Genomic DNA, 113,281 nt, shown 5'->3' with positions numbered 1-113,281 from the left:
TCGCTAACATCGTTGATAGACTGAACAATAGTACCGACACTGATATCTATCTCTGTTAGAGATTTTTGAGTTCTCTCAGCAAGCTTTCTAACTTCATCTGCAACAACCGCAAATCCACGTCCATGCTCACCTGCACGAGCTGCTTCAATAGCTGCATTAAGTGCAAGAAGATTTGTTTGTTCTGCAATGTCTTTGATAACATTTAAAACTTCTTTAACTTGATCAGCATCGTTTTTAAGACCTACCAGCTCACCTGAGAGTTCATTTTCGATCTCAACAAAAGAGTTTACTTCACCGCTTAGTTCAGTAAGTGAAGTTTTTGCTGTTGTAAGTTCATCATGAGCAACTTTAACATTTTTCTGAGTCTCTTCCGAAGCTTGCATATTTTCTCTTAGTAGATCTTTTATGGACATACTTTTTTGAGTTGTTTTTGCAACTATTTCACGCTCTTGAGCTGTACTCTCACGAATTACATGACTAGACTGTTCAATCTCAGATGCAATAGATGTATTTTTAACACCGAGTGATTTTACTTCATTGACAGTGTCTTGAATCATCTCAATAAATTTGTTTACTTCTTTTGCTGCATCTCCAAACTCATTGTCATGTCTGTGTGACAATCTTTTAGTTAAGTCTTTATCTCCACCTACTAGCGAAGAGATGCGATCTTTTAGGTTTGAAAGAGGAGTGAATATCTCTTTTGTGAAAAATACACTTGCACCGATAGTAAAGATAATAGCACCGATGATTAGAAAGATAAGAAGAGTGGCTTCTGTTGCTTCATTGTCAGCGTCATTTTTGTCAAGAGATATGATTAGGTCCATAGCACCTAGTACATAACCCTCTTTTATATTGTAGTGACATGCCAGACATTTTGTCTCGGCAATCATAGGTTTGATAAGACGAATAGTATGATGACCGTTTTCACTAGTTTCTATAACTTTAGTAGTTTTGTTATTTATTACTTCTCTGACAAGTGCGTCATTAGTGAATGCTTGATCTGGAGAGTAAACTTCTATAACTGCTTTAGATCTGGCAATCTTAAGACTCTCTATCCCTTCTATCTTTCTCGCTGCTTTAAAAGCATCTTGAACGATAGCAGAATCACCCATCATCATACTTCCAGTCATTGTCTGAAAGATTGATTCACTTAGCATAGTCAGTGATTGTTTAGCTGTTTTTTCTGATAATTGTTGAAGAGTATTTGAGAGATAATACATTATACCGATAAGACCGATAACACTTAGGGAAATAATTGACGTGATTACTTTAGACTTGACCGTTTTGAGCATTATAAATTCCTACTAAATAGATTAATCTAAGATTATAGCAGAAGAATTACTTAACTTTCCTTTATGCTTGTTGAATCATGTTGTTATAATTGTCTTATTGTGAATATACGTTCATACTGTGTTATTATTGGTTTTAAATAATAGTTCAAAATCTTCTTTTAAACTTGATGATAAATTTTAAAACAACCCTAAAGTGCGTTCTATGCGGCATTATATGGTCGTAAAAAAATATGTATTTGATTTTTTAGTAAAATTTACAGCCTTTTCAAATTGAAACTGTTGAGTGTAATTTTTTTTTAAATTTTTTAAATTAAAAAGAAAACAATTATAAAAGTACTTAAATTAGCAATTGTCTTTTGTTTAGCTCTTTTCAAGACCATCTCTATTTAGGATATAAACATCAAAATCATTTGCTATAAAGAGTTTGCCTTTATAGTTTTGTTTTATTTCATCATAGATTAGGTCTATATCTTGATTAGCACTTTTGTTGAACCTTGGATTGATATGATTAGCTATTAGATGTTTAACATCTCTTTTTTGTGCCACAAGACCCAAGTCTTTTGCTGTGGTATGTAATATCTTAATTGCTAGATTGTCAAAAACTTCTTGAGTGTAAGTACACTCATGTACTAAAAGATCTATACCTTGAAGATAATCACCTAAGATATCAGGCTCTGAGTTGTCTCCTGCTATGATGATTTTTCTTCCAAGAGTCGCACCAAGCATAAACTCTTTTGGTTTTAGTGTTTTACCTTCAAACTGGGCACTGTTTCCTCTTTTTAGTTCGCCGTAAAGTTTTGATGGTTTTACTCCAAGTGCTCTTAGTTTTTCTTCATCTATCTTATTTGTTATGTCATCCTCTTTGATAGAAAAAGCAAAACTCTCTATGGAGTGAACAAGTGGCAGGACTTTGAGTGAAAACTTATCAAACTTAAACTCGTCTCCGCTTTTAAACTCTACTATGTCAAGTTTATAACCAAGACTTTCCTCAGAGATTTTTACTGCTGCTTCTAAAAACGCTCTTATGCCAACAGGACCGTAGATGCAAAGAGGTTTAAAACAGGTGTCAAGTTTTTTTGAAGATATAAGTCCCGGAAGCCCATAGTAGTGATCTCCGTGAAGATGAGTTATAAAGATAGTATTTAGCTTTGCGATAGAGAGATGACTGTATAGAAGTTGATGCTGTGTGGCTTCTCCACAGTCAAAAAGATACCACTTGTTGTCTTGGTCTACTTCAAGACCAAGGGCAGATACATTTCGCTCTTTTGTTGGTTTTCCGGCACTGGTACCCAAGAACGTAAGCTTCATTCTCTCTCCATTATTCACATATAGTTTTATATTGTATATTATATTCATAAGTAGTATACTATTCCTAAAGATACATTACAAATGTTGAGGGGGATATATGATAATTGGTACTCCAAAAGAGCAGAAAACTGATGAGTTTCGTGTTGGCTTAACACCGGAAAATGTAGCATCTTTAGTTAAAGATGGACACGGCGTTGTTATACAAAGTGGCGCCGGAGAAGGTAGTGGTTTTAGTGATAGCGACTATGAAGAAGCCGGTGCAAAAATAGTTTATACTTTAAAAGAAGTCTACGCTAGTGCAAGACTCATAGTAAAAGTAAAAGAGCCACAACCATCGGAATATGACTTATTAAATGACTCACACACACTTTTTTGTTACTTGCATCTGGCACCGATTCCTAAACTTGTCTCAGCTCTTGTAGAAAATGGAGTATGTGCCATCGCCTATGAGACTGTAGCAGTAGACAATCAGCTTCCCTTACTTAAGCCTATGAGTGAGATAGCGGGGAGAATGGCTCCAATAGTTGCAGCTGAGTATCTTAGTCGTTATAAAGGTGGCGAGGGTATTTTGATTAGCGGTGCAGATGGAGTACCTCCTGCAAACGTTTTAGTCATCGGTGCCGGCAATGTTGGATTTAACGCAGTTAAAATAGCACATGGAATGGGTGCAAATGTAGCTGTACTAAACCGTTCAATCCCTAAGCTGAAAAAACTACTAGAAGTTTTTGAGGATGTAAAAACTGCTATTTACTCTGAGCAAAAACTTCGAGAAGAACTTATAGATGCTGATATAGTCATCAGTACTGTACTTATTCACGGTGGAGCTACAACACCAAAACTCATAACACGTGAGATGCTAAAAACTATGAAAGATGGAAGCGTCTTGGTCGATGTTACTATAGATCAAGGTGGCATCTCGGAAGCCTCCAAACCTACAACTCACACAGATGCAACATTTGTGGAAGAAGGTGTTCTTCACTACTGTGTAGCAAATATGCCAGGAGCTTATCCAAAGACTGCTACACTGGCTCTCTGCAACGCTACATTCCCTTATGTTAGAAAACTGGCAAATGAAGGAAGTGTAGATGCGATTAAAAATAATCCATCCCTCGCCCTTGGTGTAAATGTATATAAAGGTGAAGTGACAAATGAAGCAGTTGCTGAGGTTTTAAGCTTAGCATTTAAAGAGCTTGAGCTATAAAAAGGAATATTTATGGTACTGATTAAAATGTTATTACTTACATTGGTAGTCGGATATATACTCTTTAGTGCCATGATCTATATCTTCCAAACTAAACTTGTCTATTTTCCAATGAAAGATGTAGATATAAATCCTCATAATATAGGACTTGAGTATGAGTCTATCTTTATAGAAGTAGATAACGATGTAAAACTCCATGCTTGGTATATTCCAAAAAAAGATGCAAAGACTACACTCTTTTTTCTTCATGGAAACGGAGGAAATATCTCTCATCGTCTCGATTCCATAAAACTCTTTAACTCATTGGGTATGAACGTCTTTATCTTTGACTACAGAGGGTATGGAAACTCCGAGGGAAGCGCAAATGAGCAAAATACATATGATGATGCAAGAAGTGCATGGGAGTATCTTTTAAAAAACAAGGCTTTAAAGCCTGAAAATATAGTTATATTTGGAAGATCTTTAGGCGGAACAATCGCTGCTAATCTTGGAAGCACTCTAAAACCAAAAGCCATCATACTTGAGTCGACTTTTACTACAGTAAATGAACTTGTGTCTGACATATATTCGTATATTCCAAAACCTCTGATTCGTTTTAAGTATGAGACGACGAAGTACTTAAAAGATATAAAGTGTCCCATGTTAGTTGTTCACAGTGTAGATGATAATATCATTCCATATAGATTTGGTGAAGCTGTCTTTAGAAATGCAAATGAGCCAAAAACTTTTGTAAAGATAAGTGGAGATCACAACCACGGTTTTTTACAATCTAAAGATATTTACATTCCGGCTCTAAAGAAGTTCTTACAAGAGCTTGATAAAGACAAACGTTAGAGTAAGTAGTGATATAGCTACTGTTGCATCTATCTTGCTTCTTATAGAGAGAGCTTTTCTTACATCCTCTTCTTCTATCTCTTTTCTTCCGATGCCAAAGTATGGTTTCTTTTTTAACTCTCCAAAATAATAAGTATCGCCGCCAAGTGAGATGCCCAGACCAAGAGCCATAGCAGTTATGGGATGACCTGCATTAGGTGAGTCATGCTTTTTACCGTCTTTGTAAAATGAAAAAACATCTTTTTGTTTGAAAAGAGTCATAATCAAAATAGCAGTTAATCTTGCAGGGATGTAGTTGGCTATGTCGTCTAGTATTGCAGCAGCTTTTCCGTAGTTTTCGTACCTTTGATTTCTATATCCGACCATCGAGTCCATAGTGTTTATGGCTTTGTAGATAATGATGCCGGGAAGTCCAAAAAGCGTGAGATAGAAGAGTGGGGCAATGACACCATCACTCAGGTTTTCAGCATATGTCTCTATAGATGCTTTGTATATATCGCTCTCGTTCATCCCCTCTGTGTCGCGTGATACTAACATAGAGATAACTTCTCGTTTGTTTGGGCTAACTAAAACTTCTTTTACTGAGTCATAAAGCATTTTATGAGCTAGAAACATAGAAGCTATAAGTGAAGATATTACAATGTTTACTGCATCAGGCATCTCACCCAGGTAGAGGTAGATACTAATAGATATAAAACTAACCAAACTCAAAACAAACAAAACAAGTAACAAACCTCCCAAGATGCTGTTCTTGTAAAATTTCTCTTCAAAGTAGGTGATTATCTCACCTATGATTATGATGGGGTGTTTTATAAACCTAAACTCCCCAAAGACTCTGTCTATGAAGTAGGCAAAAAGAGCTATTAAGATATTAGTCATTTAGCTCTTTTTGAATTTTGTCCATATCTATATGTCTGTCGATATGAGATGCAAACTCTTTTATGGCTTTTGCTTTGAACTCTTTAAAGTTGTACCCATGGTAGTCTGGGTTTATTTCGCAGAAGATAAGCTCTCTTATCTCGTCAGAATCAAAAAGACCGTGTATGAAAGTTCCGTATAGATTTTTCTTCTGCTTACATCTTTTCTTTGCGATACCGTTATGGATCTCATAACCATCGACTATACATTTAAAGAGTCTGTAAGTCCCTTTTTTTACAACCTTTTCTTTCTGAAAAGTCACATCACCTTTTAGTCGTCCAAAGCCTTTTGTAATCTTTGCATCTGACTCAACTTTATCTGGGTCTAAAATACGCTCAAACATCATCTCGTAACCGCCACAGATGGCTACTACTTTTTGCTCAACTGAGCTAAGTTTTTCTTCAAAGCCACGCTCACGTAGCCAAGCCAAATCATCCACAACCCTTTTACTTCCTGGAACTACTACTAAGTCACATGTCGCCATGTCACCAGCGTTTGAGATGAAAGAGAGTTCTACTTCTTTGTCCACTACAAGAGGCTCAAAATCTGTAAAGTTACTGATGTGAGGAAGTTTGATAACCCCGACTTTTATCTTTGCATCTGTTGTGTCTTGAACATAGTTCATGATAGACTCGCTATCTTCAAAACCAAGGTTAAAAGGTCTAAAAGGTACAACTCCAAGAACAGGGATGTTAAACTTTTTTTCTATTATCTTTACACCCTCATCAAAGAGTGACATGTCTCCTTGAAATTTATTCACAATAACACCGATGACATTTTTGCGAAGTTTTTTTGGAAGCAGATGGTAGACTCCGTAGATAGATGCAAAGACACCGCCTCTTTGTATGTCAGCAACCAAGATGATTTTTGTGTTGAACTCATCAGCAATGTAGATGTTAGAGAGATCTTTATCCATCAAGTTTAACTCAACAGGACTACCCGCACCTTCTGCTACGATGCAGCCATATTTCTTTTGAAGTCTTAAAAATGCTTTTTTTACGTGCGGTTTTAACTTGTCAATGTCTCGGTAGTAAGACCAAACGTCTTTATCTCCAACGCTCTTACCGTTCACAATCATATGAGCTTTTGACTTTCCGCCTGACTTTAGTAAAACTGGGTTCATATCCGGAGTGGTCTTTAGTCCGATAGCCTCTGCTGCAAAATACTGAGGAATAGCAATCTCACCGCCTGCATCTGTAACCTGTGAGTTGTTAGAGACATTCTGGGCTTTAAAAGGAGCAACAGAGACGCCACGATGGTGAAGAAGATAGGTTATGGCAAAAGATAGAGTAGATTTTCCTGCATCGCTGCTTGTTCCGAATATGCTTATAGAGTTCATTTTGGTTTTGTTGCCTTTTTTAATATGGGTAAAATTTATGATTTTTTTAACATATGTTTCTGATATGGGTAAAAAACTAGATATTTTACCCATAATATTTTAATATGAGTAAAAATATTATTTATATACCCTTTTTCAGTATCTCAAAAAGTTCTAAATTTATAAAGTATTTATTTCTGCCTATTTTAATACTGCTCATTAATCCGATATTTTCCAATTATCTAAAAGAGCTTGAATGGTTTCATAGTCTTGCGGAGGGGTGAAAATAACTTTACCAGTTTGTGCATTTTTAAGGTTTGTTCTGCTTTGCTTTCTAACACCAGCATTGTTTTGTTCTAACTCAGACTGAATCTCAGCAATGTACTTTTTAAGAAGAAGCCTATTTTCTTTTACTAAATCATAACCTTTTAGAAGTGCTTTGGAATAGTTCTGCACTTCTTTAGCATCATTTGTAATATCTGAAATATTTAGAGATGCACGGTAGAGCTCATCAAGATAGCTTGATTGGGAATGATTTTAGCCACACCATTTAGTTTTGCCAAAGCTCTATTTGCAGAGATGGTTTTTTTAGGACTTGTATTGTTTCTATGGTTTGAGGTAGTGGCAGGTTTTTTGGGATGAATTCTGTCATTTATTTTAACTTTATAGCAGTTGTTCGGATATTCCGAACAACTTGATTTTCTAATAGCTCTTCATCTTCACTTTGGTATATTAGTATGTTTGAGTTTGTCATATTAGTTTTAACTCCTCTGCAATGTCTTTTGTAAGTTTACTAAGTGGTCGCTTGTGTAAGTCTTCATTTAAATATATTCCAAATAGGTCTTGCTTTATCTCTTCTTGTGTCTTTTTAGTTAAATCTGAGAGTTCCTTTATCCTGCTATCTGGATAGTCTCTTCTTTTATTTATCATTTCTATAACTTTGTCTTTATGATATTTATATCTACTATCTAGTTCTAGTGTTTTTATATATTCATCGTATTTGTTTGAGAAATCCTCTTTTAATAGGAGTTCAAAGTCATTATTTTTTTCTATTTGTAGGTTCTTATTATTAAGAAATGTTCTAAATTTAACTTTGTCATTAAAGTCAAATTTTTCATCGCTTGGCGATATTTTTTTTATCTCTTCTTTACCTTTCACTTTTGTATTACAAGTATAGCAAGATGGGATAAGATTATATAAACTAAGTGCTAAAAATGGGTAAGTGGCTTTATCTATCATATGATCTAAAGTAAAACTGTTTTTTATTTCACCTTTAGAGGTTTCAAACTTATTTATATACTCTATATTACAAAAATAGCAACTATGTACTTCTATGTTTTGCTCTATGAATTCTGATATTTTTGGTTGAAACAGTGAAGTATTAGCTTTAAAACTTTTTGATTTCTTATCATAGTTAAATAACTGCTTTATGATGTTCGACTTTGATTTATATTTGCTTCCTATACTATTTTGTATCTCCAACAATTTTTGAAAATCTCCACAAAGAATTTCTCTTAAAGTATAGTTTGATAATTTACGTTTTACATATTTATTATAATAAGATTCAAAAGTAATATTTTTAAACTTTTGCATTTTCCTATTAGCAATCAAGTAGTAATAACTATTTTCACAAAGAGAACTATATTGTATTTTTAGCATCTTTTATTGCCTCTAATTTTTGAAGTTCTATTTTTGCTCTTTCAATCTCATTATCAAGATATCTATCCTTATCTAATGTCTTTTCTATTTCGACTAAATGGTTTTTTATAACTTGCTTGAGATAGTCTTCTCCCATTATAGATTGTGTTTGCCAAAACCTTTTTTGTTTGTTTTCATATTCTGATTTTAGTGTTTTTATATCAGCATCTTTAGTTTGAACTTCTTTGTGAAATTCTAGTATTTCATTTATTTTACTTTTTGCGAATTCTCCCATAAGTCCTTCTTGCATAAAAAAACCGTGAGATAAAAGGGTGTGAATATTTGTTCCGAATGGGTTTATATTTACCATTTTTGTCACATTTATACATTCACCAGTATCTTTATTTTTTTCTAAAAAAACTACATTTTCTTTTGATACATCTGATAATAAAAATGGAGAATGAGTTGTAGTTACAATATGAACTTTTTTATCTAATTTTTTGATAATATGAATCAATTCATTAAGAAATCTTTTTTGCCATTCTGGATGCAATGTATTATCTGGTTCGTCCAAGAATAATAAATATTCATTTTGATTAGAATGAACTATATTCAATAAAAAACTATATATAGTTTTTTCTCCATGACTTAAAGAATTAAAAGTTGCTCCATTTAAAGAATAATAATTAATATCTAGTTCATCATGCATATCATCGAAAAGCATTTTGTTATACCTATCTCCTAAAATACTTTCCAATTCTTCAATCTTTATTTTTTGAGTTTCATTATCTTTGAGTAACTTAAAATCATATTCAGATAAAAAAGGAATTTCACAATCTTTTAACTCTGATTGTATTTCATCATTATTTATATGCAAGTATCCATGTTTTGGATCTAGTTTTTCTGTTAAATCAATATTCTCAAATAATTCACTTAAACTTCCAAACTGACTTAATAAATATATTAAATATTCATCTTCGATACTTTCTATTGCTCTTATTGTATCAAGGATAATTCCTGAATCAAAACTAGAATCTCGACCTAATGATGATTTAATACTATACATCTGATTATCTGTTATTTCATCATTATCATTAACTAATTTCAAATCATTCAATTCATAATATATATAATATGGTTTAAAATCAAATAAATTAAAATTTAGCTCATTTAGCTTTGAATAATTTTCAGTAATTAACTGATTTGTATTTTCTAATACTATATGATTAATACTTCTATTTGTATCTCTTAAATATTTATGATCCATTGAATAGTATAAAATATTTTTATAAAATGTACTAGTTAAACGCTCTGGTTTTAAGGAAGAAACTACTCTGATATTTCTTGTATAAACTTTTAGCTCCTGATCAAAAATGACAATAAAAGCTTTTTTTCTAGCTGGAATACAACTTAATATACTACTTTTCCCGCTCCCATTTTCTCCAACGATTGCAGTGACATTAATATTTTTGCCAAAAAAATCTTCAATATGTTCTTTTTCATCTATTGTAAGTACTTTAGTCTTTTCATCATACTTACACTCAAACCTAGGAGAAAAATTAAAACCTTGTTGTTTGATATTTTTATAATCTTCAACCCACAAATAAACTAATTCCATATTCTTCCCAAACGATTTAAATATAATAAAACAAATATTGTTCAAGTATATCTTTTTTTAAATTAAGTGTTGATATCTTGTTAGTGGAAACTCTTCAAAGCCTCTGTTAGTTTGTTATGAGCGTTAGAGTCTTTGACTGCGAAGCGTAGATAGTCATTTGTTAAAAAGTCAAAACTTCCGCAAGTCCGTACTAAGATTTTATGATGAAGTAGATGCTCAAATATCTCTTTAGACTTTTTAGATTTCACCATGACGAAGTTGGAGTCACTTTTGTAGATTTTAGAAAACAGTTTAGACTCTTTCAAACTACGAAGAAGTTCTTTTTTATGCCTTTTGTGAAGCTTCCTGCTTTGCTTGTCAAACTTCTTGTCTTGAAGCCTCTCTTTTAAGAACTCTGCATCAAAAGAAGAGAGGTTCCACATGGGTGTTTTTAACTTCAAGATATTACTTTTATGAGAGAAAATAGCACCTATTCTTACCCCGCCACAGCTATAAAACTTAGTAAATGATTGGATTATATAGAGTTTATTGTATGAATTAATTTGATTTCTCAAAGATTTGAGATTTTCGAACTCTAAAAACGACTCATCAAGAACAACTGTGCACTTTTGCTTTTTCCAGATGCTAAAAAGCTTAATCAGGTCATAGTGCGAAGCATCTGGAGTAGATGGATTTACAAAGACTACTACAGAGCCTTTCTCCGGTTTTGTGTATAGATTTTTAAAGCGGTTTATTTTGACTATTTTACTCTTGTCTTGCACTGCTTTTTCATATTCTCCGTAGAGTGGAGCGTAAAGGTAGGTCTTCTTTTTTTTGAATGTTTTGAAGAGTTCAAAGATAGCAGAAGTCGCACCGTTATAAAGAGCAATCTGAGACTTTTTTATCTGGTGTTTTTTAGCGATAGATTTTTTCAAAGAGCTGTAATGAGTGTCCGGATACTTAGCTAACATGTTGTTTGTCGGTGTTATGTTAAGAGGAGGATGATAGCTGTTTATGTTTGATGAGAAGTCTATTATCTCATTTGCTTTGCATCCGATCTGCGAAGCATATTTGTAAATGTTTGCACCGTGTTTCATGTTAGCAGTTCTCTCGCTCTCTTTGTGTTTTTATACTCGTGAACTCTTTTTAGTGCGAAGAAGTTAGCTGCCGTTTTCATCTTCTCTATGACCTCTGACTTCTTTAGTTTTCTAGGTGCGTGTTGATTGTAGTTTTTCAAAAAGAGGTTTATGAAGTAGTTGTGATGCCCTCTTGCATCAAAACCGACAAGTGCAACTGCCGCGTCATAAGCAAAAGTTCCGCATGATGAGTCTATAAAATCAATCACCCCAATTTTTTTACCGTTGAAGATAGTATTGTCTTTAAAAATATCTCCATGAATAATAGCATCGTGTTTATGAGTAAAGTTTTTTAAAAACTCAAATCTTTTGTAGTAGCCGAAAAAATTTGCTTTTACATATTTTAGTGACTCTGTTACTTCATCTTCTAAAATTATGTTAGATCTACATTTTCCTTTTGAAGTCTCTTTGTGCATCTTAGCCATAAACCTTGCAAGAGCTTGGATGTGGTAGCTTTTTACATTTATTGGATGTTTGCCTATAAGTTTCTCATAGATGAACCAGCCATATTTACTATCAAGACAGACAGGAACATTTAGTCCTGCTGACTTTAGCTGATTTAAAAGCTGTATATCGAGTTCTATCTTATGCGGTATATCTCGCTCATATCTTTTTAAAATATAGCCGGTTGAGTCTGTGTGAACTATGTATGTAGTGTCGATGATGCCAGAAGATGTAGGCATTAACTTTGTAAAACCGTAAGATGGAAAAATCTCATTTAGCTCTTTTAGAGAGATAGGTGTTTTTACTCCCATGAGTTCATCACTACACATTCGTCAAGTTTTTTCTCTTTTTTCCACTTTAGTGTTTTTAGTTCCGGCTCATTGTAAAACTGATCTACATAACCAAGACAGAGGTAGGCGATGAGTTGAGTATTTTTCGGAGCGTTTAGAGTTTTCAGAACTTTATCTTCATCCAAAATGCTAACCCACCCAATCCCAATGTCCAGAGTTCTAGCCATCAGCCACATGTTTTCAATGGCACAAACAACACTGTACTCACCCATCTTTGACATACTTGTCATACCAAGAGTCGGGTTCTCTGAGCTTTCATATAAAACGGCTATATTTATAGGAGCTTCTTTGATTCCTTCGAGTTTTAGGTTTTTATATATCTCGCTCTCTTTGAAGATCTCTTTTGCTTTTGTGTTTTCGCATATAAAGTTTTGATGTATATCCTCTTTGATATTTTCATCAGTTATAAGAACAAATTTCCAAGGTTGAGAGTAACCCACAGATGGAGCGGAGATGCCGGCTTCTAAGATGAGTTCGAGTTTTTCAGCTTCAATAGCACTGTTTAAAAATCTGTTACCGCGGACATCCCTTCTGCTTTTCATGATGTTTAGCAGAGTTTGTGAGTCTTCTTTTGTAAAACTCATTTTTTGCTCCTAGAGATTATAAGGTATATAAAAAATGGTCCACCGATAAGTGCTGTGACTATCCCGATAGGAAGTTCACTCTGAGTCTGTAGACCTCTTGTAATAGTGTCACAAAGCACTAAGAAAAACCCGCCAAATAGCGCAGTCTTTACTATGCGGTTATTTACAGTAGCAGGGTGAAGTTTTGCAACTATGTGAGGAACTATAAGCCCCACAAACCCGATAGGTCCGCTTATACTAACAAGTGTTCCTATGGCAAAAGATGAGACTATGAGAAGTGTTAGAGTTATTTTTTTTGTGTTTACTCCACGAAGCGTTGCACTCTCATCAGAGATGCCAAGAAGTTGAAGTTCGTAGCGGTATAGGTAGATTGCCAAAAATAGTATAAATGCTATGACACCGACTGTTATGGGATGCATCCAGCCTATGATGGAGAGTGAACCCATTGTAAAGCGCAGAAGCATATCGTTTTGCATCGTATCACCAAGGTAAAAGATAATCATTAGTGCAGAGGTGTAAAAGAGTGATAGTGCGATACCTAAAAGCAGAAGCGACTCAAAGTGAGAGTGCTTTAAAAACTTCGCTAAATAGATGAGCAGTAAAACTGTAAGCATGGCTCCCATAAAACCAAAGATGCTAACAGCAGCGATGCCAAAAACAAGACTTCCAAGTCCTAGTTTTATGGCTATACCTGCTCCTAAAACTGCACCGCTAGAGATTCCCAGAGTGTATGGAGTCATAAGTGCATTTCTAAAGAGTGTCTGAAAAAGCAAACCACTAAGTGCCAAGATGCTACCGGCTGCAAATGCAAACAAAACACGTGGAACTCTTAGGTCGAAAAATATAGAGTGCTGAAGTGTGTCAGGAGTGAAAACTTTGCTAACATCTAAGTCAACTGCACCAATAAACGGAGATGCAAGAAGTACACAAAAGAGTAAAAACCATACGACAAACTTACTCATACTTAACCGCCAGATCTTCAAACTCCACACCGTAAAGCTCTTGCAAAGTAGATGAGTTAAAAAATTCTTCTCTCTCACTAAAATAAGTAGCATTCGAGTCTTTTATGAAAAGAGTCGGTGAGTCTATGAAAGAAGCCAGATGCAGGTCATGAGTGATGAGGATGACTTGATGATAATCCTTTAAGCCCTTTATATGTTGTGCAATTATCTTAGCATTGTGCGGGTCCAGATTGGCGGTAGGCTCATCAAGAATGATGATTTTACTTTGTGCCGCCAGTGCTGATGCGATAAGAGTCAGCTGAGCCTCTCCGGAACTAAGAGAGTTGATGGCGTGCTTGCCCAGATGCGAGATCTTTAAAAACTCCAAAGTATTTTGAGCTATCTTTTTATCTTTGTCTGAGTAGTCCAAAAAGTTCTTTTTGTGAGCAAATCTTCCAAGAAGCACAAACTCTTCTACACTTATGAAAGGATCATAGACTTCAAGTTTTGCAGGGATGTATGAGAGCAGTTTAGCCCTCTCTTTTAAAGAGAGTTCTTTGATATCTTTACCATCGATGCTAATACTTCCCTCATACTCTATGAGGTTACAAAGTGCTTTAGCCAAGGTACTTTTTCCAGAACCGTTTGCCCCAAGGACACTTAGATGACTCTCAAGGTTTAGAGATATATCTGTGAGTATAGTCTTGTCGTCATACTTAACACTTAGAGAGTCTAGGCTAATCATGTATATCCAGCTTATTAGTTTCACTATTATACACTACATACGAAGCGTAAGGCACTGAGATGCCAAAGGCTTCTTCGAGGCTTATGTCTTGTAGGATATGGATAAAAGTTTTGATAACACCACTGTGAGTTACAACTAGTACATTCTCTTTATCAAGTGGTAGTAAAAAGTCTAAAAAGAATCTTTTTAGTCTGAAGTGAAACTCTTCTAGAGCTTCCCCTCCAAGTGCAGCTATCCACTGCTCGAAACCTAAGTAGTTTAGTTTTGTAGTTGAGATAATCTCTTCAAATCCCATACCTTCATAATCACCCCAGCCCTTCTCTCTTAGCTCTTTTGTGTAGATGATTTTATCGCTATCTATAAACTGTTTTATAGTCTCTTTTGTACGTATTAGGTTTGAGCAGAAGATAGCATCAAAGTCAGATGCACTAAAGTGTTTTGCTAGTGCTTTAGCATCTGCATAACCTTTTCGTGAGAGTCCAATATCTATATGACCGTTATAACATCCGATGTATTTTTCTTCGACTTCTCCGTGGCGAACAAGAGTTATTGTCATGAAGCGATGCCAAGCAATATAGCATTTAGCAGGATAAGCTCAGTCACTTCTATAGTAAAGCCGTAGATGTCTCCACTGAAACCGCCGTAACGTCTTATGAAAAAAGTTTTTATAACAAAGAGTACAAAAAGGCTTATAGCAAATAGTCCAAGAGTGGAGATGCTAAGAAGTGCTACATAGATAAGAGCTATGATAACCTGACTTCTTTTTAACTCCTCTTTTGCCAATGCTCCCATACCGTTTTGAGATATGTATGGAAAAAGATAGATAGCTAAAACAGCGTTAAAGCGAGAAAGAAGCAGAACTACAGGTAGAAGATAAAAAGCGTCAAAAACAGCTAAAGATGAAGCTTTAAGTATCAGAAAAGTCACTGTGAATATCATACCCATTCCACCGGTATTTGGATCTTTCATGATCTCTATTGCCCGCTCTTTTGAGACAAATAAACCGTCAATAGTGTCACTCAGACCATCTAGATGCAAAGCTCCTGTGAGTATTACCCAGAGAGCAAATATGATGATTCCAAGATGTAAGTCTGTAATGTGTACTTGTAAAAGTGAGTGTGTTCCCCACAAAATGAGACCTAGTAAAAAACCGACAAGCGGGTAAAACAAAACAGCATAACCGTTTATACCCTTGTTAAAATCGTGAACTTTGAAAAAAGGAATGCTTGTGAGCATAGAGACTGCTAAAGCGAAACCTTTGAAGAAGTTTTTCATTTTATCCTCGTTGAGATGCCGGCGATGGTATGGTAGACTTCATCGCATCCACTTGCTATAAGTTGAGAGAGTTTTCCGCTTGCATCTATGAAGTCACGGGAAAGTTTATTATCAGGAATGATTCCGCTGCCTACATCATTTAGAACAAAGACTATTGTCTGGTTGAGTTCTAAAATATTTTCAAGCTCTTTTTGCATATCTTCGAGGCTAAACTCATGGTAGAACATATTGTTTATCCACATGCTAACACACTCTACTAACACAGGGTTTTTGTTAGCACTTATGGCTTCATATATTTTCAGGGGTTCTTCAAGAGTTACAAAGTTATCGCCTCTATTTATCACGTGAGCATCTATGCGCTCTTTCATCCCGGCATCTACAAACTCGGTTGTAGCAAGATATGTAGGTCTTACTACAGAGTTTTTGAGTATGTAGTCCTGAGCGTTTATGGATTTACCACTTTTGATACCGCCGATGAATAGAGTCTTCATAAAAACCGCTCCTCTTTACATATTGTATATCAGAAGCTCAATAGCATCTAAGAGTTCTTTGTTTGTAGCACCGTTTGTATTGGCATAGGCAAGTGCCGCTCCTGCTCCAACACCCTCTTTAGCTTCACCTTCATCATAAAGTTTGAGTACCGGTATCTCTGCCTCTGCAAATGAGAAACTAGTATGAACAGCGTGAGGAGTGTAGCTGAGAAGTGAGAGTATATGTTTTAAATCTGAGTTGTTGTCATTGGCTACCCACGAAGTAGTTGCAAGTGTGATGTTGTCGTTTTTTATTCTCATAAGAACATCTTCTTTTAACTTGTCTGCCACTAAAAGACATGCAGCCATCTGTGTACCGCCTGCTAAAACTACATGAAATCTTCTTGAAGCTTCCAGAAGAAAACCTGCACAAAAGATAAGCATATTGTCACTGACAAGAGAGAGCTTTTCAAAGTTAGTCATATCTTCATCTAAGAGAGAAAGTGCTTCGTTTATAGTCTTTTCTTTAATAGAATCTGGTGAGTTTAAAAAGCTCGAAGAGAAATCATTTCTACAGTCATACCCTAAGGCTAATGCTGTGGTGGTAGCGGTAGTAGTTCCGCCAGGAGTACTCTCTGCTAATATGAGATAGTTTCCTTTTAGTTCATAACTTTTTCCGGCAATCATTCCTTTCTCAAACACAGCTCTCGCATCTATATTCGCACCCGTTGCAACAGAACCTGACGGCTCTATCATAAAGCTTTGCAATGGAGTGTGTTGCGGGATGGCATCTAGACCAAGGTTTAAAACTTCGATGTTTGAGTATGGAGTTACATTGTGCGCAGCTCTTGTTATGAGTGCCGGAGTAGGAACACCTTTTGGAGTCTCTGCAAGTTCGGGCATGGAGAATACTTTTTCATTTGTTATAAACTCAGCGTCGAGAGTCGGAGTAAGAGGAATCTTACCGGGGATTCCAGCTTGTGTAATACCATCTATCTCACATGTGCGAGTTACAGAAGCAGCTAACAAAAAGTCTGCTTTTCCCCCAGGAAGTGAGTCTATCTGATTTGTGAATATATTTAGAGTTTTCATATTTTAACGTCCTGCGTTATAGTTTTTGTTCATCTCGTTTGAGAGTATTTTGATAGTTAGTGCTACACGGTGAGATGGAATGTGTAGGTAATCTTCATCGACAATGGATATGTTTTTGTTTCTTGAAGCATTTGTAGGTATAGAGTACCAAGCCTTAAGAGCTTTTTTTACATCTACATTTGGTTCTGTCGCATGTGAATGAAGAATGATTATCTGGTCAGGGTTTAAAGCTATGATGTTTTCATAGTTCAAAACGGGTTGGCTTGTCGAATCCGCACTATAAGCGTTAGTGTTTCCGCTAAGTTTGATGATATCTTCAAAAAAGATATCATGACCTGCGATGTATGTAGATGAGCGAAGATCTTCTCTTAGTCCGTAGACTATCATAACACTGTGAGGAGTTTCGTTTTTTGAAGCTCTATTTGTTGCATCTTCTATATCTTGTATAAGTTTATTAGCCATTTTTGAGTCTATCTCAGATGCCAGTATATTGATTGATCTTTTGATATTTTCTATAGTATTTAGGTTTAGCATCAATGTCTTGATTTTAAAATATTTTAGTTTGTCTAAAGTGCTTTGGCTGAAATCTTGACCAACTACCAAAGTAGGTGAAAGGGCCAATATCTTTTCCACGTTTGGATTTCTGTAACCTCCGACTACGGGAAGCTCAAGAGCTTTTTCAGGATGCAAAGAATATGAAGAAGTCCCTACAAGAGAGTCTCCTTTATCAAGTGCATAAACTATCTCCGTTAGAGATGGGCTAAGAGAGATAATTCTCTCATTAGCCCCAAGCGAGAGTGTAACAAGAAGGATGAATGAAAATATTCTGATACTCATGAAACCCTCTAGAATTTTAGTTTAAGCCCTGCAATAGCCGTAGTTGTAAAGTTTACTGGATAGATGCTGTCATCTTTTATCCATAAACCGTTTGACTGGTTGAATATATTGTTTATTTTAGCGAAAACTTCCCAAGTTTTTTTCGCATAAGTTACAGAGATATCCGTACTCATGTAAGGGTCTTGTTTTTGAGAGAAGTTGTTGTTAAAGTCATTTGCTGCGTAAGCCTCTGAACGATAAATCTGAGTTAGAGAAACAGTAGTGAATTCATTTGGAGTATATCCAAGAGTTGCTTTTACATTATGGTCTGAAACACCTGGAAGTTTGTTTCCTGCATAGTCTTCACCATTACGACCTTTTTCTTCATCTATAATAGCTTGTACATAGTTATAGTTTAGCACTATATTAAACTCATTATTAATTAAAAATTTATCATATATATCTAGACCATACTTATGTGATTTATCAATATTTGTGTTTACAGACAGAGAAGGAGCAGGCCAAACACTTACTGGATCCTTGTAGTAATAAATTTCATTTTTCAAATCAATATAATAAGTAGAAATTTTAAGTTTATTTGTCTTTGTTATATAGTTGAATCCAAGGTTAAAGTTGTTTGACTCCATAGGCTTTATAAAGTCATTAAATACACCACCACTAAAAAATCTATCAATATCTGGAGCTTGATAACCATGAGAATAGTTTGTAAAAATTGATGTCTTATCATTTACTACATAGTTATATCCAAGCTCTGCACCATGAAGAACATTATCATCTTTTGATGTTTTTGTTGCATCAGAATAAGTGTAAGAAACTTTTTCATATCTATAACCAGCTTTTATAGAATGTTTACCAAAGTTGTAATCACTCATGATAAATCCAGCTAAATTATTTTTATCTGTTTTGTTTCCTGCTCCATAGATGGTAGAACCTGAATCTCTGTTTCCGTTAAATCCATCAGTTCCTAAAATAAGAGAAAAAGATTTAGAGTCATATTTTAGATTGGCTTTAAAAGAGTTGTATGTATAGTTTGCTGTACTTTCATAAGCACTTCCTAAACTGTCATAGAATGATTTTTTTCTTTCAGCGTTTCCATCGATATTAATTGACAAGTTGTCATTTATATCATATTTTATTCCAGCAGTAAATACATTAGTATCATACTTTTGATTTTTTGCGCCTCCTGAACCTTGTTGTGAAGGGTCTTCTTTATATTCATCTTCAGTTAAGCTACCTCCATAGATAAGGTCAGTTTTGGAAAATGAAGCACTTGCTTTTAACTCTAACGAGTCTGTAGCAAAGTATGAAAGATTTAAACTTCCTGTTGAGAACTTATTTTCATCTTTGTTACCTGAAGTATCTATATCTCTCATCCCGGCATTTTTTTGTGCTTCACCACTTGCAGAGATAGATAGTTTTTCATCTTTATGACCTAGATAAAAGGAAGCATCTGCCGCACCGTGAGTTCCTAGATAAAAAGATACTTCTTTGTCGTTATTTTCTTTAGTTGTGATGTTTATAACACCAGCATTTGCTCCGTCACCGCCTACAACAATACCGCTAGACTTGATGATCTCTATCTTTTTAACAGATGATGGAGATATAGAAGATAACATTGCCGGAACCATATCTACATTGTTCATCTTGCGCCCGTTGATAGTCACTACTATATTTTGATAACCATCGTTTCCAAAACCTCTCATATCTATCTTTTGGTTAAATGGATTTCCATAACTAGGGGTAGCTATGATAGAAGTTCTAGAATTTAAAAACTCATACATGTTTTGAACGTGAGCTTTTTCTATATCTTCTTGTGTATATATCTCTACGGCATCTGTAGATTTTAACTCATCTGTTTTGATGGCAGTTGATGTGATGCTTAGTGGTTCAAGAACTACTGTTTTTGATTCTGTAGCGTGAAGTTGGCTTAATAAAGCACCTAGTACTAGTGATAGTTTTATAGTTTTTTGCATAGTTGACCTTAATCTTTGTATAGTTTTTTTGTTTTTTGTTTAGTTAAAGATTAAGCTGCGGGTGGTGAGGTGATTTTTATTGTAAGCGGTTTTCCACTCAGAGTTGATGTTGATGCACAAAGCGCCACAACTTTTTGTTGTGATACATGGGCTTGTATTGCTGCTAGTGAGAAGTAATTCTTACCAAAACCTTTAGGCATCATTGTTTCTTATTTGTCTCTTTATGTGAAATGTTTTCCTAATTGTAGTGAAATACCTTTAATTCCTCATGAAAAAGCTATAATGATAAACTTAGTTTTTATAATCTAAAGACACTAAAAATAACAGCAGGTATAAAGTATGAACAAAGAGCATCTCGATAGTTTAATAAAAAGTACTAAAAAGCTAAGTATTCTCTATGTCGAAGATGACAAGATTGCCAGAGACTCTACGCTGAAATTTTTAGAAACATTTTTCTTAAAGATAGATATTGCAGTTGATGGTGAGCAGGCCTATGCGAAAAAACATCTCAAAAAATATGACTTAATCATTACAGATATAAATATGCCAAAGCTCAGCGGTTTAGAGCTTATAGAAAAAATCCGTAGAAATGATGACTCTGTTCCTATTCTTATCCTCTCCGCCTATGATGATAAAGATTATTTTGTTCAAAGTATAAAGTTTGGTGTTGATGGGTATATTTTAAAGCCTATTGAGTTAGAACAGTTTTATACAATCATCTCTAAAATAGTAAAAAGAATAGATCTTGAAAAATCTCTTATAGAGTATCAAAACAATTTAGAAAAAAAAGTAGAAGAGAAGACAAGAGAGCTTAGATACAGATGTTACCATGAGTTCTATACTGACCTGCCAAACTCTCAAAGACTTCAAGTAGATCTACTTGAAGAAGATTTTAGCTACTTACTTCTTTTAGATATGTCTCACTTTTCTACCATCAACAAAGAGTACGGAAAAGTTTTTGCAAATCATGTTTTAGTAAGAACTGCACGTATACTTGAACACCACATACATAAAAAAGCTAAGCTTTATAAAATCGAATCAGATAGGTTTGTTATATTGCTAAAAGATGCTTCCACTGAAGATGTTCATGATTACTGTAAGCAGATAGTGGCATTTTTTGATAATAAAAATGTAAAAGTTGATGATGCTGAGCTCCACATAACATTTAACATCGGTGTTTCAAAAGTTCAAGAAGATGTTACAGAAACTCTTATCAACAGCGAATATGCCCTAGATAAATCTAAAGACCTTGGAAGCAGACACTACGAAATATTTGATGAAGATATAAACTGCTTTAGAGATGAAAAAGAGGCTGTTAGATGGCTAAGAACAACTAGAACATTGATTTTAGAAGATAAAATAGAACCATATTTTCAGCCTATACAAGACACTCAAACAGGTGAAATATTTAAGTATGAAGTACTAGCTCGCGGTGTTTTGGATGATAGAATAATAGCACCTATATTTTTCATACCTCCTGCTGAGAAACTTGGGCTCATCACGTCTATTACTAGGATCATGATCAACAAAAGCTTTGAGTTTTTTCAAGATAAAACACATCAGTTTTCTATAAACATAACAGAGAGAGATCTTCTTGAAAACTATATGGTGGATTTTTTAAATGAGAAGATGATGACCTACAATATAGTTCCATCTAGGGTTACGTTTGAGATACTTGAAAATATCACTCTGATAAAAAATAATGGAAAAATCACCCAGCAACTAAACATACTTAGAGATATGGGATTTAAAATTGCGATAGATGATTTTGGCATCGAAAATTCAAACTTTAGCAGACTCTTGGAGATAAACTTGGACTTTATCAAAATAGATGGAGTATTTATAAAAAATCTAAAAGAAAATGCCAGAAATAGAACGATAACCAGAGCAATTGTAAACCTCTCTAAAACTTTAGGAATTAAGACTATAGCCGAGTTTGTAGAAGATGAAGAAATTTATAATATCATTAAAGAGTGTGGCATTGATTATGCACAAGGATACTACGTAGGTAAGCCTGAAGCTACTTTAATCAGCTAGAGAGAACTTATTTGGATCTATGGTGATTTTAAACCTAGCTCCTTCCTCTGTATTAAAACATTCAAGAGAGCCTAGACAGTGGTTTTCTATAATTGTCTTACTCATATATAAACCAAGACCTGTTCCGCTTTTTTTATCTTTTGTAGAGAAGTAAGGGTCAAATATCTTTGCCATTATCTCCCCATCTATTCCTCTCCCATTATCTAAAACTTCAAAGACAGCATCTGTTCCGCGTCTGTATGTATTTATTTCTATCAGCCCATGACTGATGCCATTTTCTATAATAGCATCTTCGGCATTTTTAATCAGGTTTAAAACTACTTGTTTAAATTCATTTTCATAGATGCAAAATTCATCCTTGAAGTCATTGTGAATACTTAAAAGAGTGTCATGATCTTGAAGAGATGTTTTGACTATTTGAACGGTATCGTCTATTATATTCTCAAACGTAGTCTTTGTAACAACCTTTGAGTCTTTAAAAAAGTTTCTAAAATCATTTATTGTCAAACTAAGATGCTGAGAATATGCTTGAATGTCTTTTATACCAGCAGCAAACACAAGTTGGTCATAATCATCAATGATCATCTTTAACTCTAGTGAAGACGCAGTCGAAGAGATAGCCGCTAAAGGTTGTCTCCACTGATGAGCAATCATACTCAGCATCTCACCCATTTGAGCCATTTTGCTTTGGTTTAGCATATGTTGCTCTTTTTCCTGAGTCTGAGTAATAGCTATAGAAATTTTTTCTTTTAGAGACTTATTTAGACTTTCAAGCTCTTTTTTATTTGTAATATCGTGTCTAATAGAGTTGTATTCTATGATCTTACCCTCAGCATTAAAAACTGGAGATATGATAGCTTCTACCCAGTAAAAACCGCCATCTTTAGTAGAGTTTTTAATCTCTCCTCTCCATATTTTTCCACCCTCTATAGTGTTCCACATATCTCTATAGAGCTCTTTTGACACATCCTCGTGTCTTATGATATTGTGATTTTCTCCTACGAGTTCATCTTTTGAGTAACCGGAGAGTTTACAAAAAAGATCACTTGCATAGATAATATTTCCTTCATAGTCAGTAGTAGAAGCGATAACGTTTTTGTCAAAATCTTTGAGTATGTTTTTTAACTTCTCTTGGAGTTCATCATTTGCATCAAGTAGTTCTTTTTCCCTTTTCATAGAAACATAACTTATGTATAAGAATAAGAATAGACCGATTATGGAGATAAGGATTACTATATTGTTTCTGGCATCAAGATTTGAAGCTAGGATTTCTTCAAGTGGAGTTATAACTTCTAATACACCTCTTTTATCTCCTACTTTCCATTTGTCACTTAACCATGTTTTCTCCGGATGCGAGTTGTGACAATCTACACAAGTTTGGTTTGTCATAATATCTGTTATAGCAACTCTCAATACAGGTTTGTTATCTATAAAATCTTTTTTTATATAGATGCCGTCATCTCTACTTCGTGTATATTTAACTGCTTCTTTTTGGAAAGTGCTCAATTTTCTATCTTTTTTAAAGGCAAAAGGGTTGTCGCTGTAGAGTCTGTATGTAACCCCGCTATTGTCACTGAATATACGACTTAGATCATGAATGGTGGTTGAAGGAAGCGGAAGAACTCCATCTACGCCTTCATGTTTATATGAGAATTTCATATCAGGTGCATACTCTTGAATGTCTTTGACAACGGCATCTACGTAGTAAGCACGGGTTAGTTTAATTTGATTTACTGAGATAATAGAGTTCTTTGTAGCCATATCGATAGAGTTTTTTTCTGTAATATAAGGGATATAGAAGAAGAGAGTTAAAAAGACTGTTACAGCTGCAAAAATGATAGGTATAATAATTATGCTAGAACGTATAGTTTCTAGTATGGAATTTATTTTGTTTGTCATTGCCTAGCCTTGAGATGTATTATATAGATGCAGTACTTAAAATTGTTTTATATCTGCTAGAATATGACTATGAAACTCTCACACTTAAAACAAATAAAAAACTATCTAGAAAATTTTCAAAAAATATCAGCAATCTACAGAGTAAGTGACACAATAGTCAAAGTAGCTTTTGATAAAGATGATGAAGTCTTTTTTGAGATGCAACGGTCTAATTCTAAGATTTTCAAATGTGCATCATATGCTCGTTCAAAAGTTTATAATGCACCCTTTGATGTACTTCTCTCAAAGAGATTTAATCGTGCAAATATCTTAAGTGTCGAGCTTATAAATGAAGATAAGATACTCAGGTTTAAAACTTCTGTCAGTTCAGCCTACAAAGAAGAGATAACACTACTGCAGTTTGAGTTTACCGGAAAATATACAAATATAATCATTTTAGATGAAAATGAAATCGTACTCGAAGCTCTTCGTCATGTTGATCTCTTCTCTTCGTTTCGTGAGGTGAGGGTAGGACAAAAACTCCTGAATGTTCCAACTGCCCCTTTTACCGCAAAGGAGTATCCGCTTGAAGATGTAGAGAGATTCTTACACGATGAGTATGCAAAAGATATTGAAGCTAAGCTGGAATCTTTAAAAAAGCAGAAACAATCTCTACTTGGAAAAAAGCTAAAAAAACTGCAAAAGTTATACAACTCACTTGAAGATGAGGAAAAGCTTGAAGCTGAGGTAGAAATGTGTCAGCATCACGGGAATCTGGTTTTAGCAAATATTCATAATATCAGACCATATCAAAAAAGTATAGAGTTAAATGACTATGATGGAACTCCTGTAACTATAGAGTTTCATAAAGATTTCTCTACTCCTGCACAAATGGCGAACTCTCTTTTTACCAGAAGTAAAAAAGCTAAACAAAAAGTCTCACATCTGCATATAGAAAAAGAGTCTCTTAGTTCTAAAATAGAGCATATGAAACTGTTTATGTCTGCTGTACAAGAGGCAAAAGATATAGCAAAAATACAACTTCTATTTCCAAAAAAGCTTCAAGCAAAGAAGATAAAAACGAATGATTCTATAGAGACTTTCTGGATAGAAGGCTATAAAATCCAGCTTGGAAAAAATGAAAAAGGCAATGTAGAAGTTCTTAAAAATGCAAGAGCAAAAGATATTTGGGTGCATATGAAGGATAGACCATCAGCCCATGTAATCATCACAACTGACAAGCAAAATATTCCTATGAATATAATTGAAGGAGCCGGAAGATTGTGTGTTGATTTTACAATCGCTCAAAAAGATAAGTTTTTGGTCGATTATACTCCTAGACGAGAGGTGACTATACAAAATGGTGCAAGTGTGCTCTATAATAAGTACAAAACCATTGAAATAGACACAAGATAGACTGAAAAAACTGGAAGGAGGGTGACATGGCTATCGGAGCAATTGGAAATGCAGTTTTTGTAAATCAGATGACTGCTAATGCGTCCTCTGTGCAAAATGCACATAATAATCGTGTAGATTTTCAAAATATGGTAGCGCAGGCAGCTGCAAATGAAAAAGATGAAAAGGTTTTGGAAGTTCGTCCGACTGAAGAAAACCAAGAAGTAGACCCAGATCGTGAACATCAAAAAAATGAAGCCGATCAAGAGACTGCCAGAAGTGAACATGAAGAGCATGAAGACAAAGAAGAGAAAAAAGCGAGTGAGTTTCCTATACACAAACTAGATATTAAAGTCTGATTTGGTATAATCTTCCAAAAGGAAACTCATGGGATTTTTAAAAGCTCTTAACTCAAGTAAAGAAAGAACTGTTACGGGTCTTGCTCTAGTAGCAGTCGTTTTAATTATAGGTTTTATTGATAATTTTTTTCTAATGTGGGCAGTTCTTGGTGCTGTCTATCTTGTAGCATTTAAAGAAGCGGTAAAGCTTTTTGAGATAGAAAATGACTCTCTTACTATATACGCCTTAGGTATCTGGCTTCTTGCCGGTGTTTACCCTTATGGTGATGATCTTTTTGTTTTAGCCGGTGTTGCTTATGCAAGTGCTGTAGCTTTTAACAAAGAACTTACATGGAACAACTTTTTCCCTTTTATTTACCCAACAGCCGGAATGCTGTTTATATTTACAATGTACCAAGAGTATGGAGTGTTATCTCTCTTGTGGCTTTTAGTTGTTGTAGCAATGACTGATGTCGGTGCATATGCAGTAGGTAAGAGCATCGGTAAAACACCTTTTTGTGAAACTAGCCCAAACAAGACTATGGAAGGTGTTGTAGGCGGTATAGTTGTTGCGACTTTCTCGGGTATGTTTGTAGGTCTTAGTATAGTTGATTTAGGTGTTGCTTTTATCATCTCTTTTATGGTTGCAGTAAGTTCTATTTTTGGTGATCTGTTTGAGAGTTCTCTTAAAAGAGCTGCCGGTGTAAAAGACAGTGGAGATATACTTCCAGGTCACGGTGGTGCACTTGACAGAATAGATGGATACCTATTTGGTGCTATTGTTATGCTTGTACTCCTGAGAGGACTTGTCTAGAGTGGTACTCCTCGGCTCTACAGGTTCTATAGGTGTAAATACACTCGAAGTAGCTAAAAAGTTTAACATAGATGTTGAAGTTTTAGTCTGCGGAAAAAATATAGAACTTTTAAACAAACAGATTTCAGAACACTCTCCTAAAGTCGTTGTCATTGCAGATGCTGGAGACAAACATAAAGTAAATCACTCAAATGTATTTTCAGGCTCAGACGCAATTTTAAAAGTAATCCAAGATTCAGAATCTGAGTTAGTTGTTAATGCTCTTGTGGGTTTTTTAGGTCTTCGTCCAACTCTCACATCTTTGGCATCTGGCAAAAAAGTAGCTCTTGCAAACAAAGAGTCTCTTGTTGCATGTGGAGACTTTATTGATGTCAACAAAATTCAGCCTATAGACAGTGAACACTTCGGTCTTTGGTATTTAATGCAGGACAGACCGGTTGAGAAGATGATAATCACAGCTTCTGGTGGAGCTTTCCGTGATTGGGATATAGCTAGACTTCAAAATGCCACTTTAGCAGACACTCAAAAACATCCAAACTGGTCGATGGGACAAAAGATAACTATAGATAGTGCGACTATGGTAAATAAGATGTTTGAACTTTTAGAAGCTAGATGGCTTTTTGGTGATGGTGAGTATGATGCAATTATAGAGACCAAGTCGCTTATACATGCACTGATAGATTTTAAAGATGGTTCAACTACAGCACATTTTGCTCATGCATCTATGCAGCTTCCAATTGCTTATGCTCTTGATGAAAAGATGAATGAAAATATTTTAGGTCATGTTGATTTGTTAAAAGTAGGCTCTTTAGAATTTCGTGAAATAACAACTGATAGATATCCAGTATGGTCAATTAGAGAAGAATTACTGAAAAATCCAGCTAGAGGTGTTGTGGTAAATGCTGCAAATGAAGTCGCAATAGATAAGTTCATAAATAAAGAGATAGGTTTTATGGATATCAGCAAAACTATTATAGAAGCTTTTGATACCTTTACGCAAATGCCAACAAATATAGATGATGTTTTTGCTCTAGATGCAGAGATACGTGAGAAACTTGGGAGAAAAGCATAATGACTGATCAGATAGATAAAGCTACAAGTGGTGGCGATCTGCTAACTTGGGGCATAATGTTTGGTCTACTTGTAATAGCTGCTATTGGCTTAGCTATTTGGGATAAAAAGTTTCGTGAGGAACAAGAAAAATGATTCTTAGCATAGAAAGTTCATGTGATGATAGTGCTATAGCGATTACAGATATAAAAACAAAAAAACTTCTTTTTCATAAAAAAATATCTCAGGAGTTGGAGCATTCTGTCTATGGTGGAGTTGTTCCTGAGCTTGCAGCTAGACTTCACGCAGAAGCACTGCCAAAGATACTAGCAGAGTGTGAGCCATACTTTAAAGATTTAAAAGCCGTTGCAGTTACATCAACTCCCGGTTTGGCTGTAACGCTTGTAGAAGGTGTGACTATGGCAAAGGCAGTCTCCGTTGCACTTGGCATCCCTCTTATAGGCGTGAATCATCTTGTCGGACATATATACTCTCTTTTTATAGATAAACCTACTAAGTTCCCCATAACGGTTCTTTTAGTATCAGGCGGACATACTCAGGTAATGGAAGTGAAATCCTTAGAGCAGATAGAAACAGTAGCTAAAAGTATGGATGACAGTTTTGGTGAGAGCTTTGACAAAGTTGCCAAGATGATGGGACTCGGTTATCCTGGCGGACCGCTTATTCAAGAGTTGGCAAAAGATGGTGATAGAAAGAAATATAACTTTACTATTCCTCTATCACAGTCACCACTAATAGCTTTCTCATATTCAGGATTAAAAAATGCGGTAAGACTTGCGGTAGAACAAGGTAGCGAAGAGGACTATAAGGATATAGCTGCTTCATTTGAGCATATTGCAACTGCACACCTTACACAGAAACTAAAGAAGTATTTTAAAAATGTACGTCCTAAAACTTTTGCTATTGTTGGTGGAGCTAGTGCTAACCTTTATCTACGCTCACAAATTGAAGAACTCCTAAAACCTCATGGAGCAGATCTACTTCTTAGTGAACTCAAATACTGTTCAGACAATGCAGCGATGATAGGCAGAGTAGCAGTAGAGATGTACGAGAAAGAAATATTTAGTTCTTTAGATGGTTTAGATATCTCTCCCAAAAGTAGTATATAATACTAAACACTAAATAGCGCAGGCTTGTTTAGTTGAGCTAGTCTCTTTTATGCGAATAGTAGGTTAAGACATAGTGAAATCTTAAGTAAAACTTAGATAAAAACACAATTAATCTAAATAAGAGTATTTTTATCCGATTTAACTTATAATTCTCTCGTCCAATTAATAAATCACGAAAACGTGATTAACTTTTTACTCAGAAACCCTGAAGTAATAAAGTAAAAAATAAAACTTTAATAAAATAAAAGGAGCCAAAATGGCAACAGTAACATTCAAAAATGACATCGTGTGTAATTTAGCAGGTAACGAAATCAATGTAGGTGATACAGCACCAGTAACAACAGTAGTAAACTGTGATCCAATGCTTCAAGATGAGCAAATTGGTGGAGAAGGTAAAGTTCAATTAGTAGTAGCAGTACCATCTTTAGATACAGGTGTTTGTGACGCTGAAACAAGAAGATTTAACACTGAAGCAGCATCTTTAGAAGGTGTTGAAGTTATTACTGTTTCTATGGATTTACCATTTGCATCAGCTAGATGGTGTGGAGCAGCTGGAATTGAAAACTTAAAAGTTTGTTCAGACTTCAGAAACAAAGATTTCGCTAACGCTTATGGTGTACTTTTAGCTGACGGTCCTTTAGCTGGTATCACTGCAAGAGTTATTTTTGTAATTGGTAAAGATGGAAAAGTTTCTTATAAGCAAGTTGTTCCAGAAATTACAACTGAGCCTAACTACGAAGAAGCTATCGCTGCTGCAAAAGCTGCACTATAATTAACACTCCTGAGACAATTTAGATAATTTTCAAAAGCTACTTTTCTTCCCCTGTAGTAGCTTTTGGCGCCTATGGTGCCAAAGTGAAGTGAGCCGATAACTCATTTTATTCTTCCTCCTTTTTTAGGGCTTCGGCCCTAATATTTACCCCTTTAAGTTTACCACTAACAGACTCTGATATAATTGTATTAAACAACATTGGAGATTTTAATGAAAAAAATTTTTACAGCCTTGACTTGTGCAGGTCTTATGGCAACAGTAGCTAGTGCAGATATAGCAAGAGTTGAGATGGGAGTTGGTGCTTGGGCACAAAAATCTAGTGGAAAAATTAGCTACACCGATAATGGAGCAAATGGTGCATATACATCGAGTGAAAAAGATGTTTCTCAACTTTATGTATGGGCACTAATAAAACATCCTGTTCCGGTTGTTCCTAATCTTAGATTAGAATATGTAGCTTTAGAAGATAAAGGTACTGCTACTGGTCAGTTTAAAGATTTTAATATAGGCGGCGTTAGTACTACAATGGCTTATGACATGAAGCAGTACGATATTATTCCATACTACAATATCCTAGATAATACAGCATGGATTACTCTTGATCTTGGTTTAGATATTAAAGTGGTTGAAGCAACATATAATGCAGCTCCACAAACTCCGTTTACAGGTTATAATGGCAGTGAAACAATAGCTCTACCTCTTCTTTATATTAGAGGTCGTGTTGAGATTCCCGCAACAAATATTGGTATTGAAGCAGATGTGAAATATGTGACATACAGTTCTAGTACAGTTTACGATGCTCGTGCAAAAATTGATTATACTTTGGATTTTATACCTGTGATTCAGCCGGCAATTGAAGTTGGTTACAGAGTTCAAAAAATTGATCTTGCAGATGATAGTTCTTTAAAAGTAGATCTTGAATTTTCAGGCGTTTACGCTGGCTTAATGCTTCGTTTCTAGAAAGAATTGCTAGATTAAGGGGCTATAAAAAGCCTCTTAATTATAGTGTTCTCAATTTTTCGTAGAGTTGATATGGAGTTATTTCAAGTTCAGTGGCTGCCTCTTTCATTCTTGTATCAGCTGAAGCTTTAACCCCCTTTTTCTCTAAAAACTTTATAGACTTCTCAAGACTTATTTTATTCATCCCAGCCAGTTCATCAAGAGTTCTTCGTCCTAAAAAATCAACCTTGTCATCACTTTTTGAACTCAGCTTAGGTTTTATAATATCATAGATAACTTTTGAAGCAATACCATTTTGTTTTGAAATATCCAGTAGTGTCTGTTTTGATGACTCCACGTTGATATTATTTGCTTTTAAAAGTTCCAGCGCTTTTTGTGCGTCTACACCTATACGTTTAGAAAAAGATTGTAAAGATGACTCTTCTGCATGACCATAAGGTGGTGAGCCATACTCTCTCTCCCAGTAAGACTTGATGTTATCATTTAGATCTAACACGCTTTGAAATGGCTGGATGCCACCTAGTGTCCCTGCAACAAAAAGTATATTCAAACCAAGAGCGATTAAGAGTTCTTTTTTAAAGATAGTAATCTTCTTTGTGTTATCTTTTATATAGCTGATAAGCGGCTTCCAGTTATAGTAGATATGCCAAGTAGTCACTACTAAGAAAAGAATCATAGAAGTTATGTGAATATCACCATATTGAGTCTTAGTTAGCCCAAACATTTGCCAGTTCGCCCAGTAAGCAATCTTACCCTTTGGGACAATATATAGCATTAACCCTGTGACACTCATTACAAGAAATGAAAAAGCGAGTGTTAAAGAGATAATCTTTTTCATAACGATTTTGTCAGTGTCCATTTAACGGTTCCTCCCTTGTCCTCTACCCATACCTTGTCCACGTCCACCTCTGCGATTGGCCTGATGAGTTTTAAACTCTTGATTGTCAATATTCCCATCTCCATTTGCATCTATGTCTGTAAACTGAGGTGCGTTATCAGCATTACGCATCATCCTGCCAGTTTTGGCTTGTTCTTCCATACGTTTTTGCTGAGTATATTTAAACTCTTTTTGAGTTATTTTTCCATTACCATCTTTATCAAAGTCTGAATATGATGGCATCGCATTACCTTGCCCTAGAGCTAAGGTTCCCGTAATTATTAGTATTACAACTAGTAAAGTTTTCATCTTGAACTCCTTTTGTTGTCTATAGTTAAATTATACGATTACTGTATTAACGTAATCTTAACGTCTAGTGGTTCATATATCTTTTATCTAAAATCATCACTTCACATTCAAGGAAGATGCCAAACTTATCTAAAACATTTTTTTGAGCTTCTTTTATAAGAGTGATAGCATCTTCAAAAACTCCATTGCCACAGTTGACTAAAAAGTTTGCATGTTCACTGCTAAACTCCATGCCGCCTACACGTTTTGCTTTTAGTCCAACAGCCTCTATAAGTCTGCCGGCATAGTCACCTTGAGGGTTCTTAAAACAACTTCCGGCACTTGGTGTGCTTGGTTGGTTTGAACGCATCTTTTTGAAAAGTTCAACTTTCTCTTCATCAAAACCATACTCAAGAGTAAAGGTAGCATCTAAAATCGGATCTTTAATATCTGTAAATCTATACCCAAAGCTTATATTGTTCTTGTTCAATATGCCTTTTGTTGTAGAGATTCTAATGAGGTTATTAAATATTTCATACTCTTTAAGTCCGGCATTCATATAGACTAAGCCACCAAGAGTTCCCGGTAGATGCGAGACAAACTCAAAGTTTGCTATATTGTGCTTTTTACAAAAGGAGGCTATCTTTCCTGATGGAGTTGCAGCCCCGATTTTAAGACTGTTATCTTCTATCTTAATATAGTCATATTTTTTTGAGAGTTTCATTAGTTTTGGAGGTTGTGTCCCCATAAGAATATTGTTGCAAGAACCTATAAGATAGTAATCAGAAGTGAAGTCGTCTGGATCTTCTAAAAGAAAAACTTCAAGAGTATCTCCAATATTTATGGAAGAGAATTTTGAAAAGTCTATTTTTTTTGTTTTCATCACTCTATAAATTCTGGCATCATATTGAAGACGTTTGTTGCGAAATCTATCATAGAATTTAGCATCCAAGGCATAGTAAGAATTATAACTATAACAACACCGAGGATTTTAGGAATAAATGAAAGAGTCATCTCATTAATCTGTGTAGTTGCCTGAAAAATACTAACAGCTAAACCTAAAAACATACCTGTTAAAAGACCAGGCAGTGCCAATAAAAGAGCGATTTTAAATGTTTCAACTCCAAGGGCTATTAGTTTGGCTTCCATAATGTTATGAGTTCCTGATCTCTTCGTATTCAGTGGGAATCATATAGTCTTCTACCTTAACCGGCGAGTCATAGAAACCGTGTTTATAGCCAAGTTCAAATAGTTTATCAATTGCTTTGTATTGAATGTCACTGAGTGTTATCGATTCATCATTTGCATAAAGTTCCAAGTACTTATCAAGCGTTGGTGCATCTATACGTACAAGGTCTCTCTCAATTAACATTTTAGATAGTCTATCTTTATGATCTCTTGCGACTTGTACAGCTTTTGTTAGAGTTCTTTCGTAATCTATAGCTTTGTTTAGTGGGAGTGAACGACGAATCGCCATGCCTCCAAGAGGTAGAGGAAGTTCATCTCCTGCTAACTCTTGCCAAATATCCCACATCTCTCGTTCAACTTCAAGCTTACTGTCATAAGTTAAAATGCTCTCATGAATCAGAACACCTGCATCTACAACACCGTCAAGCACAGCCTGCTCAATCTCTAAAAAGTTCATATAAGTAACTCTTGCATCCGGATAAGCTATGCGAAACAGCATTGCATTTGTAGTATGTTTTCCACTAAGTGCAACTTTAAAATTTCTCTTTAGCTTCGCATCTTTTTTCTTAATGAGTTTAGGACCATAACCTTCACCAAAGCTAACAGCAGTTCTAAGTGGTGCGTACTCTTCTTTTATATGCGGATAGAGTGCAAAACTAATAGCAACAATGTCATAAACACCGTTTAGAGCGTCTTCATTTAATGTCTGTATATCTTTAGCAATATTATCAAATAGGGTGTTTTTCATATCTACCCAACCGAATTTGATGGCATAATACATGAAGATATCATCAGCATCTGGGGAGTGTGCAATTAAAGTTCTTTTCATAAAGAAGATTTTAGCCAAAAAGGGATAAAATCTCACTAATTTATATATAGAATATTTAATAGAAAATATATTTACTGCAAAAATATGTCAATTTGCCATATTATTTATAAAGCATCTAAAATTTACATATAATTACTCAAAAGAAAATTTAAAATAAGTGAGCCCAAGATGGACGCGAACAAACAAAAATCATTAGACTTAGCTATGAAGCAAATTGATAAAGCATTTGGTAAGGGTGCTTTAATGAGATTAGGTGATAAAGATATTGAGCCAATCCAATCAATAAGTACAGGTTCTCTTGGGCTTGACTTAGCTCTTGGTATAGGCGGTGTACCTCAAGGAAGAGTTGTAGAGATATATGGACCTGAGAGTTCTGGTAAAACAACTTTAGCACTTCAAATAACTGCAGAGTGTCAGAAAAAAGGTGGCGTTTGTGCCTTTATAGATGCTGAACATGCTCTTGATGTTGTTTATGCTAAAAACCTCGGAGTAGATGTTGAAAACCTACTTGTATCTCAACCTGATTACGGTGAGCAAGCTTTAGATATCGTTGAAACTATTGCAAGAAGTGGTGCGATTGATCTGATTGTTATTGATTCTGTTGCAGCTTTGACACCAAAATCTGAGATTGAAGGTGAGATGTCTGATCAAAATGTTGGAGTACAAGCTCGTCTTATGTCAAAGGCACTTCGTAAACTAACAGGTGTTATCAGTAAAATGAACTGTACTGTAATTTTTATAAATCAGATTCGTATGAAAATAGGCATGATGGGTTACGGGTCACCAGAGACGACAACAGGTGGTAATGCACTGAAATTTTATGCATCAGTTCGTATAGATGTAAGACGAATAGCTTCACTTAAACAGGGTGAAAGCCAGATTGGTAATCGTGTAAAAGCTAAAGTTATTAAAAATAAAGTTGCACCGCCATTTCGTCAAGCAGAGTTTGACATAATGTTTGGAGAGGGAATCTCAAAAGAGGGTGAGCTTGTTGACTATGGTGTTAAACTGGACATTATAGACAAAAGTGGAGCTTGGTTCTCTTACGAAGAGACTAAACTTGGTCAGGGACGTGAAAATGTTAAAGCTAAGTTCAAAGATGAACCTGAATTAGCAGCAGAAATAGAAGAAAAAATTAAAGTAGCTATGGGCGTAAGTAACGTTATGATTATGGATACTTCTGATATAGAAGACACAGACGTATAACTAACTTTTCTAATGCCTTTAATGTTTCCAAGTTATTCTTGGAAACGCCCCATCCTCTCTAAACATCCTTATAAGCAGTGCTTACATCATAGATAATTTTAATCTTAGTTAATTTTAGATAAAATTGCGGCAATAATATGTAATGTATAGGATTATAAATGTATATAGAAAACGTAAGTGCGATTGAAGTAATGGATTCTCGTGGCAACCCAACGGTTAAAGCGACGGTAGAGTTAAGTGATGGGACAATTGAGAGTGCAATCGTACCTTCTGGAGCTAGTACAGGTAAGCGTGAAGCACTAGAGCTTCGTGATGGTGGCGATCGTTACATGGGTAAGGGTGTACTGCAGGCTGTTGAAAATGTAAATTCTCAAATCTCAGATGCACTAATCGGTCAATCTCCTTTTAATCAAGCTGTAATCGATGCTACAATGAAAGAACTTGATGGAACTGAAAACTATGGTAACCTTGGAGCTAATGCAGTTCTTGGTGTTTCTATGGCTGTTGCTCGTGCTGCTGCTAAAAGTTTAGGTATGCCACTTTATCGTTACCTTGGTGGTGCTAACGCTATGACTATTCCTACTCCAATGTTAAACATTATCAATGGTGGTTCACACGCTGATAACTCAGTTGACTTCCAAGAGTACATGATTGTTCCCGTTGGTTTTACAGATTTTGCAGAAGGGCTTCGTGCTTCTGCAGAAGTTTACCACAATCTAAAAGCTATTTTAAAAGCTAAAAAGCATAACACTGCACTAGGTGATGAAGGTGGTTTTGCACCAGATTTAAGTTCAAATGAAGAGCCTATTCAAATAATCATGGAAGCAATCGAGAAAGCCGGATACAAAGCTGGTGAGCAAATTGCAATCGCTTTAGATGTTGCTGCTTCTGAAATTATTACAGATGGTGGATATAGATTAGAGTCTGAAAATCGCACTGTAACTTCTGCAGAGTTAGTAGATTACTATGTTGATCTATGTGCTAAATATCCTATAGTTTCTATCGAAGATGGTCTTAATGAAGATGATTGGGATGGTTTCAAACTAATGACTGAGAAACTTGGTGACAAAATTCAAATTGTTGGTGATGACCTTTTTGTTACAAATGCCAACATCCTAGCAAGAGGTATCAACGAAGGTATTGCAAACTCTATTCTTATTAAGCCAAACCAAATAGGTTCAGTTTCTGAGACTATGCTAACTGTTCGTCTTGCTCAGAGAAATGGCTATACTTGTGTTATGAGTCACCGTTCAGGTGAGAGTGAAGATGCTTTCATTGCAGACTTTGCTGTAGCACTTAACTGTGGTCAGATTAAAACTGGTTCAACTGCCCGCGGCGAGAGAACTGCTAAATACAACCGCCTTTTAGAGATAGAAAACGAAGTTGTATATGGTGAGTATTTAGGTTCTACGCTTTTTAACTAAGATATTCTTATGAATCAAGAAGAACTCTATGAAGATATAGATAACTCCCAAAGTATTACTCAAAGATACTTGGGACTCTCTTTAGCGAAGTTCTTAAGTCTGTTGTTAGTCGTTTTAGCACTTGGAATTTATCTAGGTGTCCTTTTATATGGAACAAACTCTTTAGAAGTCCTATTTGGGCTTCAAGATTATGAAAACTATTTACAGGATGAAGTTCATAGACTCAAAAATGAAAATGCAGAGCTTCAAAGAGAGTATTTTGAACTCAAAGAGATTTCTGCTCAATAACTTGTTATAATACTTATAAATTAATTCAGGGGTAGTTTTGATTAGAGTTATATTTACATCACTTTTTTTATTGATAACTTTAGACGCTCGAGAAAATCCATTTTTCCCTTCAAAAGGTGAAAAAGACATCCCTTACACTTCAAATCAGGTAAAGTCAGCCAAACCGCTTAAACGCTCATCTATAACTCTTCCATCATCTGCGAGAATAATCAAAAAAGTAACCATTGAATATGAAAACTTAGATGCTTCTATTGAAAAAAAGAGCATAGATCTTGATAACTCTATAGATTGGCATTTACCTGTTTTTATATCTCAAAGCTATTCTGAAACTGATACGAAGACAGAATCTAAAGAAGTAACTAAGTTTCCTGCAAAAAATAAAGGGATAAAATATAAAGAGATAGCGTCAGTAAAACATGCAAAGTTTTTATTTTTAGAAAAAACTTTGAAAATTGTAACTGATGACAAAATAATAAGAAATTTTTTGCTTGTAAATCCACACAGAATAGTAGTTGATTTTAAAAGAGATACAAGCTTAAAGAGTTATATCAAAGAGAATAAAGATGGAGTTTTCTGTAAGGTAAGAGTAGGCAATCATTCTGGTTATTACAGAGCTGTTATCGAGCTTGATGGTCAATACAAATACAATATGAAAAAAGTATCTGATGGATACATATTTAACTTAAGATAGGAAAATTATAATGATAAAATTTATAATAGTTAGTATATTTGCAATACTCCTTTTTAACGGATGTTCTGCAAAAGAATTTAACGAAGGTGTTGACAGCGTAACAAGTGATATATCAAAAGTTTTTGAAGATGGAAAAGACAAGGCTAAAGATTAAAAGTAATAAGACAGAGACGCTTGATAAGTCTCTTCACCTTCCTTCTTGTTTAATTTGTATCTTTCTTTATAGTCATATTTAAATTTTAGTTGAATATTTTGAGAGAGTCTAAAACTCTGTATCGCTTTTACTAAGTTATGTGCATCACCAGTGTCATAAACTCTTCGAGTTGCTTCAATATTTGTACTCATATATTTGTATTTATCGAAAACTACTCCTATACTTCCGCCAACAGCTGAAGTGAATTTATCTCCGTAGTAAAAAAGTGGGTCAATCATTATATATGTAAATGCCAGTTCATTTCCCCAGCTATAACCTGCTCCTAAAGTAGATATAAAGTTAGTTTTATCATCTATAAAGTTTTTGTCCCAGCCAAACTTTGTTCTCCAAGAAAAACTGTCAAAAAATTCACTTCTTTGAGCAATAGATACTATTGATATGATAGTTGCATTCTCAACTTCTGTTTTTTTATCACTATAAGAAAGCAGAACATCCATAAATTCTATCTCGGTGCCTCTCAAGAAGCCATAGTTGCTATCTTCTAAACTATGGTACGCAGGTCTAATACCAAGAAAGCCAATTGCTTCATTATCTCTAGATCCAAAACCAGCTGTTGCTCTTACACCTCTATGACTATTGATAGGATTAGCTGGAATAGCAATATTTATTTTATTACCTTTACCAAGTGCAGCTCTCGCTTTTGTTATATTATGAAACTGTTCAAGATAGAGTTGTTTATTCATATCATTTTTGCTAAATGAATATTCTAAAAATTCTATAGATGACTCTAAAATATACATTTTTTGTTGAGTTGATATAGAATTATCTTTTATAATCTCTTCTATACTTATTTCTGAGTTAACAAGTTTTCTTGGTAGAGAGAGATTTTTTGGCTTTAGAAGAGATTCATACTTTAGTAGAATAGTTCTTTTTGAAGCTCTATAGTGCTCTTCTTTGATTAAATTTTCGCTTAAGGAGGCATGTGCAGTCTCAAGAGGGATTACTTGATAGTTGAAATATTCTCTTAAATGTACTGACGGTCTTGCTATTTCGATAAACCATAACATGTTGTACGAACAGTTCTCAGTGAAGAAGTAGTAGTTAGAGTGAGTTCCATTTAGCTCCCACATATGCTCTACCATCTTTTGTACTTCTTCTTCATTTAGGTTCAGATCATACTCCCATATATCCCTTTGTTCTGTATCTCTATACTCTTTTAATTTTTCATAGTAAGGTAGAAGTGAGTACTTTCCATAGTAGCCTCCAAAGAGACCTTTTATAGCAAAAATAACGCCATTTTCTGTATCAGGGTTTGCATCCGCAGCATAGTTGATGGCATATGATAAAAGTTTAGATTTATAAGCAGAGTTGATGCGTAAAAAAGTGTGTCCAAACATAGAAGCTGGTGAGTTAATATGAGCTGATGGAAAGACTAAGGTAGCCGACTTGGGATTTAATCTTTTTAAAATTTTATCATACTCTGTACATGAGACTTGTGGAAAGTCCGTAATGTTTAATTGATCTTTTAACCATGATTTCCTAGCAGGAAATCTACAGGCAGTAGAGTTGTCGTCAAATCTTTTTTCATTTAAAAGAGCTTCCAGTGTAGCGTGTAACTCATCTTTGGCATTAGTTTTTCCTTTCTTTGATAAGAAGAACCTACTATCATCTATTTCACTTACTTCATTATCCATGTGAAGCAGTAGGTGCCAGTATCTTTGACTTGATAGGTTTAAGTCATCTGCTTTGTTTTGGTAAATCTCAACAGAAGCCTGAGTTAAACTGATGCAAAAAATGAGAGTAAAAAGTATTTTTTTAATGATAAGAAATTCCTGAGATGATAAGTAATAAATTAAACGAGAAAAACTCGTTTAATTTATTCTAATACTTATAGAGAAGTTGTAGAGATGTTGTCAAGTACATCAGCCATTTTAACACTTTTTGAAGTGTAGATGCTGTTATAGTTTGACTGAAGTGAAGCTGAAAATGAAGCTGTATCTTCAACTTGTAAAAGCTCGGCAAGTGTGTCAATAGATTCACCGTGACCAACAGCGATCTCTTTTGCAAGAATATCCATGTTTGATGCAACAAATTCTTGTGCTCTTTCATTCATAACAAACTTAGTTTTACTACAACCAGAAGTTCCAGAAGTAATACCAAAAGTTTGGTTACCTGAAGTACCATTTGTAGTAGCTTGTAAAGCTAACATAATTGCAGAAGAATCATCTTTAATGATCATTGAACCAAGTCCACAACCAGTTTGAGAGTTAACACCTGCCATTGCTGATGTAGTTAGAGCTAAAACAGCTACTGCACTTACTAATATTTTTTTCATGTGATACCTTTAAATTTAAGATAGAATGATTTTAAACAATTAATACTTCAGTAAAGGTTAAATTATATATTAATTTAAATCTCCATCTTTCCAGTATTTTGTACCTTGTATAGTCGCTTGAATTGCAAGACCATTTTCTGTTAGTTTATATAATCTAATACCAGGTGCAACAGTTATAGCCGCATTTAGTGCTCCTCCATGTTTTCCAGCTTTAGCAGCTGCATCTGCCTGGGCATTGGCCTCCCATCCATGGTTAACAAAGCTATCAAAAACTTTTTTGTTTTCAAACAAAAATATTGCTCTAAAGTCTTTAACTCCAAGCCCAAAACCAACACCACCAGAACCCATATTCATATATATATTTTTACCAGTTTTGTTGTTATGAGCCATTCCTTTACCACCCTCTGCAGATAGTATAATAAGGTTAACACCAACGTTCGCAAAAGTTGCATAACCATAAGAGTTTGCTACCATTTTCTTTGATTCTGGTGCATACTTATAGAGTTTCTTTAGTGTTTCACTATTTGTTTTTTGTCTCTCTTTTCTAGCTTCGTTATTCTCAGCTTTTATCTCTTTATCACTCTTACCAGACCAAAATCCAGAAAACATAAGAACTGCTAAAAGTAGTGATACTATTACTTTTAAGTTTTTCATACTCCATCCTTTTGTATTTGATATATAAATGATACTATAAAAATTGTTTTGAGACAAATTAGGAATGCACATCTAATAAATAATATATTAGATGTGACATGAAGAGTTCTTATTAGCTTTTAGCTTTTGGTGTTTGATCAAGGAATTTCATATCTTGATCAAGAAGATAATGGTCATGATATGGTCCAAAAGGAAGAGTATATATAAGTCTTCTGTTTGCAGTATGTGCATGTTTAACATAGTCTGAAGCTGCTGTGTTGATTGCTGCTACAACTACTTTTGCAATAAGACCAGCAATTCCTCCACCTGTATCACCACCACTAAGATCTACTACAACTGTACCTGTATATTTCCATAGTTCCTCAGAAGTTTTTGTTGACACTATTCTCGCATCAATTGAGACAGTTAAGCTTGAAGCAATAACGGCATATGAAACATCCCATTTACTTATGTTAGTAAACAGTACTGTATCTGCACCAAAGTAATCATAAAACTTTGTTAATGGCATATTATAAAGAAGTTCTGTATCATATACTCCTTCTTGTTTCATAATATCACTAACCATTTCTACCGGAAAAGTATAATAACCCATGCTTGCAAATGGTATCTCTACCGTAGTCATATAATAATCTTTTGCCTCTGCATCTGTACTCTCATTCATGGGAGGGAGAATTAAAATGGAACGAGGTTTTTGATCATACATTTTTGGGAACTCTTCAGCCTTTGTTGTGTACGTAGGACCATTACCTAAACATCCAGAAAATAGGAATGTCATTAATATTAGTATTGAAATCTTATAAAAGTTTTTAATTGTCATTTTTTGGCCCTTGTGCTATTTTAATCTTTTTAATCATTCTATCCATAAAGTGTGCAGACTCAGGATACATAGTTTTTTCCTTTGTAAAACTGGAAATAGCTTCTTCAGAATTGCCACCTTTTAGATATATATAACCAAGGTTTGCATACATTCCAGGAGGTACACGTCCAGAAAGAGTGCCATCAGTACTTTCAATACATTTTTCTATAGATTTTTGCAACTTGAGAGAAGACTCAGCACATATATTTTTCTTAGAAGCATAATAACTATCGCTATAGTCGCCATAGTTGTACAACGGTTTAGGTTGTTCTACACAACCAGTCATAAAAAAAGCGATAGCTATCGGAGCTATTATTTTTAATCTTTTCATTTAATTTACCTCTATTTCTTTAGATATACCATCACTAACAAACACTTCTCTCTTTACGATTAATTTATTAGCTCTATATACTTTTATAAAGTGTTTTCCTGGTTTGATTTTGTATTGATTATCTCTACCTTCTTCAATACTAAATTTTTCTCCATCATCAACACTAACCATAATGCTATGTGTATTACCAGTAAAATATAAATATGATTTTTTATCACCGGTAGATATGCCTTCTTTGTATCCGCATCCAGAAAATCCTAAGAAAATGAGTATATTAATAATCCAAATAAAATATTTCATTTTTTATCTCCAAGTTGAATATAAAGATTGTCAAAGTTATTTGAAGCAATATATTGTTTAACATCACCATCAAAAAGAGATGCTAGGGAAACCTCAGTGTCAGTTGTATCTCCCATTGTCGCTGTAATCTTGATACTACCTATTTTTTTACTAGGTAATGTTATCATCATATTAGTTTGCGGATTTTTTACTTGTTTTCCTTTTTTAAATATATCAAAAATATCTCCAATTTTAATGTTTTGACTTTTACCACCAGATGTTATGAAACTATCATCTTCATAACCAAGTATATAGCCCTTCCAAGGTTTGTCAAGCATATTTTCTATAATATTTGATGTTAAGTCAGAAATAGCAGCATCTATCGCTTTATCGTTTAATTGTCCATTGTAGCTAGCTTTTTCACCAACGCCAAAGACTGTTCCAGCCTCACTGTATGCTGCCCCTTTTCCTTCTTCAGAATATATAATTTCCCCATTACTTACATCTACTATTCGTATATGTACTTTTGCAAAAGTTTCTTGTTTTTTTACACGACTAAAAATTCCAACATCGCTAGTTTCTTTACGCCCTAATTCTGTAATTGATCCTAGTATTAAATAGTCTGCAGCATTATCAACTTTTTTTGAGTTCCCAATTGCTAATTCTTTTTCAATTTTAGAGATATCGGCTCTCTCCAACATAATGAATCTTCCAGATTGAAAGAGTTTGGCTGAAAGTATATCCATCGCCTGTTTCCCAATTTTGTCATTATTCTTATCAAGGAAAAAGCTTTGACCGTAGCGAGTTTCATTTGAAAACCGTCCTATAGCAACTTTTCTTTTAAGACCAGTAAGTGTATTATCCTCAACTTTTAGTGTTGGACTCTCTTGGAGAGCTTCTTTTTGAGAAGGAGGTGTTTCATGTACACGTTCCTTTTGCATAGTGGCACAAGCTGTAAATAAGATCGAGATAGTAACAGCACTAACTAAAAATTTTATCGGCATTTCAATCCTTTAACATTTAATAACATTATAATATCCATTCTGATATAAATGTCGTCGCTTAGTATATCTTAAAATATTATTATAAATTTATTATCACTATAAAAAATTTATAATATTTTAGTTTGATACAAAAAGAAACATAAAATATTTTTTAGTATGAATATTATTTTTATTGATTTTAATCTAAATAGTTTTGTTAATAATTTATTTTGAAATATGTAGTGCCAATATAGGGTATAATTCCAATAATATGAACAAGTTAAAAGAGTACTTAAATTCTCACGAACTTAGTGAGATTCACCCATCGGATATTGCAAAGATATTAAAACAGCTAGATGATAGCGAGTTTGCTGATGCTATAAAACTGGTTCCAAAAAACCTAGTTGGTGATGTTGCCCTTGCACTTCCGGATAGATACTTCGATGATGTTGTAGAGTCTCTAAGTGTTGACGAACTTTCTCATGCTGTAAGAGAGCTTGAGTCTGATGATCAATTGGAGTTCATGCAAGAACTTGGGGAAGTAGATGAAAGCGTCGCTTCTCAGGTTTTTGATACTCTTGATGAAGAAGATAAGCAAGAGATAACAAAGCTTCAAAATTATGATGAAGATGAAGCCGGTGCATATATGCAGCTGGAAGTCTTTACAGCCTTGAAAGATGAGATAGTACAGGATGTAATAAAGCGATTTGCTGCTCTTAGAAAGGCCAATGAGCTTGAAAATGTTCAAAATCTATTTATTATAAGTAAAGAGAATAAGCTTAGATATACAGTTGGTTTAGACGATTTATTAGTATTTGACTTTTCTAAAACAATAAAAGAAAATATTGAAAATAGTGATGATAGTTTTGAGCCAAAAATGGCTTATGATAGAGATGATATAAAAGATGTAGTTCATACCTTTGAAGAGTATGACCTCTCTGTTATGCCTATCGTAAATGCTTATGGCATATTAGTTGGTCGTATTACATCAGATGATATCTACGATATTATCAATGAACATGCAACAGAACAGATGTATAACCTTGCGGGTGTTGATGATGATGCAGAAGAAGATGATGAGATAATTAAAGCTGGACGTAAGCGTGCGACTTGGCTTTCTTTAAATCTTTTTACAGCGATTGCCGCATCTTTTGTCATCGGCATGTTTTCAGATACTTTAGAGAGTATGGTAGCTCTTGCAGTATTAATGCCCATTGTTGCATCTATGGGTGGAAATGCAGGAACTCAAAGTCTGACTGTTGTTGTAAGACAGTTGGCTCTCGGTGATATTTCTCAAGGAGATGCAATGAGGATTATCAAAAAAGAGGTAACGCTTTCGCTCGGGAATGGCATCTTCTTTGCTATAATTATGGGTTTTGTTGCCGCCGTATGGTTTGACATGGGTATGCTTGGAGTTGTAATTGCACTTAGTATGGTCATAAACCTCCTAGCAGCAGGCTTTTTTGGTGCAACAGTACCATTATTTTTAAAGAGAATGGATATTGATCCAGCTATAGGAAGTACAGTTATTTTAACAACTGTTACTGATATCGTAGGCTTTTTGAGTTTTTTAGGCCTAGCAACATATATACTATTATAAGGAATTTTCAAACTTAATGGATTTATTAATACTATTTTTTGTATTGTCGGTGAGTGTTTCATTTTTATGTTCAATTTTAGAGTCGGTACTTTTGTCGGTGAATATGTCATATGTCTCCGTACTAGAAAAAGAGAGACCAAGGGTTGGGGCATATTTAAGATCTCATAAACAAAATATAAACAAGTCTATAGCTTCAATTTTAATCTTAAACACTATTGCAAATACTTTAGGTGCAGCAGCCGTTGGTGCTCAAGCATCTATACTTTTTGGAAATGATGCTGTTGTTTACGTTTCTATTGTTCTAACATTTGCAATTTTATTTTTATCTGAGATTATTCCAAAAACTATAGGTGCTATTTACTGGAAACAGTTAGCTCCATTTTCGGCTAGAATTATCAGAATCTTTATTTTTATTACATACCCAATTATATTAAGCACTCTTTTTGTTACAAATAGAATATCGAAGGGTAAGCAGGATTCAAACAGGTTAACTAAAGAGGAGTTACTACACAGTATGCTTCTTAGTGAAGATGATGGCGTTATTGATGAAAAAGAGTCTGACTTTATAGAGAATATTTTAAACCTGAATAAGATAAAGGTAGGAGAGGTTTTAACTCCGAGAAGTGTTGTATTCGCACTTGATGAAAATATGACAATAAAAGATGTCATAGAAACACAGCCTGCAATTTTTAAATTTTCCCGTATTCCAGTTTACAAAGGTTCTATAGAAGAAGTTGTTGGAATCGTTTTAACTAAAAAGATTTTCAAACAAGCTTTAGAAGATGATAGTGTAACTGTAGGTTCAATAAAAAAAGAGATATTTTCTATAAATGAAAATATTCCTGTTTCTAAGGCTCTGGATCTGTTTATATCTAAAAAAGATCATATGTTTTTGGTTATGGATAACTATGACCAAACAGAAGGAATCATTACTTTAGAGGATTGTGTTGAGACTATCTTAGGTGTTGAAATAGTTGATGAGAGTGATACAACAGAAGATATGCGTGAACTTGCAAAAAGTAAAATGAAACAAAAAAGACGAGAAAAAATCAACAACGAAAACTAAAGAGTAATGCCGCACATTAAAGGGGTAAGTACTGCGGCATTGCTTTGAATTTAAGGGAAGTGACCGAAAGAAATTTATACTTCATGTGGACATAAAGTCCTATATTTCTCTTTCTTGAGTTGTATTATAAAAGTAAAAAGTGTAAATAAAATGTGAAACTAATTAAATACCAGGAATCCTAGGTATTTTGTTGAGTTTAGATAGTTTACAGTATTTACCCCATCCTTTTTTTAACCAGTGACCAATGAATGGAAGAGGAACCATAAGGGCTCTTTTATCATCCCTGTAAATAAATGAAGCACCGTTACCACTATCCATAACACATAGAATATTGAGGTGCTCTTGATAGCCTTTAAAGAGTGAGAGACCTTTGTCTTTTTGATCAATATTAAAAGCAACATTTCTAGCCATTACTTCTGCAACGTGACCTTGTTTTGCTCTCCAGTCAGCTCCTTGCAGAGCTGCAACATCTCCAATAGCGTAGATATTAGTCGGCATTTGTGGATCGTCAAAAACAACATTACAATGGTCATTTATCTTTATAAATCCAGCTTCGTTAGTCGGTAACCCTGACTCTTTGACAACATCGTGACCATTCCCTGCAGCTATAAACATAGTAAAGTCAGAAGCTAGTTTTGAGTCATCTTCAAATATAATAGAATCATTTTCGAAAGCTTTTATTTTTTTACCAAAATGCTGCTTTATATCTAGTTTTTCAAAAAAGACAGCCATCATTTTAAGAGCTTTAGTACCCATTCTTTTTCCAGGTTCAGGCATTGGTGCAAAAAATGTTAACTCAAAATTGTCTCTTATACCTTTTTTCTTCAAAAGATGGTGAGTGTTAAACAGTAGTTCAAATGCAGGTCCACCGCGAACAGCAGAAGTGTCTTTTGGATTTCCTCCAAAACCGAAGCAGATTTTACCGCTTCCTTTTTCTATAAGTGCATCTATTGAGTCACGGATTTGTAGAGATTGTTCAGGAGCACCACAAATAGATAGTGTGTTTTTTATTCCCTTGTGCTTCATTTTTGAAGCACCCATTGCAAGGACTACGTGGTCATAATCTTTTAAAACAGCTCCACTATTCAGAGTATATGAGTTTTCTTTAGCATCTATCTTTTGCAGAGCATCTACTACTAGCTTAAAGCCATGCACTTTTTGCAGTTTTTTAAGATCTATACATACATCACTGAACTCTTGTTCTCTTGTTGGAATCCAGATCGAAGTAGGGTATATGAAAAAGTAATCTCTTTCACTTACTAAAGTAACATCATAATTTGATTTTCTTAAAAAAATAGCAGCTTCAAGACCAGCAAAGCCACCACCTATAATTAGAACTGTTTTCATAAGTACCTTTATATAAAACTTGATAATGAAAAATATTACAACAAGTGATATTAAAACCCTATTAATTTTTTTTATTTATAAAATAAACTGCAATAAGACTAAGAGAACCGCCGATAAGGATGTGGGCATGTATAGCTTCGCCTAAGACAGCCCAAGCTATTAGAAGAGAGAATATGGGCACTAAAAACATAAACGAACTTGTTTTTTGGCTGCCTAGTTTTGCTGACGCTATAAAGAAGATAGTAGTGGCGACAGTTTGTCCTAAAACTGCTAAATAAATCATGGCAATCCAGAATTTAACTCCTTGCTCAAAGACACTCATCAAATCACTGTCAAATGCATAGATGAATGAGAAAATAGTTGCTATAACAGATATGTAAAAACTATAGTGAACCGGATGAATATGTTTATGAGAGTATTGCGAGAGAAGTGTTACCCCAGCCCAAATAATTGCACATATAGCAAAATATATGTTAGAGCTATTTAGAAATATGCTCAAATCATTTAGCTCTAATATGATAATTCCACCAATAAAACCTATTATAAGACCTATGTACTGAGATGCAAAAAGTTTACTCCTGAAGATGATTGCAACCAGTAAAAAAGTCATAAGTGGCGTCAGCGTTGTGATAATTACTCCACCATTTCCTGCAAAACCATACTTTACACCCAAAAAAGAAAAAATCATAAATGATACATTTAATACGGAACTTGAAGCTACGAATTTTGCACCTGTTGGGTTTAAAGTTAAAGGAACTTTCATGAGATACAAAATAGGGATAAAAGAGATGCTCATAAGAAAAAAACGCCAAAATATTATGATTTCTATTGAGAGGTCATATGTGAGAATTTTAAGTGCACTCCATCCTCCACCCCATAAAAACATTGCTAAAATAAGAAGATAGGTAAAGTGTGAGTTTTTCAATAATTAGTCTTTTGCAAAAAAATTGCTATTTTATTGTCATTATAGCTTAAATCATTTTACTTTTTTAGGTAATATACCCTATGAGTTATACTAAATGGTTTGACGCCCATGCTAAAAAGCATAAAGATATTGTAGATAAATTAGTGGAGTCAGGTTACTCAAAAGAACGTATAGTTGCGTATTTTGATTTTGATAATATGGTAAAAGAAGAGCCGAGTTTTTGCCCTCTTTATAAAGATAATAAAAAGTGCCATGATATGAATGAGTTAAACTGCTATATGTGTGCTTGTCCTAACTTTAGATTTAATGATAGTGGTTTGGGAACATACAACGAGTTTAAAATACTCAGTGATTGCGATATTAACAATGGTGAAGAGTTTGCAGGAAATGGTGTAATTCATCAAGACTGCTCATCATGTAGTGTCCCGCATCATAAGTCATATGTGTTAAAAAACTTCTCTCTAAATTGGCTAGAGATGATGAAAAAATGTAAAAGTAATTAAGAAGGATTCTAATGTTAAAGATTATTTTATCTATGCTATTGATGTCAGTAGCACTGTTTGGAGATACTAAAGAAGCTCTTGAAGCTTTTAAGAAAAAAGATTATGAAAAGGCTTTTAAGCTCTATGAAAAGAGTGCTAAATCCGGTGATACAACTGCTCAAAATGCGTTAAGTTATCTCTACTTTAATGGTATTGGTATTCAAAAAGATACAGAAAAAGGTATTAGTTGGTTAGAAAAAGCTGCAAAAGCTTCAGACGCCAGAGCTCAAAATGACTTGGGTATGATGTACTTAACAGGTCAAAATGTGAAGCAAGATAGCAAGAACGCATTTACATGGCTTACAAAGGCTTCAGAAGCTAAAAATCCAAATGCTGAGTATAATCTGGCTCTTATGTACTACAGAGGTGACGGAATAGATCAAAATGCTACAAAAGCAGCAGAGCTTTTAGAAAGATCTGCAATTCAAGGTAATCAACAGGCAGAGCAAAATATAGGTCTTGTTTATATGCAACTTCTTAAATTCGACAAAGCAGCTGAGTGGTTGGAGAAAAATGCAGCACAAGGTGATGAGAGAGCTTACTACCTTCTTGCAGAAATCTACTGTACTAATGAGAAGTTTAAACAAGCAAAAAAATGGGCTCAGCTGTCTAAAGACAGCGGAAATAAAGATGCTGAACTACTCTGGTTTAAGTATAATCTAGAAAAATATTAATTATAAGATTTCTTTTAGTATAATGGCTCTATATTTATTTTATGGAGTCTATTATGAAATTTATTCTCTCTTTCTTAGTTTTACTTGGCATGAGCCTCAATGCTGAAGTAAAGTACCCATCTTCTGAGTCTTGCAACGAGTGTCATGAGAACATCTATCGTGAACACACAGCATCTATGCATCATAAATCATCTCTTTTTAAAGACGAAGTACATGCAAAAGTAAAAGAAGCTGTAAATAAAGATACATATAAATGTGCTATCTGTCATATGCCAGCTACTAAAAATCTGCGTGCCGTGATGAGTGGAGAAAAGCAACCGGATCCTAATAGTTATAGGCAGACAGATGGAGTGTCTTGTTTCTTTTGTCATCAGATCAGTAAAATATACGATTCTAAAGCCCATAAAATCAACTTCTCAAACTATAAAGGTGAAAAAAAACCGACTGTCTTTGGAAACCTGAAAAAACCGTATGAGAGTAATGAGCATGAATCTCAGAGTAATGAAATATATAAAAATTCTGAAGTATGTATGGGTTGTCATTCTCATAAACAAAATGCTAAAGGTTTTGAGGTCTGTAATACAAAAAACCAATATGATAAAACAAGTGATTGTATAGGTTGTCACATGCCATCAACTCCAGGTACTATAGAGAAAAAGGACAAAGGTATAAGAAATAATTACGCCTCTCATGAGTTTTTAGGTGTACACTCTTTAGATATGGTAAAAAAAGCTGTGAAGCTCGAACTTGCATATAAAGATGAAGTACTAAATCTTACTATAACTAATAAAATGGGGCACTCTATTATTACGCATCCTATGAGATTGAAGTTTGCTAAGACAGTTATAACTAGAGATTCTAAGGTAGTATGGACAAACTTTAAAGATAGTCCTCTTGAAGATAAGCAGGCAACTTTTATTATAGTATTTAAAGATGAAGATGGAAAACCGGCTCTGCCAAATAAAGCCATAGACTATAAACTAAACAGAAATTTAAAAGCTAACACATCAAAAACTGTCACATATAAAGTACCAAAACTGCAAAAAGGTGATGAAATAAAAACTACGTGGATAAGCTATATTGTAAATCCAAAAATCGCTAAAAAACTAGATATTACTACAAAAGATATCGTGAAGCCATATGTTGGGGTTGAGGAGTCATTGTATATATACTAAAATCAGAATTAAAAAATTCTGATTTTAAACAATATGGTTGTGAATCAAGGAGATATTAGAAAGTCTCACTTGTTATTATAATAGAAGAGTTTGTCACACTTAGTCAATCTACTTTAGTACGATTTTGTATCCTAATCCATATTCATTCTGTATGAGATTCTCCGGAAGTTTTGCTCTGAGACGTTTTATAAATGATGTGATTGAGTACTCAGAGAACTCTTTTTCACCCTCTCCGTATAAGTGATAGAAGATGTTTTCAGCCGTAAATGCATGGTTCGTCTTTGAGCACAGAAGTTTAAAAAGCATTAATTCTTTCTCTTTTAAAGAAATCTGTTTTTCAGAGTTCCACAGAGTAGAAGATGTCTTATCCCAAAATATTTCTTGACTCAGGTAAATTCTTTTTTTAGAAGCTCTAAGTTTATCTACAAGATTTAGTAAAACATCTTTTAGCTTTTGTGAGTTTATAGGCTTGATTAGGTAAGTAACAAGACCAAGTTCTATTGCTTGGAGAAGTTTTTCTTGCTCAGAGTGAGCACTCATAATGATAATATCAGTTTCCGTGTCACGTTCTCTAATACGCTTAACCATACTCAGCCCGTCTAAGTTTGGCATATTTATATCACTTAAAATGATATCAGGCCTTTTTTCTAAGTATTGTATATACCCCTCATGACCACATTTGGCTACATATACTTTTTTAAAAAATATTTGTAAATATTCCCGTAGGTATTCTCTTAGTTCTGACTCATCTTCTGTTATGAGGATTGAAATATCTTCAATTAATTCACTATTCATTCTTCATCCTTATTGTAAATGTGGCTCCAAAGCTGTTATTCTCTGCTTGTAATTTTCCATCCATGTGATCTTCTATAATCATTTTTGCAATGTGTAGACCTAAGCCGGTTCCCATAGATTGATGCTTTGTTGTAAAGTATGGATTAAAAATCTTTGGTAGTATATCAGCATCTATTCCACCGGCATTATCACTAATAGAAAGAACCGCGTCTTCATTTTCTTTTTGAAGTAGTATATCTATCTTTATATCAGGTATAGATCTTAACTCTATGATGTCATATATATTAGAGAGGATAGATACTATAACTTGAACAAACTCATTCATTAAGCCATAGATATTTAATTCTTTGTCTCCTCTAATGTTTATCTTTATTTTTGTGCTATCTTTTGTATAGTTTGTAATCTCAAGTGCTTTATTGAGAGCAGTGTAAATACTAAAGACTGATTTGTCTTTATTTGGTTTATAGTAGTTCATAAAGTCTTCGATAGTATCTGACATATATACAACACGTTTTTCCATTGTGTCTAGTTTAGAAGAGACTTCATCTCTCTCAAGAACACCAACGCTGTTTTTTTCTTTTAATATTGCTACTATTGTGTTTACAATTGCTAATGGCTGACGCCATTGATGTGCTATATTTCCTATCATCTCACCCATCTCAGCTCTTTTTGATTGTTCAAATAGCTGTCTGTCTCTCTCTTGGATAGTTTTTTCTTTTTCTTTAAGTTCGTTAATCGTATCCAGAAGTTCACGATTATATTTTTCTTCTATATAGAGTCCACAATCTAGATTTTTCATATCAGTGATTAGGTTTTGTATATATTGCTTTTTGATTATAGAACCATGTTGCGGTGCAATAAGCTCAATATCTAGTTTCTCTATCTTGCTGAGGGCATAGTTAAATATATCTTTACTTGGCATGTATTCTTGATGAAATTGTTTTGCTTTTTCAAAGTAAGTTGTATCTGCATAAAATTCCCATGACTCTTCTATACCACCAAAAATATCTCCAGAAAAAAGAGTTTTTGTTTTTGGATCATAGCTAACAAAAGCACCGGGAGAGTGACAGTATGGTGTAGTTAAAAAGTCTAACTTGAAACCGCTTGAAGTAATGAGTTGATTATCATGTTTATCTATCTCATAATAGTCGGAACTTACAAGGTAGTGTTTTATTAAAAGAGACATTCTTGAGTGAGTTACAATAAGCAGATCATCTCTGTCTATGAGTTTTTCTATCTCAGGTACTGCTGCTGCTAAATCTGGGTCTTGATGATGAAGTACGATATACTTGATAGACTTGATATCTGCAATACTCTTTACTTTTCTCACAGTCTCATTAAACTCAAGCATAGAACCTGGGTCAATAAGAATAGACTCATCTCCATTTTTTATGAAGTATGGATGACATTGAAATGGGTCGTTTTCAAGATACATTCCAACCCAGTAGATGCTATCAGCAATCTCTATGGGTTGTTTGAAATCATGCTGCAGCTTAGGCATTTCCCTCGAACCACTTTAGCTGTTCTCTAAGCTCAACTACCTTTCCTACTACTATAAGTGCAGGTGTTGGTACATCTTTAGCTTTTTCAACTATATTTTCTAGAGTTCCTACAACAACACTTTGATCTTTTGTTGTTCCTTTTGAGATTACAGCTACCGGATAGTCTCTTGCTTTTCCAATCTCAATAAGTTTTTTACTAATTTTTGGAAGATTATGAAGACCCATTAAAAATATAATAGTGTCATCTGTTTTAAAGTTATCCCATGGAATCTGAGAAACTTTTTTATTTGGTGATTCATGACCTGTAACAACTCTGAAACTTACTGCTACACCACGATGAGTAACAGGAATACCTGCATATGCAGGTGCAGAGATTGCAGAAGTGATACCGGGAATTATTTCAAATTTGACATCTCTTTCAAGTAGGTAAAGAGCTTCTTCACCACCGCGACCAAATACAAAAGGATCTCCACCTTTAAGGCGAACTACATTTTCATGCTTTAGTGCATTTTGGTATATTACTTCATTAATATCATCTTGAGGCATGATATGACGTCCGTCTTCTTTACCTACATATACGAATTCACAGCCATTTTTTGCTTCTTCTAGTAATACAGGGTTTGCAAGACGATCATAAATAATTACATCGGCTTCTCTGATAACTCTAAGTGCTTTTACAGTTAGTAACTCAATGTCTCCAGGGCCAGCACCCGTTAAATATACTTTACCCATTATTTCTTTTCCTCATAAATAAATATACCAGACGGTTTTTTGATTTGAAATATTTCACGGCTTAAATACCAATCTTTAGTATGAATAACAGCTACTTTGTTAGTATCATTTACTGATACATAAAGGTTTGGTCTAACATTTGACCATCTTACATGAAGAACTTTTCCATCAAACTCAAATCTTTTAACGATTTTTAGAGTCTTAGTATCTATAATCTGAATTACAGGAAATTTCTTTCCACTGAATGTTACTGCTAAATATTTTTTATCAGGAGATAGAGCTGTAAATACCGGCAAACCTTCTGTCTCAATATTTTTAACATATTTAAAGTCAGGTGTATAGACTAGCACTTTATTATTTCCTACAGCAGGGATAAACACATATCCTCCACCGATACTCCAAAAACCAAAGTGTGGAACTTTGAGTACAGGTTTTCTGTCTTCTAGTAGTATTTTAATTTTTGAGTATTTCATAGTGTCCAGATCTACAACACCAAAGTGATCACTCTGAAAGAAACCAGTTATGAAGTTGTTATCTTTGATCATTGCATCAAAGGGCATTACCCCAACATCTTCAAACTCTTTGTAAATCTCGAAGTTTGGAAGACCTTTACCACCGTTTTTGTCTTTTAAAACAGTTATCTTGTCGTTATCCATTTGTGAGAAAATCAAGTAATCTTTATAAATCTTAATACCGACATTTTTAGATCCTGTCTCAAATGACTGAATAGGGTTTAAGTCTCTGTCTAAAATATCTACACTTTTTTTAGCATAGTTAGCAACTGCCAGAAAGTTTTTACTAATTGTAAAACCAATAGCACTGTCGCTAGTCTTTTGCTCTTTCACTATAACTTCTTTTTCAGGATCAAACTTTATAACATAACCATCACGAGAGATTACATAGCCGTCTTTGCCGTCAAACTTAACAACGCCATGATTCATATTGTGCATGCCTCCAATATGAGACTTAGTTAATCCTTTTTCAATAACAGCTAAAGAGTTGCTTTCTCTCTCTACAACAAAAACTTTCTCTTCTGTGTCTAGCATTGATAAGACTGGATTTACACCTTTTGCTTGAACGTTTGTCAGTATAGATGCTGTAACCATAGCACCAAGTAATATTTTTTGTATTATCATTATTGTTTTCTCTCCTCTTGAGTTAAATAACATGATGGATCTTCACTCCATAAATCACCTGTAATAGCATACGCTCTAGCACGTGAACCGCCGTTACAAATATCTATCTGTTCACAATCAGCACATATACCGCTAACTTCTCTTGGATGAACTCTAAGCTTATCTAGTAGGTCACCTTTTTGCCAGATATCACCAAAGTCTTCTTTAATGATATTTCCAACAGTCAGTGGAAAGAATGGATCTGGTCTAACATCACCTTCACTGTTTATATTAAGCAGTTTTCTACCAGCAGAGTTTCCACCCCAAGTAGTTAGTCGTTTTCTCATGCTCTCTTTTAATTCAGGGTATCTAGCTGCAAACTCATTTAAGAAAAGAATGGCATCTTGTTCCATATTTCCTGTTACAATCTCGATGTCTCTACCAGTATCGTAGTACTCAAATGCTTTTTTAAGTATGAACTCTACAGATTTTCTTCTCTGCTCTTTAGTAAGATCCATTTTAAGATTATCTAAACCACGTCCTGAATAAACTAGATGCGAGATATATATCTTTGGAATATTTTCTTTTTCAACCAGATCAAAAATATATTCTAAAGAGTTAATAGTCTCTTTAGTAATAGTAAAACGTATACCGACCTTAGCACCCGTTGAGTTTGCAAGTTGAACAGCTTTAAGTGTTTCTTTAAACGCACCTTTAAGACCACGGAAGTGATCATGTGTAGGCTCATCTCCATCTATACTAACACCAACATAGTTAAATGTATCTACTATACGTTGTACATTACCCTTTGTAAAGTATAGACCATTACTAGATAAATAAGTGATGATCCCATTATCTTTACAAAAGTCAGCTATCTCAAACAGATCTTTTCTAGTCAGTGGTTCTCCACCTGAGAAGATGATGAACTTAACACCGTTTGCTTTCATCTCTAAAATAGTTTTTTTGATTTGCTCAGTTGTTAGAGTATCAACTTCATCTAGAGTCGATTTTGAGTAGCAGTGTAAACAAGAGAGATTACAACGATTTGTAAAGTTCCATATAGCTATCGAGCCGTCTAAAATTCTTTCTTTTTTGCCTTCTACAACAGAAGATATAAGATTTGATAGTCTAAACATTATTTACCTTTATATGAGAGAATGTATTTTGCTATAGCTTTTCTCTCTTTGTCATTTAATTTTAATTCGGTCATTACTGTTCTTTTGTAACCAAAAGCTTTATACATTGCTTTTGGGTCTATAATATAAGCTTCGATTTCATCTTGTGTTCGTTTAGAAGCTATTTCTGAAAATGGAGGTCCAAATGCTACAGCAGTTTGGTGGTGACAGCCCCAACAATAGGTCTCAAAGACTTTTTTGCCGTCCGCATCCTGAGCGTATAAAAGAGAAGACAATGCAAGTGTTAAGAGTATATATTTTTTCATATTTATTCTTTCGTTTGATAAACTATTCTATCGAAAATAAACTTGAATAAAAGCCTATAAAATCTAGAATTTGTCATTTTTTTTTACAGTTAAAGAATATCTTTTTATAATAGATTTGTCGTTGATATTAGTCAATTTTGTCAATATTTGCAAAAGTTTGTAGAAACTTTAATTTAATAGCAGCTTGTTTTGACAATATTTATGGAAGTTTGAAGATATTTATATGGGGTGAAAAAAGAAGGTTTCTCCCCCGAAGGAGAGAAATTTGTCAGTAGTGCTTATGCACCTGGAATAGTTTGTCTATGCTCAATTGAGTAAGTAAAAGTAGGAGTTGTTAAACCTGTGATATATTTAACAAATTTACCTGTTTTAGCTTCATAGATACCGATTCTTCCACAGTTCCACTCAGAAATCATAGTCCAATAACCGTGATTTGCTGGCTCAGCGTGTAAGATTCTAGGAGTAATTGCTTTACCATCTTTATCTTTAACAGTTGGAACATCCCATTTGTAAAGAGTTTTGTGAGTTACAGGATCTGTAACTGTACCTTTTGAAGTACCAACAGTAATGATTCTATCTAGTTCTAAAGTTTGCTTGTTAATTAAGTGAACTTTATTCCAGTTAGTTTCACCACCAAGTACATTATCAGCCCATAAGAATGGAGTGTGCTCAGATGTACCGATGAATAATCCACCACCACCGATAGGGATTTGACGAATAACATCGAAGTTGTCATCCCAGATAGTCACCTGACCTAAGTTCATGTTAACTGTAGCACCAAGTTGTTGACCTAGTTGCTCATTGTACCAAGAAGAACCTTGACCTGGGTGTGGCTTAGCTGATGGACCTGTATAGATTTTAGTAACTAAAGATTTAGTTTTGAAATCCACAACACCAACAACATCAGAACCTTGAGAAGCGATAAATAAATATCTACCAATCTCTTTACCTTCATTTAAGAAACCATCGTGAAGAATATCACCAATATTTGGAATATCACCAACGATTGGGAAGTTTGGCTTAGAATAATCTACGATATAAACGTGACCACCATCTTTAAGTGCGAATGCAATATATGGACCGTATGGAGTATCAAAGATACCTGCAACACGAGATGAATCGATGTCACCGTTAGGTTTGATTACACTTGACGTAGGATAAACTTTTAATGGCTCAAGAGTCATTGCGTCCATAAGTACCGCACCACCCGGTACGTAGTTACCAGCCATTAAGTATTTACCATCTGGAGAAACCGCAAGACCACGAGATTCAGAACCAACTTGACACTGAGCAATTTTTTGTTGACCCGGAGTATTAAGGTCGAACATTGTTACTAAGCCTGAACGTGAGATAGAGTAAGCATAACGAGGCTGACGCTTATTTGTAACTGTTACGTGAACAGCGAAACCAGCAGGGTGCTTAGATAAAACTTTACCATTAGTACCATCAACAAATGCAACTCTTTCAGCATCTCTTTCTGTTACGAAACAGATATCAGTATTTTTCTTAACATCTACAGCGTGTGGATATTTTTTGAAAAATGCCATTCTGTCATTTAAAGGCTTCCATCCTTCTTTTACAGTAGCAAGAGTAAGTTGCTTAATCTTTCTACCTTTAAAACTTTGAAGGTAATCAACCATTTTATCAGCATCATCTTTATTGAATTTATTTTTAAATTCCGGCATTGCTGTACCAGCTTTACCGTTTAGGATAACATCTGCTAATTTATAAGCATTTTTCTTAGATATAACTGCAGGACGTAAATCAGAACCAACACCACCTTCGTGATTTGGACCGTGACAACCTTGACACTCTTTTTCAAATACTGATTCTACATCCATTCCAGATGTTCCAGCAAATAGACCTGAACTAACCACCGCTAATGCAGCAACTGACATAACTAATTTATTTAATCTCATTTTATTCTTCCTCCTAAAATTAGATAAAGCCGGCCCGAAGGCCCGCCGACAACTAGACTTTTCTTAACTTTCTTTCTCTAAACGAGTTTTTTCTTGCTTATAAATCCAAAACATTGGAAGTATAATCACTGTGTGAAGAAAGATAGTTAGAGTTAATGGACCCTGATTTAACCAAGCAAAAAAGCTTGGTACAATATCTGTCATTGGTTCAAACATAATAGTTCTCCTTATCTTTCGTGTACTGGGCTTTTGCCAGTAGACAGTAAATCTTTAACTAAGAATAAGAAACCTAGGAACGTTACAGCACCCATTAATAGTCTCCAATCCATAGCTTGTGCAAACCACATACCGCTTTGTCCGTCAAAGTAACCTGCCCAAGTAGCACCCATTTGTGCACGAGAAACAAGAACTTGAACGTAACCAGCGATTGTAAGTGCAATAGTCATACCCATTACACCACCGGTAATCATACTAACAGCCCAAAGAGAAGACTTAGTGTGTTTCATAACTTTAATACCATTTGTCCCTTGAACAGCGATATACATCATACCAATAAGGATAGTTGCATAAGCACCAAAGAACGCTAAGTGACCGTGCGCCGAAGTAAACTGCGTACCGTGAGTATAAAGGTTAACTTGTGGTAGTGTATGGAAGAATCCCCATATACCAGCACCTAAGAAGTTACCAAATGCGTTAAGAACAAACCAAGTAAACGCTGGTTTATTGTTAATAACTGAAACTTCTACACCAGTTGCGTCTTGACCACCTTGAGTTTTACCCCAATCATAAAGAACGTGGATGAACATAGCAACAAGTGGTAATGGCTCTAGTGCACTAAATAATGCTCCGATTTCCCACCAGTACTCAGGTGTACCAATCCAGAAATAGTGGTGACCGATACCTAAAATACCTGAACCAAATAGCATTGCTACTTCAATCCATAACCACATTTCAACAACTTTACGGTGTGCTCCAATCATAGTGATAAGACCATAAGCAGCAATCGCACCAACGAAAACTTCCCAAGTAGCCTCAACCCATAAGTGAATTACCCACCACCACCAGTACTGATCAACTGTAATATTATCTGTAAAGAACATACCAGCTAAATAAAGACCAGCAAAAGCGATCATATCTGCCATAAGTACTGTAACGATACCTGAACGGTTACCTGTTGTTCCTGTTAAGAAAAGGTTAGCTACGAATCCAAGTGCAACTACAACGATACCGAAGTCAGCCCAACGCGGAGCTTCAATATACTCACGACCTTCATGTATAAACCAGATAGATGTTTCATCTGCCGGTCCAACTTGAATAAATAAATATACTAGTACAACAACAACGATTGCTGCAACAAATACCCAATAAAGTAGTTTACCTACTTTAATACCTATAGTTTCAATTCCAGTTTCATCAGGTAGTAACCAGTAAACTGAACCAAACATTGCAAATACCATCCATACAACAAGTGCATTGATGTGTAACATTCTAGCAACCGAGAAATCTAATAATTCAAATAAGAAGCCTGGCATTACATACTGAATTGCTGCAACTAAACCAAATAATAATTGTGCACCAAAAATGATAGCAGCAAAAGTAAAATACCATGTTGCTAATTGTTTTGATTCACTTCCAATACCTGTTAAGTGATTACTTGCCATTTACTGCTCCTTGCATTCTTCCAAAGTTTCTTGGGAAACCATTTGTATCAATTGATGACATATGTTTCAAGAAAGCAACTAAACCTTTTGCCTCTTCAGCTGTAATACCAAGATCTGGCATCATACGAGCGTGAGTCGGATAAGTTGATGGATGTTGTAAGAATTCAGCCATTGCTTCTTCTTTCGTACTTTTACCAGTCATTGCTTGCATTGTACCATCATTTTGCCATGCTGGATCTAACCAAGCTTTAGTTAAATCTGGTGCATAATATGCTCCATTACCAAGCAGTGTATGACAATTCATACAGTTTTTAGTTTGAGATCCTAGTTTACCTAGGTGAAGTAAAGCTGCTGCTTCTTCTTCTGACCAGTCATCTCTTCCAAAAAACTTTTCTTTTTCCCCTATCACTGGAACTTCGTGACCACGTTTAGTGCTCATTTCGTAAGTGATCTTATAGTTAATAACTGTAGGTCCTGGAACTCTTTTAGTTACGCCGTTTTGTAAGTCTGCATCTGTACCCATTGCTATTTGACCAGCTGTATCAAATGTTAGCCAAATAAGTAGTACTGCTGCAAATCCTGTTATCCAACCTGCTGAACGTTGCCAGAAACGATTGTCACTCCATACGGATGTTTTAGCCACTGTGCCCTCCTATAAATTACTGTTGACATATATACAGAATATCAATGTTCATTCTCTTCGTGAACTTGATGCTGCATAAAATAGACTGCGTGTGGAAGTAATAATAATCCAATTGCAGCAACTACTAGAGCCTTAGCTGTAAATTCACCTACGTGCATTAAACTTCCCATTAAATACAAACAATAGGCAGTTAACATCCAAAATATATATGCAATAGGCATAGTCCATTTTTTCAGTAGATTAACTTTTACAGCGGTATATATACCAACATAGAATCCTCCAAATACTAAAACAAGTGAAGAGGATACAAAGATAGGCAAGAAATCATCTAGAGCAATATCTTGTCTCATTACTACTTCTTCTATCATAATATCTCCTTTTATAGTGTTAATAGTTTTTCAGAATCAGTTGTAGTTTATTCCTATTTGGATTAAAAAGAATTGATATAAATCAATTTATTAGATTAATTTTAAATTTAAGGAAAGTTTTATATTCAATGTAACTTTATGAAACAAGAGGCTAAATTATATTAGTAAATATTATCATTATATATAGTATAACAATGAAGATAAAGTCAGTGTAAATACAATAGTTGTGATGATCATAACTTTTCTTTTTAGACTTTCATCTATATTATACTTACGCTCGAGAAAGTCTCCTAATTTCAGGCCTGGATAGACACCAAAGAGTATCATTGGTACTGCCATCACTAGTATGATTACTATGTCTTGGATCATTGTTTGCCTTTTATTATATAGTGGTTTGAAATCTTGATATACATCAATTATTTTTTAAGTTTCTTATTATATCATTGATTAATTAAATTTCTTTGTAAAATTTATATTTTATTAAGAAAGTTAAAAAAAGGACCTGGAATGAATAAAATCTTATCGATAACTTTAATCTCTGCTATCTCTCTGGTATTATCAACTGGATGTGGCGGAACATCACCATCACCTGCATCTCATGATGCAAAAGTTTCTAAAGACGCGCTTTATGTGAAAACTCATGATAACAAAAAGATTGCTCACGCAATAGAAAAGGCCGGTGAAAAAACAGGCTGGAAAATTACTGAGTTTAAATCTAATGAAGTCATTGCTGAAAAAATTGATGGAGATAATACTATCTCTTCAAGTGTTAAGTTTTCTGAAGGGCACATAGAATTTTCAGACAATTCTGCTACTTCAGACCTTCGTGATGCGATAGAAGAAGAGCTAAACAAAACAACTTCTGCTCACTAAATTATCTACACTGCTCCAAATAACTATTTAGTTTATTTGGAGTAACTCCTCCCCTTATCGGTTCGCACACAAAGAGTTCTCTGTTGTCTAAAAAAAATAGTGATGGATATTGGAATGTATATAGCATCTCAATAGGGTAACTGCTTTTTTGGTCCTTAGTGATTAAGACTGAAATATATTCCTGATTTATCTTATCAATATATGGTTGATTGATAAAAGTTGTTTTTATGGTTTCAATACACTCTGGGCAATCTTTTTTTATAAGTAGAACCATAAGATTTTTTTTCTCTTTAAGTGCTTGTTTGTGGGCTTTGTCGAAGTCTCCATACCAACTAATATGGTTGGCATGAATAAGTGATAAAAGTAGAGACACAAGTATTAAAATACGCATTAAATTACCTCCAAATCAGAATTCTTTTTGAATCTCTTTGAGCAATACAACAGGTGGATTTGGCAGTTGTGGAAATGCTCTTTGCACCGCATTTGTCACCCATTGAGGATAGATCCTAAAGTTTAGTTTTACAACCGCTTTTAGAGGATATTTTAAACTTGAAGCGTCTGAGATATCATAAGATTCAACTCTTCTTTCACCTGCCGGAATTCTAGTATCACTTATGAGTTTTTTGTATCTCCAAAAGAGAAGACCGACAGGTTTTAAGTTCTCATCACCAAAGACTTTCATAAAAGGTCTTGCATCTATGTCTAGATTGCCGTCATCTTTGAGTTTACCACTGCTAAAAACAATATTTGAATCTCTGTCTGTAACTGTAATATCAAGCCATAATTCTCTAAAGTCAGAAACTCCGGTTGGCAGGTGGTGACCAGCTCCTACATTTTTAACACCGACTAAAACTTTTCCATCTTTTATATCTACATCAATATCTGCAGAAGTACGTAGAAGTTGTAAAGTCTGATCTTCATGTTTTTTGCTTTTTAGACCAGATAAAAAGTGGTTTGAACCTGAAAAATAGTGAACTTTTACATTATCTTTTACTTTTCCGCCTGTAGTAGATTGTCCTTTTAGCGGAGCAAGCTTGCCATTTTCAAGGTATGTCATATGACAGTCGATACAAGTCTTATGTTTGCTCGGGTCTTTAGGGTTGTTAAAAGGTGATTTTTCCCACTCTTTAAAAGTAGAGACTACCGATCTTTTTGAATCATCCGGCAGGAACTCATCATGACAAGAAGCACAATAGGCACTTTCTTTATATATCTCTTTTGAGTAGCTTTCTTTATGAACTAATGGGTTAGAGTTTATGAATTTTTCACTTAGCCAGTGCTCTACACCAGAAGTACTATCTTCAAAAACGTATTTTTTTCTATTTGTCAGATCAAGCGTATACGCGCTGTTTCCTTTAGAATCTGCTTTTGTAATTCTGTGACAAGTCACACAAGATACACCCTGCTCAAGTCTTGAGTTTCCATGACTCTTTAGCTCATCTACAAGACTTTTTGAACCACTCTCAAAAAGAGCATCAGGCATACTGTTTACAGCCATTCTGTGAGTAGATCTCTTTTGTTTAGTAGTAACTGCACTTGGATTGTGACACCCCATACACCACTGTCTAAACTCATCCCCCATATCTGCACCGGCGAGATTTTCCATGACCATATAGTAAGGGTTTGTACCTGTTAGATGTCTATGGTTTGAGTCTGCCCATTGGTTGAAGATATCTTCGTGACATGATTTACATTTTGCAGAATTTGTCCAATCTTCATTATGGTATCTCTCAACACCTTTTTCAAGCTCGATGTTTGTAAGTTTCTCACTGCTATATGAAATAGTCGGGTAAGAGATGCCAACTACTAAGGCGATAGCAACAAATGGTTTTGCGCTAAAATCGATTTTCTTTCTTGCATGAAGAAAAAGAAAATACAACAAGATAAATGAGCCATACAGATGTATGTAGTATGAAATAAGTCCGATAGTGTCTCCTCCGGGATTACCTACAAAAAATAGGTAAAATCCACTTGCAACTATGAAAAAAAGCAAGATGCCAAGAATCACACCGCTTGTGCTTTTTGCACGTTTGACAATCATGTACTCATAAGTGTGCATGTTTACATATGGCACTAGCAAAAAGACAGCTATGAAGGCTGAACTCATAATATGTACTGCTTGAACCATTCTAAAGTATTCCCAGCTTAAGTTGAAGATGCTAAGTTGAAAGATCCCACTTACAAACATTAATATAATAAGTATTTTCATATATACATTTTTCATGATGCATCCTTAGTTACAACTTTATAATCCACAACGTCACCTTCTAGTGATTTTAAAAACTCTACTATTTCATCTATTTGTTCATAGCTCAGATGCATACCGAGTTGGTGTTTACCCATGAGGAAAACAGCTTCTCGTATTTTGGTTACTGCACCGTTGTGAAAGTATGGAGAAGTCTTTGTCACATTACGAAGCATTGGAACTCTAAATAGTCTTTCGCCATCTTTACCCATAAATCCACCCTTGTTCTCAAACGGAAAAGGATGATACATCTTAGCATTAAAGTCGAAGTCACTTACTTCTCGCCCTTTTTCTTCTTCATTAAAAGAGTTTGTAACATCTACGATACTGTTATAGTCCCTAAGCGGAAACTTCTGTATGCTCTGTCCACCGACAGTTACACCGGTATGACAGCCTTTACAGCCAAAGTTTAAAAAGTGTGAAAGACCTTTTTTTGCTTTTGCATTTATGGCATCGTTATCACCATCTAAAAATCTATCATAACCACTGCGAGTTACTAGTGTTTTAAGATATGCCCCAATAGCTTTTTGAGTATTTTCAAAACTTACCTTGTCAAATGCAAGCTCAAACTTTTTAACATACTCAGCATTCGCTTTTAGTCTATCTTCTACTTCTTTTGCAGAGAGGTTCATCTGAGTCGGATCTTGTATAGAGAGTCCGACTTGCTCTTCTATAGTATTAACATGACCATCCCAAGTTTGGAATTTTGCCAGAGCAGCATTTAGAGTTGTAAGCGTGTTTAAGTGGAATTGATTTTCTGCCCCGCCATGTCCAACTGCAGTCTCAAATCTGTCGGTTCCGCTTTGGTCTGAGAGGTGGCATACAACACAGTCAGTTTTATCGTTTGTTTTGGAAGTAAGAGCTTTCAGATAGATGTCTTTTTCTTTTAAATCTTTACTCAAAACGTGACAAGTTGCACAACTTATATCTTTGTCTTTAGAGAGCATCTTTTCATGGTATAGGTCACGACCCAGATCGATCTTCTCTTTGCTCATCTTGTTTTGTGGAGTATCTACTAACTTTAAGAGATCTTCATAAGTAGCAGGAGTACTAGACATGTTTCTTGACAATGCAGCAGCTCTCAAGCCCTCATCGCTGAACTGCCGTTTTTCTTTTGTAGGCAAAAGAAAAGATACAGTAGTTAAAAGTAGTATTATAAATATAAATACGTAAACAAAAAATTTCATAATAATTTCCTATTATTTTATTCTTGTATAGTATATGATAAATGAAAAAAGATAGCAATGACTTTTTAGCAATAGAAGGATTTTGTTTTAGCACAAAAGGAATTATTACCTAAATAATAAACCTTTTGAACTAAGGAGATTTAGGAGTTAGATGCCAAAAGTTTCTTTTACTTTTGTCTCAAATGCTTCATCGCTTAACTCTTTTCTCAGAGGAACAAAAGTCTCAGCTTCACCACCGACAGGTACAAATATTTTAGAATTTTTATCTTCAATAATATTTTTTACAGCATCTGCAATCGGTTGAGGATTTGGACCTTCATTGATAGCTTTTGCAACTATTGGTACAAAGTGAGATACCAAATCTTTATATGGAGAGTCTTCAGCCGTTGTTTTAGCATTTGCCACAAGTCCGTTTTTAACAAAGTTTGTACCAAAAAGTCCAGACTGGATAGAGTGAACTCTTACATTGTATGGAAGTGTCTCAAATCTTAAAGAGTCAACTATACCTTCAACAGCGTATTTTGAAGCATTGTAGTGTGCTAAAAGTGGAAGACCAATTTTTCCCAAGAAAGAAGATATATTAATAATCACACCATCTTTTGCTTCTCTCATATACGGAAGAACTGCACGAGTGACTTTTAGAAGTCCAAATACATTTACATCAAACTGGTTAAACATCTCTTCATCAGTTCCATCTTCAACTGTTGCTAAAAGACCGTAACCTGCATTGTTAACAAGAACGTCGATCTTACCTTCGTTTTTAATGATAGTCTCTACAGCACTGTTTATGGTATCTGTTTTTGTTACATCTATATATATACTTTTAAGTGAAGAATCATAGTTGATTGCATTGGCATCTCTAGTTCCTGCATATACCGTATAACCGTTGTCAGATAAAAACTCTGCAGTTAGTTTTCCCATTCCAGAACTTGCACCCGTTATTAAAACTACTTTTGACATTTTGAACTCCTAAGGTTTAATTTCCTAGAGTATATAGAAATCAAAAGTTACCTTCAATGGTTTTTTAGCACTGGAAGAATTTTATTTTAGCACTGGAGGAATTATTTTTTTAGCAGGTCTTTTGGGTAGATGCCATAGTGTTCAAAAAAGAGTTTTGAGAAATGTCCTTGATGTTTATAGCCGACTTCTTTGGCAATCTCACCGATGTTTAGGGACTTCTCTTTTAAAAGTAAGTTGGCTTTTTCAAGACGAAGTTTTTGTATATAACCGTAGATGGTGGTTTTGTAGACTTTTTTGAAAATCTTTTTCAGACTTGTCTCATTGGTCGCACAAAGGTGGGCTAGTATCTGGATGCTAGGCGGAGTAGAAAAACTTCGCAGTAAGATGTTTTTAGAAGTTTTTGATATACAAATCTCGTCATCGCTAAGTTCATCATCAACCATATCTAAAAGCCCAAATCTATGAATCATAAACTCCAAGATATTATGCTCGCATCTGATGCTGTTCATATAAGCATCTGCTTTTGTATTTAGTACTTTGTCTATGATATGTAGACTCATAGCATCTATTGGGTGAGAGTCCATCAGCTCACATGAGACTTCATCTTGAAGGTTGTCATATAGGTAGTTTATGACTTCGTTTGCATCTGAGCTCAAATATCTTTTTAAAATAAAGTCAGCGACAAAAAGTACAAATATCTCAGCATCTGTCTCTTTTTTTATTCTAAGAGATAAGTCTTGTCTTGAAGATATAAAGATATCTATGCTGTTTTCTTTAACCTCAAAACACTTCTTTTGGATATGGTCGTCTATAGTAAAAGAACCCTTTTTTGTAACAGGGATGGCTATCATTCTGTCAAGATTTTTTACATGGTATTCTAAGTCTTGTGGGGAGTTTAAAAGTATGTCAAAAAAGACTATACCGTTTGAGATATCTACTCTTGTAACATGCTCTTTTTTCGTCTCAAGTAGTTTGGTTATTTTGTAGCTGGTGTTAGTTATGTTGAAGAAAAAACTGTCCATTATAGATTGTAATGCTCTCTTACACGTCTCTCAAAATCTTCATCGCTAAGCTCTTTTCTCATCGGGATAAACTTTTTAGCTTTGTCGCCTATGGTTGCACGAGCGGGAAACTTATCATTGTTTATAACTTCTAAAATCATCTCACCTATCTCTGCGGCAGAGTTACCGCTGTTTATCTGCTCTACTATAACAGGAGCAAGGTTAGAAACAAGAGATGAATATGCAGAGTCCTCAGCAAAAGTCTTTGCATTTGTCACAAGGTTTCCTCTTGCAAAATTAGTGTCAAAAAAGCCAGGCATGATAGAGTGAACTCTGATGTTAAACTCTTTTAGCTCATATCGAAGAGAGTCAGTGATGCCCTCAACAGCATACTTGCTGGAGTTGTACATAGTAAGAAGAGGAAGACCGATTTTGCCTAAAAATGAAGAGATGTTTATGATAACGCCATTTTCTTTTTCTCTCATAATAGGAATGACAGCCTTACAAACTCTGAGTACGCCAAATACGTTTATGTTGAACTGTGCGAGCATCTCTTCTTCAGTAACATCTTCGACTGTAGAGACAAGACCATATCCGGCGTTGTTTATAAGAACATCTATCTGTTTATGTTCTTTGTAGATAAGCTCAGTCGCTTTGTCGATACTCTCTTGGTCAGTAATATCTAAATGAATCGGAATGATATTTTTATGGTTTAAATCTTCTAGGTTTTTAACACTGCGAGTTCCTGCATATACTATGAAATCATGTTTCGATAAATACTCGGCAGTAGCTCTACCCATACCGGAACTAGCACCTGTAATAAGGACTGTCTTTTTAATGCGAACTCCTAATTCAAACTTAAGTATAAGAGTATATCATATCGCTTAAAAAAATAAATAGATATATATCAAGGATAAATATGGATTTTTTCAAGTACATACATGCTGTTGGAACAGGACCAAAAGGTAATAGAGATTTAACTTTAGAAGAGTCTAAAGATATGATGGATCAGATTTTAAATCAGTCAATTCCAAGTGAACAAGCAGCTGCATTTCTTCTAGGATGGAGACTAAAACCTGAGACGACTACAGAGTTTCGTGGAGCTATAGATGCTTGTGATGCTTACATAGAAAAAACTACTATTGCTAACTCACTAGAGCTTGGTTATCCATTTGATGGAAAAGCAAAAAATCCTTATATATTTCCACTTGTCGCAAAGGTACTTGAAGAGTCAGGACTCAATCTTGTTGTTATCGGAGACGAGCTTACTCCTGCAAAAGGCGGGATAACTGTCAAAGATATCTGTACAAACATAGAACTGCATAAAAATGCTCACTATTTTGACCGTAGAGACTTTTTTCCTAAGATGAGTGACCTAACTGAGCTTCGTATGAAACTGGGTCTTCGCAGCGGTTTTAACACTATAGAGAAACTTCCAGGTGTTGCAAACAGTGAGTACGCTATCACAGGTGTGTTTCACAAGCCCTATGTAAAAAAATATGTAGAGATTTTTTCTGATAAATATAAAAGATTTGCACTTATCCAAGGAAATGAAGGAACACCTGAGCTCTTTAGCAAAGGTCGTTTATGGATCTCAAACGGTGGTGAGGTAGATGAGATAATAGTTGACCCTGCAAACTACGGAATCAACTACACAAAATCATGGGATCATATTACTTTAGAAGATTCTCTAAACCAAATAAACAATCCATCTGATGAGTACATGAAGCTTGCAAAACTAAACGCTGCCGTTTATCTTTTTGTGACTGAAAATGCTGCTAGTATTGATGAAGCTTGGGAGAAGTTGAACTAAAAGAATATTTTAGAAACCTCTCGTTACCAAGCTCTTGCTTGGGAATGCATTTTCATTGAGAACGATGGGAATGAGAAAGATTTGTTAAGCATTTATAGGCTCAAAAAATGAATAGTATCTTTTTTGGTTAGTTTTAAGAGTATATGCAGGAACTACATATGAAAATATGTTCATATTATCAGCTAAATGCTGTAAAGTATCTTCTAAATCTTTTTCTTTACCAGCACAAAGATCTTCATATATATAGCCTCTTTCCGCACTTATAATAAGAACCAAAAATACATATTTATATTTAAGCCTATAAAGATAACCCTGTCCAATAGCATCTTTCAAACCAGCATAAGTAATAAATTTTAATTCTATAGCTATACCATTTTCATCTAGTGACATATCTGGTCGATGCTTTTTACCAAAACAATATATACTTTGAACAGTGGTCTCTTTGTCAATCTGAGTAATTATATTGCAGTTATAATTTTCGTCACTAGTCATTAAAGTGTTGGCAAATCCATGTTCAAACTCACGTTCATTTTTACCTGTAGTATTAAAACGATATTTCTTTAATAATTTATCAAGTGTTTTACAGTCTTCCCAATATCGCCCATAGCGACGAGATAATTCAAACCCCATAATTATTCCTTTTTTGTTTATTAATATTTAATTTTGCATAACTATTAAATCAATCATATTCTATATAAAATAACCTTAATTAATTAACTAAAACAAAAGATGTGTATTAAAAGATAAACATAAGACAAACAGTAATAATTTTCACTATAATTAGAAAATATTTACTCAAAGAAGCTACAAATGGACAAAACTTCCAACCATATTAGAAACATACTGCATGGCTTTTTTCTCACTATCGGTACTACGATAGCTGAGCCTTCTACTATTTTGCCTCTTATAGTTAACTACTTTGGCGGTAGCTCGATGTTGGTTGGTTTTTTTGCCGCACTTCTTCGTGGTGGGGCTATCGTAGTTCAGCTTTTTGCAGCGTTTCAGGCACAGAGTTACGCTCTTATGTTACCTTACCTTAGACGTGTTTTTATAGCTAGATTTTTTGCATGGTTTTTTATCGGTGTGGCTATCATACTCTTTGGAGAAAACTCTCCGAACTTGACACTTTTCTCCATCGGTATCGGTCTTTTTGTATTCTCGTTTAGTGCAGGGTTTGGGGCGATTTATTTTAAAGATATCATAGGCAAGATATTTTCTCATAAGTTCCGTGGAAAGACTATGGCTTATAGACAGTTTTTCAGTGGGGCAGGCGGACTTCTTAGTGGAGCATTGGCAGGTTGGATTATTCATACTTTTGAAGCACCGTACAGCTACGGTTATCTTTTCATCATCAGCTCATTTATCATGGGTTTTGGCTATCTATCTTTTGGAACTATCGATGAGCCTGTAAAAGAAGAAGTAGCTAAGAGAGAGAACTCTTTTAAAAAGTTTCTCCATAACTCTTGGATAACTCTTCAAGAAGACAAAGCCCTGCAGATACAGCTAAAAACTTTTTTTCTGGCGTATGCTTACCTCATAGCTCTTCCGTTTATCATCCTAGATGCACAGACAAAGATAGACTTAGATGGTGTGGCCATTGGTAGTCTTATTACTACTCAGATGGTAGGTGCGATGCTTAGTAACTTTTTGTGGGGAAGACTTAGCGGACGTGGGCTAAATAAGCTGACGGCTAATATCTCTATATCTTTGCAGATTATTGCTATTTTGGTAGCTTTTAATGCTTCTTCACTCTATGAGTATATGGCAGTCTTCTTTATGGTGGGAGCTGCACTTGATGGAAACCGCATAGCATCTGGAAACCTGATACTTTCTATAGCTCCTGCTGAGAAAAGACCTGTCTATGTAGCTCTTCATATTAATGTTGTTTCGTTTGGATTGTTTTTCTCTATAGTTGGGGGAGTTATTTTATACTTTTTTAATTATACGGTGTTGTATAGCACTGCATCTGCAATGCTACTTTTATCGCTGTATTACTCTTTTAGATTAAAAGATTAGCATCTATATCTTTAGATGCCAAAAAAGGTTTTAAGAAAAGCTCTCTCTTTTTCTGACTCAATAAATATTTTTACAACAGTTTGATTGTTATCACCTAGAATGATTACATCATTATCTTTTACTACTAGATGCTTTTTGCCCCACTCTTGATCCAACTCATCTAAACGGTGAAGAACTTCAGCAGCGCTTGGTTTTTCTTTGATACCCGTTTGCTTGTTTAAAATAGTAAGACCACCGATCCTTTTTTCAAGTTCGTAAGGACTATATACTTTAATAGCTTTGTAGATTCTCTCTTCTTTATGTTGAGGAGTTGCTCTTTGCATTGATAGTATTCCTAATACTAAAAATCCAAATAGCAGTCCAAAAATTAACCCTTTTTTAACGCTCATCTATTGCTCCATGATTTTATATAGTCTTCTGCTTTTTTATCAAGCATTTTCATTCTCTCTTTTCCCTTAGGAAGTGTGCGACGCAGATCTTTCATCTCTTTTAAAAACTCACTTATCCCCGTAGGGATGAGGTCTTGCAGATACATTCTCAGATGCTTCGCCATTGCTGGAGATGCACCTGATGTAGAGATAGCTATTGTCAGGTCATCTTTTTTTACATAAGACGGAAAAATAAAGTCGCAGTAGTCAACTGAGTCTACAGAGTTACACAAACAGTTATACTGTTTTGATTCGGCAAATATTTCTGCTTGAAGAGGAATATCATCAACCGCAACTATAACAACTGCAAAATCTTTTATGTCACCACTCTTATAAGCTCTTTGTTCGAAAGGGAGATTATTATCTTTGATGCCCTTTGCCATATCGTCGGAAAGGTCAAGTGCGATTACCGATATATCTTTTGTAAAATCTAAAAGATGGTCGAGCTTCTCGAAAGCTATATAACCACCACCAACTATAAGTATTTTTTTATTGTCAAGTTTTAAAAAAGCCGGAAAATAAGCCATGTTTCTCTTTCGTATTTTTGACAACATCATAGCATAATCTGCAAAACTACAAACTTGATGTACATCAACTGATATTAATTTAAATTAGATTACAATCTTTTAACAAAATAATCCATAAAAAAGAATGTAAATATGAAAGACGAAATACTATCTAGAATACAGAAGAAGTTTCCTTTAGTTGCAAGACCTTTTCAAGTTATTGCCGAAGAACTGGGTATGAGTGAAGAAGAGGTTTTAGATATTCTTCAAGAGCAGAAAAAAAGCAATATTATTCGCCAGACATCAGCCATATTTGACACAAAAAGATTGGGTTATAAATCTTCTTTAGTGGCTTTTAAAGTTGCTCCAGAAAAGATAAGTGCTGCAGTTAAGATTATTAACGCACACCCTGGAATCTCCCATAACTACGAAAGAAATCATGACTTTAACATCTGGTTTACTCTTGGTGTAGCACCTGACTCTAAACTGGGTCTTGATAGAACAGTTGAGATTCTTGCAGAGCTTACAGAGGCAGATGACTACATCATGCTTCCGACTCTAAAACTTTTCAAGATAAACGTGAAGTTAAACACAACTGGAAAAGATGAGAAGAAAGAAGAAGTTAAAAAAGTTGTTCATACTGATATAGATATGACTCCTCTTCATCATGCCATCGTCAGAACAGCTCAGTATGATATAGATATGGTAAGCGAACCGTTCAAAAAAATTATAGATGAGTTAGATATAGATTATGACAAATTTTTCTCAATTCTCAAAGAACTTCAAGAAGCTGGAATCATGAGAAGGTTTGCATCTATCCTTAACCATAGAAAAGCGGGCTTCAATGCAAACGCTATGGTTGTTTGGGATGTAGATGAGACAAACGGTGAAGAGATAGGAGCAACTGCCGCGGCGTTTAGTGCTGTGAGTCACTGCTACCTTCGTCCTAAGTATGCGAACTGGCCATATAATCTATTTACTATGGTTCACGGAAAGACTAAAGAAGAAACAAACAGCATCATCGCGGAAATGGCGAACGAAATAGATGCCAAATCTCATATGCCACTTTACAGCTCTAGAGAGTTTAAAAAAGTTCGTATTGAGTACTTTACTCCGGCTATTGAAGCTTGGGAATCAGAACACGATAGACAGGAAGCATAATGGAATTATTTTTTGAGTTAGAGATAGTATATTTAGTTATAGGGGTTTTTATTCTTGTGGTCACTGCTGTTGTAACAACAAGAGACTTCATGCCAAAAGTAGCTTTCAGCCGCGGAATGATAATGGTAACTATGTTCCTAACTACTATGATTTCAATTCACTACTATATGACAACTACTCGTATGGATGGGGTAAAAGATATCTTCAACAACGGTGAGACAGTAATTTGTGAAAACAAGATGCGTAGATCAGTTTCAAGATCAGTACTTCTTTCTAAAGAGTTAGGCTGGAGACTTGAAGGTGACAAATTTCGAAATGATGACTATGAAAGAGATTTTCACACTTCAAGATGTATAGAATTTGACGGAATTGTACCTAAGTAGATGCTGGCTATATTAAAACGCTACTCTATGGCACTTGTCTTTTTGTTTGTTGTTGTAGTACTTATGCTGCTTGGAACTATGGCTGTTATGAGTTTTGGCGATAAGATGCTTAAAGACACAGGTATAGAGACGCAAGTGATGAAACCAAGAGGAGAGGATCTAAATAAATGAGTTTGAGTGTTATATTAACTATTGGGATTATTTTAAGTATTGCTTTTCACTTTGTCGGTGTTTATGCAGGGGCAAAAAAGACTGTATGGGTCATGATAGTCATTATGTGGGCAGGATCTATAAATATCGCCATGAGTGAAGTAAAACCTGCCGGATATGAAGATATCAAAAAGATGCAGGGTCAGTTTGCTGACACAGACCAGTTGATAGCAGAAGCTGGTGATAAAGTCTCTGTATATGAGATGTTAAAGATCAAAAAAAGCTACCAAATAAACAACCCCAAGAAATGATAGAAAAAAAAAGTGTTGGTATAGTCGGTTGCGGCTGGGTTGGGAAACCTCTTGCCAAAGTACTATCTGACACTTTTAAAGTAGAGTGTTACTCTAGAGAGACTACGAGTGATGACTCTATCTTCTGGCAAAGTGATACAATCATCATCGCCATCAATACAAAAGACAACTACCTTCAAACACTTCAAAAAATAGCGACACTTACATCTCCAGCTTCTAACATCATACTTATGAGTTCTATATCTGTATATAGAGAGTTTGACTACAATGTAGATGAGAGCGCAGTTATAACAAAGATAGGACGTCAAAAAGAAGCAGAAGAGTTAGTTCGTTCTCTTAGAGACAAGTTGGTCATTTTACGTCTTGGCGGGCTTATGGGTGATGATAGAATCTCTGGAAAATGGAAAAAAGTTTCTACATTTTGCGATGGAGAAGTAAACTATATTCACCGTGATGATGTTATAAATATAACTAAAAAGATTTTAGAGAGTCAAGTTGTAAACGGCCTTTTTAATCTTGTAGCACCTCTGCATCCACTCCGTTCGGAAGTACATAAAAAAAACTGTAAAACTTTTGGTTTTGAACTTGGGACTTTTGAGGGAAGAACACACCGCATTGTATCCTCGCAGAAGATAATCAAAGAACTAAACTATACTTTCTTGCATCCAAATCCTCTCCAATTTTGGGAATAAAGAGTTTTATGGTATAACATAGCATATAAGGATAATAATGGAAACACCACTACTCATATCATTCATTGGTTATATGCTTGTCATGGTCGGAATTGGTCTTTACTTCTTCTTTAAGACTTCGAATCTTAGTGACTATATACTTGGCGGACGTGGCTTAGGACCTGGAGTGACTGCTCTGAGTGCTGGAGCTTCAGATATGAGCGGATGGTTGCTACTAGGATTACCGGGCATGATGTACAGCGATGGGATAGTAGGTAGTTGGATTGCTGTAGGGCTCTTACTAGGTGCTTATTTGAATTGGCATTATGTCGCTAAACCTCTGCGTGTATATACTCATCACTTAAATGACGCTATAACGATTCCAGATTATTTTTCTTCCCGTTTTAAAGATGATAAAAATTCTTTACGTATAGTTACAGCGGTTGTTATTTTACTCTTTTACACTCTCTATACCTCTTCGGGTTTAGTCGGCGGTGCAAAACTTTTTGAAGCTGCATTTCATCTTGATTATTCAGTGGCACTGCTAGTGGGGAGTTTTATTATTGTCTCTTACACATTTTTAGGAGGCTATAACGCTGTAAGCTGGACAGACTTTATTCAAGGCATCTTGATGATGTTGGCTCTTGTTATTACTCCTGTTGTCGTCATTTATGAAATTGGCGGTGTTAGTGAAGCCATAAGTTTAATACAGCAGAGCGATCCAAGCCATCTCAAGATGGTAAGCGGAGTTTCATTAATAAGCATCTTATCGCTATTGGCATGGGGACTTGGATATTTTGGTCAACCACATATTCTGGTGCGTTTTATGTCCATACGAGATGAAAATGAAATGGATAAAGCGAAGCTTATAGGTATGAGTTGGATGGGTGTCTCTATAATTGGATCTCTCTCAGTAGGTTTCTTTGGTTATGCCTATGTTTTAGCAAGTGGAATTGAGATTCAAGATAGTGAGAAGATATTTATCACTCTTTCTCAGCTGCTGTTCAATCCATGGATCGCAGGTTTTTTACTTGCAGCGATATTAGCAGCGATCATGAGTACGGTAGATTCACAGTTACTGGTTTCATCTTCTGTGCTTACCAGAGATATTTACCATGCAGTAATTAGAAAAAATGCAACTGATAAAGAGTTGGTATGGGTTGGACGTGGGACTGTTATTGCTATTGCAGTTCTAGCTTGGTATCTCTCTACAGATAAAAACTCTAGTGTCTTACAGTTAGTCTCATACGCTTGGGCAGGATTTGGTGCAGCCTTTGGTCCACTTATACTTTTTAGTCTTTACAGTAGTACTATTACAAGAACCGGGGCAATTGCCGGTATGCTAACTGGTACCATAAGTGTTATAGTGTGGAAACAGCTTGAAGGTGGTATCTTTGAGCTCTACGAACTGCTTCCGAGTTTTATCTTTGCATCTATAGCAATAGTAATATTTAGCAGAAAAAGCATCAGCTGTCCAGAATATGTAAAAGAAGCATTTAAAGAAGTACATAACCGACTGAAAAAATAATATAGAGTTTTGAAGCCAAAGAGTTTTAGATACTAAGACTTTATAATATAAAGTAAAGTAATAATCTGATAGATTTGGGTAACTGAATTTAAAGAGTAATTATGAGCATAAGTAATAAGCAATTTTCAAATGCACAAGAGATAGCTAAAGAGTGGCAGAAGCAGATATCAAAAAGCAGAGTGAAGTCTGAAAAAAAGTTTCACAAGGTTATGTCACGCCTGCTTCAAGATCCGCTAAATAAAGTTTTTCTCATAGAACTACTCGATCAGAGCTTTCGCTCAAACAATCCACACCGCATCGCTAATCAACTTGAGTACCTCTTTGAAAAATATTCTGATACATCATTTTTCGGAGATTTTGAAAAGGTACTGGTATGGCTCTTTAGACACATTGGGGTTTACATGCCCGCTGTTTCAGTGCCGATTTTTATACGCTACTTGAGAAATGACATCAGCGATGTAGTAATCAAGGGTGAGGATGAATATCTAAATAAGCACTTAAAAAAGAGAAAAAAAGAAGGGACAAGAGTAAACATCAATATCATAGGGGAGATGGTTCTTGGTGAAAAAGAGGCTGCAAAACGTATAGAAAAATACAAGAGAGCACTTAGTAATCCTGAGATTGATTATATATCTATTAAGATATCCACTATATTTTCGCAGATAAATCCTTTAGCTCATGAGTGGAGTGTAAATAAGCTTACATCTAGCCTTGAACTAATATATGATGAAGCTATAAAAAACAGACACAAATTTGTAAACTTAGATATGGAAGAGTATAAAGATCTACATCTGAGTATTGATGTTTTTAAAGAGGTTCTATCTAAAGAAAAATATCTTTCACTGTATGCAGGTATTGCAATTCAAACTTACATGCCGGATGCATTCGAAATAGTAAAGCAACTCTCCATTTGGGCAAAGAAAAGAGTAGAGAGTGGAGGATCTCCGATTAAGATAAGAATCGTAAAAGGTGCAAATCAGGAGATGGAGCAGACAGAGGCAAGTCTGAGAGGATGGAGATGCGTGACATATGATAAGAAGGCACAAAGTGATGCAAACTATAAGTTGATTATAGATTATCTTCTGCGTACTGATATTGCTCCATATGTTCATACGGGTTTGGCATCTCACAACCTTTTTGACCAAGCTCTTGGAATGTTGCTCTCTCGTGAGCGTTCACTTGAACAATACTATAGTACAGAGATGCTTGAAGGTATGAGTGAGACAGCCTATAGAATGTTAAAAAATGAAAGTCTGAATGTAGTTCTTTATGCACCCATAGCAACGGCTAAAACTTTTACAAATGCAATAGCCTATCTTGTTCGTCGTTTTGATGAAAATACAGCAGATAGAAATTATATGCGTCATAGTTTTGGCTTGGAAGTAGATACACCTGAGTGGGAGATACTTGTTGAAAGTTATAAAAACTCCATAGAGATAATAGATTCTATAGCCCTTACTCCATATCGTACTCAAAACAGAAATAGTGAAAAGTTTATAGGTGAGTCAGAGAATGAGGTTTATGAGTTTAAAAATGAGCCTGATACCGATTTTGCACTTGAGAAAAATATCATGTGGGCTGAGAAAATCGCAAAAAAATGGAAATATGTAGGAGAAGACGGCGGTTATCATGCTAGTTCTGTTATCGGTGGAAAAACTTTAGAATATGGAGATATTGTAGAGGTTATAGATAAATCACAATATCATGAAAGTGTAGTTGTCGGAAGATATAAAAAAGCAGATGCAAATGATATGAAAAGGGCTGTTGAGGTAGCAAAAGAAGATATAGACGGCTGGAGACAGACAAGCATAAACCATAGACAAAAGATTTTAATGAGTGTGGCAAATGAGTTTAAAAAAGACAGAGCTGACCTGATCGGTATTGCTGCTGCTGAGGTTGGAAAAGTTTTTACTGAGACTGATGTGGAAATTTCTGAGGCGATAGACTTTTTAAACTTTTATCCATACAGCGTGCAAAAAATCTCTAACCTTGAGGGTGTTGAACTATCGGCTAAAGGGGTAGGGTTAGTAGTAAGTCCATGGAACTTTCCTATTGCCATACCAGCAGGAGGAGTGGCTGCAGCACTTGCGAGTGGAAACACCGTGATACTAAAACCTGCATCTGCATCTGCCCTTTGTGCACACCGTTTATGTGAGTGTTTTTGGAGAGGTGGAGTCAGTAAAAACACCCTGCAATTAGTTATAACTGATGGAGGCTTGGCAGGTGAGTATCTTGTGTCAAATCCTGATATTGATTTTGTAATATTTACAGGAGGAGAGATAACTGCTCATGAGATGCTAAGGATAAACCCTAGTCTGCATCTGAGTGCTGAAACCGGAGGCAAAAATGCGACGATAGTCACATCCCTTGCAGACAGAGATCAGGCTGTAAAAAATGTAGTGCAGTCTGCATTTAACAACTCTGGACAAAAATGTTCAGCGACATCTCTGCTTATTCTTGAAAAAGAACTATATGTAGACAGAGAGTTTAGGGCTATACTGCTAGATGCAACCAAGTCACTAGAAGTAGGTTCTGTTTGGGATTTTAAAAACAGAGTAGGAACACTAAGTTCCAAAGTAGGAGGAAATCTTGCCAAATCCTTAGAGCATCTAAGTGAAGATGAAGAGTGGTTACTTGAACCTTCGTATGTAGGTGATAATCCATATCTATTAAAGCCTTCTATTAAGTTGGGTACAAAACCTGGAAGTTTTTCTCATCTCAATGAGCTATTTGGACCAGTCCTTAGTGTGATGTCTGCAGATAATCTTTACGATGCTATAGAGATTGTAAACTCGACAGGATATGGACTAACATCGGCAATAGAGACTCTTGATGAGAGAGAACAAAAAATCTGGAAAGAGAAAATAAAAGCAGGAAATCTGTACATAAACCGTGGCACAACAGGAGCGATTGTTACTCGTCAGCCATTTGGCGGGATGGGCAAGTCGGCTATAGGAAGTGGTAAAAAAGCCGGTGGATTTAACTATGTAGCTCAGTTTATGAATATAACTCATGATATTACGCCAATCACTCAAAAAGAGACTCATCCGATTTTGCAAAAACTAGAGCAAATAATAAATGAAGAAGAGGAATATAAAAACACCTTAGAAAGTGTATATAAGACAGCACAAGGCTTTGCTTACTGGATAGAAAATGAGTTTGCAAAAGAGCATGACTATACAAATGTTCGTGGTGAGAGTAATATCATAAGGTACTTAAGCGTTCAAAATGTGCTTCTTAGATTTGAGAACAATGACTCTCTATATGAGATGGTATCATCTATATGTGCAGTTAAGATGAGTGGTGCAAAGTTGCAACTGTCTATAGCTGATGATATGCGGACAGAAGTAACTGAGTGGATAAAAAAACATATTGATGTATTGATTGAAGATAACGATATTGTAAGTTTTGAGGATCAAGAAAGGTTAGTAGAACATATTAAAACAACCAAAAGAGTTAGATTTTTAAAACCGAGTTCAGTGCAAGAAAATATATATGAGAAGATTGTTGCTGAAGCCATTCATATTGCATCTGAGCCATTTATATCACATGGAAGAATAGAGCTTATGCACTACTATATTGAGCAGAGCATATCTCATAGTTACCACCGTTATGGTAACTTGGGCGCTAGAGGATTGTAGCTAGTTACTTCTCGCTAGAGCAGCAAAATCAATATCTTGTGCCTGTTTATCTTGGGCAGCTTTTTTATCATCTTCGTAACTGCCTGTAGTAAAGATATACTCACTGCTCTTTAGTGTACATCCTTTCATCCCAGGCACACAAGGCTTCTTTACAAGTTTACACATACCCTTATAATCATGCTGACAAGTCCAACCCATGCTACGCCTCTTTAATAATCATTATGTTGAAATTATAGCAAATTTATATTTCTAGTTGATATTTCCATTGTTATCAACTTTTAAAAGATATAGGTCTTTGCTATTACTATCTTTAGATGTTGTATATCCCGTAATCACAAAACCATCTTTTACTTTTGCTATTGCATTTCCTTCATCATCGCTGTTTTCACCATAATTTTTATGCCAGAGAACATTTCCTACTTTGTCAATTTTTAGCAGATATACATTACGGTTATAACTCTGAGTATCTTTTGTGTAACCCGTGATAACGTAACCGTCTTCTGTCTCTACAATAGCGTTACCCTCTTCATGCTCTTTTGAACCATAGTGATATTGCCAAGCTCTGTTTCCATCTTTTTTTATCTTTACAACATATACGTCTTTTTGGTTTGAGTGATCACTGTCTGTAGTACCGACCATAATATACCCACCATCTTTTGTCTCTATAATCTGTTTTGTGATTTCATCGTAACGCCATCCAAAAGCACTATGCCAGATTCTGTCACCGTCTTTGTTTATCTTTACAACATAAGAGTCTTTTCCACCATGTCCATAGGTGTCAGTCTCTCCCGCAATCACATAACCATCTTCTACCGAGATGATAGAGTTGGCTTTCTCTACTTTGTTTCCACCATAACGTTTGATACCGTTTCTCTGTCCATCAGTATTTATAGCATTTAGATAGAAGTTTATCTCAGAGTCAAAAAACTTTACATGATCTTCATGACCTGCTATTAGCAAGTTATTATCATTTATCATTACCATACTATTTCCAGTGTAGTAGTCATCTTTGTCTGAGTAGTAACCTTTTTGCCATCTTAAGTTACCACTCTCAGATATTTTAGCAAGGTAGAGGCTTTGGATTCTGTTTCCAAAACTTCGAGTTGTTCCAGCCAACATGAAACCGTCTTTTACCGCTACTACTGATTTTGCAATGTCAACACCGCCACCGCCATAAGCTCCACTCCAAATCTTGTTACCGAAGTGGTCTACCTTAACAACGTAGACATCATTCTGTCCCTTACCGAAACTCTCAGTAGTTCCAACAAGTAAGATGCCATCTTCAAGCGGTAAAATAGCATTTCCGACTTCGCTGTACCTACCGCCATAGTTCGCTTCAAATGTTGGCTTTTTATTTGCTCTTAAAGCTATAGAATCTAGTGATTTTTTATCTGAGAAACCATTTATACTCACTCCATTTTGAGTGTATTTTATTTGACACCATTGAGCGTCATCACGAGTGTTAAAACAGCGTGATGTATCTATCTTACCCTTGTCTACAGATACTGTAGCTACTATATTTGACTGAGGGTCTTTGTCAGCATAAATCTGAAGAAATGTTCCTTCATTTGTCTCAATAACTGCAGAAAACAGCGTAGATGCATATAGTAATACTAATAGGGTGTACTTCATGTTAAACTCCAAAGTTAGAATAATAATATGTTATATAATACTCTAAACTTCTATAAAAATATTTAATAATTAATGTTATTAGATATTTCTTTTGTGATATGTTTAAATTTGACAAATTTAACTGTTGAATTTTCTATGTTATGCTTTTGCTATGAAAAACTATGTGATGATTTTTTTGTTGGCTTTACATCTTATAGGTAGTAGTGTTTATGCAAAATTAGCAGTGCAACAAAACCATGACTATGCTGATAGTGCAAAATGCTCCGTTCATAAGCACATAGATACGCATGTTCATGAACATTTTCACAATGGCAGCACTCATAACCATAATCATAGTCACTCACAAACAGTCATAAACCATGCAGACTTTTATACTCTTTCTCAAAATAGAGACTTCTTCGCACAGCTCTCTTTAGAAGAATCATTTTATGAAGTAAATTCTTGGATTCCAAACCCCATTTTAGAGAAACTTTTTCGCCCTCCTATAACATAAGCTTCTAACCTCATTTTTATACATTATTACAATTATTAAGGAACTAAATGAAAGTATTTTTTCTAGTCACTTCATTAATATTAATGAGTACGGCTATGTATGGACACGGTATATCAGAAGCGGATATGCAGGCGATGATTGATGGTGGAAACCTTCGTTATATTTGGCTCGGTACCACACATATGTTGACGGGTTATGACCACTTGCTATTTCTGTTTGGAGTTGTGTTTTTCCTAACAACGACAAAAGACATTATAAAGTTTGTGACTATATTTACTATAGGACACAGTATTACTCTGATCTTTGCAACGTTTATGAGTATAAATGCAAACTACTATTTGATAGATGCAGTTATAGCCATTAGTGTTATTTACAAGGCATTTGACAATAACAAAGGTTTTCAAAGCTATCTTGGGGTAAAGTCTCCTAACTTATTGCTTATGGTTTTGATTTTTGGATTGATTCACGGTTTTGGATTATCTACAAGATTACAACAGTTGCCACTGGGTGAACAAAACTGGGATATGCTACTTAGGATTATATCGTTCAACGTAGGTGTTGAACTTGGGCAGATTGTTGCCTTGATCTTTATGTTGATTATTCTTACGCAGTGGAGAAAAAGAGAGTCTTTTTTAAGACTAAGCAGAGTTGCCAACCATGCACTGATGTTCGCAGGTTTCATGCTATTTCTTATGCAGATGCATGGTTATTTGCACACAACAAACGAAGAGGAATTTGGATTTAACAAGGATGCTCACCATCACATACACATGGATATGGAAGCTAAAGAAAAAGAGTATGTATACGACTCACTATAAAAGGATATAAATGAAAACATTAATTAAAACAACACTTATCGCAGCACTTGTTGCATCTACATCACTATATGCTGGTTCTGGACACTCACATGCTGGTCATGATCATTCTCACGGGCACTCACATGAGCAAAAAGCAGTTAGTGAAGACAATATAAAAGAGATAGCAAAACAAAAAGTTAATAGTCTGGTAAAACAAAAGAAGATAGCTAAGAGTTGGGCGAGTAGTCCTGTAGAAAGAATAGAAGTATCTAAACTTAACTACAAAAAAGATTTGGTAGTAAGTTTTAAAAATGCTAAGATAAAAGATAAAAGCAGACAGACACTATATGTATTTGTAAGCAAAAGCGGCATGATAAAAGGTGCCAATTACACAGGTAAATAACTAATAAGTCAGTCTGTAGTCCTTACAGGCTGATTTGGCTTCATAAGAAGCTACACTTCGCTATACTCACACAACTAAAACTTCCAAGGAATAATATGGCTGCAAATGCAACTATCCACAAAGCCTTACTAAATATCGCAAATATGGACTCTCACTACTACGCTGAACATAACTTTACACTTGCAAAACATCCTTCGGAAAATGACTACAGATTGATGGTTCGTCTCATAGCTTTTGTTCTGAATGCAAATGATGACTTAGTATTTTGTAAAGGAATCTCACAAGATGATGAGCCTGACTTATGGCAAAAAGAACTTGATGGGGATATAAAACTTTGGATAGACCTTGGTCAGCCTGATGAAAAACGTATCAAAAAAGCGTGTGGGCGCTCACAAAAAGTTATCATCTATACTTACCAGGATGGAAGTGCATCTGCATGGTGGAAACAGACAGAAAAAGTTCTTAAACGTTTTAAAAATCTATCTGTTATAAATCTAAACATAGATGGTAATATAGAAGAACTTGCTAAAAGAGCGATGACTTTGCAGTGTAATATAAGCGATGGCGAGCTAACACTTCTTGATGATGAGATGAGTGTGGCCATTACTGAGGATAGATGGAAGGAAATCTAGTCTCCACCGCCAGCATCTAAGCTATCTGAACTTTCATAAAAATCATCAGTCATAAAAGAACTTCCACTGCTGTCACCATATGAGTTATAGTTGTTTTTTTCTTTTCTTTTATGGCTCTTACTCAGAAAAAATATTAGCAATACAAAAACCATAAGCATAGCTGTAAATATATAAATATCCATAAACAACCTTTTCACTATATAATCAATAATTATAGCTTGTTAATTTTACTATAAGAAGTTATTGCTATATTTATATTATGAAAAGGAGATGCAATGCAGTATCCAAAGTTTGTAAATAACAGTAAATTTTATCATATGGATAGTTCGAAAAGTGATTTAGAACAACTTATAGCGATAGCTGAAAATCTAAAAGCTGTGCATCTCCTCACCGCAAAACATTACGATAGTTTTGAGAAACTCATAGCTGACTACCTAAAGAGCGGAATCGAGATATTTCAGATGCAAACAGGGATAGTGAGTCATATCTCTGAAGATAAAAAATATACGATCAAAGATGTTGTTACTGATCTTGAGGTTATACACCCAGGTGATGAGTATGAACTTGAAGGTACTTACTGTCGTGAAGTCTATCAAACAGGTGAAACCATTGGTTTTCCGCGTGTGGCAGATATAAAAGAGTTAAAAGATCACCCTGTTTATGTAAACTTAAAATTAGAAGCTTATCTCTCCGCGCCCATCTTTGTAAATGATGAACTATATGGAACTTTGAATTTTACATCTTTGATACCTAGAGAATATGGATTTTCTGAACATGAAAATGATCTTATCTCTATGATGGCGGTATCTATAGGAAACTTTATATTATTACAGGAAAATGAAGAGAAGCTAAAGAAAAAGAACTTACGTATCAATGAGCTTATAGGTTATGTGGCTCATGATTTACGTAATCCTCTAGGCAGTATAAACGGACTGTCAAAACTGGCACTTTCAAGAGAATTAAGTACAGAAAAATCAAGATCTTTTTTTCAAAGTATTGAAGAAGCAAGTAGTAAAAGTTTAGAGTTGGTTAATACGGTCTTAAATCAAGTAGCCTTAGGCTCAGGAAAAATAACTATCCAAAAGAGTAGCTTTAATCTATTAGATTTTGTAAACAATATATTAGATTCTTTCTCTCTTCTTATACAAGAGAAAAAATTAAACGTCATTGTAGATATAGACAAAGATCTAATAGTGTATTCGGATAAAGCAAGAATTTCACAGGTGTTTGACAACCTACTAATAAACGCTTTTAAGTATTCTGCGTCTGAGAGTGATATAGAAGTTAATTGCAATAAAAAAGAGAGTCGTATAAGTTGTTATATAGCCAATGTTAAAGGCAATAATGATGTTGATACAATGGATGTAAATATTTATAAGTCTATAGGTTTTGGACTAAATATTGTCGAAGATATACTGCAACTGCATGACACAGAACTAATAATAGAACAAGATGAGCAAAAGTATAGTGCCTATTTTGATCTAGAAGCTATAATTAAATAATGATATAGTTTATAAGAGACCGTTCAAAGTTTTGTATCAGTTACGTTAATTTTATTTGTTCCAAATATTACAGTTTGTGAGACTTCACGCAATTAGGTTTTAACCGAATTAGTAAGTGTTTATGTAAGTGCGGTTATTCCACATTCATAGTAAATCCTTTGTGTTGAACTTACTATTTATGGCATATATCAATAAGAATTGTAAAGAATAAACTAAATATTCAACACTGTAAATAATATATGCTATAATACTGTTAACAATACTATTTAAAGGATTATTTTATGACTATTATGGCAAATGACCTTAAAACAAGAGGTGTGACACTTCTAGACGAAGCACTTCAGCAAGATGATGAAGCGATTATTAGTGTACGTGGTAAATCTAAATATGTCGTAATGGATTTAGCACACTATAATTATCTTAGGGAATGTGAGCTTGAAGCTGCATTAATAGAGACACATAAAGAGATACAAGAGGGAAGAGCAAAAATATTGACAGCCGATGAGCACATCAAGGCACTACACGATGACTTATAAGTTAATCTTTACAGAGCAATATGAAAAGCGTATACGAAAATTTATAAAGAAGCGTCCTGAACTGCTTTCTCAGTATGAAAAGACAATTAGACTTCTCGAAGCGAATCCTCACCACCCATCCTTAAGGTTACACAAACTTTCTGGAAAACTTTCAGATTTTCATTCGGTCTCGATTAATATCAGCTACCGTATCACGCTTGAACTCATTATCACAGAAAAAGAGATAATTCCTATAGAAATAGGTTCACACGATGAAGTGTATTAAAGTAATTGTCATTTCTTAACTAAAAATTTACCTTTGCGCCAACAAAAAGCCCAACTCTAATTTTTAAGGTTTGAATAACAAATATGCTGAATAATTCATATATATTTGTAATTAAGTCCACTATCGTGCTATAATTACAAATATATATGAATTAAAGGCTTAAGATTTGAAAACAAAAGTATCAATATTCCTCTTTGATGAACATATAGCAGATATGTATCAAGATGCTGATAGAGTTTATCTTAAAACACTTAGTAATAATACACATAAAGCGAGCCCACTCAATATTAGCTCAGGGTTATATGAGAGAGAAACAACTCACCTTACATTTCTCGATCGTGTTGCAGGTTTTATTAGCGATTCTCTTCCAGGTAGCTTTGGTAATGAGATATTAGATAACTTCTTTAATGATACTAGAGGAAGATATCCAACAGTAAGTGATAAATTACTTTTCATAGGCAATAAAGGTCTTGGAGCTATCACTTTTCAACCTTCAATAGAAGAAGATTCCTCTCTTGATGATACGATTGAACTAAGAGACATGTTTGAAGAAGCCAAACGTCTGAAAAAAGGTGGGGAATATCATGCTATCCATAACTTTTTTTTAGTAAGTGCACACTCTTTTGTTGGTGGTGCAAGAAGTAAAGCGGTAGGAGCTATAAATTTAAAGAACAATATGGTGTTCTTGGGAGATAGAACAAAACCATTGGATAAGGATTATATCCATGCGATAATCAAATACGATGATACTGCAGAAGGTGACGAAAATAAGTCTACATATTCTAAAGTTGAATATATTTACTATCTCTTAGCTAAAGAGTGTGGAATCAACATGAGCTTTTGTACACTTGTCGAATCAAAAGGGAAACATCACTTCATCACTAAACGTTTTGATATAGAAAATAGTGGAAAAAAATATCATGTTCATTCATTAGCAGGATTACTAGAGGTAGATTACAATATTCCAAGAGAGCTTGGTTATGAGGACTTGTTAAGAACTGCTGTAAAACTTGAAGCACTTGATAGCCTTGATCAACTAATGTTACAGATGTTATTCAATTATATGTTTGTAAATCAAGATGACCACACAAGGAACTTCTCTTTCATGTGTGACAAAGATTTTAAATGGAAGGCAACTCCGGCTTACGACCTGACATTTGCAAAAGGGAAGAAGCAGACAGTTGAACATCAATTATCCCTTTATGCAAAACCTTTGTCTCTAATTGATGTTGAAGATGTAGTAAAACTAGCAGATGAGTTTAGTATAGAACTTGAGTTTATAGTTAATGCTATTGAGAAGATGAAAAAGCTACGAGAGTATAAGCTACCTCAACTCTTAAAAGAATATGATGTTGATAACAAAAAAGCAAAACAGATTATCGAGGAAACTTCTAAAAGAGACTTTGAAGGAGCTATATAATGAGTGATTTACTAGATAAGTTCAAAAAAGCACAAGGAAAAATTAAAAACAAAAAAAAAGAAAAACTAAACCCTAATAGCAGCTTTTCGACTCTAACAGATGATGAGATAGCTCTAGTTCTAGCACTAAGAGCAAAAAGAACAAGGCTTTATCTAGATAAAAAACAAAAGGATATCAGTTCAAAGGCTAACTTAAGTTCTTCTTCAACATACCCTAACTTTGAGCAAAAAGGAACAATATCCCTATTGAACTTCATCAAGGTAATAAGAGCTTTTGGAAAATTGCACGAGTTGGAGCAGTTATTAAAGCCTAGTGTCCAAGATAAAATTGACACTATTGGGGAAAAAGAGAAACAAAGAATAAGATAGTTTTTTTGTTGTAAACTTCATTATGATTGAGACCGTTCAGAGTTTTGTGTCAGTAACCGATAGTCATAAAATTATATCATAGTTCAACAATTTAGTTTGAAACTTAGAGAAAGTTCCAAAACCTACTGTTTTAGTAACTGTCTATTTTATAGGGGACATTCAATGTATTTAATAACGAAGTAAAAAATCATCTTAATTGTGTTAGACTAACTTATTATCATTTTAAGGTTATGTATATGAAAAAAGCTTTATTTTACCTAGTTATTAGTTGTTTCATTTCAATAAATTTACACGCAATTATATTGGGTGTAGTTCCACAACAAAGCCCATTAAAGCTTATGAAAGTTTGGGCTCCTATTGCCAAGTATCTTAAAAAAGAGACTGGTGAAGATGTTATATTAAAGGTTGAATCATCAATCCCTAAGTTTGAAAAAGTATTATATTCTGGTGGATATGATATAGCTTATATGAATCCATACCATTATGTAGTCGCGCATAAAAGAAAAGGTTATATAGCAGAAGTAAGAGCACGTAAAAATATTGTTGGTATATTGGTTACAAATAAGAATAGTAGTATCCATACTCCACAAGACTGTAAAAACAAGATTTTTCTATTTCCAGCTCCAAATGCTTTTGCAGCAACTTTATTGACAAAATATGAACTGTTAAATTTTTTTAATATAGATATTAATAAAAATGAAAAAAAACTTTATGTTAACTCACATGATTCTGTTTACAAAGGTGTTGCTAGAGGTATTGGAGATGTTGGTGGTGGGATTGAGAGAACATTTAAAAACTTAAATGATAAAGAAACTATAAATTCTTTGGTAATTTTATATAAAACACAAGCTTATCCTAGTCATCCATTTGCTTTTAATCCATCGCTAAAAAATGATACAAAAAAAAAGTTTATTAAAGCTATTGTTAATATGCCAAAAGATTTATTAAAACAGTTAAGTATAAAAGAGATGATTAAAACCGATGATTCTCAATACAATATCATAAGGGATATTGCTACGAAACTTAACATAGAGAATAATTAAAGATGTTTTTATCATTTAAATATAAGTTTATTTTATCTTTTGTTTTGCTTAATATAATTTTTATATCTATTGTCGTATTTTATAATTTTTCATCAACAGAAAAATTATCTAACTCTTTAGTTGATGAAAACATTGAGACAGCTAGCAAACTTTTTACTGAGTTAATTGTGACTCCTATTATTATTAATGATCTTGCTACAGTAGATAATGCTGTAGATACCTTTATGAAAATCAAGAATGTTATTGCGGTTAAAATAATTAATAATCAAAAGATTGTTTTATCTCATCGAAATGATGAAAATCTTATTCTTAAAGATATTTTTGATCAAAAAGATAAAACACTATACGTGAATAAAAGAACATTTAAATTAAAATCATTAGATATTAAAATTGATGATAGTATTATTGCAAAAGCAAAAGTGGTTTTTGAAATTACTGATAGTTTACTTATTCAAGAAAGTAACAAAAATATTACTTTTATGATGATGATATTAGAAATAATAGTTATTATTTTAGTTGCCTATTTTATTGGACATAGATTAATTAAGAGACTTAGTATTTTAACACATTCAGCCGAAGAGATCGCAAAAAACAATCAAGTCACTATACCAAATATAGATAATTATAAAGATGAAGTGTCAGTGTTATCAAACTCACTACAACTGATGCAGGATAAAATCAATAAACGAAATTATGAATTGAAAAAATATATTCATATTGTAAATGAAAACATTATTATCTCAAGAACTGATTTAAATGGAATTATTACTGATGTTAGTGAAGCATTATGTAAAATATCTGGATTTTCTAAAGAAGAGTTTATTGGGAAAACACATGTAATCATTAAACATTCAGACACACCAATGGAAGTACATAAAAATCTATGGCTAACTATTTGCGCAGGCAATATCTGGCATTCAGACGTGAAAAATAAAACAAAAAATGGTGGTTTTTTCTGGGCAGATTCTACAATTTATCCTGATTATGATTATTATGGAAACATTGTTGGATATTATGCTATTCGTCATGATATTACTAATAAAAAAGAGATAGAAAAATTGTCTATAACTGATGAATTGACTAAACTATATAATAGACGATATTTTGATAATATCTTTAATAGAGAGATTAATAGAGCAAAAAGAGAGAGAGAAATATTTTGTTTACTATCTTTAGATGTAGATTATTTTAAAAAATATAATGATACTTATGGACATCAAGAGGGTGATAATGTTCTAATCGCTATAGGTGAAGTTTTGAAATCACATATGAAAAGAGCGGGTGATATCGCATTTAGAATAGGTGGTGAAGAGTTTAGTGCAATTTTTGTAGAAAAAAATGAAAAAAATGTCCATGCTTTTACTGAAAATATACGAAAGGATATAGAAAACCAAAATATTCTACATATAGAAAATTCAGCTTCAGATTTTGTAAGTGCATCATTTGGTGTTGTTTATGTTGATTTTAGTAAAAAAAACAATAGTGAAACGGATAAAAATATACTTTATAAAGAAGCGGATAAATTGTTGTATAAGGCTAAAGAAACAGGACGAAATAATGTTGTAATTAAAGCATATAATTAGAAAAATAGTTCATATTTGTAAGCAATTCTAAACCAAACTAATCTAATATGTAAGGATAAACAAATTTATTTACTGTGCCAAAAAATAAAGAATTATAAAGAAATTGAAAGATTTTAACAGAGCTGCAAAGTCCTTATCTACAGTCTTTTGTAGTTTTTATTATGAGTTTTCTTGTTCCACAAAGTGTTCAAAAAGTAGATTTCGCTGATTCTAATAAACCCTTAGGATTTTTTGAACAACAAAATTCTACTTATTAAATTACAAATTTAAAGACTTATTGCTAACTGTGAAATTGTTAAAGACCAATTCCAAATGGGCATAGTCCATTTTTTAGATGAATTTTGAATACCCATATATAAAAGTTTGAGCAGACTGGTCTTATTTGGAAAAGCTCCCTTGATTTTTAGAAGCTACATATCTAATTGGATTTTGTATCTGAGGTTCAAAAGAGCCAACACTGGTTTTCATAGTCTTGGTAGATTTACCATTTTTGTGATTTCTTATTTCAGCTTCAAGAGATGCTTTATGTGCGGGGCAAGAACTCCATCGTTGCCATCAATTCTGGCACCTTGTTTAACGAGTTCAAGTGCCTCGTCTAGATTAAACTGTTGAGTCATAGGTCATTCCTTTAGAATTTAATATTCTATCGGTCTGACACAAAATTTCTAACACTCCCGTTTATAACTAATAGTTTATTAATATAAAAAGTTGGTGCTGTTTCGTCCACTGTTCTTTGAGATGTATAAAGCTTGATCGGTTCTTTGCAGGATAGAGTTTATATCATCACTCTCTTTGTTTAGTGTGAGACCGATACTTACTGTCTTTTTACCTACAGTTTTAAAGTTATGCTCTTCTACTTTTTTACGTATATGCTCAGCCAGAGTTATCAAGCCATCTTTGTCTACTTCTAAAGAGATGATTATAAACTCTTCTCCTCCCCATCTTATTACTGTGTCAGATGAACGAGTATATCGTTTTATGATTTTTGTAAATTCCAGTAGAACATCATCTCCTACTAAATGACCATAGCTATCATTGACATCTTTAAAAAAGTCAATATCAAGTATCATAAGTCCAAATGTTCGTTTGTATCTTTTAAACTTTTCTAACTCATCTTTAACTACTTTATCGAACATTACACGGTTATAAAGTCCAGTTAGCCTGTCAGTAATAGCAATCTTTTCAAGTTCTTCTTTTTTTAAGAAGATTGTTTTTTGTGATGATTCTAAAAGGTATCCACTTAAAATACCAAAAGAAAGAGCAGCAATCATCCAAAAACTATGTAATACAAAGGCTTCTGTATTCATAGGATAGATAAGATAAGCGCTAATAGTTGCACTTATATATATGAGTAATCCGCTAAGAAGTGCATGAATAAACTTTAAGCCAGAGACAGTAAAAACCCAAAATATGATGAGGTACAACTCAGTCTGATAAGTCGTATATCCTTCAAATTCAGAGACTATGAGCATATTGCCAGTAGCCGCTACAATAGGTGCTATTATGAGTAAAAAAGTCATTAACAAGTAACGTATTTTAAAATATGCCAGTAGAGCTATAACAATGAGTATAGATGGAACCAAGTAAACATGAACTAGTGTTGCCAATGGTAAAATATCAGCAGGAATAAAAGACTTGGTTACATATGCAAAGATTAAATACAAAGATGCGGTTAAGATGCTAATAGCAGATATTTGTTTTAATCTTGATGGCCTTCTCCACTCATTGAAACGTTCTTGCGTCTGTGAGTCCTTAAAGGCAAATGAATTTGTAGACATTTATTACTTCTCTTTACTTCTTTAATTATAAATATTTTAAATTATACAGCATTATGTATTCCATAGTTATATATCGTTTGTAACAAAGAATGTTATAAGAAATATTTATGATTACTTGTGATAAAATTATCACATTAGTTTACAAGGACCATATATGAAGTTTAATTTGAACTCTTTTTTACTTGCAACATCAACGGCATTAGATCATGCGGAAGAAGAGATTATGCACATAACAACACACCATAGCAAGCGTTGTGCATATATCTCTTTAAGGATTGGACTTGAGTTAAACTTGAGTAAAGAAGAGTGCTTCGACCTGTGTTCCCTTGCTCTGATGCATGATAATGGAATCACTCAAGCTTTCTATGATCAAAACTGTCTAGAAGCAGGAGAAAAAAAGAATCTTGAAATACTGGAAAAACTGGTCGATCACTGTAAAATAGGTGAACAAAATGTTAGAAAGTTCCCATTTTTAACATCTCCAAAAAATATAATATTGCATCATCATGAGTATCTAGACGGTAGTGGACTCTATGGTTTAGAAGGTGACAAAATCCCTATTATGTCTCAAATAATTTGTTTTGCAGATGATATTGATATGAAATTTAATCTACTTGATTCTAGTATTAGTGCATTAAATGGGATTAAGACATTCGCTAAAGATAACAAAGAAACTCTTTACTATGAAGAGATAGTAGATGCGTTTTTAAGACTTAGTAGTAAGATATCTTTTTGGCGTGATTTAAATGATGAAAATATTTTAAGTTCTGTTGAAAAATACCTTCCTGTTATTGACTCGACTATAGAACTAAAAGATTTGCTGAGCATCTCATCTGTTTTCTCAAATATAATAGACGCTAAATCTAAATTTACAGCACTGCATTCAAATGAACTAACATCAAAAGCTGCAAAAGTTACAGAGTATTTTGGATGGGATGAGCAAAAGAGTGTATTTTTTCAAGTAGCTGCAAATCTTCACGATATAGGCAAGCTTAGTACACCAAGAATCATACTGGAAAAAAATGGTCCCTTAACAAAAGGTGAGTTTGAAAGGGTAAAAGAGCATGCCTATTTAACACATATGATTTTAAAAGCTATTGAAGGTTTTGAGCAGATACATGATTGGGCTTCTGCTCATCATGAGCGAAATGACGGAAGTGGATATCCATTCGGTCTGAAAGCTAAAGAACTTAGTTTTGAGTCAAAAATACTTGCAGCTTTAGATATGTATCAGGCTCTTGTAGAGACAAGACCATATAGAAAAGCACTTCCTCATGATGAAGCTATAGAGATACTTTATGATCAAGTCCCAAAGAACTTGTTTGAAGAAGAGATTGTCGATCTGATAGCTGCTATATTTGAAGAAGAAGCTTTAGTTTAGGTTTATAATCTTTAAAACACCATCTTCATCTTCTTGAAGTTGGAAGATTTTTTTGCTCATAGTGTCATTTGTATTTAGTTCAATTTCTCTCTCAGGATTATTGAGTTTATACGCGATATGGTTGTAGCCTCTAAGTGGTTCGCTAAGAATGATTTTTGCATCAAAAATATTTGGACCACTCTTAACAAGTTTATCTTTTAGTTTATTGTATTGTTCTTTTTTATATTCAACATTTTCTTTTTGTTTTTTATAATGAACTTTTAAAACTTTACACTGTTTAAATTTTTGAATAATTGCAGGAGATATTTCTGTACCTTGATTTTTACTTTGTATAATCGCGGCTTTTATCTTTTCACACGGCTTAAGTGAGTTTTTGACTTTTATAGTAATCTCTTTAAATGCTTTGATGAGAGTCTTGAGTTCATCTTCTGTTTTTTTGAAATACGCTTTATCATCATTTCTGTTGGCATTAAAACCACTATCTACAGAAGGATCAAGTATAAACTTGTTCTCTTCGCCTCTAACTTTCTCTATTTGAATATATCCCGAAGCTTCCATGATGACATGTGAGCCTAGCATCTCGATCTCAATAGTTTTGGCTTTGATTTTACCCCGCATAGCATTTTTAACAACTGCTATATCTGCAATTATTTCACCGCCCTCGAGTGTCTCTACTTCAACTTTTCTGGCAACTACCTTACCCTTGTGAAGTCCTATCTTCGCATTAACACACTTTATGGAAGAGTCACCATGAGTTTGCCCATCTATTGCTATATCACGTGCTTCTATATTAGTATTTGGACCAACACTCCCTTTGATGGTAAGTTTTTGCACCTTTACGTGCATACCTTCTTCAATGGCATCTTCTAAAGGATCGTCTTTAACTACATTTATAGAGATCTCGGAATCTAAGTCAGAGTTGATAGTACCTGTAGTCTTAAAAGATATTTCATCAACATCGATGCTGTTTGATACATCGTATTGATTTCCTCTTTTAACAAGATATCCACTTTTTGTAGAGAGGTATTTTATGTTTTCAAAACTATCGTGAACTTCGATGCCGTCTTCTACTGTAAATGTCGGTTTTGCATCTATATTTATGATTTCAACTTCGAGAATTTTGCCTCTACAGTTTCTACCATGTTCTCCCTGTTGAGGTTTTATAAACTCAAAGAGCTGTTCACCGGCTACACAACTTAGCAAAAAACCTCTGTTTGCATAGTCAACTTTACCTTCACTGTCTTCAGCACCTATGTCATTGTTCTCTTCAATATTCATATAAACATCAGAATTAATAGACTCAATAGCGTCTATACCCTCTGCAACAAGTATTTTTTTATCTTCTTTAAATGTTATTGTTTTTATTTGCTCTATTACATCAACAAGACCTTTGATGCTAGCTTGATAATCAGTGTCAAACAGGTAGAGCATGATGTTTGATCTTAGTTTTTGTTCTATAATATAGTCTAGAAAATCTTCATAAAGATCTTCATAATAGTTTAGTTTTGAACCTTTTTTTATTACAAAATAAGCTAAAGTGTCATTCTCATCAAACTCTATTGCACTTATCATTTTTTCAAAAGGATAGCCCTTATAGTATGGTTTTACTGCAATGTCATACTGTTGCTCAAAATCGATGCTGTTATCTCTTAGGGAGTCTTCCTCTGCATATCTGTCTATTTCGTGAATAGGTATCTCTACGAGGTTTTTATTTGCATCTTTGTAGAATGTTTCAACACCGTTTATTTCTATGTAAAGTCTTGAAATAGGTATGGAATTTTGAGCTGCAATACGTAGCAATTCTCTTGCAACATTATTTGTGACTACATCTACGGTTTTTGTCATATATTAACTCTTTCATTTAAAAAAATTATTACTTAAAACATCAAATTACATTTTATTATACAGATAGTATCGACAAAAAGCAAGATTCATAAAATAAATCTGAATTATTAGTGTGACAAACGCAAGACACTTTCAAGTATAGTTTATAAATTTTAGATAGTATATAATTATAATAAATAATATTTTAAAAGGCATATGATGACTAGTGATGATAGGATAGATATCCACAAAGACTTATCTGGGAGCTTAAGATCTAATCTAGATGTGCATTTGAAAAAAATAATCGCACTCTTTAAGTTGATTGTCTGTAACCATAAAATCGATGATTTAGAGAAGAAACTTTACCTCCACTCATATGCAAACTGTGAAATCACACATATGCTGAATGCAATTTTAAACTCAAGAGTAAAAAATATAGATGATAAGAAAGAGAAGATTTTAGAGTTTGAAGAACTTCATGAGCGTTTGCATAAACTACAAGAAAAAGTTCTAATAGAGTATAAAAATAACGGAATCATAGATGAGAATACTTATGAAGACTTTGCCGTGGTTGAATTTCAATTTGTACAGAAGCTGACGGGTTTAGTCATAGAGAGTGAAAACTATGAGAAAAACTTTGATGGACTTACAAACATATTTAACAGAAAATATTTTTTTGAAAAAGTCGAATATGACTTTTCAAAATCAAGACGTACAAGAACAGACTTTACTGTGGTTATGGCAGATATTGATTACTTTAAACAGATAAATGACAAGTATGGTCATCAAGTCGGTGATGAAGTCTTAATTGAGATAAGTAAAATTTTCGTAGAGCATATTAGGGCTTACGATATAGTTGCAAGATATGGAGGAGAAGAGTTTGTTTTCTTCATATACTCAGATGCAAGAGAGACGGTCACAATATTTAAAAGAATCGAAAAACTGCTTCAAGAAGAAATGTTAGAAGTTGATCATCATAAAATAGATCTGAAATGCTCTTTTGGTATAGCACAAGATAGAGATAACCTCTCTATCTATGAGCTAGTTTCTTTAGCTGACAAAGCACTTTATGAAGCTAAAAAACAGGGTAGAAATCAGATAGTAGTTGTCTAAATCAGCTATTTTTACATATAATAAGCATTTATTTTAAATATTGGAATATTATATGTCTTATTTACAACCCAGTGAGTTTGTTACTAAAATGGTTGACTCTGGTGAGTCTAAAGTATACATGTCAACCAAAGATACTGTCATCCGTGCTTTTATGGCAGGCGCCATACTTGGACTTGCTGCTGCCTTTGCCATTACCGTTTCCATACAAACCGGTTCACCGCTGGCTGGTGCGATGTTATTTCCTGTCGGGTTTATCATGCTCTATCTTATGGGTTTTGACCTGCTTACAGGAGTATTTGTTCTCGTTCCCTTAGCACTGCTGGATAAGAGACCCGGAGTTACTCTGAATCAAGTTCTTAGAAACTGGGGTCTTGTCTTTATAGGTAACTTCGCCGGTGCACTTATTGTTGCATTTATGATCTCATTTATCCTTACTTACGGCTACTCCATAGAACCGGGTATTGTCGGAGATAAGATAGCATCTATAGGAGAAGCCAGAACTCTAGGTTATAAGGAGCATGGCATAGCAGGATGGATGACAATCTTTATTCGCGGTATGTTATGTAACTGGATGGTCTCTATGGGTGTTGTAGGCGCTATGGTATCTACTTCTGTAAGTGGTAAAGCTATCGCTATGTGGATGCCGATAATGTTATTCTTTTATATGGGCTTTGAGCACTCTATTGTAAATATGTTTTTATTTCCTTTTTCTATGATTCTCGGTGGTGATTTTACCATCATGGATTATTTGATTTGGAATGAGATTCCAACAGTGCTTGGGAACCTCGTCGGTGGACTTACTTTTACAGGTCTTACTCTATACTCGACACATATTAAAACAGGTCCAAAAAGAGATCTAAAATAGGTAATAAATAATGTTTGAAGTTTTTCTACTCTCCTTCGCTCTTAGTATGGATGCCTTTGCTGTGTCAATTGGTCTTGGTGTTAAAAATAAAGTTTTTGATAAAACCTTAGCGCTTAAAGTTGCTCTATTTTTTGGTCTGTTTCAAGGTCTGATGCCACTATTTGGTTATTTCGCAAGCCTTGGTCTTGGAAGCATTATAGAATCTATTGACCATTGGATAGCATTTGTTTTACTGAGTATCATAGGCGGGAAAATGCTTTATGAAAGTTTTGGTGAAAATGTAGAAGATGAAATCTCAATCATTACAAATAAAGTACTGTTAATTTTGGCAATAGCTACAAGTATAGATGCCATGGCAGCAGGTTTCACATTGAATTTACTTCTGCTTGATCCATATATATCCATGATAATTATTGGTATAGTTACTTTTATATTTAGCTACTTCGGAGTTTTTGTAGGCTCAAGAGGCGGCGGATATTTAGAAGATAAGGCTGAAAAATTAGGCGGAATAGTTTTGATTGGGATAGGTCTAAAAATCCTGATAGAACATACATTACTAAGCTAATCATCTTTATTATCTGCATCTAACACTTCCATTCTATTTTAATTATAAATTCTTATTTATCTTTAATTAAGTATTCTAGCATATAATTTCAAAACGTTAACCTCTACTTAACGTTTTGAAATTAAAGGATAAATATGCCTCGTTCAATACCTTGGTGGGTCGGTGGAATCTCTATGACCTTGCTTTTTTACTTCACATTTTCTGTCTGGGGTGCCGATCGTCCGATTGGTGCATCTACCGGTATGTCTTACCTATCTAACATGATCTTTGGTCTTGATCCGGAGAACTATGAATATGCAGCGATTGTTGAGCAATCAGGTGCATGGGAAGGTGTAATGTTAGTCGGTGTATTTTTTGGCGGACTGTTTATGTCCGTGTTTGTTACAAAAACATTTCATATAAGCTACATACCTACACTATGGAAAGAGAGAAAAAACAAATCTGTTAAGTCTCGTATGATGTGGAGTTTTATAGCTGGCTTTCTTCTAGTGTTTGGCGCTCGTTTAGCCGGTGGATGCAATGCCGGTCATATACTCTCAGGTGGAAGCCAGCTTGCCGTGAGCGGGATGATATTTGCCGTTGTAGCATTAGGCACAGGAATGATTACAGGCAGATTTTTTTACAAAAGAAAAGGAGAGTAGGAGATGCTAGATAGAATCGCAAATATGTTTGACACAGTAGCTAAGGGAAGTCACGGCTCTGTTTGGCTTGTTCTGTTTATAGGCTTTGTTTTTGGTGCTATTATCCTGTACTCTCGTCTTGATAAATTTGAAAAAATGGCTGGTTTTATGATCTTTGAAGATACGTTGGTGCCAAGAATGGCTATGACTACAGTTGCTCTCTCTAGTGTCGGTTTTTACTTTTTAGTGCAATCCGGCTATGCAACATTCGATGTAAAACCAACAATATTAGGTGGACTGATTGTCGGAGCTATCCTTTTTGGTATAGGTCTTGTTATACTTGGAAAGTGCCCATCAGCATTTTTCGTATCAGTATCTGAGGGACGAGTAGATGCATTCGTCGGAGTGATTGGAGGAATGTTCGGTGGGCTTTTCTTTACACTGGGATATCCTTGGATAAAAGAACTACTGGGAACAGATCTGGGAAAGATAAGAATCACAGATTATTTTGATGGTTATGGTTTGATAATCACACTTGTTTTAAGTGCAACACTTTTAACTACAGCATACCTGCTTCCTACGATAGACTACAAAGATCCTGCTGATGAGAAAGAAAGTAGATAAATATTATTAATTTTTTTTACGAATAAAATTAATAATTAGAGTGGTGGTGACGGAGATAATTAGTATTAGCCCTATAACACTAAATGTACCTGTCGCTCCGGAAGTAAATGGTAAACCACTGGTATTCATACCAAAAAAACCGACTAACAAGTTAAGAGGTAAAAATATAGCTGAGATAATCGTTAAAGTGTAAATCAAATGGTTCATTTTTTCATTTGTTCTTGCGCTATAAAAATTGTAAAGATAATCTAACTTTGAAAATTGTAATGTGGCTGATCGTAATGTTCTATCTAAGTGTTCATGTAAATCTGCATAATTATTTATAGGAAAATTATCTGCTTCTTTGTATGACTCTATTACGTCAGAGATTGTAGCTGTGGTATGAATTAAAATTCTTTCAATTCGTAATATATCACGTTTTAATCCTAACCACTCATTCATAAAAGAGTCTGTGCTTTTATTTTCATATAATGTCTCTTCTATATTTGAAATAGAATCACGGTAATTTTCAAAAGACTTCAATAATTTATCTACTAAAGTATTTAATATTTTATGAGGAGCTTCAAAACGACTGTCAAGTTTTTGAAACTCATGCTTGCTTTTATCATAAAAAAAACTGCTATCATCAGTTATTATGAAGCCAATAGAAGTGAATGTAAGCTCTTTATTTATAATAGGCAGTCTGACTATAAGCATCTGATACTCTTCATTTGTATCAAATATTGATGGATGTATTTCGTTGCCCAAATCTTCTAAATGAAGGCTATTAACTGATTTAAGTATATCACTCATAATAATCCTTATATCACTTTATATAAAATGAAATGTTCTCTTCTTGGAATCGGTTAACAATCTTTTGACTTAGTTGAGATTTAAACTCCATAATCTGGTGATATGGAGTCACGTACCAAATATATAATATATAGCATGGTTCAACTGCATCCGGAACTAAATGTATGCGTGGTCTAAAGTCTCTACTACGCATATCATATCGTTTTTTCAAACTAACAAATTGCTTAGCAGCAACTTCCATATAACGCTCTGTTGCTTCAATAGTAATCTCTTGTACAATCTCTTCAACTTTTTGTGCATCTACTGAAAAAGGTATTCTAAACTCTATCAGATCGTAAATAGTTTTCATCTTATCATGCGTATAGTTATATACATAATTGTTCACAAAATAGTTGTTTGGGATGAAGATGATTCGTCCTGCTCGCTTTAACTGTACTGATGTAGTGTTGTTAATACTTTCATAAAGGGTTACTTTAAATGGTGAAATGTCAATAACTTCACCAATTACTTGCTGATTATTTACATTGATAAGAATTCTATCACCTAGTTTTATAAAATTACCAAATGACAGATGTAACCAAGAAACTATACTTTGAAGATACTCTTTCATAGAGATTGTAATAGCTGCTGCAATGAAACCAATAAGTGTTGCAGCATAGATGATATTGTTAATGTTAAAGATAACTATTACAAGTAACAAGAGTAGAAAAAAAGTTATGTTTAAAATCTTTTTTATCTTAAAAAGCTGATCCTCATTTTCTATACGTTTCGTAATAAAGTACTTCAGTAGATGAAATAGGATAAATATAAAAAATATGATGCCTATATTTAACATAATTCGAGGTAATTGTGTACTTTCATAGCTTTTTAATTCATGTAAATAAAGTTCTTGTTTATGCCTAAGTACTTCTGCTTTATGATCTAGAAGACCTTTGGCACTTTTGAAAAAATCAAGTGCCATTTGTAGCTGGTACTCTTTTGACGTATCTTTTACTTCTTTTTTGCTAACAAGCTCAAGCTCTGCATTTAAGTGTTTTAGAGCTTCGAGGTACTCTTCTTTTACAAAAGTTAATTTTTTAGTTTGTATAGCATAGTTACTTTTTTGATTTTTTAATAAATACTCTATAAAACTGATTTCTTTGAACGTATCCCCTATAGTGATTTTTTCAAGCATAGCATCAAATGATTGTGGAAGTTCATCAAGGATTTTTTTCTTACTTGTTTGGAGTTTAAGAAGTTGGGTAAGTTCTATTTTGTTCTTACCGACAGCTTTTTGTACTGTCTTTTCTAGTGATTTTATCTCATCATCAAGAGTCTGTGCTCTAAGTAGATTACTATAAATCTGAAGCCAGCTGTTATTGTCTTTTTCAAGATAGCTAAATTCATCTGCAAAAGAGATAGATACTAGTAAAAATAAACTAGCTATATAGCCCAGTATTAATTTCATAACAGACCCCAATTTGTAATATTTTATAGATAATTATACACTAATAAAATGATATAATTTAAATTAGTAATAGGAGTTTTAAATGGCTGAAAAAAAAATCATTGGTAAAAAAGAAATTATCTCAATTATTGACTTGGAGCTTTATGAACTGGACGCAAAAGTGGATACCGGGGCGGATTCTAACGCTTTGCATTGCGATGATATATTTATAGATGATGATAATATTGTACACTTTAAACTGTTGGATGAAGTTCATGAAGCATATCATGGAAAGCATATGAAAATGCCCCTTTTTGAAATGAGAAAAATAAGAAGTTCAAACGGAAAACTTCAGCATAGACCATCTATCAAAGTAAAAGTTAATTTTTTTGGTCAAGAGTATGAAACGGTTGTCTCACTAACTAACCGTGCAGATATGAAATACCCTATGTTGATAGGAAGGAAATTTTTGGAAAATAAATTTTTAGTTGATGTTTCGCAAGAATATCTAAGTAAACAAGTATAAAAGGGAAAACCATGAGAGTCTATATATTATCTAGGAATAAAGCGTTGTACTCAACAAAAAGATTAGTAGAAGCGGCTGAGCAAAAAGGTTGGGAAGTAAGAGTAATCGATTATTTAAAATGTAGTATTGAGATTATGAAGGGTGAATTGCATGTTAACTATCTAGGTGAGCAGTTGCCGACTCCAGATGCAATTATTCCTAGAATTGGTGCAAGTAGAACTTTTTATGGAACTGCTATGGTGAGACACTTTGAGATGATGGATGTGTTTTCTACATCAGGTAACCTTGCAATAGCAAGAAGTAGAGATAAATTAAGAAGTTTGCAAATACTCTCAAAATATGGTGTAGATATGCCAAGAACGGTTTTTGCATCAAATAAATCAAGTGCAAAAGATGTAATTGCCTTGAGCGGTGGAGCACCACTTGTTCTTAAAATACTTGAAGGCACTCAGGGTGTTGGTGTAGTGCTTGTAGACACTGAAAAAGCAGCAAAATCAGTTTTAGATGCATTTTATGGAATGGACGTAAATCTACTTGTTCAAGAGTTTATTGAGGAAGCAGGTGGAGCTGATATCCGAGTATTTATAGTTGGTGGTGAGATTGTAGGCGCGATGAAACGTCAAGGTGCAGCTGGAGAGTTTAGATCAAATCTTCATCAAGGTGGAAGTGCAACAGCTCACAAGCTTACTAGAAAAGAAAAAGCAACTGCTTTAGCGGCTGCTAAGGCTATGGGTCTTGGTGTATGTGGAGTAGATATGATTCCTTCAGCCCGAGGTCCTCTTGTAATGGAAGTTAACTCTTCTCCTGGACTTGAAGGTATTGAAAAGTCTACATATATAGATATAGCTGGGAAAATTATGGATTATATAGAAAAAAATGTAACTCCAGCATCTGAAGAAACTACTAAAAAAAGAAAAATAAAAAGAGATAGTATAGGAGCTTAGATGCCTGATTCAAAGTTTATTTTAGGTGGACAAGAAATAGGACTTGGTGTAAATATGACAATCAATCTTGATCTACCAAAACTTTATAATACTCCTACTCAACTACCAGTAAGAGTTATTAGAGGTAAGAGAAAAGGTCCAATAGTTTTTATAAGCGCTGCTATCCATGGTGATGAGCTAAATGGTATAGAGATTATAAGACGATTTAGAAAGTTAAATATTTTAAAAAGGTTAAGTGGAACACTTATCTTGGTTCCGATTGTAAATGTTTACGGGATTATGACTTTATCACGTTACTTGCCTGACAGAAGAGATTTAAATAGAAGTTTTCCAGGTAGTACAAAAGGCTCATTAGCGAGTAGAGTAGCAAAAATATTTTTTGACGAGATTGTACAAAAGTGTGATTTGGGTATTGATTTACATACTGCTTCTATTCATAAATCTAATCTTCCTCAAGTCAGAACAAATATTGATAATGCATATACGTTTAATTTAGCGAAAGCTTTTCAAGCTCCCGTTGTATTACACTCTGAACTTAGAGATGGTTCTCTTCGTGCAGTTGCACAAGAAAATGGTGTCCCTATACTTTTGTATGAGGCTGGAGAAGCTTTGAGGTTTGATGAAACAAGCATTAGAATCGGAGTGCATGGAATCGTAAATGTTTTAAGAGAAAATGGTATGCTCCCAAAAGTAGTGAGAAAAACGCCTAGAAAAATCCCAATAATTACACGAAGCAGTAAGTGGATACGTTCAAGTGAAAGTGGAATGCTTAGAACCATAAAAGCACTAGGAGATACGGTAGAAAAAGATGAAATAATAGCATATATAGATGAGCCTCTTGATAATAAAAGCTTTGAGATTCTCTCACCTTTTGACGGTGTTATTATAGGAAAATCTGAAATCCCACTAGTTCAAGAAGGTGATGCAGTATTTCATATTGCCAAGTTTGGTAATCTTGAAATGGCAGATGATAAGATAGAGTATTTTAATGAAGATGCAATTGAGTCAAGTGAATTTTATGAGCTTAATAATGAAGATATAATCGAGTAAATATGGAACAATTTTATGATATTTTAAAGCAACTTATTCGTATCCCGAGTGTTGTTGGAGCTGAACACTCTTTTTTTATGTTTGTAAAAAGAGAACTAGAAGAGCTGGGAGTAAAAGTTGAGTATTATGACGGAGTGCTTGTGGCAAAAGGTGATGAACCTACAAGTGGATATATGTCAGCTCATGCAGATAGACATGGACTTATTTGTACAGGACACAACGAGTTCCAATATGCAGCATTTATCGCAAAAAATAGAGCTGATTTGACCGGTGATTCCAATTCTGAACAATTACTACATAACTTTACATCTAGATTTGTTGATGAAAAAGTTCAGGCCTATCAGCCTTGGTCAGGAAGTTACCTTGGTTTAGGGGTTATAAAAGATGCTTTTTTATGTGAGAGAAGAAACAATATAATCTTTAAAGTTGATGGGTTTGACTATTTATTTCCAGGCACTCCTATAGCATTTGTAGACAAACTTGAGATACAAGACGATCTAATATCTGCACAACTTGATAATGTTATATCTGTAGCAATTATGATTTATATGTATCATATCGGCTATAAAGGTACATCCTTTTTTACAGCATCTGAAGAGGCTGGTAAAAGTTGGAGATTTTTACTTGAATGGTTTAGAAGGTTTAATATAACTACCGACGAGTTGCTTGTATTAGATACAAGTCCATATGATACTTTAGAAGATATTAACGCTCTAGACATTGTTTTAAGAAACAGAGATGCAAATGCAGTGTTTAGGTCATCACTAAAGAACAAGATAAAAAATATAGCGATAGAAGAACATATAAAATATCATTTTAAAGATGCATATTTGAAAAATAAAATGTCTCAAACAAACACTAAAGGCTCTCTTGGTACTACAGAACTTGGAAGGTTGATTAAGGCAACAAAAGGTCAGATTCAGGGTACTACACTGCAGTTACCTACTATCGGATATCACACGGTTAATGAAACAACATCCATAAAGGCTGTTGAAAGTATGATTAAAGTTTTAACAAGATTATATATTGAAACAGAAAAAGAGGTTATGGCATTTTAAAAACTTTCAGACAATAATTATATTATAAGAATATTATATTATAATTATTAAGCTAAATTATTTGGAGGATATGTTCTATGAAAAATATTTTTATACTAGTACTTATAATTAACTCTTTTTTATTCGCTGCAGATGCCAAACAAGAGACAAAAATAGATAAAGAAATCCAAAAACAGATGGAGAGAGAAAAGAAGTATGCAAAAGAGCAGATTTTTTATCAAGCTAAAGATTACGATTTAAAAAGCTTCGAGGTAAATGTTGATGCTATAAAGTCTGGCCCTGTACTAGATATTGACTATTCAGACAGTGATGATGTTTTGGATATGGACTAAGTTTATAAAATACGTACTTTCATAATCATCTTATCCATTCCGTAAGGGTCAATAACGTTAAAGTAGATACTTCCGTTGTTTACCAAGGCTATGCCATTTCCTTTTTCTATAGTCTCTTCACCATTGTAGTAATCTTTATTTTGATACTCTATATGATAAGATTCTCCGGCTACAATGTTTAAATCTTTCAACTCTTCTTGTGTATGAGGTGTAAAAGCCATCTCTAAAGTCCTTATATAATTATGTTAGTATAGCATCTCTTTAAAATTGATACTTAAATATTGAGTATAATGTTTTAAAAATTATTGGAATAAAATATGAATGAAATAAAATTATCTGTAGACGATGAAAACTTAGAAACTCTGCTTACAATACTAAAAAACTTAAACCCTGAACTAGTTACTAATCTTGAGATAAACGGTAAAAAAGACAAAGTAAAAGCCACTCAATATAAACCTAAAACAAATAGAATAATCAAAGAACAAGATTCAGGAGTCAACGACTCTACTGGTAAGTATATTAACCCGCTTGCTTATAAACAAAGGCTAAAAAAGAAGTAATATAGATTAGAAGGATGATTATGCAGAACTCTCCACTTATAACTATTGAACAAACTCTAAATCAATATAAAGAACTGCATGCTAAAAATCCATCTTTTGGTATGGATACCTATGCTAAAGATTTTAAGCCCGATAACTTCGTAATCCTGACAAATAATGGAAAAGGGAATAAGGGTATTCCTATTAGATGCGCACATTATATTTGTATTCTTGCACTAAAAGGTGGTTCTATTCGCCATGTTAATCAATATGATTACAACATAACTGCACAATCTCTACAACTTTTGGTACCAGGTGTAATTCATTCATTTGAAGATACTCAACCAAATTCAGAGTTTATAGTTTTAGTATTCAATAGAGATTTTTTACCCCAAGAAGTTGAAGAGCTTCTTGCTTTTCATAATAAACATCTGCAGTCTATAGACCTGGATTGTTTAGAATTTAAAAATGTATTAAATATATATGAGCAGATAAACATAGAGTATAAAAATCTAAAAAGTGATTATCAGGAGATTACTAAACATCTCATAATACAGCTTTTATACATACTCAAACGAGAAAAACTAGCTAAACCAAAAATAGAAATTAAAAATAGAGCTCAGCAGATTAGTAATAAATTTTTATCTCTGATAGAAGAACATTTTGTAGAGTACAAAAGTGTAAAATCATACGCTGATATTTTAAATATAACTCCTAAGCATCTAAGTGAGACCATAAAAGTGAGCCTTGGTAAATCAGCACTACACTTTATACACAAACGTATCATAAAAGAGATTCAATATCTTCTATGTTATAGCGATATAAGCATCAAGCAGATCTCTTCTAATCTAAACTTTGAAAACAGTTCTGAACTTGGACGTTTTTTTAAACGTTACGAAGGACTTAGTCCCAACACTTATCGACTCAATTTTCATAACTAAAACTTCCTAATCCGTACTATTGCATATTATTACGATATTTTACTCTTTCAATTTATATTTCCAAATTGTTATACTTTACCATAACAAAAAGTAAATGCAAGGAGTCTAAAATGTCAAATATTATTCATAGAGCCTCTCAAAGAGGTGTTGCAGAACATGGCTGGTTACATAGTCGTTTCAGTTTTTCATTTGCCGAGTATTATAATCCTGAGCGTATTGGATATGGAGCACTTCGAGTTATAAATGATGACATCATAGAAGCTGGACAAGGGTTTCCTATGCATCCACATAAAGAGATGGAAATCATCTCTTTAGTCACTAAAGGTAGTTTAGAGCATAGTGATTCGCAAGGGAACCATGGAGTGATAAATGAAGGAGAGATTCAGTATATGAGTGCTGGCTCAGGAGTCCGCCATTCTGAGTACAATCCTTCTCAGAGCCAGAGTGTTGAGTTATTTCAGATATGGATATATCCTAATCAAAAAGGTGGAGAGCCTTTATATGACCAACGTGATTTTAACGCTATAGAGCAGTTAAATCACTGGGTAGTATTGGCTTCGCCAGATGCAAGAGATCATTCTATAAAAATGAGACAAGACGCTTTTATCTTTACTACTAAACTTGAGCGTGGAGCAAGCATAGAATTGCCAACTTTAAATGATGGAAATGGACACTTGCTCTTTGTTATAGAAGGCAGTATTGAGATTGCAGGAGATGTACTAAACAAAAGAGATGAAATACAAATCACTGATAAGGAGACTGATACTATTAAAGCATTGGCTGACACCCATCTAATGTTGTTTGAAGTGCCAATGCACAGATAACTAAAAATAAATTATTACTAAAAGGATATAAAATGAACAAATTGATTACTACGCTGGTTATTGCAGCCCTAAGCTCAACTGCACTTTTAGCAGGAGCATATAATGTTGATACAAGTCACTCGAACATTGGTTTTAAAGTTAAGCACATGATGATATCAAACGTCATAGGTAAGTTTGACAAATTTAGTGGTTCATTTGAATATGATGAAAAAACAAATACTCTAAAAGAGTTAAGTGGAACGATTAAAGTAGATTCTATCAATACAGCAAACCAAAAAAGAGATGCACATCTAAAATCTGCTGAATTGTTTAATGCCGATAAATTCCCCGAAATCAAGTTTGTTTTACAAAAGACAGATTCTGAATATGCATATGGAACACTGACAATGCATGGAGTTACAAAGGATGTAAAACTAAACTTAGAAAACAATGGAATGGTAAAAGACCCTTGGGGAAATACTAGAGTCGGTCTAGAATTGACAGGTAAACTTAGTAGAAAAGACTATGGTATTACTTGGAATACAGTTTTAGAAGCGGGTGGTGTTGCTGTTGGTGATACTATTAAATTAGACATTCAAATAGAGGGAATATTAGCGAAATAATCGCTAATATCCTTTTCCGATTTTCTTGCAATTAACTCGTCGAACATCTCTGTAAGCTAACATATAGTATAATACCCTCGTAAATAAATACTCTCTCCTAGGCAAGTAGGACCCATTCTAGATATGTGGTGTACTTATCATTTTTACTTAAAGTTATTTCTTTTAAAGAAATAAGTCCTTCTGTTGTATGCGTTTAGCAATATTTCACAGGTTACGCAAACACTCAAAACGAGCTCCACATGTTACTTTTCCCAATAGTGGGAAATTTCATATATATTTATGATGACTTATACCTGGATTATTTCCATATTAGGCGCATCTTTACCTACTAAAAAAAGTGATACCATGAAAATAGAAATTATAACAACAGAGAATGAGGCTTTAAAAGAGACTGGGTTTGGATCGATTAAAGCTTGTAACGGCGTGTTAGACTCGATAAATCTAATGGATCACAGTGCCATACTAAATGTATGTCAAACAATAGAACAATTAAATGATGTTGTACATAGAAAACCTGACTTAGTCATTTTGGCAGTTAAATATATTATTACTGAAGATGAGGGAACTATCTGGCTCTCAGAATTTTTTGAAAAAAACGGTATCAACTTTTCCGGATCCCAAAGAGATACTTTGATGTTTGATTCTGACAAAGTTCTTGCAAAAGAATATTTAAAAGACAGAAGTATCTCTACTGCAAGATATTTTACTGCAATCCCTGGGCAATATACACGAGACTATGACATACCTATTAATTATCCTCTGTTTTTAAAACCATCAGATGCAGCAAATGGGAATGGAGTCGATGAGTTTTCATTTGTGAACAGTTTCGCTGAGTTTGAGAAAAAAGTATCATCCCTGTATAAGATGTATGAGCTTCCTGTTTTAGTTGAAGAGTATTTGGATGGACAGGAATTCACCGTAGCTATGATAAAAACAAAAAGTGGAGATTTATTAGTTTCATCTGTTGAAGTCATACCACCTAGAGCAAATAATGGCATTAGGATTCTGGGAGAAAAAGTAGTTGAGAGCTATCCGGAAGGACTCAAAGTTATTGAAGATAATATTGTTATGGAGAGAGTAAAAAAACTTGCTATTGATGTTTATATGGACTTAGGAATAAGAGATTATGGAAGAATAGATATAAAGAGTAATACAAGTGGACAATGTTTTTTTATGGAAGCTAACCTGGTCCCGGGAATGACAAACGGTTCTAGTTATTTTCCTAAAGCATTTGAGATGGAACTTGGTCTTAGTTATGAAGAAGTAATTAAGCTCATTGTTGACGAAGGTATAAGTAGAGTCCAATAGAACTAGAACTTATTAAATATTAAAATAAAGAGGATTATTAATGGCTAAAACAAACTACAGTTATGAAAAACGTGCACGTGAGATTGAAAAACAGAAGAAAAAAGAAGAAAAGCGTAAGAAAAAGCAACCTCAAAATGATGAAGCAACTCAAGAAGATGCTTCATCACCTTCAGACAGTGACTAAACCAATAAATTTAGCTGGTGTAACGTTTCTTTAAATCCCTCTGTAGTGCCTTTTTCGGCTGCTTTCTGAGTGTCTTTAATCTCTTTTTGCAACTCAGAACCATTTGATAAAGCCTTTTGAGAATCGATATTTTTCATAGAATAACCTGGTTGGTCCATAATACTATAGATATTGCTTAAGCTAGTGCTAATAGTAGACATAACAACTTCACTCCTAAAATGTTTTATTTGTGAATTGTAATGTAAAATTTATAATAATTACCTAAGATTAAATCATAAATATATTATTTATTGAAACAAAGTTCCTTAGTGAACCAGACTTCTCATACGTGAGATGATATGGTCTGCATCATCACCTAGGTGTTGCTGAATCATTGTATAGAGCATCTGCTCCTCTTTCATGTTGTGTTGCTGCATTAGTATCATGAGTGTCTCAGATAGACTGAAAAATTTGTCATTGTCCTTTGACTCAGCCGCATCTTGCATCTTAGATAGAAGCTCTCTCATCTGTTCATGCTCCATCACCATAACTTGTGTCGGGCCTTCCCTCATACCAGTCTTTTGTTCAAACATCGGAAAAAGCACCATTTCTTCCATCTTAAAGTGGTTTGTCAAAGCATCTTGAAATGTTTCAAATCTTGTTAGAGCCTCATCGCTCTTAGAAGCAACTGCATTTTCCATTTCTATGAAAATCTCATCGCAGTCTCTATGGTCTTGAGTCATAAACTCTTTAATATCTGACATTGCATCTCCTAGTCTATTTTGATGACATAATAACTTCTTTGAAAAAAAAGCTTATTGATAGTTGTCAACTAACTTATCATATTTCGCTCTCAAGATTAGTAAAATTGTCTTTTTCATTGTAGTCCTTGAGTTGTTATGTTAGTATATCATTTATGATAGAACTTAACACTATGCCACTGGTACCTATTGATAGTATGAATGAAACTCATATGGAAGAAGTAGAGATAATCAACAAATTGTTGACTCAACTCGAAGCTAAAGCAGACTTTGGAGCTATTTCTAAAACTTTTGAAGAACTTCTTGAGCATATGCAAGAACATTTTGCCACCGAAGAGAAGATGATGCAAGATGCTCACTACCCTTCACTTAATATGCACAAAGCAGACCACGACAAAGTGCTCAATGAAACACGATATGCTGAGATGGAGTGGCGAAACAGAAAAGAAGTAGATGCTCTAAAAGCTTACTTCGAAGAAGAGATACTCACGTGGTTAGACCAACATATCAAAGCGATGGACACACCAATGGCAGAATTTATTGGAACAAAACATGCAAGGTATGGTTTATGAAACAAGTAGAAATATGTTCAAATTGTTATGCACATTTAATGGAAAACAGAATCTATCTCTATGTAGATAATGAGTTTACAGAGCTTCTATATATAGATGATGTTGAAAATTTAGATGATCCTATCCCACACATCGTTAGAGAAATAGAACTTTCATCTCGACCTAGTTTATATAGTTGTGTAGAGTTGATATAGGATATAATAATTCATGAAAAAGAAACTCTTACTCCTTGAAGATGACCTTGCTTTAAATGAGACAGTTGTTGATTATTTTGAAAGTCTTGGGTTTAGTGTTACCCCGGTATATGATGGTAATAGTGCTCTAGATGCTATCTATGAAAACAACTTTGACCTTTTCCTGCTAGATGTCAATGTCCCGGATATAAATGGTTTTGAGATACTAAAATCTGTAAGAGAGCAGGGTTCTACTACACCTGCAATTTTCATAACTTCACTGAACTCTATTAGTGACTTGGAAAATGGATATGATAGCGGATGCGATGACTATATAAGAAAACCATTTGTATTAAAAGAGTTAAAGTTAAGAGTAGAGAGCATTTTAAAAAGGGATTTTTTTCATAATGAGAGCAGTAAAATACAGATAGATGCAAACATTTACTATGATACAAATAGCAACTTGCTAACTGTCAACAATGATGAGGTGCAACTAAACAACAAAGACGCAAAACTGTTAAAACTTTTTTTGCAAAACAAAGACACTCTTGTAACTCATGAAGTTATATACGCGACTCTTTGGGAATATGGTGAAGAGATAAGTGAAAGTGCCTTGCGAACGTATATAAAAAATCTACGAAAATACTTAGGGAAAGAAAAAATTGTCAGTATTAAAAAACTTGGATATAGATTTACCACAAAGTGAAAAAAAGACACTATATAGGTTCTTATCTTTATATGTTTTTTTTACCATTGTCATTTTAGGTTTAACTATATCCCTATACTATACTCTGCAAAAAGAGTTGGCGAGCAGTCAAAGAACAATAGTCTTAGATGAGTATGCAAATGAGTTTTTAATAGCACTAGAAGAGCTTCATAATGATAAAACAGACACTCTGTTATACCCAACAGATGCCAAGTTCAAAACTTCTCTTTATGGGAAGGATTATAAACTTATATATTCAACCTTATCCAATCCTAAAAACCTACTCACAGAAGTAACATATACAAATAACAAAATCATAAGATACGTAACTCAACCAGAAAAGTACTATCTAAATACCCAATATATTATAGTGGAGATGATGGATGATAAAGAGTGGCTAAATGAGACTATTAAAACCATCGTCATATACAGTTCTATATTTTTTATCTTTATGTTAGTTGTAGGATATTTTTTATTAAACCTGTTTTTAAAGCCTATGAGAGATGCTCTGCATCTGCTAGATACATTTATAAAAGATACTACACATGAGTTAAATACTCCAGTAAGTACGGTTATGACAAATATTGAGCTTATTGATAAAGATAGCATCCAAGATAAGTATCTTTTAAAAAGTATCAATAGAATAGACATAGGGGTAAAGACCATATCTAACATATATGATGACCTGACTTACTTAGTGTTAAACAATAAAATCGTATCAAATAATCAAGATATAAATCTAAAAGAACTTATAGAACAGAGAATTGAATACTTTTCAATTTTAGCAAATATGAAAAAGATAAAAGTTATAACAAACCTAGATGCAGATGCAGTATTAAATATTGACAGTAAAAAGCTCTCTAAACTAATCGATAATATTTTATCAAATGCAATTAAGTACAACAAGATAAACGGTTCAATATATATAGATTTAAAAGCAAATAACCTTACCATCAAAGACACAGGCAAAGGTATAAAAGAAGAGCATATAGATTCGATGTTCGATAGATATGCTAGATTTGATAAGATAGTCGGTGGTTTTGGTATTGGTTTAAATATCGTAAAAATGATCTGTAATGAGTATGGATTAACTATAAATATAACATCAAAATTTGGCAACTGGACAGAAGTTTCTGTCTCTTGGTAAATTCCACAATCATTCCACAATCATTACATATACTACTCTTGTAATAAAAATTTACACTATTTAGGAGAGTAAAATGAAAACAATTAATAAAGTGCTATTAGGTTTAGCGGTAGTAGGTTCACTAACAGTAGCAGCGGCAGATGGTGCAAAACTATATAAAAGCTGCGGGGCATGTCATGGTGCAAGTGGTGAGAAAAAAGCCTTAGGTAAATCAGCAGTGATTAAAGGTTGGGACGCTACAAAAATAGTTGAAGCTTTAAACGGATATAAAGCGGGAACTTATGGCGGAGCAATGAAAGGCTTAATGAAAGGTCAAGTAAAAGCTTTAGATGATGCACAGATTGAAGCTTTAGCAAAATATATTGAATCAAAAAAATAGATAAGGGGAAATTATGAACAAGTTATTAAAATTAGTATTAGCTAGTGTAATGGTACTGGCTGTGAGTACAACAGCTGCATCTGCGGATGTTGCAAAGGGACAAAAACTTTATCTTAAAAAACTAAAAGGTTCTTGTGGCATGAATGGTGCCAAAATGTCTACTCAACACTCTCAGAGTGAGTGGGAAACTTTTAAAGAAGAAGGTAAGCTTGCAGATGAACTTAAAAAAATCTGTCCAAAAGCTCCAAGTAAAGCTTTACAAGAGAAATATCTTGAGCACTACTATGATTTCTTTTTTGAATATGCTAACGATAGCGGTAACGTTCCTTCTTGTTAAAAGAAAGAAAAATATAAAACTAAATTAAAGGAAAACAAAATGGATAGAAGAAAATTTTTAGGCGTAGGTCTTGCAGCATTTGCTGCAATAGTTGTGCCAGGAACAGATTTAAGAGCGATAGATTTCAGAACGACTATGCCAAAAGCGTGGGAAGTAGAAAAGACAGTT

The 113,281-nt window shown here is 34.3% G+C and carries 129 protein-coding genes and 1 pseudogene (1 of these 130 cut by a window edge); 65 read left to right on the top strand and 65 right to left on the bottom strand.

Annotation, left to right across the window (positions count from 1 at the left end; translation table 11 throughout):
• Together ABZC13_RS05665 and ABZC13_RS05660 are read right to left on the bottom strand one after the other, a co-directional pair.
• On the bottom strand, positions 1-1,292 hold the 5' portion of the coding sequence (locus ABZC13_RS05665) for a methyl-accepting chemotaxis protein (protein WP_373001212.1). 298 nt of this gene lie to the left of the window's left edge; the window shows 1,292 of its 1,590 coding nt (coding positions 1-1,292); its start codon is at positions 1,290-1,292; its stop codon lies off the left edge, out of view.
• 360 nt (positions 1,293-1,652) lie between these two features.
• Positions 1,653-2,600 (bottom strand): MBL fold metallo-hydrolase, encoded by a 948-nt coding sequence (locus tag ABZC13_RS05660; protein WP_373001210.1) that lies wholly within the window; start codon positions 2,598-2,600, stop codon positions 1,653-1,655.
• Between the two features lie 97 nt (positions 2,601-2,697).
• Between ABZC13_RS05660 and ald the strand changes: the two genes are divergently transcribed.
• Both ald and ABZC13_RS05650 read left to right on the top strand, forming a co-directional pair.
• Complete coding sequence (ald, locus tag ABZC13_RS05655; RefSeq protein ID WP_373001208.1) at positions 2,698-3,801, top strand: alanine dehydrogenase; 1,104 nt, start codon at positions 2,698-2,700, stop codon at positions 3,799-3,801.
• A 12-nt stretch (positions 3,802-3,813) separates the two neighbouring features.
• A complete protein-coding gene (locus ABZC13_RS05650; protein ID WP_373001206.1) occupies positions 3,814-4,635 on the top strand; it encodes an alpha/beta hydrolase in 822 nt (273 codons plus the stop codon).
• Here ABZC13_RS05650 and cbiB read toward each other — a convergent pair.
• The 16 genes from cbiB to ABZC13_RS05570 all read right to left on the bottom strand — a co-directional run bounded on the left by cbiB (position 4,606) and on the right by ABZC13_RS05570 (position 19,953).
• Positions 4,606-5,514: an adenosylcobinamide-phosphate synthase CbiB gene (gene cbiB / locus ABZC13_RS05645; RefSeq protein ID WP_373001204.1), complete on the bottom strand. Its 909-nt coding sequence runs from the start codon at positions 5,512-5,514 to the stop codon at positions 4,606-4,608. The genes ABZC13_RS05650 and cbiB overlap by 30 nt on opposite strands.
• Entirely contained in the window at positions 5,507-6,892 is a 1,386-nt protein-coding gene (locus ABZC13_RS05640) for a cobyric acid synthase (RefSeq protein WP_373001202.1), read from the bottom strand. The genes cbiB and ABZC13_RS05640 overlap by 8 nt, the downstream gene beginning before the upstream one ends.
• Before the next feature lie 198 nt (positions 6,893-7,090).
• Positions 7,091-7,327, bottom strand: a complete 237-nt coding sequence (locus ABZC13_RS05635) for a hypothetical protein (RefSeq protein ID WP_373001200.1) — start codon at positions 7,325-7,327, stop codon at positions 7,091-7,093.
• A gap of 294 nt (positions 7,328-7,621) precedes the next feature.
• The gene (locus ABZC13_RS05630; protein WP_373001198.1) at positions 7,622-8,530 is read right to left on the bottom strand and encodes a hypothetical protein; all 909 of its coding nucleotides are present in this window, start codon (positions 8,528-8,530) and stop codon (positions 7,622-7,624) included.
• Positions 8,511-10,127, bottom strand: a complete 1,617-nt coding sequence (locus tag ABZC13_RS05625; protein ID WP_373001195.1) for an AAA family ATPase — start codon at positions 10,125-10,127, stop codon at positions 8,511-8,513. Before ABZC13_RS05625 ends, ABZC13_RS05630 begins: the two co-directional genes overlap by 20 nt.
• Positions 10,128-10,207: 80 nt before the next feature.
• Positions 10,208-11,203, bottom strand: a complete 996-nt coding sequence (locus ABZC13_RS05620) for an aminotransferase class I/II-fold pyridoxal phosphate-dependent enzyme (protein WP_373001193.1) — start codon at positions 11,201-11,203, stop codon at positions 10,208-10,210.
• Entirely contained in the window at positions 11,200-12,015 is an 816-nt protein-coding gene (locus tag ABZC13_RS05615) for a phosphotransferase (RefSeq protein ID WP_373001191.1), read from the bottom strand. The genes ABZC13_RS05620 and ABZC13_RS05615 overlap by 4 nt, the downstream gene beginning before the upstream one ends.
• Positions 11,988-12,620, bottom strand: a complete 633-nt coding sequence (bluB, locus tag ABZC13_RS05610; protein ID WP_373001189.1) for a 5,6-dimethylbenzimidazole synthase — start codon at positions 12,618-12,620, stop codon at positions 11,988-11,990. The genes ABZC13_RS05615 and bluB overlap by 28 nt, the downstream gene beginning before the upstream one ends.
• Positions 12,617-13,582, bottom strand: coding sequence for a FecCD family ABC transporter permease (locus ABZC13_RS05605; RefSeq protein WP_373001187.1), 966 nt, complete (start codon positions 13,580-13,582; stop codon positions 12,617-12,619). The genes bluB and ABZC13_RS05605 overlap by 4 nt, the downstream gene beginning before the upstream one ends.
• A complete protein-coding gene (locus ABZC13_RS05600) occupies positions 13,575-14,306 on the bottom strand; it encodes an ABC transporter ATP-binding protein (RefSeq protein ID WP_373001185.1) in 732 nt (243 codons plus the stop codon). Before ABZC13_RS05600 ends, ABZC13_RS05605 begins: the two co-directional genes overlap by 8 nt.
• Complete coding sequence (locus ABZC13_RS05595; protein ID WP_373001183.1) at positions 14,299-14,862, bottom strand: histidine phosphatase family protein; 564 nt, start codon at positions 14,860-14,862, stop codon at positions 14,299-14,301. Before ABZC13_RS05595 ends, ABZC13_RS05600 begins: the two co-directional genes overlap by 8 nt.
• A complete protein-coding gene (locus ABZC13_RS05590; protein WP_373001181.1) occupies positions 14,859-15,581 on the bottom strand; it encodes an adenosylcobinamide-GDP ribazoletransferase in 723 nt (240 codons plus the stop codon). The genes ABZC13_RS05595 and ABZC13_RS05590 overlap by 4 nt, the downstream gene beginning before the upstream one ends.
• A complete protein-coding gene (locus ABZC13_RS05585) occupies positions 15,578-16,072 on the bottom strand; it encodes a bifunctional adenosylcobinamide kinase/adenosylcobinamide-phosphate guanylyltransferase (RefSeq protein WP_373001179.1) in 495 nt (164 codons plus the stop codon). Before ABZC13_RS05585 ends, ABZC13_RS05590 begins: the two co-directional genes overlap by 4 nt.
• A 15-nt stretch (positions 16,073-16,087) precedes the next feature.
• The gene (locus tag ABZC13_RS05580; protein ID WP_373001177.1) at positions 16,088-17,143 is read right to left on the bottom strand and encodes a nicotinate-nucleotide--dimethylbenzimidazole phosphoribosyltransferase; all 1,056 of its coding nucleotides are present in this window, start codon (positions 17,141-17,143) and stop codon (positions 16,088-16,090) included.
• A 3-nt stretch (positions 17,144-17,146) separates the two neighbouring features.
• Positions 17,147-17,980, bottom strand: coding sequence for a hemin ABC transporter substrate-binding protein (locus tag ABZC13_RS05575; protein ID WP_373001175.1), 834 nt, complete (start codon positions 17,978-17,980; stop codon positions 17,147-17,149).
• Between the two features lie 8 nt (positions 17,981-17,988).
• On the bottom strand, positions 17,989-19,953 hold the full coding sequence (locus ABZC13_RS05570) for a TonB-dependent receptor plug domain-containing protein (RefSeq protein ID WP_373001173.1): 1,965 nt from the start codon (positions 19,951-19,953) through the stop codon (positions 17,989-17,991).
• Between the two features lie 339 nt (positions 19,954-20,292).
• Here ABZC13_RS05570 and ABZC13_RS05565 point away from each other — a divergent pair, with 339 nt between their 5' ends.
• The gene (locus ABZC13_RS05565) at positions 20,293-21,990 is read left to right on the top strand and encodes an EAL domain-containing protein (RefSeq protein ID WP_373001171.1); all 1,698 of its coding nucleotides are present in this window, start codon (positions 20,293-20,295) and stop codon (positions 21,988-21,990) included.
• Here ABZC13_RS05565 and ABZC13_RS05560 read toward each other — a convergent pair.
• A complete protein-coding gene (locus tag ABZC13_RS05560; RefSeq protein WP_373001169.1) occupies positions 21,979-23,889 on the bottom strand; it encodes a PAS domain S-box protein in 1,911 nt (636 codons plus the stop codon). The two genes, ABZC13_RS05565 and ABZC13_RS05560, sit on opposite strands and share 12 nt — an antisense overlap.
• Positions 23,890-23,958: 69 nt before the next feature.
• On the opposite strand from ABZC13_RS05560, the gene ABZC13_RS05555 reads away from it, so the two are divergent.
• The 8 genes from ABZC13_RS05555 to ABZC13_RS05520 all read left to right on the top strand — a co-directional run bounded on the left by ABZC13_RS05555 (position 23,959) and on the right by ABZC13_RS05520 (position 30,327).
• Entirely contained in the window at positions 23,959-25,284 is a 1,326-nt protein-coding gene (locus ABZC13_RS05555; RefSeq protein ID WP_373001167.1) for an NFACT RNA binding domain-containing protein, read from the top strand.
• Positions 25,285-25,310: 26 nt separating this feature from the next.
• Positions 25,311-25,622 carry a hypothetical protein gene (locus tag ABZC13_RS05550; protein WP_373001165.1) on the top strand — a complete coding sequence of 104 codons (312 nt, stop codon included), beginning with the start codon at positions 25,311-25,313 and terminating at the stop codon, positions 25,620-25,622.
• 28 nt (positions 25,623-25,650) lie between these two features.
• The gene (locus ABZC13_RS05545; protein ID WP_373001163.1) at positions 25,651-26,415 is read left to right on the top strand and encodes a phosphatidate cytidylyltransferase; all 765 of its coding nucleotides are present in this window, start codon (positions 25,651-25,653) and stop codon (positions 26,413-26,415) included.
• Position 26,416: 1 nt separating this feature from the next.
• Positions 26,417-27,487 (top strand): 1-deoxy-D-xylulose-5-phosphate reductoisomerase, encoded by a 1,071-nt coding sequence (gene dxr, locus ABZC13_RS05540; protein WP_373001161.1) that lies wholly within the window; start codon positions 26,417-26,419, stop codon positions 27,485-27,487.
• Positions 27,487-27,621, top strand: a complete 135-nt coding sequence (locus ABZC13_RS05535; RefSeq protein ID WP_373001159.1) for a hypothetical protein — start codon at positions 27,487-27,489, stop codon at positions 27,619-27,621. The genes dxr and ABZC13_RS05535 overlap by 1 nt, the downstream gene beginning before the upstream one ends.
• Positions 27,618-28,595, top strand: a complete 978-nt coding sequence (tsaD, locus tag ABZC13_RS05530) for a tRNA (adenosine(37)-N6)-threonylcarbamoyltransferase complex transferase subunit TsaD (protein WP_373001157.1) — start codon at positions 27,618-27,620, stop codon at positions 28,593-28,595. The genes ABZC13_RS05535 and tsaD overlap by 4 nt, the downstream gene beginning before the upstream one ends.
• Positions 28,596-28,851: 256 nt before the next feature.
• Positions 28,852-29,367, top strand: coding sequence for a thiol peroxidase (gene tpx / locus ABZC13_RS05525; RefSeq protein WP_373001155.1), 516 nt, complete (start codon positions 28,852-28,854; stop codon positions 29,365-29,367).
• Positions 29,368-29,577: 210 nt separating this feature from the next.
• Positions 29,578-30,327, top strand: coding sequence for a TIGR04219 family outer membrane beta-barrel protein (locus ABZC13_RS05520; protein ID WP_373001153.1), 750 nt, complete (start codon positions 29,578-29,580; stop codon positions 30,325-30,327).
• 40 nt (positions 30,328-30,367) lie between these two features.
• On the opposite strand, the gene ABZC13_RS05515 is transcribed toward ABZC13_RS05520, so the two are convergent.
• The 5 genes from ABZC13_RS05515 to ABZC13_RS05495 all read right to left on the bottom strand — a co-directional run bounded on the left by ABZC13_RS05515 (position 30,368) and on the right by ABZC13_RS05495 (position 33,509).
• Positions 30,368-31,186, bottom strand: a complete 819-nt coding sequence (locus tag ABZC13_RS05515; protein WP_373001151.1) for a DUF4405 domain-containing protein — start codon at positions 31,184-31,186, stop codon at positions 30,368-30,370.
• On the bottom strand, positions 31,187-31,513 hold the full coding sequence (locus ABZC13_RS05510; RefSeq protein ID WP_373001150.1) for a hypothetical protein: 327 nt from the start codon (positions 31,511-31,513) through the stop codon (positions 31,187-31,189).
• A gap of 64 nt (positions 31,514-31,577) precedes the next feature.
• Positions 31,578-32,375, bottom strand: a complete 798-nt coding sequence (locus ABZC13_RS05505) for a UDP-N-acetylmuramate dehydrogenase (protein WP_373001148.1) — start codon at positions 32,373-32,375, stop codon at positions 31,578-31,580.
• Positions 32,375-32,641 (bottom strand): flagellar biosynthesis protein FliQ, encoded by a 267-nt coding sequence (fliQ, locus tag ABZC13_RS05500; RefSeq protein WP_373001146.1) that lies wholly within the window; start codon positions 32,639-32,641, stop codon positions 32,375-32,377. The genes ABZC13_RS05505 and fliQ overlap by 1 nt, the downstream gene beginning before the upstream one ends.
• Positions 32,642-32,645: 4 nt before the next feature.
• Complete coding sequence (locus tag ABZC13_RS05495; protein WP_373001144.1) at positions 32,646-33,509, bottom strand: menaquinone biosynthesis family protein; 864 nt, start codon at positions 33,507-33,509, stop codon at positions 32,646-32,648.
• A 168-nt stretch (positions 33,510-33,677) separates the two neighbouring features.
• On the opposite strand from ABZC13_RS05495, the gene recA reads away from it, so the two are divergent.
• The 5 genes from recA (at position 33,678) to ABZC13_RS05470 (ending at position 37,272) form a co-directional block, all read left to right on the top strand.
• Complete coding sequence (gene recA / locus ABZC13_RS05490) at positions 33,678-34,715, top strand: recombinase RecA (RefSeq protein WP_373001142.1); 1,038 nt, start codon at positions 33,678-33,680, stop codon at positions 34,713-34,715.
• A 158-nt stretch (positions 34,716-34,873) separates the two neighbouring features.
• Entirely contained in the window at positions 34,874-36,139 is a 1,266-nt protein-coding gene (gene eno, locus ABZC13_RS05485) for a phosphopyruvate hydratase (protein ID WP_373001140.1), read from the top strand.
• A 9-nt stretch (positions 36,140-36,148) separates the two neighbouring features.
• The gene (locus tag ABZC13_RS05480; protein WP_373001138.1) at positions 36,149-36,427 is read left to right on the top strand and encodes a hypothetical protein; all 279 of its coding nucleotides are present in this window, start codon (positions 36,149-36,151) and stop codon (positions 36,425-36,427) included.
• Between the two features lie 37 nt (positions 36,428-36,464).
• Positions 36,465-37,118 carry an AMIN domain-containing protein gene (locus tag ABZC13_RS05475; RefSeq protein ID WP_373001136.1) on the top strand — a complete coding sequence of 218 codons (654 nt, stop codon included), beginning with the start codon at positions 36,465-36,467 and terminating at the stop codon, positions 37,116-37,118.
• 10 nt (positions 37,119-37,128) lie between these two features.
• Positions 37,129-37,272, top strand: a complete 144-nt coding sequence (locus ABZC13_RS05470) for a hypothetical protein (protein WP_373001134.1) — start codon at positions 37,129-37,131, stop codon at positions 37,270-37,272.
• Here ABZC13_RS05470 and ABZC13_RS05465 read toward each other — a convergent pair.
• From ABZC13_RS05465 to ABZC13_RS05435, 7 genes are all read right to left on the bottom strand, one after another.
• Positions 37,269-38,966 (bottom strand): DUF4105 domain-containing protein, encoded by a 1,698-nt coding sequence (locus tag ABZC13_RS05465; RefSeq protein ID WP_373001132.1) that lies wholly within the window; start codon positions 38,964-38,966, stop codon positions 37,269-37,271. The genes ABZC13_RS05470 and ABZC13_RS05465 overlap by 4 nt on opposite strands.
• 194 nt (positions 38,967-39,160) lie before the next feature.
• Positions 39,161-39,607: a DUF3015 family protein gene (locus tag ABZC13_RS05460; protein WP_373001130.1), complete on the bottom strand. Its 447-nt coding sequence runs from the start codon at positions 39,605-39,607 to the stop codon at positions 39,161-39,163.
• Between the two features lie 69 nt (positions 39,608-39,676).
• A complete protein-coding gene (locus ABZC13_RS05455) occupies positions 39,677-40,261 on the bottom strand; it encodes a hypothetical protein (RefSeq protein WP_373001128.1) in 585 nt (194 codons plus the stop codon).
• 112 nt (positions 40,262-40,373) lie between these two features.
• Positions 40,374-41,078 (bottom strand): GNA1162 family protein, encoded by a 705-nt coding sequence (locus ABZC13_RS05450; RefSeq protein ID WP_373001126.1) that lies wholly within the window; start codon positions 41,076-41,078, stop codon positions 40,374-40,376.
• Entirely contained in the window at positions 41,068-41,448 is a 381-nt protein-coding gene (locus ABZC13_RS05445) for a DUF4810 domain-containing protein (RefSeq protein ID WP_373001124.1), read from the bottom strand. Before ABZC13_RS05445 ends, ABZC13_RS05450 begins: the two co-directional genes overlap by 11 nt.
• Entirely contained in the window at positions 41,449-41,748 is a 300-nt protein-coding gene (locus tag ABZC13_RS05440; protein WP_373001122.1) for a hypothetical protein, read from the bottom strand. It lies immediately after the preceding gene.
• Complete coding sequence (locus ABZC13_RS05435) at positions 41,745-42,731, bottom strand: CsgG/HfaB family protein (protein WP_373001120.1); 987 nt, start codon at positions 42,729-42,731, stop codon at positions 41,745-41,747. The genes ABZC13_RS05440 and ABZC13_RS05435 overlap by 4 nt, the downstream gene beginning before the upstream one ends.
• A 250-nt stretch (positions 42,732-42,981) precedes the next feature.
• Here ABZC13_RS05435 and mgtE point away from each other — a divergent pair, with 250 nt between their 5' ends.
• Both mgtE and ABZC13_RS05425 read left to right on the top strand, forming a co-directional pair.
• Positions 42,982-44,310, top strand: a complete 1,329-nt coding sequence (gene mgtE, locus ABZC13_RS05430) for a magnesium transporter (protein ID WP_373001118.1) — start codon at positions 42,982-42,984, stop codon at positions 44,308-44,310.
• 16 nt (positions 44,311-44,326) lie between these two features.
• Positions 44,327-45,376, top strand: a complete 1,050-nt coding sequence (locus ABZC13_RS05425; protein WP_373001116.1) for a CNNM domain-containing protein — start codon at positions 44,327-44,329, stop codon at positions 45,374-45,376.
• 162 nt (positions 45,377-45,538) lie between these two features.
• Here ABZC13_RS05425 and ABZC13_RS05420 read toward each other — a convergent pair whose 3' ends face one another.
• Both ABZC13_RS05420 and ABZC13_RS05415 read right to left on the bottom strand, forming a co-directional pair.
• Complete coding sequence (locus tag ABZC13_RS05420) at positions 45,539-46,723, bottom strand: NAD(P)/FAD-dependent oxidoreductase (protein ID WP_373001114.1); 1,185 nt, start codon at positions 46,721-46,723, stop codon at positions 45,539-45,541.
• A gap of 61 nt (positions 46,724-46,784) precedes the next feature.
• Complete coding sequence (locus ABZC13_RS05415; RefSeq protein WP_373001112.1) at positions 46,785-47,648, bottom strand: DMT family transporter; 864 nt, start codon at positions 47,646-47,648, stop codon at positions 46,785-46,787.
• An 80-nt stretch (positions 47,649-47,728) separates the two neighbouring features.
• On the opposite strand from ABZC13_RS05415, the gene ABZC13_RS05410 reads away from it, so the two are divergent.
• From ABZC13_RS05410 to ABZC13_RS05400, 3 genes are read left to right on the top strand one after another with little or no spacing between them, the layout of a single operon-like run.
• Positions 47,729-48,151, top strand: coding sequence for a hypothetical protein (locus tag ABZC13_RS05410; RefSeq protein WP_373001110.1), 423 nt, complete (start codon positions 47,729-47,731; stop codon positions 48,149-48,151).
• 11 nt (positions 48,152-48,162) lie between these two features.
• Complete coding sequence (locus ABZC13_RS05405) at positions 48,163-48,864, top strand: tetratricopeptide repeat protein (protein ID WP_373001108.1); 702 nt, start codon at positions 48,163-48,165, stop codon at positions 48,862-48,864.
• 53 nt (positions 48,865-48,917) lie between these two features.
• Entirely contained in the window at positions 48,918-50,039 is a 1,122-nt protein-coding gene (locus ABZC13_RS05400; protein ID WP_373001106.1) for a multiheme c-type cytochrome, read from the top strand.
• A gap of 108 nt (positions 50,040-50,147) precedes the next feature.
• Here the strand turns inward: ABZC13_RS05400 and ABZC13_RS05395 are convergent, their stop codons facing one another.
• The 12 genes from ABZC13_RS05395 to ABZC13_RS05340 all read right to left on the bottom strand — a co-directional run bounded on the left by ABZC13_RS05395 (position 50,148) and on the right by ABZC13_RS05340 (position 60,584).
• A complete protein-coding gene (locus ABZC13_RS05395; protein WP_373001104.1) occupies positions 50,148-50,834 on the bottom strand; it encodes a response regulator transcription factor in 687 nt (228 codons plus the stop codon).
• A complete protein-coding gene (locus tag ABZC13_RS05390; RefSeq protein WP_373001102.1) occupies positions 50,827-52,335 on the bottom strand; it encodes an ATP-binding protein in 1,509 nt (502 codons plus the stop codon). Before ABZC13_RS05390 ends, ABZC13_RS05395 begins: the two co-directional genes overlap by 8 nt.
• Positions 52,328-53,068, bottom strand: coding sequence for a uroporphyrinogen-III C-methyltransferase (cobA, locus tag ABZC13_RS05385; RefSeq protein ID WP_373001100.1), 741 nt, complete (start codon positions 53,066-53,068; stop codon positions 52,328-52,330). Before cobA ends, ABZC13_RS05390 begins: the two co-directional genes overlap by 8 nt.
• Complete coding sequence (locus tag ABZC13_RS05380) at positions 53,068-54,204, bottom strand: cytochrome D1 domain-containing protein (protein WP_373001098.1); 1,137 nt, start codon at positions 54,202-54,204, stop codon at positions 53,068-53,070. Before ABZC13_RS05380 ends, cobA begins: the two co-directional genes overlap by 1 nt.
• Positions 54,204-55,319 carry a radical SAM protein gene (locus ABZC13_RS05375; protein WP_373001096.1) on the bottom strand — a complete coding sequence of 372 codons (1,116 nt, stop codon included), beginning with the start codon at positions 55,317-55,319 and terminating at the stop codon, positions 54,204-54,206. Before ABZC13_RS05375 ends, ABZC13_RS05380 begins: the two co-directional genes overlap by 1 nt.
• On the bottom strand, positions 55,319-55,624 hold the full coding sequence (locus ABZC13_RS05370; protein WP_373001094.1) for a cytochrome c: 306 nt from the start codon (positions 55,622-55,624) through the stop codon (positions 55,319-55,321). The genes ABZC13_RS05375 and ABZC13_RS05370 overlap by 1 nt, the downstream gene beginning before the upstream one ends.
• 278 nt (positions 55,625-55,902) lie before the next feature.
• A complete protein-coding gene (locus ABZC13_RS05365) occupies positions 55,903-57,543 on the bottom strand; it encodes a cytochrome D1 domain-containing protein (RefSeq protein ID WP_373001092.1) in 1,641 nt (546 codons plus the stop codon).
• A gap of 63 nt (positions 57,544-57,606) precedes the next feature.
• Positions 57,607-57,759: a hypothetical protein gene (locus tag ABZC13_RS05360; RefSeq protein ID WP_373001090.1), complete on the bottom strand. Its 153-nt coding sequence runs from the start codon at positions 57,757-57,759 to the stop codon at positions 57,607-57,609.
• Positions 57,760-57,770: 11 nt separating this feature from the next.
• Positions 57,771-59,204 carry a cbb3-type cytochrome c oxidase subunit I gene (locus ABZC13_RS05355; protein WP_373001088.1) on the bottom strand — a complete coding sequence of 478 codons (1,434 nt, stop codon included), beginning with the start codon at positions 59,202-59,204 and terminating at the stop codon, positions 57,771-57,773.
• Positions 59,194-59,847: a cytochrome c gene (locus ABZC13_RS05350; protein ID WP_373001086.1), complete on the bottom strand. Its 654-nt coding sequence runs from the start codon at positions 59,845-59,847 to the stop codon at positions 59,194-59,196. The genes ABZC13_RS05355 and ABZC13_RS05350 overlap by 11 nt, the downstream gene beginning before the upstream one ends.
• Before the next feature lie 41 nt (positions 59,848-59,888).
• On the bottom strand, positions 59,889-60,215 hold the full coding sequence (locus ABZC13_RS05345; protein ID WP_373001084.1) for a hypothetical protein: 327 nt from the start codon (positions 60,213-60,215) through the stop codon (positions 59,889-59,891).
• A gap of 177 nt (positions 60,216-60,392) precedes the next feature.
• On the bottom strand, positions 60,393-60,584 hold the full coding sequence (locus ABZC13_RS05340; protein ID WP_373001082.1) for a hypothetical protein: 192 nt from the start codon (positions 60,582-60,584) through the stop codon (positions 60,393-60,395).
• Between the two features lie 138 nt (positions 60,585-60,722).
• On the opposite strand from ABZC13_RS05340, the gene ABZC13_RS05335 reads away from it, so the two are divergent.
• The gene (locus ABZC13_RS05335; RefSeq protein ID WP_373001080.1) at positions 60,723-61,088 is read left to right on the top strand and encodes a hypothetical protein; all 366 of its coding nucleotides are present in this window, start codon (positions 60,723-60,725) and stop codon (positions 61,086-61,088) included.
• 1 nt (position 61,089) lies between these two features.
• On the opposite strand, the gene ABZC13_RS05330 is transcribed toward ABZC13_RS05335, so the two are convergent.
• From ABZC13_RS05330 to ABZC13_RS05305, 6 genes are all read right to left on the bottom strand, one after another.
• Entirely contained in the window at positions 61,090-61,479 is a 390-nt protein-coding gene (locus tag ABZC13_RS05330) for a thioredoxin family protein (protein WP_373001078.1), read from the bottom strand.
• A 15-nt stretch (positions 61,480-61,494) separates the two neighbouring features.
• Positions 61,495-63,312 carry a multiheme c-type cytochrome gene (locus ABZC13_RS05325; RefSeq protein WP_373001076.1) on the bottom strand — a complete coding sequence of 606 codons (1,818 nt, stop codon included), beginning with the start codon at positions 63,310-63,312 and terminating at the stop codon, positions 61,495-61,497.
• Complete coding sequence (locus tag ABZC13_RS05320; protein WP_373001074.1) at positions 63,309-64,520, bottom strand: cytochrome-c peroxidase; 1,212 nt, start codon at positions 64,518-64,520, stop codon at positions 63,309-63,311. Before ABZC13_RS05320 ends, ABZC13_RS05325 begins: the two co-directional genes overlap by 4 nt.
• A 147-nt stretch (positions 64,521-64,667) precedes the next feature.
• Positions 64,668-65,480: an SDR family oxidoreductase gene (locus ABZC13_RS05315; RefSeq protein WP_373001072.1), complete on the bottom strand. Its 813-nt coding sequence runs from the start codon at positions 65,478-65,480 to the stop codon at positions 64,668-64,670.
• A 101-nt stretch (positions 65,481-65,581) separates the two neighbouring features.
• Positions 65,582-66,502, bottom strand: coding sequence for a helix-turn-helix transcriptional regulator (locus ABZC13_RS05310; protein ID WP_373001070.1), 921 nt, complete (start codon positions 66,500-66,502; stop codon positions 65,582-65,584).
• A complete protein-coding gene (locus ABZC13_RS05305; RefSeq protein WP_373001262.1) occupies positions 66,502-67,302 on the bottom strand; it encodes an SDR family oxidoreductase in 801 nt (266 codons plus the stop codon). Before ABZC13_RS05305 ends, ABZC13_RS05310 begins: the two co-directional genes overlap by 1 nt.
• A 98-nt stretch (positions 67,303-67,400) precedes the next feature.
• Between ABZC13_RS05305 and ABZC13_RS05300 the strand changes: the two genes are divergently transcribed.
• Positions 67,401-68,294: a glycosyl transferase gene (locus tag ABZC13_RS05300; RefSeq protein WP_373001068.1), complete on the top strand. Its 894-nt coding sequence runs from the start codon at positions 67,401-67,403 to the stop codon at positions 68,292-68,294.
• Between the two features lie 84 nt (positions 68,295-68,378).
• Here the strand turns inward: ABZC13_RS05300 and ABZC13_RS05295 are convergent, their stop codons facing one another.
• Positions 68,379-68,924, bottom strand: a complete 546-nt coding sequence (locus ABZC13_RS05295; RefSeq protein WP_373001066.1) for a hypothetical protein — start codon at positions 68,922-68,924, stop codon at positions 68,379-68,381.
• A 180-nt stretch (positions 68,925-69,104) separates the two neighbouring features.
• Between ABZC13_RS05295 and ABZC13_RS05290 the strand changes: the two genes are divergently transcribed.
• Complete coding sequence (locus tag ABZC13_RS05290) at positions 69,105-70,310, top strand: MFS transporter (protein ID WP_373001064.1); 1,206 nt, start codon at positions 69,105-69,107, stop codon at positions 70,308-70,310.
• Between the two features lie 11 nt (positions 70,311-70,321).
• Here ABZC13_RS05290 and ABZC13_RS05285 read toward each other — a convergent pair whose 3' ends face one another.
• Together ABZC13_RS05285 and ABZC13_RS05280 are read right to left on the bottom strand one after the other, a co-directional pair.
• The gene (locus tag ABZC13_RS05285) at positions 70,322-70,699 is read right to left on the bottom strand and encodes a hypothetical protein (RefSeq protein WP_373001062.1); all 378 of its coding nucleotides are present in this window, start codon (positions 70,697-70,699) and stop codon (positions 70,322-70,324) included.
• A complete protein-coding gene (locus ABZC13_RS05280; RefSeq protein ID WP_373001060.1) occupies positions 70,696-71,265 on the bottom strand; it encodes a bifunctional precorrin-2 dehydrogenase/sirohydrochlorin ferrochelatase in 570 nt (189 codons plus the stop codon). Before ABZC13_RS05280 ends, ABZC13_RS05285 begins: the two co-directional genes overlap by 4 nt.
• A 132-nt stretch (positions 71,266-71,397) precedes the next feature.
• Here ABZC13_RS05280 and ABZC13_RS05275 point away from each other — a divergent pair, with 132 nt between their 5' ends.
• The 7 genes from ABZC13_RS05275 to ABZC13_RS05245 all read left to right on the top strand — a co-directional run bounded on the left by ABZC13_RS05275 (position 71,398) and on the right by ABZC13_RS05245 (position 79,089).
• Positions 71,398-72,405 (top strand): Lrp/AsnC family transcriptional regulator, encoded by a 1,008-nt coding sequence (locus tag ABZC13_RS05275; protein WP_373001058.1) that lies wholly within the window; start codon positions 71,398-71,400, stop codon positions 72,403-72,405.
• Complete coding sequence (locus ABZC13_RS05270; protein WP_373001056.1) at positions 72,405-72,788, top strand: hypothetical protein; 384 nt, start codon at positions 72,405-72,407, stop codon at positions 72,786-72,788. Before ABZC13_RS05275 ends, ABZC13_RS05270 begins: the two co-directional genes overlap by 1 nt.
• Positions 72,789-72,959 (top strand): hypothetical protein, encoded by a 171-nt coding sequence (locus ABZC13_RS05265; protein ID WP_373001054.1) that lies wholly within the window; start codon positions 72,789-72,791, stop codon positions 72,957-72,959. It begins immediately after the preceding gene.
• Entirely contained in the window at positions 72,956-73,249 is a 294-nt protein-coding gene (locus ABZC13_RS05260; protein WP_373001052.1) for a hypothetical protein, read from the top strand. Before ABZC13_RS05265 ends, ABZC13_RS05260 begins: the two co-directional genes overlap by 4 nt.
• Positions 73,246-73,941 (top strand): hypothetical protein, encoded by a 696-nt coding sequence (locus ABZC13_RS05255; RefSeq protein ID WP_373001050.1) that lies wholly within the window; start codon positions 73,246-73,248, stop codon positions 73,939-73,941. The genes ABZC13_RS05260 and ABZC13_RS05255 overlap by 4 nt, the downstream gene beginning before the upstream one ends.
• 37 nt (positions 73,942-73,978) lie before the next feature.
• Positions 73,979-75,448: a sodium/proline symporter PutP gene (putP, locus tag ABZC13_RS05250; RefSeq protein WP_373001048.1), complete on the top strand. Its 1,470-nt coding sequence runs from the start codon at positions 73,979-73,981 to the stop codon at positions 75,446-75,448.
• Between the two features lie 101 nt (positions 75,449-75,549).
• Positions 75,550-79,089, top strand: coding sequence for a bifunctional proline dehydrogenase/L-glutamate gamma-semialdehyde dehydrogenase (locus ABZC13_RS05245; RefSeq protein WP_373001046.1), 3,540 nt, complete (start codon positions 75,550-75,552; stop codon positions 79,087-79,089).
• On the opposite strand, the gene ABZC13_RS05240 is transcribed toward ABZC13_RS05245, so the two are convergent.
• Together ABZC13_RS05240 and ABZC13_RS05235 are read right to left on the bottom strand one after the other, a co-directional pair.
• Positions 79,090-79,287 (bottom strand): hypothetical protein, encoded by a 198-nt coding sequence (locus tag ABZC13_RS05240; RefSeq protein ID WP_373001044.1) that lies wholly within the window; start codon positions 79,285-79,287, stop codon positions 79,090-79,092. It abuts the gene before it with no gap.
• 51 nt (positions 79,288-79,338) lie between these two features.
• Complete coding sequence (locus tag ABZC13_RS05235) at positions 79,339-80,721, bottom strand: hypothetical protein (RefSeq protein WP_373001042.1); 1,383 nt, start codon at positions 80,719-80,721, stop codon at positions 79,339-79,341.
• A 151-nt stretch (positions 80,722-80,872) separates the two neighbouring features.
• Between ABZC13_RS05235 and ABZC13_RS05230 the strand changes: the two genes are divergently transcribed.
• From ABZC13_RS05230 to ABZC13_RS05215, 4 genes are all read left to right on the top strand, one after another.
• The gene (locus ABZC13_RS05230; protein ID WP_373001040.1) at positions 80,873-81,214 is read left to right on the top strand and encodes a hypothetical protein; all 342 of its coding nucleotides are present in this window, start codon (positions 80,873-80,875) and stop codon (positions 81,212-81,214) included.
• A gap of 47 nt (positions 81,215-81,261) precedes the next feature.
• The gene (locus ABZC13_RS05225) at positions 81,262-82,032 is read left to right on the top strand and encodes a HupE/UreJ family protein (protein ID WP_373001038.1); all 771 of its coding nucleotides are present in this window, start codon (positions 81,262-81,264) and stop codon (positions 82,030-82,032) included.
• Between the two features lie 10 nt (positions 82,033-82,042).
• On the top strand, positions 82,043-82,414 hold the full coding sequence (locus tag ABZC13_RS05220) for a DUF6488 family protein (RefSeq protein ID WP_373001037.1): 372 nt from the start codon (positions 82,043-82,045) through the stop codon (positions 82,412-82,414).
• Positions 82,415-82,509: 95 nt separating this feature from the next.
• A complete protein-coding gene (locus ABZC13_RS05215) occupies positions 82,510-83,046 on the top strand; it encodes a YaeQ family protein (RefSeq protein WP_373001035.1) in 537 nt (178 codons plus the stop codon).
• Here ABZC13_RS05215 and ABZC13_RS05210 read toward each other — a convergent pair.
• The gene (locus ABZC13_RS05210; protein ID WP_373001033.1) at positions 83,043-83,228 is read right to left on the bottom strand and encodes a hypothetical protein; all 186 of its coding nucleotides are present in this window, start codon (positions 83,226-83,228) and stop codon (positions 83,043-83,045) included. The two genes, ABZC13_RS05215 and ABZC13_RS05210, sit on opposite strands and share 4 nt — an antisense overlap.
• Before the next feature lie 93 nt (positions 83,229-83,321).
• Between ABZC13_RS05210 and ABZC13_RS05205 the strand changes: the two genes are divergently transcribed.
• From ABZC13_RS05205 to ABZC13_RS05175, 7 genes are all read left to right on the top strand, one after another.
• Positions 83,322-84,548: a histidine kinase dimerization/phospho-acceptor domain-containing protein gene (locus ABZC13_RS05205; RefSeq protein ID WP_373001031.1), complete on the top strand. Its 1,227-nt coding sequence runs from the start codon at positions 83,322-83,324 to the stop codon at positions 84,546-84,548.
• A gap of 281 nt (positions 84,549-84,829) precedes the next feature.
• A complete protein-coding gene (locus tag ABZC13_RS05200; RefSeq protein ID WP_373001029.1) occupies positions 84,830-85,084 on the top strand; it encodes a prevent-host-death protein in 255 nt (84 codons plus the stop codon).
• Positions 85,074-85,349 (top strand): type II toxin-antitoxin system YafQ family toxin, encoded by a 276-nt coding sequence (locus ABZC13_RS05195; protein ID WP_373001027.1) that lies wholly within the window; start codon positions 85,074-85,076, stop codon positions 85,347-85,349. The genes ABZC13_RS05200 and ABZC13_RS05195 overlap by 11 nt, the downstream gene beginning before the upstream one ends.
• A gap of 166 nt (positions 85,350-85,515) precedes the next feature.
• Complete coding sequence (locus ABZC13_RS05190) at positions 85,516-86,769, top strand: type II toxin-antitoxin system HipA family toxin (RefSeq protein WP_373001025.1); 1,254 nt, start codon at positions 85,516-85,518, stop codon at positions 86,767-86,769.
• A complete protein-coding gene (locus ABZC13_RS05185; RefSeq protein ID WP_373001023.1) occupies positions 86,769-87,137 on the top strand; it encodes a hypothetical protein in 369 nt (122 codons plus the stop codon). Before ABZC13_RS05190 ends, ABZC13_RS05185 begins: the two co-directional genes overlap by 1 nt.
• A 236-nt stretch (positions 87,138-87,373) precedes the next feature.
• A complete protein-coding gene (locus ABZC13_RS05180; RefSeq protein WP_373001021.1) occupies positions 87,374-88,180 on the top strand; it encodes a phosphate/phosphite/phosphonate ABC transporter substrate-binding protein in 807 nt (268 codons plus the stop codon).
• A gap of 2 nt (positions 88,181-88,182) precedes the next feature.
• Positions 88,183-89,763, top strand: coding sequence for a diguanylate cyclase (locus tag ABZC13_RS05175; protein ID WP_373001019.1), 1,581 nt, complete (start codon positions 88,183-88,185; stop codon positions 89,761-89,763).
• Between the two features lie 266 nt (positions 89,764-90,029).
• On the opposite strand, the pseudogene ABZC13_RS05170 reads toward ABZC13_RS05175, so the two are convergent.
• Together ABZC13_RS05170 and ABZC13_RS05165 are read right to left on the bottom strand one after the other, a co-directional pair.
• Positions 90,030-90,173: pseudogene (locus tag ABZC13_RS05170) on the bottom strand (IS256 family transposase); the annotation flags it as partial.
• 285 nt (positions 90,174-90,458) lie between these two features.
• Positions 90,459-91,541, bottom strand: a complete 1,083-nt coding sequence (locus ABZC13_RS05165; RefSeq protein WP_373001017.1) for a GGDEF domain-containing protein — start codon at positions 91,539-91,541, stop codon at positions 90,459-90,461.
• Positions 91,542-91,695: 154 nt separating this feature from the next.
• Between ABZC13_RS05165 and ABZC13_RS05160 the strand changes: the two genes are divergently transcribed.
• The gene (locus ABZC13_RS05160) at positions 91,696-92,922 is read left to right on the top strand and encodes an HD-GYP domain-containing protein (protein ID WP_373001015.1); all 1,227 of its coding nucleotides are present in this window, start codon (positions 91,696-91,698) and stop codon (positions 92,920-92,922) included.
• Here ABZC13_RS05160 and ABZC13_RS05155 read toward each other — a convergent pair.
• Positions 92,914-94,767 carry a flagellar assembly protein A gene (locus tag ABZC13_RS05155; RefSeq protein WP_373001013.1) on the bottom strand — a complete coding sequence of 618 codons (1,854 nt, stop codon included), beginning with the start codon at positions 94,765-94,767 and terminating at the stop codon, positions 92,914-92,916. The genes ABZC13_RS05160 and ABZC13_RS05155 overlap by 9 nt on opposite strands.
• A 198-nt stretch (positions 94,768-94,965) precedes the next feature.
• Between ABZC13_RS05155 and ABZC13_RS05150 the strand changes: the two genes are divergently transcribed.
• The 5 genes from ABZC13_RS05150 (at position 94,966) to ABZC13_RS05130 (ending at position 98,533) form a co-directional block, all read left to right on the top strand.
• Positions 94,966-95,859 carry a GGDEF domain-containing protein gene (locus tag ABZC13_RS05150; RefSeq protein ID WP_373001011.1) on the top strand — a complete coding sequence of 298 codons (894 nt, stop codon included), beginning with the start codon at positions 94,966-94,968 and terminating at the stop codon, positions 95,857-95,859.
• 52 nt (positions 95,860-95,911) lie between these two features.
• Positions 95,912-96,724 (top strand): formate/nitrite transporter family protein, encoded by an 813-nt coding sequence (locus ABZC13_RS05145; RefSeq protein WP_373001009.1) that lies wholly within the window; start codon positions 95,912-95,914, stop codon positions 96,722-96,724.
• A 10-nt stretch (positions 96,725-96,734) separates the two neighbouring features.
• On the top strand, positions 96,735-97,289 hold the full coding sequence (locus ABZC13_RS05140) for a manganese efflux pump MntP family protein (RefSeq protein WP_373001007.1): 555 nt from the start codon (positions 96,735-96,737) through the stop codon (positions 97,287-97,289).
• A 134-nt stretch (positions 97,290-97,423) separates the two neighbouring features.
• The gene (locus ABZC13_RS05135; RefSeq protein ID WP_373001005.1) at positions 97,424-97,930 is read left to right on the top strand and encodes a YeeE/YedE thiosulfate transporter family protein; all 507 of its coding nucleotides are present in this window, start codon (positions 97,424-97,426) and stop codon (positions 97,928-97,930) included.
• 3 nt (positions 97,931-97,933) lie between these two features.
• On the top strand, positions 97,934-98,533 hold the full coding sequence (locus ABZC13_RS05130) for a YeeE/YedE thiosulfate transporter family protein (RefSeq protein ID WP_373001003.1): 600 nt from the start codon (positions 97,934-97,936) through the stop codon (positions 98,531-98,533).
• A gap of 6 nt (positions 98,534-98,539) precedes the next feature.
• On the opposite strand, the gene ABZC13_RS05125 is transcribed toward ABZC13_RS05130, so the two are convergent.
• A complete protein-coding gene (locus ABZC13_RS05125) occupies positions 98,540-99,325 on the bottom strand; it encodes a magnesium transporter CorA family protein (protein WP_373001001.1) in 786 nt (261 codons plus the stop codon).
• 13 nt (positions 99,326-99,338) lie between these two features.
• Positions 99,339-100,772 carry a mechanosensitive ion channel domain-containing protein gene (locus tag ABZC13_RS05120; protein ID WP_373000999.1) on the bottom strand — a complete coding sequence of 478 codons (1,434 nt, stop codon included), beginning with the start codon at positions 100,770-100,772 and terminating at the stop codon, positions 99,339-99,341.
• Positions 100,773-100,854: 82 nt separating this feature from the next.
• Here ABZC13_RS05120 and ABZC13_RS05115 point away from each other — a divergent pair, with 82 nt between their 5' ends.
• The 5 genes from ABZC13_RS05115 (at position 100,855) to ABZC13_RS05095 (ending at position 104,661) form a co-directional block, all read left to right on the top strand.
• Complete coding sequence (locus tag ABZC13_RS05115; protein WP_373000997.1) at positions 100,855-101,277, top strand: ATP-dependent zinc protease; 423 nt, start codon at positions 100,855-100,857, stop codon at positions 101,275-101,277.
• An 11-nt stretch (positions 101,278-101,288) separates the two neighbouring features.
• Positions 101,289-102,221: a 30S ribosomal protein S6--L-glutamate ligase gene (gene rimK, locus ABZC13_RS05110; protein WP_373000995.1), complete on the top strand. Its 933-nt coding sequence runs from the start codon at positions 101,289-101,291 to the stop codon at positions 102,219-102,221.
• Positions 102,222-103,271, top strand: coding sequence for a succinylglutamate desuccinylase/aspartoacylase family protein (locus ABZC13_RS05105; protein ID WP_373000993.1), 1,050 nt, complete (start codon positions 102,222-102,224; stop codon positions 103,269-103,271). It begins immediately after the preceding gene.
• A gap of 2 nt (positions 103,272-103,273) precedes the next feature.
• Complete coding sequence (locus ABZC13_RS05100) at positions 103,274-104,329, top strand: peptidase M42 (RefSeq protein ID WP_373000991.1); 1,056 nt, start codon at positions 103,274-103,276, stop codon at positions 104,327-104,329.
• Positions 104,330-104,406: 77 nt separating this feature from the next.
• Positions 104,407-104,661 (top strand): hypothetical protein, encoded by a 255-nt coding sequence (locus tag ABZC13_RS05095; RefSeq protein ID WP_373000989.1) that lies wholly within the window; start codon positions 104,407-104,409, stop codon positions 104,659-104,661.
• A gap of 2 nt (positions 104,662-104,663) precedes the next feature.
• Here ABZC13_RS05095 and ABZC13_RS05090 read toward each other — a convergent pair whose 3' ends face one another.
• A complete protein-coding gene (locus ABZC13_RS05090) occupies positions 104,664-104,882 on the bottom strand; it encodes a hypothetical protein (RefSeq protein ID WP_373000987.1) in 219 nt (72 codons plus the stop codon).
• 96 nt (positions 104,883-104,978) lie between these two features.
• Between ABZC13_RS05090 and ABZC13_RS05085 the strand changes: the two genes are divergently transcribed.
• From ABZC13_RS05085 to ABZC13_RS05060, 6 genes are all read left to right on the top strand, one after another.
• The gene (locus ABZC13_RS05085) at positions 104,979-105,221 is read left to right on the top strand and encodes a hypothetical protein (protein WP_373000985.1); all 243 of its coding nucleotides are present in this window, start codon (positions 104,979-104,981) and stop codon (positions 105,219-105,221) included.
• A 20-nt stretch (positions 105,222-105,241) separates the two neighbouring features.
• A complete protein-coding gene (locus ABZC13_RS05080; protein WP_373000983.1) occupies positions 105,242-106,141 on the top strand; it encodes a helix-turn-helix domain-containing protein in 900 nt (299 codons plus the stop codon).
• A gap of 110 nt (positions 106,142-106,251) precedes the next feature.
• Positions 106,252-106,965 (top strand): pirin family protein, encoded by a 714-nt coding sequence (locus ABZC13_RS05075; RefSeq protein WP_373000981.1) that lies wholly within the window; start codon positions 106,252-106,254, stop codon positions 106,963-106,965.
• Between the two features lie 32 nt (positions 106,966-106,997).
• Entirely contained in the window at positions 106,998-107,567 is a 570-nt protein-coding gene (locus ABZC13_RS05070) for a YceI family protein (RefSeq protein ID WP_373000979.1), read from the top strand.
• A gap of 345 nt (positions 107,568-107,912) precedes the next feature.
• Complete coding sequence (locus ABZC13_RS05065; RefSeq protein WP_373000977.1) at positions 107,913-108,875, top strand: D-alanine--D-alanine ligase; 963 nt, start codon at positions 107,913-107,915, stop codon at positions 108,873-108,875.
• 40 nt (positions 108,876-108,915) lie between these two features.
• A complete protein-coding gene (locus ABZC13_RS05060; protein ID WP_373000975.1) occupies positions 108,916-109,059 on the top strand; it encodes a hypothetical protein in 144 nt (47 codons plus the stop codon).
• Here the strand turns inward: ABZC13_RS05060 and ABZC13_RS05055 are convergent.
• Together ABZC13_RS05055 and ABZC13_RS05050 are read right to left on the bottom strand one after the other, a co-directional pair.
• Positions 109,056-109,196 (bottom strand): hypothetical protein, encoded by a 141-nt coding sequence (locus ABZC13_RS05055; protein WP_373000973.1) that lies wholly within the window; start codon positions 109,194-109,196, stop codon positions 109,056-109,058. The genes ABZC13_RS05060 and ABZC13_RS05055 overlap by 4 nt on opposite strands.
• 168 nt (positions 109,197-109,364) lie before the next feature.
• Entirely contained in the window at positions 109,365-109,802 is a 438-nt protein-coding gene (locus ABZC13_RS05050; RefSeq protein WP_373000971.1) for a hemerythrin domain-containing protein, read from the bottom strand.
• Between the two features lie 152 nt (positions 109,803-109,954).
• Between ABZC13_RS05050 and ABZC13_RS05045 the strand changes: the two genes are divergently transcribed.
• The 6 genes from ABZC13_RS05045 (at position 109,955) to ABZC13_RS05020 (ending at position 113,113) form a co-directional block, all read left to right on the top strand.
• On the top strand, positions 109,955-110,371 hold the full coding sequence (locus ABZC13_RS05045; RefSeq protein WP_373000969.1) for a bacteriohemerythrin: 417 nt from the start codon (positions 109,955-109,957) through the stop codon (positions 110,369-110,371).
• Entirely contained in the window at positions 110,368-110,565 is a 198-nt protein-coding gene (locus ABZC13_RS05040; protein WP_008341047.1) for a hypothetical protein, read from the top strand. Before ABZC13_RS05045 ends, ABZC13_RS05040 begins: the two co-directional genes overlap by 4 nt.
• Positions 110,566-110,578: 13 nt before the next feature.
• Positions 110,579-111,250 carry a response regulator transcription factor gene (locus ABZC13_RS05035; RefSeq protein ID WP_373000967.1) on the top strand — a complete coding sequence of 224 codons (672 nt, stop codon included), beginning with the start codon at positions 110,579-110,581 and terminating at the stop codon, positions 111,248-111,250.
• The gene (locus tag ABZC13_RS05030) at positions 111,207-112,397 is read left to right on the top strand and encodes a sensor histidine kinase (RefSeq protein WP_373000965.1); all 1,191 of its coding nucleotides are present in this window, start codon (positions 111,207-111,209) and stop codon (positions 112,395-112,397) included. Before ABZC13_RS05035 ends, ABZC13_RS05030 begins: the two co-directional genes overlap by 44 nt.
• A 73-nt stretch (positions 112,398-112,470) precedes the next feature.
• Complete coding sequence (locus ABZC13_RS05025; RefSeq protein WP_373000963.1) at positions 112,471-112,776, top strand: cytochrome c; 306 nt, start codon at positions 112,471-112,473, stop codon at positions 112,774-112,776.
• A gap of 13 nt (positions 112,777-112,789) precedes the next feature.
• Positions 112,790-113,113, top strand: coding sequence for a cytochrome C (locus tag ABZC13_RS05020; protein WP_373000961.1), 324 nt, complete (start codon positions 112,790-112,792; stop codon positions 113,111-113,113).
• The last annotated feature ends 168 nt before the right edge of the window (positions 113,114-113,281 follow it).

The organism is Sulfurimonas sp. (assembly GCF_041563035.1).
GTDB lineage: Bacteria > Campylobacterota > Campylobacteria > Campylobacterales > Sulfurimonadaceae > Sulfurimonas.
Note: the sequence above shows the minus strand (reverse complement) of the source record. Positions and strands in the feature narration are given on the sequence as shown.

Excerpts from the sequence above, each read along its gene's own strand:
- ABZC13_RS05660 (WP_373001210.1), bottom strand. The coding sequence starts at position 2,600 with ATGAAGCTTACGTTCTTGGGTACCAGTGCCGGAAAACCAACAAAAGAG.
- ald (WP_373001208.1), top strand. The coding sequence starts at position 2,698 with ATGATAATTGGTACTCCAAAAGAGCAGAAAACTGATGAGTTTCGTGTT.
- ABZC13_RS05650 (WP_373001206.1), top strand. The coding sequence starts at position 3,814 with ATGGTACTGATTAAAATGTTATTACTTACATTGGTAGTCGGATATATA.
- cbiB (WP_373001204.1), bottom strand. The coding sequence starts at position 5,514 with ATGACTAATATCTTAATAGCTCTTTTTGCCTACTTCATAGACAGAGTC.
- ABZC13_RS05640 (WP_373001202.1), bottom strand. The coding sequence starts at position 6,892 with ATGAACTCTATAAGCATATTCGGAACAAGCAGCGATGCAGGAAAATCT.
- ABZC13_RS05630 (WP_373001198.1), bottom strand. The coding sequence starts at position 8,530 with ATGCTAAAAATACAATATAGTTCTCTTTGTGAAAATAGTTATTACTAC.
- ABZC13_RS05625 (WP_373001195.1), bottom strand. The coding sequence starts at position 10,127 with ATGGAATTAGTTTATTTGTGGGTTGAAGATTATAAAAATATCAAACAA.
- ABZC13_RS05620 (WP_373001193.1), bottom strand. The coding sequence starts at position 11,203 with ATGAAACACGGTGCAAACATTTACAAATATGCTTCGCAGATCGGATGC.
- ABZC13_RS05615 (WP_373001191.1), bottom strand. The coding sequence starts at position 12,015 with ATGTGTAGTGATGAACTCATGGGAGTAAAAACACCTATCTCTCTAAAA.
- bluB (WP_373001189.1), bottom strand. The coding sequence starts at position 12,620 with ATGAGTTTTACAAAAGAAGACTCACAAACTCTGCTAAACATCATGAAA.
- ABZC13_RS05605 (WP_373001187.1), bottom strand. The coding sequence starts at position 13,582 with ATGAGTAAGTTTGTCGTATGGTTTTTACTCTTTTGTGTACTTCTTGCA.
- ABZC13_RS05600 (WP_373001185.1), bottom strand. The coding sequence starts at position 14,306 with ATGATTAGCCTAGACTCTCTAAGTGTTAAGTATGACGACAAGACTATA.
- ABZC13_RS05595 (WP_373001183.1), bottom strand. The coding sequence starts at position 14,862 with ATGACAATAACTCTTGTTCGCCACGGAGAAGTCGAAGAAAAATACATC.
- ABZC13_RS05590 (WP_373001181.1), bottom strand. The coding sequence starts at position 15,581 with ATGAAAAACTTCTTCAAAGGTTTCGCTTTAGCAGTCTCTATGCTCACA.
- ABZC13_RS05585 (WP_373001179.1), bottom strand. The coding sequence starts at position 16,072 with ATGAAGACTCTATTCATCGGCGGTATCAAAAGTGGTAAATCCATAAAC.
- ABZC13_RS05580 (WP_373001177.1), bottom strand. The coding sequence starts at position 17,143 with ATGAAAACTCTAAATATATTCACAAATCAGATAGACTCACTTCCTGGG.
- ABZC13_RS05575 (WP_373001175.1), bottom strand. The coding sequence starts at position 17,980 with ATGAGTATCAGAATATTTTCATTCATCCTTCTTGTTACACTCTCGCTT.
- ABZC13_RS05570 (WP_373001173.1), bottom strand. The coding sequence starts at position 19,953 with ATGCAAAAAACTATAAAACTATCACTAGTACTAGGTGCTTTATTAAGC.
- ABZC13_RS05565 (WP_373001171.1), top strand. The coding sequence starts at position 20,293 with ATGAACAAAGAGCATCTCGATAGTTTAATAAAAAGTACTAAAAAGCTA.
- ABZC13_RS05560 (WP_373001169.1), bottom strand. The coding sequence starts at position 23,889 with ATGACAAACAAAATAAATTCCATACTAGAAACTATACGTTCTAGCATA.
- ABZC13_RS05555 (WP_373001167.1), top strand. The coding sequence starts at position 23,959 with ATGAAACTCTCACACTTAAAACAAATAAAAAACTATCTAGAAAATTTT.
- ABZC13_RS05550 (WP_373001165.1), top strand. The coding sequence starts at position 25,311 with ATGGCTATCGGAGCAATTGGAAATGCAGTTTTTGTAAATCAGATGACT.
- ABZC13_RS05545 (WP_373001163.1), top strand. The coding sequence starts at position 25,651 with ATGGGATTTTTAAAAGCTCTTAACTCAAGTAAAGAAAGAACTGTTACG.
- ABZC13_RS05535 (WP_373001159.1), top strand. The coding sequence starts at position 27,487 with ATGACTGATCAGATAGATAAAGCTACAAGTGGTGGCGATCTGCTAACT.
- tsaD (WP_373001157.1), top strand. The coding sequence starts at position 27,618 with ATGATTCTTAGCATAGAAAGTTCATGTGATGATAGTGCTATAGCGATT.
- tpx (WP_373001155.1), top strand. The coding sequence starts at position 28,852 with ATGGCAACAGTAACATTCAAAAATGACATCGTGTGTAATTTAGCAGGT.
- ABZC13_RS05520 (WP_373001153.1), top strand. The coding sequence starts at position 29,578 with ATGAAAAAAATTTTTACAGCCTTGACTTGTGCAGGTCTTATGGCAACA.
- ABZC13_RS05515 (WP_373001151.1), bottom strand. The coding sequence starts at position 31,186 with ATGGACACTGACAAAATCGTTATGAAAAAGATTATCTCTTTAACACTC.
- ABZC13_RS05510 (WP_373001150.1), bottom strand. The coding sequence starts at position 31,513 with ATGAAAACTTTACTAGTTGTAATACTAATAATTACGGGAACCTTAGCT.
- ABZC13_RS05505 (WP_373001148.1), bottom strand. The coding sequence starts at position 32,375 with ATGAAAACAAAAAAAATAGACTTTTCAAAATTCTCTTCCATAAATATT.
- fliQ (WP_373001146.1), bottom strand. The coding sequence starts at position 32,641 with ATGGAAGCCAAACTAATAGCCCTTGGAGTTGAAACATTTAAAATCGCT.
- ABZC13_RS05495 (WP_373001144.1), bottom strand. The coding sequence starts at position 33,509 with ATGAAAAGAACTTTAATTGCACACTCCCCAGATGCTGATGATATCTTC.
- recA (WP_373001142.1), top strand. The coding sequence starts at position 33,678 with ATGGACGCGAACAAACAAAAATCATTAGACTTAGCTATGAAGCAAATT.
- eno (WP_373001140.1), top strand. The coding sequence starts at position 34,874 with ATGTATATAGAAAACGTAAGTGCGATTGAAGTAATGGATTCTCGTGGC.
- ABZC13_RS05480 (WP_373001138.1), top strand. The coding sequence starts at position 36,149 with ATGAATCAAGAAGAACTCTATGAAGATATAGATAACTCCCAAAGTATT.
- ABZC13_RS05470 (WP_373001134.1), top strand. The coding sequence starts at position 37,129 with ATGATAAAATTTATAATAGTTAGTATATTTGCAATACTCCTTTTTAAC.
- ABZC13_RS05465 (WP_373001132.1), bottom strand. The coding sequence starts at position 38,966 with ATGGATAATGAAGTAAGTGAAATAGATGATAGTAGGTTCTTCTTATCA.
- ABZC13_RS05460 (WP_373001130.1), bottom strand. The coding sequence starts at position 39,607 with ATGAAAAAAATATTAGTAAGTGCAGTAGCTGTTTTAGCTCTAACTACA.
- ABZC13_RS05455 (WP_373001128.1), bottom strand. The coding sequence starts at position 40,261 with ATGAAAAACTTAAAAGTAATAGTATCACTACTTTTAGCAGTTCTTATG.
- ABZC13_RS05450 (WP_373001126.1), bottom strand. The coding sequence starts at position 41,078 with ATGACAATTAAAAACTTTTATAAGATTTCAATACTAATATTAATGACA.
- ABZC13_RS05445 (WP_373001124.1), bottom strand. The coding sequence starts at position 41,448 with ATGAAAAGATTAAAAATAATAGCTCCGATAGCTATCGCTTTTTTTATG.
- ABZC13_RS05440 (WP_373001122.1), bottom strand. The coding sequence starts at position 41,748 with ATGAAATATTTTATTTGGATTATTAATATACTCATTTTCTTAGGATTT.
- ABZC13_RS05435 (WP_373001120.1), bottom strand. The coding sequence starts at position 42,731 with ATGCCGATAAAATTTTTAGTTAGTGCTGTTACTATCTCGATCTTATTT.
- mgtE (WP_373001118.1), top strand. The coding sequence starts at position 42,982 with ATGAACAAGTTAAAAGAGTACTTAAATTCTCACGAACTTAGTGAGATT.
- ABZC13_RS05425 (WP_373001116.1), top strand. The coding sequence starts at position 44,327 with ATGGATTTATTAATACTATTTTTTGTATTGTCGGTGAGTGTTTCATTT.
- ABZC13_RS05420 (WP_373001114.1), bottom strand. The coding sequence starts at position 46,723 with ATGAAAACAGTTCTAATTATAGGTGGTGGCTTTGCTGGTCTTGAAGCT.
- ABZC13_RS05410 (WP_373001110.1), top strand. The coding sequence starts at position 47,729 with ATGAGTTATACTAAATGGTTTGACGCCCATGCTAAAAAGCATAAAGAT.
- ABZC13_RS05405 (WP_373001108.1), top strand. The coding sequence starts at position 48,163 with ATGTTAAAGATTATTTTATCTATGCTATTGATGTCAGTAGCACTGTTT.
- ABZC13_RS05400 (WP_373001106.1), top strand. The coding sequence starts at position 48,918 with ATGAAATTTATTCTCTCTTTCTTAGTTTTACTTGGCATGAGCCTCAAT.
- ABZC13_RS05395 (WP_373001104.1), bottom strand. The coding sequence starts at position 50,834 with ATGAATAGTGAATTAATTGAAGATATTTCAATCCTCATAACAGAAGAT.
- ABZC13_RS05390 (WP_373001102.1), bottom strand. The coding sequence starts at position 52,335 with ATGCCTAAGCTGCAGCATGATTTCAAACAACCCATAGAGATTGCTGAT.
- cobA (WP_373001100.1), bottom strand. The coding sequence starts at position 53,068 with ATGGGTAAAGTATATTTAACGGGTGCTGGCCCTGGAGACATTGAGTTA.
- ABZC13_RS05380 (WP_373001098.1), bottom strand. The coding sequence starts at position 54,204 with ATGATAATACAAAAAATATTACTTGGTGCTATGGTTACAGCATCTATA.
- ABZC13_RS05375 (WP_373001096.1), bottom strand. The coding sequence starts at position 55,319 with ATGTTTAGACTATCAAATCTTATATCTTCTGTTGTAGAAGGCAAAAAA.
- ABZC13_RS05370 (WP_373001094.1), bottom strand. The coding sequence starts at position 55,624 with ATGAAAAAATATATACTCTTAACACTTGCATTGTCTTCTCTTTTATAC.
- ABZC13_RS05365 (WP_373001092.1), bottom strand. The coding sequence starts at position 57,543 with ATGAGATTAAATAAATTAGTTATGTCAGTTGCTGCATTAGCGGTGGTT.
- ABZC13_RS05360 (WP_373001090.1), bottom strand. The coding sequence starts at position 57,759 with ATGTTTGAACCAATGACAGATATTGTACCAAGCTTTTTTGCTTGGTTA.
- ABZC13_RS05355 (WP_373001088.1), bottom strand. The coding sequence starts at position 59,204 with ATGGCAAGTAATCACTTAACAGGTATTGGAAGTGAATCAAAACAATTA.
- ABZC13_RS05345 (WP_373001084.1), bottom strand. The coding sequence starts at position 60,215 with ATGATAGAAGAAGTAGTAATGAGACAAGATATTGCTCTAGATGATTTC.
- ABZC13_RS05340 (WP_373001082.1), bottom strand. The coding sequence starts at position 60,584 with ATGATCCAAGACATAGTAATCATACTAGTGATGGCAGTACCAATGATA.
- ABZC13_RS05335 (WP_373001080.1), top strand. The coding sequence starts at position 60,723 with ATGAATAAAATCTTATCGATAACTTTAATCTCTGCTATCTCTCTGGTA.
- ABZC13_RS05330 (WP_373001078.1), bottom strand. The coding sequence starts at position 61,479 with ATGCGTATTTTAATACTTGTGTCTCTACTTTTATCACTTATTCATGCC.
- ABZC13_RS05325 (WP_373001076.1), bottom strand. The coding sequence starts at position 63,312 with ATGAAAAATGTATATATGAAAATACTTATTATATTAATGTTTGTAAGT.
- ABZC13_RS05320 (WP_373001074.1), bottom strand. The coding sequence starts at position 64,520 with ATGAAATTTTTTGTTTACGTATTTATATTTATAATACTACTTTTAACT.
- ABZC13_RS05315 (WP_373001072.1), bottom strand. The coding sequence starts at position 65,480 with ATGTCAAAAGTAGTTTTAATAACGGGTGCAAGTTCTGGAATGGGAAAA.
- ABZC13_RS05310 (WP_373001070.1), bottom strand. The coding sequence starts at position 66,502 with ATGGACAGTTTTTTCTTCAACATAACTAACACCAGCTACAAAATAACC.
- ABZC13_RS05300 (WP_373001068.1), top strand. The coding sequence starts at position 67,401 with ATGGATTTTTTCAAGTACATACATGCTGTTGGAACAGGACCAAAAGGT.
- ABZC13_RS05295 (WP_373001066.1), bottom strand. The coding sequence starts at position 68,924 with ATGGGGTTTGAATTATCTCGTCGCTATGGGCGATATTGGGAAGACTGT.
- ABZC13_RS05290 (WP_373001064.1), top strand. The coding sequence starts at position 69,105 with ATGGACAAAACTTCCAACCATATTAGAAACATACTGCATGGCTTTTTT.
- ABZC13_RS05285 (WP_373001062.1), bottom strand. The coding sequence starts at position 70,699 with ATGAGCGTTAAAAAAGGGTTAATTTTTGGACTGCTATTTGGATTTTTA.
- ABZC13_RS05280 (WP_373001060.1), bottom strand. The coding sequence starts at position 71,265 with ATGGCTTATTTTCCGGCTTTTTTAAAACTTGACAATAAAAAAATACTT.
- ABZC13_RS05275 (WP_373001058.1), top strand. The coding sequence starts at position 71,398 with ATGAAAGACGAAATACTATCTAGAATACAGAAGAAGTTTCCTTTAGTT.
- ABZC13_RS05270 (WP_373001056.1), top strand. The coding sequence starts at position 72,405 with ATGGAATTATTTTTTGAGTTAGAGATAGTATATTTAGTTATAGGGGTT.
- ABZC13_RS05265 (WP_373001054.1), top strand. The coding sequence starts at position 72,789 with ATGCTGGCTATATTAAAACGCTACTCTATGGCACTTGTCTTTTTGTTT.
- ABZC13_RS05260 (WP_373001052.1), top strand. The coding sequence starts at position 72,956 with ATGAGTTTGAGTGTTATATTAACTATTGGGATTATTTTAAGTATTGCT.
- ABZC13_RS05255 (WP_373001050.1), top strand. The coding sequence starts at position 73,246 with ATGATAGAAAAAAAAAGTGTTGGTATAGTCGGTTGCGGCTGGGTTGGG.
- putP (WP_373001048.1), top strand. The coding sequence starts at position 73,979 with ATGGAAACACCACTACTCATATCATTCATTGGTTATATGCTTGTCATG.
- ABZC13_RS05245 (WP_373001046.1), top strand. The coding sequence starts at position 75,550 with ATGAGCATAAGTAATAAGCAATTTTCAAATGCACAAGAGATAGCTAAA.
- ABZC13_RS05240 (WP_373001044.1), bottom strand. The coding sequence starts at position 79,287 with ATGGGTTGGACTTGTCAGCATGATTATAAGGGTATGTGTAAACTTGTA.
- ABZC13_RS05235 (WP_373001042.1), bottom strand. The coding sequence starts at position 80,721 with ATGAAGTACACCCTATTAGTATTACTATATGCATCTACGCTGTTTTCT.
- ABZC13_RS05230 (WP_373001040.1), top strand. The coding sequence starts at position 80,873 with ATGAAAAACTATGTGATGATTTTTTTGTTGGCTTTACATCTTATAGGT.
- ABZC13_RS05225 (WP_373001038.1), top strand. The coding sequence starts at position 81,262 with ATGAAAGTATTTTTTCTAGTCACTTCATTAATATTAATGAGTACGGCT.
- ABZC13_RS05220 (WP_373001037.1), top strand. The coding sequence starts at position 82,043 with ATGAAAACATTAATTAAAACAACACTTATCGCAGCACTTGTTGCATCT.
- ABZC13_RS05215 (WP_373001035.1), top strand. The coding sequence starts at position 82,510 with ATGGCTGCAAATGCAACTATCCACAAAGCCTTACTAAATATCGCAAAT.
- ABZC13_RS05210 (WP_373001033.1), bottom strand. The coding sequence starts at position 83,228 with ATGGATATTTATATATTTACAGCTATGCTTATGGTTTTTGTATTGCTA.
- ABZC13_RS05205 (WP_373001031.1), top strand. The coding sequence starts at position 83,322 with ATGCAGTATCCAAAGTTTGTAAATAACAGTAAATTTTATCATATGGAT.
- ABZC13_RS05200 (WP_373001029.1), top strand. The coding sequence starts at position 84,830 with ATGACTATTATGGCAAATGACCTTAAAACAAGAGGTGTGACACTTCTA.
- ABZC13_RS05195 (WP_373001027.1), top strand. The coding sequence starts at position 85,074 with ATGACTTATAAGTTAATCTTTACAGAGCAATATGAAAAGCGTATACGA.
- ABZC13_RS05185 (WP_373001023.1), top strand. The coding sequence starts at position 86,769 with ATGAGTGATTTACTAGATAAGTTCAAAAAAGCACAAGGAAAAATTAAA.
- ABZC13_RS05180 (WP_373001021.1), top strand. The coding sequence starts at position 87,374 with ATGAAAAAAGCTTTATTTTACCTAGTTATTAGTTGTTTCATTTCAATA.
- ABZC13_RS05175 (WP_373001019.1), top strand. The coding sequence starts at position 88,183 with ATGTTTTTATCATTTAAATATAAGTTTATTTTATCTTTTGTTTTGCTT.
- ABZC13_RS05165 (WP_373001017.1), bottom strand. The coding sequence starts at position 91,541 with ATGTCTACAAATTCATTTGCCTTTAAGGACTCACAGACGCAAGAACGT.
- ABZC13_RS05160 (WP_373001015.1), top strand. The coding sequence starts at position 91,696 with ATGAAGTTTAATTTGAACTCTTTTTTACTTGCAACATCAACGGCATTA.
- ABZC13_RS05155 (WP_373001013.1), bottom strand. The coding sequence starts at position 94,767 with ATGACAAAAACCGTAGATGTAGTCACAAATAATGTTGCAAGAGAATTG.
- ABZC13_RS05150 (WP_373001011.1), top strand. The coding sequence starts at position 94,966 with ATGACTAGTGATGATAGGATAGATATCCACAAAGACTTATCTGGGAGC.
- ABZC13_RS05145 (WP_373001009.1), top strand. The coding sequence starts at position 95,912 with ATGTCTTATTTACAACCCAGTGAGTTTGTTACTAAAATGGTTGACTCT.
- ABZC13_RS05140 (WP_373001007.1), top strand. The coding sequence starts at position 96,735 with ATGTTTGAAGTTTTTCTACTCTCCTTCGCTCTTAGTATGGATGCCTTT.
- ABZC13_RS05135 (WP_373001005.1), top strand. The coding sequence starts at position 97,424 with ATGCCTCGTTCAATACCTTGGTGGGTCGGTGGAATCTCTATGACCTTG.
- ABZC13_RS05130 (WP_373001003.1), top strand. The coding sequence starts at position 97,934 with ATGCTAGATAGAATCGCAAATATGTTTGACACAGTAGCTAAGGGAAGT.
- ABZC13_RS05125 (WP_373001001.1), bottom strand. The coding sequence starts at position 99,325 with ATGAGTGATATACTTAAATCAGTTAATAGCCTTCATTTAGAAGATTTG.
- ABZC13_RS05120 (WP_373000999.1), bottom strand. The coding sequence starts at position 100,772 with ATGAAATTAATACTGGGCTATATAGCTAGTTTATTTTTACTAGTATCT.
- ABZC13_RS05115 (WP_373000997.1), top strand. The coding sequence starts at position 100,855 with ATGGCTGAAAAAAAAATCATTGGTAAAAAAGAAATTATCTCAATTATT.
- rimK (WP_373000995.1), top strand. The coding sequence starts at position 101,289 with ATGAGAGTCTATATATTATCTAGGAATAAAGCGTTGTACTCAACAAAA.
- ABZC13_RS05105 (WP_373000993.1), top strand. The coding sequence starts at position 102,222 with ATGCCTGATTCAAAGTTTATTTTAGGTGGACAAGAAATAGGACTTGGT.
- ABZC13_RS05100 (WP_373000991.1), top strand. The coding sequence starts at position 103,274 with ATGGAACAATTTTATGATATTTTAAAGCAACTTATTCGTATCCCGAGT.
- ABZC13_RS05095 (WP_373000989.1), top strand. The coding sequence starts at position 104,407 with ATGAAAAATATTTTTATACTAGTACTTATAATTAACTCTTTTTTATTC.
- ABZC13_RS05090 (WP_373000987.1), bottom strand. The coding sequence starts at position 104,882 with ATGGCTTTTACACCTCATACACAAGAAGAGTTGAAAGATTTAAACATT.
- ABZC13_RS05085 (WP_373000985.1), top strand. The coding sequence starts at position 104,979 with ATGAATGAAATAAAATTATCTGTAGACGATGAAAACTTAGAAACTCTG.
- ABZC13_RS05080 (WP_373000983.1), top strand. The coding sequence starts at position 105,242 with ATGCAGAACTCTCCACTTATAACTATTGAACAAACTCTAAATCAATAT.
- ABZC13_RS05075 (WP_373000981.1), top strand. The coding sequence starts at position 106,252 with ATGTCAAATATTATTCATAGAGCCTCTCAAAGAGGTGTTGCAGAACAT.
- ABZC13_RS05070 (WP_373000979.1), top strand. The coding sequence starts at position 106,998 with ATGAACAAATTGATTACTACGCTGGTTATTGCAGCCCTAAGCTCAACT.
- ABZC13_RS05065 (WP_373000977.1), top strand. The coding sequence starts at position 107,913 with ATGAAAATAGAAATTATAACAACAGAGAATGAGGCTTTAAAAGAGACT.
- ABZC13_RS05060 (WP_373000975.1), top strand. The coding sequence starts at position 108,916 with ATGGCTAAAACAAACTACAGTTATGAAAAACGTGCACGTGAGATTGAA.
- ABZC13_RS05055 (WP_373000973.1), bottom strand. The coding sequence starts at position 109,196 with ATGAAAAATATCGATTCTCAAAAGGCTTTATCAAATGGTTCTGAGTTG.
- ABZC13_RS05050 (WP_373000971.1), bottom strand. The coding sequence starts at position 109,802 with ATGTCAGATATTAAAGAGTTTATGACTCAAGACCATAGAGACTGCGAT.
- ABZC13_RS05045 (WP_373000969.1), top strand. The coding sequence starts at position 109,955 with ATGATAGAACTTAACACTATGCCACTGGTACCTATTGATAGTATGAAT.
- ABZC13_RS05040 (WP_008341047.1), top strand. The coding sequence starts at position 110,368 with ATGAAACAAGTAGAAATATGTTCAAATTGTTATGCACATTTAATGGAA.
- ABZC13_RS05035 (WP_373000967.1), top strand. The coding sequence starts at position 110,579 with ATGAAAAAGAAACTCTTACTCCTTGAAGATGACCTTGCTTTAAATGAG.
- ABZC13_RS05025 (WP_373000963.1), top strand. The coding sequence starts at position 112,471 with ATGAAAACAATTAATAAAGTGCTATTAGGTTTAGCGGTAGTAGGTTCA.
- ABZC13_RS05020 (WP_373000961.1), top strand. The coding sequence starts at position 112,790 with ATGAACAAGTTATTAAAATTAGTATTAGCTAGTGTAATGGTACTGGCT.